Origin of the sequence: Actinomadura sp. GTD37, from assembly GCF_041951365.1 — a bacterium.
Lineage (GTDB): Bacteria > Actinomycetota > Actinomycetes > Streptosporangiales > Streptosporangiaceae > Spirillospora.
The window spans coordinates 512,602-626,135 of record NZ_JBGNUS010000005.1 but is presented as its reverse complement, the minus strand read 5'-3'; the positions used below and the strand labels follow the sequence as shown (position 1 = coordinate 626,135).

Below are 113,534 nucleotides of genomic sequence, written 5' to 3'. Positions count from 1 at the left end.
CGGCGCGCACCACGCCCGGCTCGCCGCCGCCGACCTCGCCGGGACGCCGCTCGCCGTGTCCGACCTCGCCTGCGACATCGCCCTCGGACCCGAGAGGACGCTGACCGCCGTCGCCGGGAGCCTCCGCGCGCTGGCCCGCGAGCAGGGGCTCGGGGACGTCCCCGTCCGCGGCATCGGCATCGGGCTGCCCGGCCCGGTCGACCCCGCGACCGGCCAGGTCGTCTCGCCGTCCCGGATGCCCGGCTGGAACGACTTCCCCGTCCGCGACTTCGTGACCGCGCACACCGGCGCCCCCGCGCTGGTCGAGAACGACGCCAACCTCATGGCGGTCGGGGAGCACCGCGGGTCATGGCCGTCCCTCGACAACCTCATGGTGATCAAACTCGGCAGCGGCATCGGCTGCGGCGTCATCGTGGACGGCCGGCTGCACCGCGGCCGGGGCGCCGCCGGCGACATCAGCCACGTGCGGATCCTGTCCGAGGCGACGGTCGACTGCTCGTGCGGCCATCCCGACTGCCTGGAGGCCCACGCCAGCGGCGCCGCGCTCGCCGCGGCCCTCACCGCGCAGGGCATCGCGGTGGAGCACCCGTCCCAGATCGTGGAGCTCGTGACCGACGGCGTCCCGCAGGCCACCAGCGCCGTGCGCACCGCCGGGCGCCTCATCGGGGACGTGCTGACCGCCCTCGTGAACTTCTTCAACCCCGACGCGCTCGTCATCGGCGGCAGCCTGTCCAACGCCGAGCCGCTCGTCGCCACCGTCCGGGGCGTCATCTACGAGCGCTGCCTGCCGCTCGCCACCCGCAACCTGGAGATCGCCACGTCCCGCGCGGGCCGGGACGCCAGCGTCCTCGGCGCGGGCCACCTGCTGCTCGGCATGGCCGACGACTGGATCGACCGCGTCCTGGAGCGCTGAGCCGACGGAGGGCTGAGCCCGGGGAGCCCCGGGTACGGGGGGTGCTAGCGGTGTGCGGCCAGGGCCTCGCGCGCGGTGGTCACGTCCGGCGCGATCGCGACCCGGCGCTGCAGCCCCGCCACGTCGGACACCCGGCGGACGATGCCGCGCTGCGGGAGCACGACCCACATCGGCACGCCCAGCTCGCTCGCGCGCATCTGCGAGCGCGTGACCACGTTCAGCCCGTTGGAGTCGCAGAACGTGCAGTCGGTCAGGTCGAGGATCAGGGCGGGCGCCCCGGAGTCGAGGAGCCGCATGGCCTGTTCGAGGATCGCCTCGCCGTTGCTGAGGTCGACCTCTTCGGGGAACGTCAGCGTCCCGCAGGTGTCCGTGCTCTCCACGCGCGCTACTCCGAGATCCATGGTTCGCCCCAAAGTCGGTTTCCTCACCTGGATGACAACGGGGGGTACTTCACTGCGACTGTAAGCCCCGATCCTGGACGGAACCTGAAAGAAAGAGTCAAGTCTAGGGTGTCCCTCCCCCATTTCGCGCACGATCCCGTTCGCTCGCGTTTCATTCCCTTTTGTCGCATCTTCGTGCAGGGGGGTGGCCGGGGCCGCGGGGCCCGGGCCCGGGGCGGAGGGATCGCCCGCACCGGCCCTTCACCGACCGTTCTGTCACGACAAGCCCATACATTTCACCTGGCGACCTGCTAGAACCGGGGGTGTGGCAATGAGCACGGACCCAGTGGTCATCGACGGCGGCGACCGCTCCTGCGTGCGCCTGCTGCTGGAACTGCGCGAGCACCTCGCGGGGCTCGCCCCCGGCACCGTCGTCCACCTGATCGCCGGCGACCCGGCGGCGCCCATCGACCTGCCCGCCTGGTGCCACCTGACCGGCCACGCCTACCTGGGCCCCGTCGACCGGGCTCCGGCCCCCACCTACGCCCTCCGGGTTACCGCCGACGCCCGTCCCACGGCACCGGAGTCGCCCTGGCGCCCTCGCTGACGCCACCTGCGCGAACCTCTATTGGCGGTCCGCCAACGGGGGGTTAGGGTGGCGTGGGCGATGAAGGGACGTTGGCATGGGCGGGCCGTCGGTCGCGATCGTGGGGAGCGGATTCAGCGGGCTGGGGCTGGCCATCGCGCTGCGGCGCGCGGGCTTCACCGACCTGACGGTGTTCGAACGGGGCGACGGCGTGGGCGGCGTCTGGCGGGAGAACACCTACCCGGGCGCCGCGTGCGACGCCCCCTCGCACCTGTACTCCTACTCCTTCGAGCCGAAGCACGACTGGTCCCGCAGGTTCGCGCCGCAGCCCGAGATCCTCGACTACCTGCGGCGGTGCGCGCACAAGTACGGCGTGACCGGGCACATGAGGTTCGGGACGGAGGTCACCGGCGCCGACTTCGACGCCGCGACCGGGCGGTGGACCGTCCGGACGGCGGGCGGCGGCACCGCCGAGGCCGACGTGCTCGTCTCCGCGTGCGGGCAGCTCAGCCGCCCGTCCGTGCCGGACCTGCCGGGCCTCGAGTCGTTCGCCGGCGCCGTCTTCCACTCGGCGCGCTGGGACCACGCCCACGACCTCGCCGGACGGAGCGTCGCCGTCGTCGGCAACGGGGCGAGCGCCGTCCAGTTCGTCCCGCGGATCGCGCGGGAGGCCGCGAAGCTCACCGTGTTCCAGCGCGAGCCGCAGTGGGTCGGCTGGAAATGGGACCGCCGCTACCCCCGCGCCCGCTCCTGGCTGAACCGCCGGTTCCCCGTGTTCCAGCGGCTGTCCAGGCTAGGCGTGTTCCTCTGGTTCGAGGTCCTGCTCAACCCGATGCTGATCTCCCCGCGCGGCCGCCGGGTGCTGTCGGCCCACGTCCGGGCCATGTGCCGCACCACGCGGTGGCAGGTCCGCGACAAGGAGACGCGCCGGAGGCTCACCCCCCGCTACGAGCTGGGCTGCAAGCGCGTCCTGGTCTCCAGCGACTACTACCGGTCCCTGAACCTGCCGCACGTGGACGTCGTCGCCAGCCCGATCGTCGAGGTCGCCCCGGACGCGGTCGTCACCGCCGACGGCGCGGCCCATCCGGCCGACACCATCATCATGGGCACGGGCTTCCGGTCGCACGACTTCGTCGCCCCGATGCGCGTCACCGGGCTGGACGGCCGTACTCTGGACGACGCATGGCGGGACGGCCCGCGCGCCCACCTCGGCCTGGCCGTCGCCGGTTTCCCGAATTTCTTCCTGATGTACGGACCCAACACCAACGTCGGTTCGGGGTCGGTGGTACACATGCTGGAGAGCCAGATCGCCTACATCGTGCAGGCCGTCCGTGTGCTGCGCGACCCGGAGGTGCTGTACATGGACGTCCGCGAAGGTGTGCTCTCCGAGTTCGACGAACGCCTCCAGCGCCGCCTCGCCGGAACGGTCTGGAACGCGGGCGGCTGCGACAGCTGGTACCTGCGCGACGGCGGCCGCAACGCCAGCAACTGGCCCGGATCGATGCTCGCCTACCGCCGCCGGACGCGGCGCCTCGACCCCTCCGACTACCGGTTCGTGAAGGGCTGACATGGCAGGTCCCGCCGCTCATCCGCTGCTGCGCACGCTCGACGGGCTCCTCGTCATCCCGCCGGAGCACCACCGGCCGGACACCCCCCGGGCCGACGCCGCCGCGATGCTCGCCTGCGACCAGGCCGCGCTGTCCGACCTCGTCCGGCACGGGCTGCCGGCCACGGGGGAGGACGGCCGGGAACGGTTCGACTCCCGGGACATCTTCAACCTCGCCCTGTACTCCGGCTCCGGGCGCACCGGGATCGAGCGGACCGTCGCGTCCGCCCTGCGCTGGACCCGCTCGTCCTGCGAGGACCTCATCGCGCCGCGCATGTCCCGGTTCGAGCTGCGCGTCTCCTGCGGCGCCCCGGACGGCTGCCGCCCCGGCGCCCGCAACGCCCTCGCCCGGCCGCGGACCGGCGCCTACGGCGGGAGGGTCCGGCACGTCCGCGCCCACCCGGCCGGCGCGGCGCGGAACGTCCCGGCGGGCTCGGCGGCGACCGCCCGCTCGTCCGGCCCGGCGCTCACCCTGTCGGCCGTCCTCCGGACGGTCGGCGACTGCCCCGTGCTGCGCTCGCCCGCCCTCCACGCGATCCTGCGCGAGTTCATGGGCGCGGAGCTGCGCTGGCTCCGCCTCCCCGAGGCCATGCGCGACGACGAGTCCCTCGTCCCGCGCGGGTTCGCGAGCTGCGGCTCGGCCAGCCGCTACATCGCCCGCCTGTGCCGCGAGGAGGGCATCCCCGCGCGGACGCGGATCGGCTGGGTCGTCGGCCTGCCCGATCTCGTGCACGCCTGGGTGGAGGTCGAGGACGACGACGGCGTCACCAAGGTCATCGACCCGACGTTCGTGCTGCTCGCGGAGGTGATCCCGGGCGCGAACCCGATGCTCCGCGACCCCGGCCTCGGCTTCCGCACGAACCGCCTCGTCCCCACCGCGCTGGAGGTGGGCTCCGCCATCGCGTCCCACACCTGCGCCGCCGGCCACGTGCCGCGCGTCAGCACGACCCTGGTCCCCCTCCGCTGACGGCGGGGCCTACGCGTCGCGGACCGCCTCGGCCATGGCGGTGTCGCCCTCGGCCAGGTAGCCCTCGACGACGCCGGCGCGGTCGGCCGCCGGACGGTTCTGGCTCAGCTTCGCCTTGGCCTCGACCCGGCCGATGACCAGTTCCAGGCCCACGATCGCGCGCAGCTGCCCGGCGATGAACGCGGCCGGCGCGTCGTCCACCGACCACGAGGGCTCACGTCCGCTCTCGTGGCGCTCGGTGAGGCGGCGGACCATCGACTCGACCCACGCGGGGTCGTCGTGCACGACCAGCCGGCCGTAGACGTGCGCGGTCAGGTAGTTCCAGGTCGGCACGACGCGTCCGTGCTCGCGCTTGGACGCGTACCAGGACGGCGACACGTAGGCGTCCGGCCCGTGCACGATGAGCAGCGACTCCCCGGCTGCGGGCTCGCGCCACTGGTCGTTGTTGCGCGCGACGTGCGCGAGCATCGCGCCGTGCTCGCCGACCGACGGGTCGTACAGGACGGGCAGGAACGTCGCGATGAGGCCCGCCGGGGTGCTGGTCACCAGGTCGGCCGCGGCGCAGCCGGCCAGCAGCTCCCTGACCTCGGCGTCGCCTGCGGAGAAATGCGCCGGAACGTACATGGATGCGACGCTACCCCCGATCGGGATGTCGGACGCGCGTGCGAGGGTGGTGGGGTGAGCGCCGATGAAGAGCGTGCCGGGGTCCGCCTGACGAACCTTGACCAGCCCCTGTTCGACGGAGCCGACGCGACGAAGCGCGACCTGGTCGACTACCTGGACGCCGTCGCCGGGCGCATCGTGCCGCAGCTCGCCGGGCGTCCGCTGTCGGTCGTCCGCGTGCTGCGCGGCCAGAAGCCGTTCATGCAGAAGAACGTGCCCAAGTACACGCCGGAGTGGGTGCGGACGGTGCGGGTGTGGGCGGAGACGTCCCGCCGCGAGGTGGCGTACGCGCTGTGCGACGACCGGCGCACCCTGCTGTGGTTCGCCAACCAGCGCGCCGTCGAGTACCACCCGCCGCTCTTCCGCGCCGCCGCGCCGGCCCGGCCCACCCACCTGGTGATCGACATCGACCCGCCGGGGGCGGACGCGTTCGGCGCCGCCGTCCGCGCCGCGCACCTCGTCCGGCAGGCGCTGGACGACTCCGGGCTGCGGGGCGCGGTGAAGACCAGCGGCGCGAAGGGCGTGCACGTGTTCGTGCCGCTCGACGGCTCGGCGCCCGTCGAGGACGTGGCCGCCGCCACCCGCGCCCTGGGCGCGCGCGCCGAGCGGCTCGACCCCGGCCTCGCGACGACGGCGTTCATCCGCGAGGACCGGGGCGGCAAGGTGTTCCTCGACTCGACCCGCGCCGGCGGCGCGACCGTCGCCGCCGCCTACAGCCCCCGCATCCGCCCCGGCACGCCGGTCTCGTTCCCCGTCCCGTGGGACGAGCTCGACCACGTCGCCCCGGCCGACTTCACCGTCCGCACGGCGGTGGGCCTGCTCGCCGGCGGCGACCCGTGGTCCGACCTCATGCCGCCGCCGCAGGCCCTTCCCGCCGGTCTGATCGAGGAGGGGCACACGATCCCGATCGCGCGGGTCCAGGCGATGCACGAGGGGAAACGCCGGGCCAGGGCGCGCCGCGACGCCGCCGGCTGACGGTCCGCGCGCCGGTCGCGCGCGTTTCCCCGGTTTTCGAAGGCGGGCCGGGGAAACGCGCGGCAAAGGGTCAGGAATTCAGCTCGACGGGCACCGACCGGTGACCGTTGGAGATGAACGACTCGACCGGGCGCAGCTGACCCGGATCGACGGCGAGCTCCATATCGGGGAAGCGCTCGAAAAGCGCGGGCAGCGAGATCTCGGCCTCCATCCGCGCGAGGTGCGAACCCACGCAGAAGTGCACGCCGTGGCCGAAGGAGATGTGCTCCTTGTTCGCCCTCTGGAGGTCGAACAGGTCGGCGTCGTCGCCGTGCAGGGAAAGGTCGCGGCCGGCCGCGGCGTAGGCGGCGAGAATCGCCTCGCCCTTACCGATCGTGACGCCGTCGACGTCGATGTCCTCCACCGCGTAGCGGAGCGGCAGGTTCGCGACGGGCGCCTGCCAGCGCAGCGCCTCCTCGATCACCTCGGCCCAGGGCGCCTCGCCGGACCGGACGAGCGCGCGCTGCTCCGGGTGCGTCAGCAGCGCGGTGATCGCCTGGTCGAGCAGGTTCACCGTGGTCTCGTGCCCGGCGGAGATCATCAGGATCAGCGTGTCGACCAGTTCCGCCTCGCTCAGCCGGGAGCCGTCCTCATCGCGGGAGGAGATGAGGACGCCGGCCAGGTCGTCGGCGGGCTCGCGGCGCCGGAACGCCACGAACTCCTGCAGGATGCCGTACATCTCGACCTGGTTGGCGATGGCCTCCTCCGCCGTCAGCGCCGTGTTGAAGATGCCGTCCACGCAGCGCCGCAGGCTCGGCCGGGTGCCGTCGGGGATGCCGAACAGCCGGCAGATCACCTCGATGGGCAGCGGGTAGGCGAACGCCTCGCGCAGGTCGGCGCGCCCGCCTGGGGACGCGGCGAGCCCGTCGAGGAGGCCGGCGGTGATCTGCTCGACGTCCGGCCGCAGCGCCTCGGTGCGGCGCGGCGTGAACGCCCGCGAGATGATGTTGCGGAGCCGCCGGTGGTCGTCGCCGTAGGCGGTGAACATGTTCTGCACCGAGACCCACAGGCGCAGCGGCCAGTCCTCCGAGATCTCGCCGTCGATCCATTTGGTCCAGTGCAGATTCGGGTTCTTCGACACCCGGGGATCGGCCAGCAGCCGCTTGAGCTGTTCCTGGCCGGTCACCGCCCACGCGACGACGCCGCCGGGCAGTTCCACGGGCGTCACCGGGCCGCGCGACCGCAGTTTCGCGGCCTCTCCCTGGACGTCGCCGCCGGACGGGTCGATGACGAGCGGATTCTCCATTGCGGACCTCTCCACGGACGCGTCGGAGCGCACCCGTAAACGGGCGGCTCCCGGACGAACAATGCAGCCAACGTACGGTGCGCCGCGCCGGGCCGCCAGATCATCTCATCGACTCGCCCAGGCTGTCCGCTTTTCGGCTTTCCTTAAATGGCGGCTCGGAAATCCTCGGTGCGGGAATCGGTGTGCGGCGCCTCGGCGCCGGTTCAGCGGCGCTGGTCAGCGGCGCCGGTTCAGGGGTGCCGGTTCAGCGGCGCCGGGTAAGGGGTGCCGGTTCAGCGGCGCCGGGTAAGGGGTGCCGGTTCAGCGGCGCCGGGTAAGGGGTGCCGGTTCAGCGGCGCCCGGCGTCGTCGGCGAGCAGCCCGCGGAGCTGGTCGGCCGCGTCCGGTTCCAGGGCGGCGAACCGCTCCCGGTACAGGGCGGTGGACGCGGACGCGGGCCAGCCGTCCGGGAGGTGCTCGGCGGGCAGGCCGGGATCGGTGCGCAGCAGCTGCAGCCAGTCGGCGCCGAGCAGGGTGAGCCGGGTCAGCGGGCGCCCGCGCCGCTCGCGGTCCGGTGTCCAGGTCGCGAGGAACGCGTCGTGCTCGGCGCGGATCTCCGCGACGTCCCACGCCCGCTGGAGCAGCCGGGGCACGTCGGTGCCCTCCACCGGGACGGAGTAGAACGCGTCGGCCAGCTCCGCCAGCCCGGCGAACTCGGGCCCGGCGAAGATCGCGGCGATGTCGACCCGGCCGGGCGCGATCCACAGCCCGTCCCGCAGCCCGCCGAACCCGGCCCACATCAGCCGGGCCCGGATCTGGTGGCGCAGGTCGCGGCGGCTCTCCGGCATCGAGTAGCTGAGCAGCGTCCACTCGCCGCCCGGGTGGGTGAACGGCTGCGCGGAGCGGACCCGCGGGGTCGCCTCGCGCAGCAGGTCCTCCGCCCACGGGGTGAGCGAGAACCGCGCGGTGCGCCCCTCCCGGACGCGGGCGAGCAGGCCCTTGCGGGTCATCCGCGCGAGCGTGGCGCGGCCGGCGGCCTCCGCGACCCCGAGGTCGTCCAGCAGGTGCAGGAAGACCCGCGAGCTGATCGGCGGGAGGCCGCGGTCGAGGACGAGCGATCCGAGGAAGCTGAACAGCAGCTGCTGCGGAGCGCGCCGGCGCGGCCGTGCGCTTGCGGGCGCGTCCTGCTCGGCGGTCATGCCCGTCCTCCCGTGGTCGCCTGCGGGCCGGCCGGTCGTCCCGGCCGCCGTGGTCGGTGGCCATCACACCATGCCGCCGCACCGTGCCGTGCCGCCTTCCGCGGTGACCCACACTATTCGATGAAATCTTGACGCACGACAACAACGAATCTAACTTCTAGGCACAGGACGGACCAGGAAGGGTGGCAATGGAGCTGAACGGGAAGGTGGCGGTGGTCACCGGCGCCGGGCGCGGCCTCGGCCTCGCCTATGCCGGGGCCCTCGCCCGCGCGGGCGCGGCCGTCGTGGTCAACGACGCGGACGCGGCCACCGCGGAGGCCGCGGCCGGGCAGATCGGCGACGCGGGCGGGCGGGCCGTCGCGCATCCCGCCGCGGTCGGCCCGGCCGAGACGGCGGACGCCCTGGTCGCACGGGCCGTGGCGGAGTTCGGCCGGCTCGACGTGATGGTGACCAACGCGGGCGTCCTGCGCGACCGGGTGCTGTGGAAGATGACCGACGACGACTTCGACACGGTCGTCGGCGTCCACCTCAAGGGCACGTTCACCTGCGCCCGCGCGGCGGCGGTGCGGTTCCGCGAGCAGGGCGAGGGCGGCCGGCTCATCCTGGTCGGCTCCCCGGCCGGGCAGCGCGGCAACTTCGGCCAGACGAACTACTCGGCGGCCAAGGCCGGGATCGTCGGGTTCGTCCGCACCTGGGCGATGGAGCTGGCCCGCGCGGACATCACCGTGAACGCGATCGTCCCGGTCGCGGCGACCGCGATGACCGAGACGATCCCCGCGCTCGCCCCGTACGTCGAGGCGATGCGGCGCGGCGAGCCGATGCCGCCGTTCGCCCGCCGCGCCCTCGCGTTCGGCACCCCCGAGGACGCCGCCGGGCTGGTGGCGTTCCTCGCCTCGGACGCCGCGTCCGGCATCACCGGGCAGGCGATCGGCGTCGGCGGCGACCGGCTCTCGCTGTGGACGCACCCGACCCAGGCCGTCGCCGCCTACCGGGACGGCGGCTGGGCCGCGGCCGACATCGCCGGCGCGTGGCCGGCGGTCTTCGCCGAGCACGAGCAGAGCGTGGGGGAGAACCTCCCCGAGGAGCCGCCGCGATGAGCCTCGACCTGGACGCCCTGGAGGCGATCGACGTCCACGTCCACGTGGAGTCGGACCTGCACGGCCACCTCTCGCTGCCGGACGAGTTCATGGAGGCGTCCGCCAAGTACTTCGGCGCGGACGACGACCGCACGCCCACGATCGACGAGATCGCGGCCTACTACCGTGAGCGGCACTTGGCGGCGGTCGTGTTCACCGTCGACATCGAGAACGCGACCGGCCATCCGGCGATCTCGAACGAGGAGATCGCCGACCGGGCCGCCGAGCATCCCGACGTGCTCATCCCGTTCGCGAGCATCGACCCCGCCAAGGGCCGCGCGGGCGCCCGCGCGTTCCGCCGGCTGATCGAGGAGCGCGGTGTGCGCGGCATCAAGTTCCACCCGTCCCTGCAGGGGTTCGCGCCCGACGACCGCAGCGCGTACCCGCTGCTGGAGGTCGCCGCCGAGCACGGCGTCCCGGCGCTGTTCCACACCGGGCAGACGGGGATCGGCGCGGGCATGCCGGGCGGCGGCGGCGTCCGGCTCGGCCTGTCGAACCCGATGCTGCTGGACGGCGTCGCCGTCGACCTCCCCGAACTGACGATCATCATGGCGCACCCGTCCTTCCCGTGGCAGGACGAGGCGCTCGCCGTCGCCACGCACAAGCCGAACGTCTACATCGACCTGTCCGGCTGGTCGCCGAAGTACTTCCCGCCGCAGCTCGTCCGGTACGCCAACGGCCTCCTCCAGGACAAGGTGCTGTTCGGGTCGGACTACCCGGTCATCACCCCGGACCGGTGGCGGCGGGACTTCGCCGAGCTGGAGATCAAGCCGCACGTCCGCCCCAAGATCCTCAAGGACAACGCCGTCCGGGTCCTGGGCCTGCACGGCAAGGAGAGGGCATGAGCACGACCGTCGCGTTCGAGGACCTGAAGAGCCTGGCCGGCGGCTCGCTCGGCACGAGCCGCTGGCTGGAGGTGGACCAGGCCCGCATCGACACGTTCGCCGACGCCACGGGCGACCACCAGTGGATCCACGTCGACCCCGAGCGCGCGAAGGACGGCCCGTTCGGCGGCCCGGTCGCGCACGGGTACCTGACGCTGTCGCTGGTCATCCCGCTGTGGACGGAGCTGCTCGACGTCACCGGCGTCACCGCCAAGGTCAACTACGGGCTGAACAGGGTGCGCTTCCCGGCCCCCGTCCCGGCGGGCTCCCGCATCCGGCTGTCCGGTGCCCTCGCCGACGTGACCGAGGTGGCCGGCGGGCTCCAGGTCACGGCGGACCTCACCGTCGAGATCGAGAACCGCGAGAAGCCCGCCTGCGTCCTCCAGGCGATCTTCCGCTTCCACCCGTAGGACGCCGCCGCGCACCGGGTGCCCGCCGTCCGCTCTGCGATCGGCCCCCGCCGGGCGGTCCCGTCGCCGCCACGAGAGTTCGCGGCCCGCCCTCGGGCGGGGCGGGTCGCGGGTCGCCGGTCATGTGTCCGTATGATGGACAGCCGAGTGACGCGGACGGCGCGGCGAGGGGATGATCGATGCCACGGGAAGGCACCGGACCGGATTTCATCGAGGCGCTGGCCCGGGGCCTCGACGTCATCACCGCCTTCGAGGCGCGGCGGCCCGTGATGTCGCTCGCCCAGGTCGCGGAGGCCGCCGGGCTGGCCCGGCCGACCGCCCGCCGCGTCCTGCTCACGCTCCAGGAACTCGGCTACGTGCGGGCGGGCGACGGCGGCTACGCCCTCACGCCGCGCGTGCTCGACCTCGGCGTTGCCTACGTCCGGTCCATGGGGCTGTGGGACGTGGCCCGCCCGCACATGGAGCGCCTCGTCGCCCGGACGAACGAGTCGTGCTCGATCGCGCAGCTCGACGGGTCCGACATCGTCTACGTCGCGCGCGTCGCCGTCCCGAAGATCGTCGCGCTGGCGGTGCAGATCGGCACCCGGTTCCCGGCCCTGCAGACCTCGCTCGGCAAGGTGCAGCTCGCCGCGCTCGACCCGGCCGAGGTCGACCGGGTCCTCGCCGAGCCGACCCGCTCCGGCCTGGAGCCGCGCGTCCGGCCCGGCAGGGCGGAGCGGGACGCCGAGCTGCGCGAGGTCCGGGCGCGCGGCTGGGCGCTGACGGACGAGCAGCTCGCGCGGGGCATCCGGTCGGTCGCGGCGCCGCTGCGGGACGGCTCCGGCAAGGTCATCGCGGGCATCAACGTCAACACCCACGCCGCCGAGACCCCGGTCGAGCAGCTGCTGGACGAGCACCTCCCGATGCTGCTGCACACGGCGGGGGAGATCAGCGCCGACTTCGCGCGGCTGGAGACCGTCCCGCAGGTCACCGCGGGGTGAGGACGATCCGCCCCGCCGCCCGTCCCTCGCCCTGGCGCCGCCATGCCGCCGCCGCGTCCGCCAACGGCACGGCCTCGCGCGCGACGGTCAGTCTTCCGGACGCCGCCTGCTCCGCGACGAATCCGATCGAGGACGCCCGCTGCGCGGACGTCAGCTCGTTGTTCGTGTAGCCGAGCAGCCGCAGCGACTTCCCGCGCAGGGTCGAGGAGTCGATCGGGCACGTCTCGTCCGCCGAGCTCCCGAGGTTGACCAGCCGCCCGCCGGGCCGCAGCGTCCGGGCCGCGGCCGCCGCCGGGGTGCCGAACAGCGGGTCGAGCACCAGGTCCACGGGCCCGTCGGCCGCGTCGGCGAACCGCCGGGCCAGCTCGGCGACGTCGCCGGTGCCGAGCGCGACGACCGCGTCCGCCCCGGCCCGCCGGGCGCGTGCCCGCGCGTCCGGCGACCGGGCACCGGCGATGACCCGCCGCGCGCCCGCCGCCCGCGCGAGCTGCACGGCGGCCTGCCCGACGACGCCGCCCGCGCCCAGCACGACGACCTGCTCGCCGGCGGCCAGTCCGCCGCGCCACGTCAGCGCCATGTGCGCGGCGACGGCCGACAGCCCGAGCGCGGCGAGCAGCACGGGATCGGCGCCGTCCGGCAGGACGACGAGCGACGCCTCCGGGACGGCCGCGACCTCGGCCATGCTTCCGTCGCCCGGCGCCATCCCCGCCGGGGACGGGAACCAGACCGTCCGGCCCCGGTACGTCCCGACGCCCTGGACGCCCGGCACATACGGCGTCGCGGGCGTCCCGAAGTAGGACGTCCCGGTCGCGCACAGCAGGTCGAGCGGCGTGATCGGCGCGGCCAGGACGTCCACCAGGACCTCGCCGCTCCCCGGCACGGGCGGCTCGCGGTCCGCCACCACGGGCGGGCGCCCGCATTCCCTGATCTCGGCGGCGCGCATCGGCTCAGGTCGCGATGTCGGGGTAGGGGAGGGTGACGTGCGAGACCCGCCGCGCGTACTCCAGCTGGAACCCGAGCGGCTCGTCGTGGTCGCGCTCGAACATCGCGATGAACAGCGTCAGCGTGAGGAACGGGTGCGCGCCCAGCTCGAACAGCTTCGGGTAGTCGTGCCCGGCGAGCGCGGCGCGCTCCTCGTCGCCGAACTTCAGCCAGGTGGACGACTCGCCGCCGTGGCAGTTGATGATGCGGTTGGCCTGTTCCCCCTCCCACCACGCCACGGTCGCCTCCGGCTCGTCCCGGTAGCGTTCGACGAGGTCGGGGTCGCGGTCGACGGTGTAGAGGAACTTGTTCAGCAGGTACTTGCTCACTGGCCGCCTCCGTCCGGGTACCAGGTGAAGTAGGCCTCCATGGTGTGGAACAGGTCGTAGGTGTCGACGTAGTCGGCCTTCCGGCCCTCGCCCGCGACGCCCATCATGAGCATGAAGTCCATGAAGCCGTGGGTGGCGTTGCCCGGCGCGTGCAGGCTGTCGAGCGTGACCTCCGCCAGGCAGCCCTCGATGTCGCCGGACGAGATCCACCCGACCGCCTTCGCATCGAACTCGGGGTCGGGGCCGTGCGGGCCGAACTGGCGCGGGCCGCCCAGTTCGAGGGACAGGTGCCCGGTGCCGATGACCGCGACCCGCTGGTCGCCCGGCCACGACTCCACCAGCTCCCGGATCGTCCGCCCGAGCTGCACGAACCGCTTCGGCCGCGGCAGCGGCGGCGCGAAGATGTTGGTGTAGACGGGGACGATCGGCAGGTCGTTCTGCGGGCGCAGCGTGATGATCGGGCACGTGATCGAGTGGTCGATGCGCAGCTCGTTGGAGAACGCGAGGTCGAAGCCCGCGTCCAGGCCCTCGCGCAGCAGGTGGGCCGACAGGTCCTCCTGCCCCTTCATGAGCATGCGCGGCAGCCCGAACTCGCGTTCCTCGTTGTACCAGTTCGCGTCGTAGAACGGCGCCTTGCCGACGAGGAACTGCGGCATGTTGTCCAGCCACAGCTGGTGGAAGTGGTCGGAGCCGACCATCACCAGGACGTCCGGCCGGGCCTTCGTCAGCGTCGCGCGGAACGCCTCGACCTTGCGGACCCACTCGTCCGCGAAGTCGGGGCGGTCCTCGCCGGTCGCGGTGCTCGCGCGGTGGTAGAAGGGGTGGTGGGTCGAAGCGATCACAGCGACCAGTTCAGCCATGACGGTCCTCGGGGGTGTAGGGGTCGGGGGCGACGGACCGGTTGTTGAGGTCCACCGACAGGAAGATCTCGTTGCCGACGGGGTTGCGCAGCTCCTCGGCGAGCTGCCCGATGAGCCCGGCGGTGCGGGCGAGGAGCGCGAACCCGCGCAGCAGCTCCAGCGGCAGGCCGAGGTCGGCGAGCGCGGCGCCGCACACCCCGGCGCCGTTCAGCGGCAGCGTCTTGCCGAGCACCTCGGGATGGACGCGGCCGACCGCGGCGAACAGCGACAGGTGCGGGCCGAACAGGCCCTCCTCGGCGGCGATCTGCATCAGCCTCGGCGTGCGCGGGTCGCCGTCCTTGTGGACGTGGTGGCCGAGGCCGGGGAGGAACCGCCCGGCCTCCCGCTCGGCTCGGACGGTCCGCAGCGCGAGCGCGTCCCAGCCCGCGTCGTCGGACGGCGGGTCGCCGTCCACCGAGTCCAGGACGCCGTGCAGGAAGCGGCCGGTGTCCTCGGTGACGCCGAGGAACCGGGACCCGCCGCCCAGCAGCCCGGCGGCGAGCGCGCCCTGCACCGAGTCGGGCGCCGACAGGTACGTCAGCCTCGTGACGATCGCGGTCGGGGTGAAGCCGTGGTCGGCGAGCGCGGCGAGGACCGCCTCGAAGACCCGCGTCTCGCCGGGCGCCGGCCGCCGCTGCGCCGCCAGCCAGAACGCCAGCTCGCCGAACCCGACCTCGCCCATCACGTCCGCGGCGAGGTCGCGGCCCAGCAGCGTGATCGTCTCCCGGCTGGACGCGCCCAGCGCGGTCGGGTACTCGGGACGCTCAGCCACGGTCGTCCTCCTGCGGCTCGGACAGCCATCGGCGCAGCTCGGCGCCGTGCTCGTCCAGATCGGGCGGCGGCAGCCGGTACGCCGCGGGCGTCTCGGAGAAGCGGATGGGATGGCGGGTCGTCGGCACGGCGCGGCCGCCCTCGCCGACGACCACGACCGGGTCGAGCTCGAAGCGCTCCGCCATCGCGAACCCGCCGTCGATCGTGTTGATCGGCCCGCTCGGCACGCCCGCGTCCACCAGCAGCTCGAACCACTCGACCGCGCCGCGCCGCTTCAGCCGCTCCACGAGCAGAGGGCGCAGCTCCGCCCGGTTGGCGGTGCGGCCGGCGTTGGTCGCGAAGCGCGGGTCGTCCGGGACGCCGGGGACGCCGAGCACCTCGCACAGCCTGCGGAACTGGCCGTCGTTCGCCGCCGTGACGATCAGGTCGTTGTCGGCGGTCGGCAGCGGCTCGTAGGGGAACACGCTCGGGTGCGCGTTGCCCATCCGGTAGGGGACGGTGCCGCCGGCGACGTAGGCGGAGCTGTGGTTGACGAGCCCGGTCAGCGCCGACGACAGCAGGTTCACCTCGACGAGCTGGCCCCGGCCGGTCGCGTCCCGGTGCCGCAGCGCCGCGAGGATGCCGATCGCGGCGTGGTTGCCCGCCATCACGTCGAACACCGAGATGCCCGCCCGGTACGGCGGCCCGTCCGGGTCGCCGGTCAGGCTCATCAGCCCGGAGATGGCCTGCACCATCAGGTCGTAGCCGGGGACGTGCCGTCCGGCGCCCGACCCGAACCCGGTGATCGAGCCGTACACGACGCCGGGGTTGGCGGCGCTCACCGAGGCGTAGTCGAGCCCGAAGCGGGCGAGGCCGCCCGGCTTGAAGTTCTCGATGAGGACGTCGGCGCGGCGGGCCAGTTCGCGGCCGGCGGCGGCGTCCGCGTCGTCCCGCAGGTCGAGCGCGATGGAGCGCTTGCCCCGGTTGACGCCGAGGTAGTAGGTCGCGGCGTCGCCGCGCGCGGGCGGCGTCCACGTGCGGGTGTCGTCGCCCCGCGGCCCCTCCACCTTGATCACGTCGGCGCCGAGGTCGGCCAGCAGCATCGTGGCGTAGGGGCCGGCCAGGATCCGGGAGAAGTCCGCCACCAGCACCCCCGAGAGCGGCCCGCCGCGCGCGGTGTCGTCAGTCATCCGGCTCCCTTGCCTCATCGTCGCCCGCACCTGCTCGTCCGTTCAACGGACACCCGTCCGTCGTTCTGATTCTGGCATGCCCGTATCCGCGGCGGTCAAGTGGTTGACACTTTGACTACCGGTGACGAGAGTGGCTCCACGCAGGTTTGACCGTTCAGCGGACACAAGTCCGTATCTGCTCCCGGCGGTCGGGTCCCGAGGACGAGGAGTACGAAGATGAGCGAGTTCGAGCCGGGCCGCCCCCTGGTGCTGCGCGGTGGCACGGTGCTGCCGATGACCGGCGGGCGCGAGGTCCTGGACGACGCCGACGTCCTCATCGAGGGCGACCGGATCACCGCGGTCGGCCCCCGCCTCCCGGTACCGGACGGCGCCGCCGAGATCGACGCGTCCGGCGGGATCGTCATGCCCGGGATGATCGACACGCACCGGCACATGTGGCAGACCGCGATGCGCGGCTACGGCGCCGACTGGACGCTGACCCAGTACTTCGTCTGGTACTACCTGGAGCACGGCAAGCGGTTCCGGCCCGAGGACGTGCACGCCGGGAACCTCCTCGCGGCGATCGAGGCGATCGACGCCGGCGTCACCACGGTCGTCGACTGGTCGCACGGCCTGCAGACCCCCGGCCACGCCGACGCCGCCGTGGACGCGCTGCGCTCGGTGCCCGGACGGTTCGTCCTCGCCTACGGCAACATCCAGGCGCCGCCCGCCGAATGGACCGGGACGCCCGAGTTCCGCGCCCTCGCGGGCCGGCTCGCCGGCGGCGACATGCTCGGCTTCCAGATCGCGTTCGACGTGCTCGGCGACCCGTCCTTCCCGGAGAAGCCCGCCTTCGAGGCCGCCCGCGAACTCGGCGTGCCCGTCACCACCCACGCCGGCGTCTGGGGCGCGACCAGCGACGAGGGCGTCAAGCAGATGCACGACCACGGGTTCATGACGCCCGAGACGGTCTACGTGCACGCCGCGTCCCTGTCCGCGGACTCCTACCACCGCATCGCCGCCACCGGCGGTTCCATCTCGGTGTCGACCGAGAGCGAGCAGAGCGCCGGGCAGGGCTACCCGCCCACCTGGGTGCTGCGCGACCACGACATTCCGGTGTCGCTGTCGATGGACACGAGCGTCTGGTGGAGCGGCGACCTGTTCTCCGCCATGCGCACCACGCTCGGCGCCGACCGGTCCCGCATGCACCTGGAGGCGCACGGCAGGGGCGACACCGTCACCCACTGCAACCTGCGCGCCGACCAGGTCGTCGACTGGGCCACCCGCGGCGGCGCCCGGACGCTCGGCCGCGACGACCTCGGCAGTCTCGAACCCGGGAAGAAGGCCGACGTCGTCCTGATCAAGAACGACCACTCGCCGGTGTCGTTCCCCGTCCTCAACCCCTACGGGCACGTCGCCTTCCAGGCCCAGCGCGGGGACGTCCACACCGTCGTCGTGGACGGGCGCGTGGTCAAGCACGACCACCGCCTGGTGGGCGTCGACCTGGCCGCCGCGCGCCGCGAGGTCGAGGCGACGGTCGAGCACCTGCGCTCGTCGATGGGCGAGGAGGCGTGGGCGGCGGGCATGAACCCCGACGTCCCCGAGACGAAGATCCTCGACAACCCCTACACCTACACCGACTACCGCAGCGGCGCCACGCGCACCCGGTGAGCAAACGCGTAGCGGGCAGACCTCCACCGATGAGTTTCCGGGGCGCGGCCGGTCTCCACCACTGGCGAAGCGACCCGCGCAAGGGGAGGTACCGATGGCATCCGGACCGTTCATCACATGCCTGTGGTTCGACGGCCAGGCCGAGGAGGCGGCGAACTACTACGTCTCCGTCTTCAAGGACGCCGCCCTCGGCGACGTCTTCCGCGCGACCGAGGCGGGCCCCGGGGAGCCCGGCTCGGTGGTCACCGTGGAGTTCGAGCTCAACGGCCAGAAGTTCGTGGGCCTCAACGGCGGCCCGCAGTTCACCTTCAACGAGTCGATCTCGTTCCAGATCCCCTGCGCGGACCAGGACGAGGTCGACTACTACTGGAACCGGCTCACCGAGGACGGCGGCGAGGAGGGGCCGTGCGGCTGGGTGAAGGACAGGTTCGGCGTGTCCTGGCAGGTCGTCCCGGCCGTGCTCACCGAGCTGATGAGCGACCCGGACCCGGCGAAGGCGGCACGCGCCACCGCGGCCATGCTGTCCATGGGCAAGCTCGACATCGCCGCGCTCCGCAGGGCCCACGCGGGGGAGTGACCGGCGCGGGCGCCGGGCCGGGTCGGACCGGCCGTGCGGCGCCGCGTCGCCCGCGAGGGCGTTCACGCCGCGGGCGAGGCCATCACGCCGCCCGCGAGGGGGTTCACGCCGCGGGCGAGGCGGTCACGCCGCGGGCGGTCTCCGGCCGGACGCGAGGCCCGGCGGGGCGGCGGCGAGCGCCGCCTGGATCGCCTCGACCAGCGCCAGCGCCGACTCCTCGGTCAGCTCCACCGCGACGCGCGCCGAAGGCCCGTCACCGGCGTTCGTGAAGTCGATGTTCACCGTGTGCTCGTGGCACGCGTGGTACGGGTGGTCGACATAGACGGCGCCGCCGGTCAGCGTGAACCAGCCGGTAGCGCCCTTCGCCGCGCCGTCCAGCTCCACTTTCACGGTCTGGTAGATGCACACGGGGTGTCTCCTCTCCGAGGGCCGGGCGGTCAGGCGGCCAGGTGGCGGCCGAAGAACGCGAAGATCCGCTCCCAGCCGTCCTTGGCGGCGGCGGGCCGGAACGCGGGCCGCTCCACGGCGAAGAACGCGTGCCCCGCACCCGCATAGGTGTGGAACTCGTGCTCCTTGCCGAGCCTGGTCAGCTCCTCGTCCAGCGCGGCGACCTCGTCCGGCGCCGGGAAGCGGTCCTCCTCGCCGAACAGGCCGAGCAGCGGGCACGACAGGTTCGGCGCCTTGGCGAGGACCGACCGGGCCGTGGTCGGCTGGTCGGCGGGCGGATCGTTGACGACGAACGCGCCGTAGCAGTCGACGGCGGCGTCGAGGTCGAGGTCGCAGGCGGCGAGGAACGCGTGCCGCCCGCCCGAGCAGTGGCCGATCACGCCGATCCTGCCGTTGGCGTGCTCCAGCGCGTTCAGGTGCGCGGCCGCTCCGGCGACGTCGCCGACGAGCTGCTCGTCCGGCACGCCGCCCTTCGCGCGGGCGGCCGCGGCCTGGTCGTCCGGGCTCACGCCCGCGCCCTCCCGCGAGTACAGGTTCGGGGCGATCGCCGCGTACCCGTGCGCGGCGAACGTGCGGACGAACTCCTTCGTGCCGGGGTCGTATCCGGGCATGTGATGGATCACCACCACGCCGCCGCGCGGGGCGTCCCCGAGCGGCCGGGCGAGGTAGCCCTCAAGCTCGGCGCCCCCGTACCCGCCGACGGTGACGGTTCCGGCCCACATCGCATCGTTCATGGCTGTCAGCGCTCCACTCTTCGTCGGACCTGTGGACCGTGACAGTCTTCCCCATCCGCGCAACCCCGGCCGGGCCTGCGCACCGGTCTCAGGCGTTCAGGGCCCCGGCGCCGAGCAGCCCGAACAGGAGCAGGCCGATGACGATCCGGTAGACGACGAAGGACGTGAAGGTGTGCCGCGCCACGAACCGGAGCAGCCAGGCGATGGACGCGTACGCGACGCCGAACGAGACGGCGGTGCCGACGGCCAGCGGCAGCACGTCCACCCCGGCGCCGAGCGCGGTCGGCAGCTCGTAGAGGCCGGCGCCGGTCAGCGCCGGGATGCCGAGGAAGAACGACAGCCGGGTCGCGGCGACCCGGTCGAGGCCCAGCATCAGCCCGACCGACATCGTCGCCCCGGACCGGGAGAAGCCGGGGAACAGCATCGCGAGGATCTGCGACGACCCGATCAGCATCGCGTCGGTGAAGGACGTGTCGTCCTCGCCGCGCTTGTGCCGGCCCAGCCGGTCGGCGAGCCACATCACGACGCTCCCGCCGATCAGCGACCCCGCGACCACCCACAGCGAGGCCAGCGGGCCCTCGATGAGGTCCTTGGCGGCGATCCCGACGACCACCACCGGGATCGTGGCGAAGACGACCCACCAGCCGAACTTGTAGTCGTGGTGGTACCGCTCGGACGGATCGGCGATCCCGCGCCCCCACGCCGCGGCGATCCGGACGATGTCGGAGAAGAAGTACACCAGCACGGCCGCGATCGCGCCGACCTGGATCACCGCGGTGAACCCGACGACCGCCCGGTCGTCCACCGGGATGCCCATCAGCCCCTCGGTGATCTTCAAGTGCCCGGTCGAGGACACCGGGAGGAACTCGGTCAGGCCCTCCACGATGCCGAGGACGACGGCCTGCCCGACATTGATCACGCTCAACGGCCCGGTTCCTCTCCAGCCCCGTACCCGCGCCCGCCCTGCCGCGGGGTCCGCCGCGAGCCTACTGCCGGCCGCCGGGCGCGCCCCCTGATGAGGGCGATTACTTCACCCGCCGTTAACCGAAACGTCAGGTTCCGGACCGGGCCCGCACCGGCCGTTCACGCGACCTTCGGAGTGGCGCGGACGCCGAAGTGCAGGTAGCGCTCGCCGGTCGGGAGGGAGTAGAACGTCACGGCCATCCAGTGGCCCGTGTCGGGGTCGCGGGCGACGAACCGGTCCTCGCCGACGGGCGCCATCGGGTACTCCTTGACCGTGTCGGGCACCATCGCGGCCAGCGGGCCCGTCACCGTCGTCCGCAGGACGGGCCCGTCCGCGCCGCGGAGCACCTCCAGCAGCGAACCGGCCCGCTCGTAGGCGCCCAGGTGCCGCTCGGCGTCCACGGCGACGGGCTCGGCGGGCGGCCCGAGCGGCGCCGGCGTCGCGACCCCGGCGAGCTCGGCGAAGACCTCCCGGTACAGGTCCTCGTACAGCCCGTCCGCGTCGCCGCCGTTGGTGAGCAGCACGACCGCGAGGCCCTCGTCCGGCAGCATCCGCAGGTAGGCGTTCTGCCCGATCGTCGAGCCGTCGTGCCCGATGAGCCGGCGCCCGTCCCAGGTCAGCCGGAACCAGCCGAGGCCCCACGAGTCGCCGAGCGTGAGCGTGTCCGGCGGCCGCGCCTGCTCGGCGGCCATGGCGGCGGCGCCCGCCTCGCTCAGCAGCCGCGTCCCGCCGGGGGCGAGGCCGCCGGTCAGGTGCATGCGGGCGAAGGCGAGCACGTCGGCGGCGGACGCCCCGATCAGCCCGGCGGGCCCGGCCGAGCGCGGCAGCTGCCACACCCGCGCGGGGGACGGCTCGGACCCCGCGGCGCGCACGTGCCCGACGGCGGCGCGGTGCAGCAGCGCCTCCTCCGGCAGCGTGATCGTGCGCCGCAGGCCGAGCGGCGCGAAGAGCCGCGCGCGCATCGCCTCGTCCCACGTCCGCCCGGTGAGCCTCTCGATCACCCGCCCGGCCAGCGAGAACCCGGAGTTGCAGTACGACCAGGTGGCGCCCAGCGGATGGTTCTGCGCCACGTCCGCCAGCACGGCCGTGTACTTCTCCAGGCAGTCGTCGCCGCGCCCGGTGTCGGTGAACACGTCGCCGTCGATGCCGCTGGTGTGCGTCAGCAGATGCCGCATCGTCACCCCCTTGGCGGCGTCGGGGTCGGCGAGCCGCAGCTCGGGCAGGACCTCCGCGACGGGGGCGTCGAGGGCGAGCAGCCCCTCGTCCACGAGCTGCATCACGACGGTCGTCGTCCACACCTTCGTGATCGACCCGATCTGGAACACCGAGTCCGTCGTCGTCGCGACGCCGGTGCCCGTGTTCAGGACGCCGTACGCGGCCTCGGCCAGCTCGTCCTCGCCGCCGGGCCGCAGCCGCAGGATGCCGAGCGACGCCCCCGGCACCCGGCGCCGCGCGGCCAGCGCGGCGAGCCGCCGCCGCCAGTGCCCGGCGTCGGCGGGCGGACGCCGGGTCACCCCCAGATCTCCTCGGCGGTCTCGGCGATGAGGCGGAGCTTCGCCGCCTGCTGCCCGGCGGTCAGCACGTTGCCCTCGACCGTGGAGGAGAAGCCGCACTGCGGCGACAGGCAGATCTGCTCCAGCGGCACGAACCGCGACGCCTCGTCGACGCGGCGCTTCAGGTCGTCCTTGGACTCCAGCTCGCCGCGCTTCGTCGTGACCAGTCCGAGCACGACCGTCTTGCCCGGCGGGACGAACCGGAGCGGCTCGAAGCCCCCGGACCTCTCGTCGTCGAACTCCAGGAAGAACCCGTCGACGTCCAGCTCGCCGAACAGCGCCTCGGCGACGAAGTCGTAGCCGCCCTCCGCCGTCCAGGACGAGCGGAAGTTGCCCCGGCACATGTGCGTGGTGACGTTCATGCCCGCGGGACGTCCGGCCAGCGCGGCGTTGATCTGCCTGATGTAGCGCAGGTGCAGGTGCTCGGCGTCGTCGCCCCGCTCGTTGATCATGGCGCGCTGCGCGGGGTCGTTGAGGTAGGCGAGGCTGGTGTCGTCCAGTTGCAGGTACCGGCAGCCCAGCTCGCCGAGCCGCCGCACCTGCTCGGCGTACGCGGCGGCGAGGTCGGACCAGAACTCCTCGATGTCCGGGTACACCTTCGGGTCGATCGACGCCGGGCCGCCCCGGTAGTGCACCATGTTCGGCGACGGGATCGTCAGCTTCGGCGTCACCCCGTCCCCGGTCGCGTCCCGCAGGAACGCGAAGTGGTCGGCGAAGATCGTCTCTTCGAGCCGCACCTTGCCGTGCACCCGCAGCGCCGCCGTGCTGAACTCGATGTCCCCGGCCTCGTTGTGGAACCGCACCTTGATCTTGTCGTCCGCGGGGCTGATCCCGCCGAGCCGGTAGATGAAGTCCATGTGCCAGGACGTGCGGCGGAACTCCCCGTCGGTCGCCGACCGCAGCCCCGCCTCGCGCTGCATGGCGACCACCTCGCGGATGGCGGCGTCCTCCGCGGCGGCGAGCCCCGCGTCGTCGACCCGCCCCTGAGCGTGATCGTCCCGCGCCGCCAGCAACCCCGGCGGACGCAGCAGGCTGCCGACATGGTCGGCCCGGAACGGCGGCTCGGTGCGCAGAGACAAGACGTGCTCCTTCCGCGGGAAGAGACCCGGTCCTGCCAATCTATGCACGTCCGTGACGACGATCAACGATTTGTCTGGAATCCCGTGCCACCTGGCGCGCAGCGCGGCCGGCGGCAGGTCGTCAGGTGCAGGGGCGTGGCGGGGGGAGCCGTGGGAGCCGCCGCCCCACGATGCCTCCGCCGCCTGACGCCCGCCGGCGGTCAGGCCAGGTTCTTCTGCTGGACGGTCCATTCGGTGCCGCAGAGGCCGCAGTCCGGGCCGACGAAGAACTGCTTCGCGGCGGCGTCGCCCTTGAGCTGCCATTTGAGCCAGGCGGAGCCGACGCGGCCGAATTCGCCACCGTTCGGCTGGTCGTAGGTGCCGAGGTGGCCGACGTCGAGGTTGCCCATGAAGGCGGGCAGGCCGGACGGGAGGCGGGTCCAGTCGTCCATCGCGTTCTCGTACGCGATGTCGCTGGGCCCGCCGATGAAGTAGCCGATCGGTGCGTGGAGCCGGGCGAGCTGGTCGTTGTCGGCGTCGCTGAGCATGCCGCTGTTCCAGATGCCGGTCGTGGTGACGCGGGGGTCGGCGGACACCTCGTAGGCTTCCAGGCCGCCGCAGGACTGGCCCATTACCGCGACCTTCGCGGTGTCGATCCTGCCCCTGTACTTGCTGCCGACGCGGCTGTTCTCAGCGATGGCCCAGTCGATGGATTCGGTCAGCATCGAGGCGTCCGTGGTGCCGAAGCCGCCGGGGCGGCCGTTGGCGATGACGAGGAAGCCGTGCGAGGCGAACTCCGTGAGGATGTTCTCGAACAGCGTCCCGTCGGCGAGGCAGGCGCCGTTGCCCCACGCGACGATCGGGAGCTTCACCCCGGACGGGATGCTCTCCGGCCGGTAGACGGTGTGGTCCCGCAGGCGGAGGCTGGTCTCGTAGCCGGCCGGGTAGGGGCCCGAGCCGCCGGGCGCGGCGTGCGCGGGAACGGCGAGCACCCCGGCGAGCAGGAGCGGGACGCACAAGACGAGAAAGGCTCTTCGGACGAGGTTCTTCACCTGGATCCTCCTCGGCGCGGGAACGGGGACGATTCGGAATGTCGCAGACGTCCGAGAGCCCATCAATGGATCCGGGGAAGGACTGGCGGTTTTACCGATAACGCCGCCGATGCCTTTCGCGGAGCCCGTTCAGCGCCGCGCCGGAGGTTCGCGACGCGAGAGGTAGGTGTCGATAATCCATCCCTCGCGGGCGCGGGCCTCCGCGCGGACGGCGCGGATCTCGTCCGGTGCCTCCAGGAGGACTAACTCAAGACGGAAGGCGACCTGGAGGACGACACCAGCCGCTGAGCCGCTCCACCGCACGCACGGCCTCCGCGCCGCGCTCCGCCGCCGGGATCAGCCCGAGATGCCGGGACGCCCCGCCGCGAGCGCGTGGTAGCCCGGGTCGATGTAGTCGAGGCCGGCCTTGTGCGGCGACACCGCCGGGCCCCGCGCCCGCAGCGCGGCCATCAGCCCCGTCGCGACCGCCGTCTTCCCGCTCCCGGGCGCGGGCGCCGCGATGACGAGCCGCGGGATCACCATTCGATGCCCCGCTGCCCCTTCTGCCCGGCGTCCATCGGATGCCGGACCTTGCCCATCTCCGTCACCAGGTCGGCCGCCGCGACGAGGCGGTCCGGCGCGTCCCGCCCGGTGACGACGACGTGCTGGACGCCCGGACGGGCGGTCAGCGTCTCCACCACGTCGTCCAGGTCCAGCCAGCCCCACTTGATCGGGTACGTGAACTCGTCCAGCACGTAGAAACGGTACGTCTCGGCGGCCAGGTCGCGCTTGATCTGCGCCCAGCCCTCCCGCGCGTCGGCCGCGTGGTCGTCCTCGCTGCCGGGCCGCTGGATCCACGACCAGCCCTCGCCCATCTTGTGCCAGGCGACCGGACCGCCCTCGCCGCTCCCGCCCAGCACCCGCAGGGCGCGCTCCTCGCCGATCCGCCACTTCGCCGACTTCACGAACTGGAACACCCCGACCGGCCAGCCCTGGTTCCAGGCCCGCAGCGCCATCCCGAACGCGGCCGTCGACTTCCCCTTCCCCGGCCCGGTGTGGACGATCAGCAGCGGCCGGTTGCGGCGCTGCCGGGTGGTCAGGCCGTCGTCGGGGACGGACTCGGGCTTCCCCCGGGGCATGTCAGGCCGCCTTCCTGTGCTCGCGCACGATTCCGTCGAGGTCCCGCAGCGGGACGAGCCGCGCGTTCATCCGGGCGTTCATCCGGGCGTTCAAGGAACCGCCTTCTAGTTGATGTGCGGGCGGTCGGTGTGCGGGCGGCGGAGGTACGGCCGGTTGACGTGGGCGACCCGCCAGCCGTCCCGGGCGGCGGCGAGCCGCGTGGTGGACAGCGGCGCGAGATCGATCCGGTCGGCCGCGCGGACGCTGAGCCCGAGGGCGTGGCAGAGCGCGGCCCTGATGACGCCCACGTCGCACACCGCGACCCCGGACGGCCGTCCGGCGAGCCACGCCCCGACCCGCGCCGCGAGTTCGCGGCGGGACTCGCCGCCGTGGGGCGCGGCGCCCGGATCGGACAGCCAGGCGTCCAGCTCGCCCGGATCGACGTCCGCGTACCGGACCCCCGCCCAGGAACCGTGGTCGGCCTCGGCGAGCGCCGCGACCGGCCGGGCGTCGAGACCGAGCGCGGCGCAGGTCTGCCGCGCGGCGCGGGCCGGCGACGTCCACGCCGGGCCGTCCGGCAGCGACCCGGCGAGGGCCCTCGCCCTGGCCAGGCCGCCCGCGTCGGCGTCGTCGGCGGCGGGGAACCGAGCCTCCCGCATCGCCGCCGTCGTCGCGTGCCGGATGAGCAGCACCCCGTTCAGGCCGCCGCCATGGAACGGGCCGCCCGACGTGCGTACCACGCGGCGGCCTAGTGGCAGGGCGCGCCGAGCAGAGGCCGCCCGTCGTGCATCAGCGCGTGGAGGTAGCCGATCAGCGGCAGCGCGGGCACCGCGAGCAGCCAGGGCACGAGGCGGGGAAGGGGGATGGAGCGAGCGGAGCTGCATCGCGCAGATATGGTGCTCACGGAGCCTCCAGAGGGAATCTAGCGCGTCCCGGACAGTGAGGTCGCGGCCACCCGAGCGACCTGGCTCCCGGGATCGTCGTCCCGGATACAGTGGCGCGTCCGCACCGGCATCTCACCGGATTTCCCTCGGGCAACCGTGAATCACCGCGAACCGTACGGTCTGCCTGCGAGGGTGTCAACATCGCCGACCGCCCCCGCGACCGCCTATAGAACACGTTCTACTATCGGACGCATGCGCCATGGCATCGTGCTCTTCACCAGTGACCGGGGCATCACGCCCGCCGCCGCGGCGAGGGCCGCCGAGGAGAACGGGTTCCACTCCTTCTACGTGCCCGAGCACACGCACATCCCCATCAAGCGGGAGGCCGCCCACCCCGGCACGGGCGACGAGACCCTCCCCGACGACCGCTACACGCGCACCCTGGACCCCTGGGTCTCGCTCGCGTCCGCGGTCGCCGTCACCTCCACGATCCGGCTCGCGACGGCCGTGGCGCTGCCGGTGGAGTCGGACCCGATCACGCTGGCCAAGACCATCGCGACGCTCGACCACCTGTCCGGCGGCCGCGTCACGATCGGCGCCGGGTTCGGCTGGAACACCGATGAGCTCGCCGACCACCACGTCCCCGCCGGCAAGCGCCGGACGGTGCTGCGCGAGTACGTGGAGGCGATGCGGGCGCTGTGGACCGAGGAGGAGGCGTCCTACTCCGGGGAGTTCGTCTCGTTCGGCCCGTCCTGGGCGTGGCCGAAGCCCGTCCAGGCCCGCATCCCCCTGCTGATCGGCGCCGGCGGAGGCCCGAAGACGCTCGCCTGGATCGCCGCGCACGCCGACGGCTGGATGACGACCCCAACCGAGCGGGACATCCTCGCCAAGGTCGCCGCCCTGCACACCGCCTGGACGGACGCGGGCCGCACCGGCCGCCCGGAGATCTCCGTCCTGGCCTCCATGCGGCCCTCGCCCGAGGACATCGCCGCCTGGGACGAGGCCGGCGTCACCGAGATCATGTGGGGCCTTCCCGACAAGCCCGAGGCCGAGGTGATCGCCTTCCTCGCCCGGCACGCCGGACGCCTCGGCCTGTGACCGCGTGACCCGTCCGGGCCCCGGACGGGTCACACGGCCGTGCAGGCGGTGCGGGCGGGGCCGTTGAGGGTGAAGCCGACCGTTTCACCGTGTTCCCGTCATGGGTCGCCCCGTCGGCCGTGGCGGAGCACTCGTCCCGCACCGGCCGCCGGGTGCGGCGGATCAGGTGACAACGGGCGGATCGGCTGCAAGGCTTTGCTCGCACCGCCCGCCGCTGGGCGCGCGGTGCGTTCGGGCCGGCGCGCTCTCGGGGTCAGCGCGGCACAGGGGAGAGCGAGGAGGCGGCGGCTGTGACGGTCTCGATGGTGAAGGGCCAGCGGATCTCGCTGGAGAAGCCCGGCGGTGCGCTGAGCATGGTCCGGATGGGCCTGGGCTGGGACGCGGTCAAGAAGAAGGGCTTCTTCGGCTCGCGCGAGCGGGACATCGACCTCGACGCGTCCTGCGTCCTGTTCGCGGACCAGAGCCTCGCCGACGTGGTCTACTTCGGCAAGCTCGTCAGCGACGACGGATCCGTCCGGCACACCGGCGACAACCTGACCGGCGCGGGCGACGGCGACGACGAGTCGGTCATCGTCGACCTGAACCGCCTCCCGGTGCACGTCACCTCGCTCGTGTTCACCGTCAGCTCGTTCAACGGCCAGACCTTCAACGAGGTGGAGAACGCCTTCTGCCGGGTGGTCAACGAGATGGACGGCGGCGAACTCGCCCGGTACACGCTGACCGGCGGCGGCGCCCACACCGCCATGGTGATGGCCCGGATCTACCGGCACAGCGGCGGCTGGAAGATGAACGCGATCGGCGAGCCGTCCCACGGCCGCACGTTCCAGGACATGCTGCCGGCGATCGCCGCCCACGCCTGACCCGCCGATGACCGACCTCACCCGCGGCGCCAACGCGGCGCTGCCCGCCCGGCGGGTGACCGCGACCGCGTCCTGCGCGGCGCCCGTGGACGTCAGCGCCCTCCTCGTCGGACCGGATCTGCGCGTCCGGTCCGACGCGGACCTGGTGTTCTTCAACGCCCCGCGGGCGCCCGGCGTCCGCTGGACGGACGGCGGCGGCCAGCGCCTCGAACTCGACCTGGACGCCGTCCCCGCCGACGTCGCCGCGGTGCTGATCGCGGTCAGCCTCACCGGTACGGCGCCGTTCGGGACGATGCCGCCGCCGCAGGTCCGGCTGTCCGGCGGCGGCGGCGCCGCGCTGGCCGCGTTCACCGTCCCGGGCCTCGGCCCCGAGAAGGCGATCATCGGGCTGGAGGTCTACCGCCGGGCCGGCGGCTGGAAGGTGCGCGCCGTGGGCCAGGGCTACGCCGGCGGCCTGGCCGAACTGCTCGCGGCGCACGGCATCGAGGTCGACGACCCGGGAGAACCGACCGCCCCGACCCCACCACCGCAGCCCACCCCGCCCCCCACACCGCAGGCACCGCTGTCGCAGCCGCCGTCCACCACGGAGGTCGACTACCTCGAACGGTGCTGGCTCGTCTGGGAGGACGCGAGCCGCTCGCTGGCCGCCTTCCGCTCCGCCACCGAGCACGCGCTGACCGTCCGGAACGAGGAGATCGCCGGACGGCGGCCCCGCGGACGCTTCGACGAGTTGATGGCCGCCGCCGACGAGCGCCTGCGGGCCGACGCCGGGCAGCTCCGCGACGAGCTGGTCCGGGTGGAGCCGCACGTCGCCGCGGAGGTCGCGCCGTTCGACGCGCCGTCCTGGCTGACCTGGCGGCCCCGCACCGACCTGGCCGACGGCGTCCTGCTCGGCCGGCTGTCCACCGCGGAGCTGCCCGGCCTGCGGATACCGCTCGTCCTGCGGCTGCCCTGGCGGCGCGGCGTGTGGATCTCGCGGGGCACGATGCCCGGCGACTCCCTCGCCTTCGCCTGGTCCCTCGCCACCCGGTTCCTGGCCGCGGCCCCGCCCGGGCTCGTCGGCCTGGAGGTGATCGACGCGGCGGGGCTGTCCGGCGCGGGCTGGCTGCACGGCTTCGACCCGGCCACGACCGCGCGGCTGCTGGGCGGCGGCGTGGCCGTCGGCACCGGGGCTGCCGAACGGATGCGGCGCCTGCTCGATCTCGTCGACCTCCGCCGGATCGGCGGCGACGACCAGGACCTGCCCGGCGGCGGCCCGCCCGTCCGCCTGGTGATGATCCTCGACGCCGGGGCCGCGCTGGACGGCGAGCACGCGCACGAGCTCCTGCGCCTGGTGGAGGACGGCCCGGCGGCCGGCGTCCCGGTCCTGCTGGTGGAGACCGACACCCCGGCGGCCGAGTCAGTGCGCGCCGTCCGGCTCCGCCAGACGTGCAACAACCTTCCGTCGAGCGAGGACGCCATCGCCGACTCGTGGGTGGGCGCGGACTGGAACCTCACCCCGGACGTCCTCTCCGACGCGGCCGGTTCGCAGGCTCCCTCTCTGTTCACTCACGTCCTGTCGGCTCACGCCCGCACCATCGCTTCCTACGGCTGACATTCGATTTGCGGTGACTTGACCGTCTCGTTACGGGTCGGGCCCTTTAGCTTGCGTACGGTGACGGGATGGCGAACGCCGTCTCCCGACAGCAGGTCATCAACGTGGTGACCCGGCTGTTCAGCGAACTCGGTTATGACGGCACGTCCCTGCGGCTCATCGCGGACGCCATGGGGGTGGAACCTTCGGCGATCGTCGCGGTCGCAGGGGACAAGCGCGATCTCTACCTGGAGGTGATGAACCGGGCGTTCGAGGCGGAGCGGACGATGCTCGAAGCGGTGGTGTCCGGCGCCGAACCCGGCCGGGCCGCCGTCCACCAGATCGTGGACGCCTACCTGGACTTCCATGTGGCGCACCCGCACAACCGTTCCCTGTGGGCCCACCGCTGGGTGGACGACGCCGCCGACATCGCGGAGCTCGAGGACCGCTACGCCCGTCCGCTGCTGACCCTGACCGCCCGCAAGATCCGCGACGTGGTCCCGCCGGACGTGGACCCGTACTACCTGCTGGGGACCATGGTCTGGTGCGTGCACGGCTTCCTGGGCTCAGGCGTCCTGGAGCGCTCCCAGGGCATGAAGAGAGCCGACAACCCCGAGGCAGTGGCCGCCTTCCGCCACCACATGCACGTCCTGATGGACAGACTCCTGACGCCCCACCCCGCCCGCAGAGCCCCGAGAACCTGAGCCGGACGCCCCACCGACCCGCACCTGATCAAGGACCCGAGCCGAAGGCCCCCCGCACCTGATCAAGGACCTGAGCCGGGAGGGGGCGTGGGGGCGAAGCCCCCACACCGGGGGTCCGGGGGTCGCCCCCCGGGCAAAACGACGAAGGAGTGGCGGGGAAGGAGCCCCAAGCTCCGACCACACCACTCCCAACTCCGAAGTGGGCGATACTGGGATTGAACCAGTGGCCTCTACCGTGTCAAGGTAGCGCTCTCCCACTGAGCTAATCGCCCTTGTGCGTGCTGCGAGGTGGAGACGGGATTTGAACCCGTGTACACGGCTTTGCAGGCCGTTGCCTCGCCTCTCGGCCACTCCACCAGAGCGAGGCCTGATGGGGCCTCTCAGAGCGGACGACGGGATTCGAACCCGCGACCCTCACCTTGGCAAGGTGATGCTCTACCAACTGAGCCACGTCCGCGTACCGGTCCGGGGGTCGCCCCCCGGGCTCGCACGGACAACTCTAGCGGAATCCGGGAGTGCTTGCGTACTGGGCGTCCTCGGACTCGGTGAGCTCGGCGTGGAGGGTGTTCCAGAAGTCGAGTTCCTTGTCCTCTTCGAGGTGGGCGATGCGGCCCCAGAACTCGCGGTCCTCGGCCTCGTGGGCGGCGGCGAGGGAGAGTGCGGGCATGAGGGTGGTGCCGGCGTCGGCCGCGTCGAGGTCCGCGGGGGTGACGCCGGCGGGGAGGGCGACCGGGGTGGACGGGCGGTGGTGCTTGCCGCGCTTGCGGACGCGGATGGGCGGCGACGTGGGGGCCTTCGCGGCGGCGGCGCGGCCGGCGGCGAGGGCGACGGTCCCGCAGAGGATGAACGCGAGGATGCCGCCGAGGACGACGTCCTGGGCGGGGAGCTGCTCGGCGGCGCCGTTGTGCTCGGCGGCCTCGTGGGTGTTCGTGGACGTGACCGGGGCGCCGACCTTGTCGACGGTGGGCGCGGGGGCGGCGTGCCGCGGGGCGTACTTGGCCTCGACCTTGATCTTGGACGGGTAGCCGAAGCCGACAACGGCGTCCATGTCGCGGGTCTTGCGCATGAGCTTGTAGCCGTCGGCGTTGCCCTCGATGGTGTGGAGGGTGCGGCCGTCGACCTTCTCGACGATGCCGACGTGGTCGACCTGGTCGATGTCGCCGGAACCGCTCCAGTCGTAGAAGACGATGGCGCCGGGTTCGGGGTCGTGGCCCCAGGCGTCGTTCTTCTTGAACCACTGGGCGTGCTCGACGGTGGAGGCGAACTGCCCGGCCTGGTCGGTGACGTCCGCCTTGTCGGCGGCCCAGGCGAGGAACATGTCGCACCAGGGCGCGGTCGAGAAGTACTCGTCGTGGTCGCCGTCGACGTTCTTGCGGTACCACTCGCCGAACTTGGTGTACCCGTCGCCCTTCTCGGTGTAGCCGAGCTCCTTCGTGGCGATGTCGAGCAGCTTCTTGCCGATCGAGTCCATCTCGCTCCCCCTGCGCCTCGCTCGTTCGGGCAGGGTGCGCCCGACCGGGGACGGAACGCCCCTCGTGCCAATGGTCACGTTCCGATCTCGACGGAATGTAGTAGAGGTAAAGCGTGGGCGGCAAGCTGTTCCGTTGAAACGGTCAAAAGGGACTACTCAGTAGTAGCCACGCGGAAGGACGGTGACCGGACACGGCGCGGCGCGCAGCACCTTGAGCGCGACCTCGCCCACGAAGACGCGGTGGGCGGCGGCGTCCTCGCTGGACGCGCAGACGAGCAGCTCGCCCTCGGGCCAGTCCACGTCGCCGAGGGCGTCGGCGACGTCGTCGCCCTCGGCGAGTTCGGCGGAGACCTCCTCGGGGAGCAGGTCGGCGGAGTCCAGGGCGAGCCGGATGGCGAGCGCCAGGTCGTCCCGGAGCGGGTCGGCGGGCACGTCCCCGATGGCGAGGGTGACCAGCCGGAGCGGCACCTCCAGGCGCTCGGCCGCCTGTGACGCGCGGATCACGGCCTCGTCGCACTGCGGCCGCCGGACGTACATCACGGTGATCCGGCCCAGCTCGTCCGGCGGGGAGTAACCGGACGGGGTGAGCATCACGGCCTCGGTCGCCGAGTGCAGCAGGTGGTCGGCGGCCGCGCCGACGCCGATGCGGCCGCGGGCGCCGCCGTCGGGGGAGCCGACGACGATCAGGTCGGCGCCGATCCGGCTGGCGAGCACGGTGAGCCCGCGCCCGACGCTGCGCCCCTCCTGGAGGAGCAGGTCGGCCGGCCGGTCGTCCAGCAGGTCGGCGAGCTGGTCCAGTACGGCGCGGGCCTCACCGGCGGCGGCCGGGAGGTCCGGCGGGTGGACGGTCGCCACGCTCAGCCGGCCGCCGGTCAGCGCGACGATGCCGCGCGCGAGGTCGAGCGCCTCCCTGCCGCCCGCGTCGTGGACGTACCCGGCGAGGACGTGTTCACCGATCATGTACCCGAGCATTCCCCCAGGGCGGCCCGTCAGACCAGGTGGGATTTGAGGTAGTTTTTCCTGGTTGTCACTATTTGGGGGGATTTTCATGGGTGCCGAGGTTTCCGACCTCGAAGCCGGCCGCTGGACCATCGACCCGGTCCACTCCGAGATCACCTTCACGATCCGGCACCTGATGACCACGGTGCGCGGCTCGTTCCCGGACTTCGGCGGCGAGGTCGTGATCGGGGCCGACCCCCTCGACTCCAGCGCCCGCGCGGAGATCCGGATGGGCTCGATCGACACCCGCAGCGCCGAGCGGGACGAGCACGTCCGCTCCGCCGACTTCCTGGACGTCCAGCGGCACCCGATCATGACGTTCACCGGCGCCGGGGTCGAGCGCGCCACCGTCGGCCGCCGCGCCCGCTCGCCCCGCTACCACCTCGACGGCGAGCTGACGATCAAGAACGTGGCCCGTCCGGTCCGGCTGCTCACCGAGTTCCACGGCGTCGGATCCGACCCGTGGGGCGGGCTGCGCGCGGGCTTCACCGCGACCGCCGCCATCAGCCGCCGCGACTTCGGCATCGAGTTCAACGTCCCACTGCAGGGCGACCGGGTGATGCTCGGCGACGAGATCACGATCGGGCTGGAGATCCAGGCCGTCCTCGCCCCCGCCGACGCCCCCGCCTGACCGCGCCCGACCGCCCCCGCCTGGCCGGGCGCGGCTGCGTGGCAGGGCGTGGCTGGGTGGCAGGGCGTGGCTGTGTGGCCGGGCGCGCCGGTCAGACGGCCGTGCGGGCGAGCCAGTGGTCCAGCAGGGACGCGTCCCCGGTCACCTTCACCTCGGCCGCGTCGTCGGGGGCGAGCCGCCGGGCGAACACCAGCAGCAGGTCCTGGACGGGGCCGGTGATCGTCATGTCCGCGTCCCGCGCCCCGCCCTCCCAGACCGGCCCGTCCGGCGTGCGGGTGATCAGCCACCCCGGCAGGGACGGCTCCGCCGGGCGCAGGCACAGCGTCTCGCCCGTCCCGCGCAGCTCGGCCAGCTCCGGCTTGTGCGCGGCCGCCGTCACCGACGTGATCAGCCCGAGGAACTCGTCGATCGCGTCGGCGGCGAGGTCGGGCGCCATCGCGAACGGCGTTCCCGCCGTGCGCGCCCCGTCGGCGTGGTGGACGGCGGTCTCGTGCGCCATCCGGCGCAGCCACATGACGGTCGGCCACGTCCCGAGGAGCGGGTGGTCGACCGACCCGTCCGGCTTCGCCTCGAACGCGCCGATCAGCTCCGCCGCGCCGTCGCGCAGCCAGCCGGGCCAGTCCGCGGGGGAGTCGGGCGTCGTGCGGGGCAGCTCGTTCAGGACGTCGGTCCCGCCGGTCCGGATCAGGTGGCTCGTCCACCGGTGCGCCTGGCCGACGTGCCCGACCAGGTCGCGCAGCGTCCACTCCGGGCAGGTCGGCACCCGTGCGGACGGACCGGCGGCCCCGGCGGCGGCGAGACCGCGGGCATGCTCGCGCAGCCCCTCCTTGAAGCGTTCGGCGTCCAGCACGTCGTCTCCTCTCTCCGCGGCCTCCGCGTTCCTGCGCGGCACTCCGCGGAACTTTCCGGGCTTTCCTCTCGCGCTCGTAAGCTAGGACCTCCAGTCTGCTGGAGGTTCAACTGAGTGTGACGGACGACACATCACTCGGCATCGGGGACCTGGCTGCGGTGACCGGCGTTTCCGTGCGGACGATCCGGTTCTACTGCGACGAAGGCGTCATCGACGCCCGGCGCAGCGCCGGCGGGCACCGGCGGTTCGACCGCTCGGCGGTGGACCGGCTCCGGCTCGTCCGGCGGCTGCGCGCCCTGGGGCTCGGCCTCCCCGCGATCGCGGCCGTCCTCGCCGGCGACCGCTCGCTGGCGGAGGCCGTCGCCGCCGAGCGCCGCTCCGTCGACGCCGAGCTGGCCGCGCTCGCCTGGCGCCGCGCCTCGCTCCGCGCCGTCGAGGACGTGAGCCCGGCGCAGCGGGCGGCGCGCCTCGACCTGCTCGCCGCCGTGCAGGACGGCCCGGCCGCGCGGGACGTCCTGCTGGAGTTCTGGCGCCGCCGCATCCTCGTCCCGCTGCCGGACGAGGCGGTGCGGACGTTCCTGGAGGCGAGCGTTCCGCAGGCGCCCGCCGACCCGGCGCCCGCGCAGGTCGTCGCCTTCGCCGGGATGGTCGAGGTGGCGGGCGACCGGCCGCTGCTGCGCGAGCTGCGCGCCCTGGGCCGGGTGAACGCCGACCGGGTGCGCGACGAGCCGACGCTGATCGCCGGCCTCGGCGAGGCGGCCGCGCTGGCCGCCCCGCTGGTGGCCGCGGGCGGCGAGCCGGGCCCGGGCCCCGCCCTCGACCGCTTCGTCGCGGCCCACGCCGCCGGGCGGGACGAGCGCGACACGCCCCGCTTCCGGCGCGCCCTGCTGCCCGCCGTCGCCATGGAGCAGGATCCGCGGCTCCGCCGGTACTGGACGCTGTTCGGCGAGGTCACCGGGGAGCCCGCCACCGCCGGGACGATCAACACCTGGCTGGTCGACGCGCTCGAACGCGACGTCGCGGGCGACGCGCTCGAACGCGACGCCGCGGGCGACCGCTAGGAGGGCCGCCCGGCGGGCCGGAATACGGGCCGGGTCCGCTCGGTTCCGGTAAGATGATTGAACGTTCTACTACTTCGGAGGCCGGCATGCAGTTCGGGATCTTCACGGTCGGCGACGTCACGCCCGACCCGGCGAACGGACGCGTCCCGACCGAGGCCGAGCGGATCAAGGCCATGGTGGCGATCGCCCTCAAGGCCGAGGAGGCCGGGCTGGACGTCTTCGCGACCGGCGAGCACCACAACCCGCCGTTCGTCCCGTCGTCCCCGACGACGATGCTCGGCTACGTCGCGGCCCGCACCGAGCGGCTCATCTTGTCCACCGCGACGACGCTGATCACCACCAACGACCCGGTGAAGATCGCCGAGGACTTCGCGATGCTCCAGCACCTCGCGGACGGCCGGGTCGACCTGATGATGGGACGCGGCAACACCGGCCCCGTCTACCCGTGGTTCGGCAAGGACATCCGCGACGGCATCCCCCTCGCCATCGAGAACTACCACCTGCTCCACCGCCTCTGGCGCGAGGACGTCGTCGACTGGGAGGGCAAGTTCCGCACGCCTCTCCAGTCGTTCACCTCGACGCCGCGCCCGCTGGACGGGGTGCCGCCGTTCGTCTGGCACGGCTCGATCCGCAGCCCCGAGATCGCCGAGCAGGCCGCCTACTACGGCGACGGATTCTTCGCCAACCACATCTTCTGGCCGAAGGAGCACTTCCAGCGCCTCATCAGCCTGTACCGGCAGCGTTTCGAGCACTACGGGCACGGCTCCGCCGACCAGGCGATCGTCGGGCTCGGCGGGCAGGCGTTCATGCGCAAGAACTCCCAGGACGCCGTCCGAGAGTTCCGCCCGTACTTCGACAACGCCCCCGTCTACGGGCACGGGCCGTCCCTGGAGGAGTTCACCGCCGAGACGCCGCTCACGGTCGGCAGCCCGCAGCAGGTGATCGAGAAGACCCTGTCGTTCCGCGACCACTTCGGCGACTACCAGCGCCAGCTGTTCCTGATGGACCACGCGGGGCTGCCGCTGAAGACCGTCCTGGAGCAGATCGACATGCTGGGCGAGGAGGTCGTCCCGGTGCTGCGCAAGGAGTTCGAGGCGCTGCGCCCGGCGCACGTCCCCGCGGGCCCGCCGACCCACGCCGACCGCCTCGCCCTCCCGACGAACGCGGAGGAGGCCCGATGAGCACCCTCGCCGTCATCTCCGCCGGTCTCGGGCAGCCGTCCTCGACGCGGCTGCTCGCCGACCGGCTGGCCGCGGCGACGGCCGAGGCCCTGTCCGGTGGCCCCGGCCCCGGGGTCGCCGTCGAGACCGTCGAGCTGCGCGACCACGCGCACGCCATGGTCGACGCGACGCTGACCGGCTTCCCGTCCGGGCCGTTCCGCGCCGCCGTCGAGACGGTGGCCAACGCCGACGGCCTCATCGCCGTGACGCCCGTCTTCAACGCGTCCTACAGCGGCCTGTTCAAGACGTTCTTCGACGTCCTGGACCGCGACTCCCTGGAGGGCAGGCCGGTACTCCTCGGCGCCACCGGCGGCACGGCCCGCCACTCCCTGGCCATCGACTTCGCGATGCGCCCGCTGCTGGCGTATCTGCGCGCCGCCGTCGTCCCGACCGCCGTGTACGCGGCCTCCGAGGACTGGGGCGCCGCCGAAAGCGCCCTGCCCGACCGCATCACCCGCGCCGGCGCCGAACTGGCCGCCCTCATGCAGGCACGCCCGGCCCCGGCCAAGGCGGACCCGTACGAGAATCCGGTGCCGTTCGAGGACCTGTTGTCCACAAGCAGCCGATGACCCTCGGGGCACGCGTTCTTTTGGGAAGGATGAACATGTGCCTCCGGACTCGATCGGCTCCTCATCTCGCCGGGAACACCCGCCACCCCGGCCGGGACGAGGCACGTCACCCCGGCCGGGACGAGGCGCGTCACCCCGGCCGGGACGAGGCACGTCACCCCGGCCGGGACGGGCGCGTCACGCGGTCACGCTGAACGGCGCGAGCACGCCAGAAGGCCCGTTCGCGGGGCGGGCCGGCCGGCAGCCCTGCGGGTCTGGCTCGCGCAGGAGCCGCTCACGATGGCCACGTCGCTCTACCTGGCGTTCACGGCCCTAGCCCGCCACGCCTTCGGCGCGACTCGGCGAGGCAAGGCCCCCCGCCGCCCTTACGGTCGCTGCCCGGCTCTCTTGGGCGGACGTGCAGCGCGTGATGGACGATCCTAATTAAGGCTTGGCTTATATAAGTCGAGGCTGTAGCTTGGGGTCGTGCACGCGTTCGATGTTCTTGGCGACCCGGTGCGGCGCCGGATCCTGGAGCTGCTCGCCGACGGCGAGCGGTCGTCCGGCGAGCTGACGGCCGTCGTCCGGGAGGAGTTCGGGATCTCGCAGCCCGCGGTGTCGCAGCATCTGAAGGTGCTCCGCGACAGCGGGTTCGCGGTGGTGCGGGCGGAGGGGACGCGTCGGCTCTACGCCGTCGACTCCGCGCCGCTGCGGCAGGTCGACGCCTGGCTCGACCGCTTCCGCCGGTTCTGGACCCCGCATCTGGACGCCCTGGCGACCGAGATCGCCCGGGGCAAGCGCGCACGCCGCCACGACTCAGGGAGCGAACAATGATCGAAGTAACCGGGCAGGTCACCGCGGTCCGGCGGACGGTCGGCGAGCGGGTGCTGGAGGCGGGCACCGCGCGCACCGCGACGGTCGGCCAAGTCTACGACACCGGCGTCGAGGACCTGTGGGACGCCGTCACCAACCCCGAGCGCATCCCGCGCTGGTTCCTGCCGATCTCCGGCGACCTCCGGCTCGGCGGCCGCTACCAGTTCGAAGGCAACGCGGGCGGGACGATCGAACGCTGCGATCCGCCCAAGAGCTTCTTCGCGACCTGGGAGTACGGCGGCCAGGTCTCCTGGATCGAGGTCCGGCTGGCTCCGGAGCCGGACGGCCGGACCCGGTTCGAACTGGAGCACATCGCCCACGTCGGGGACGACATCTGGAACCAGTTCGGCCCCGGCGCCGTCGGCATCGGCTGGGACCAGGGCCTCCTCGGCCTCGCCCTGCACCTGGCGACGGGCAAGAGCGCCCCGGACGAGGTCGGCCCCGACTGGTCCCTGACGGACGAGGGCAAGGAGTTCACCCGGCAGAGCGGCGAGGCCTGGTACGCGGCCCACGTCGCGTCCGGCGCCGACGGGCCCACGGCCCGCGCCTGCGCGGACCGCACCATCGCCGCCTACACCGGCGAGACGGAATGATCTTTCGCCCGTAACGCTGCTCAGGGCTGAAACGAGACCGACCGGACGATCCCCGAGCACACTGACGGCCACGCGGACGGTGTGCCTGCCCTGCTGTGCGGCATCGCCGAAGGCCCGACCCCGAACGCGCTCTTCGACCTCGGCGCGAAGATCTACCACCGGGGCGAGGTGCACATCGCGGACGGTCACCCCTGAATGCGGCAGGCCGCGCGCCAGATGCACGCCTCCGTCCGGCGACACCGCTACGGCAGCGCTGCGCCACTGGCAGCGGCGGTGCGCCTTCACCGAGGCCCGCGAGCTGCGTTCCCCGACATCCAGCCCCTCGTGCGCGTAGCGCACTCGACTCATCACACTCCGTGTCAGAATGGCGGAGTGGATGTCAGGGTCGGCGTCCGTGTCGAGGGGCTCGTGCAGGGCGTCGGGTTCCGGCCGTTCGTGCACGGGCTCGCGACCGGCCTCGGGCTGTCCGGGCTGGTCGGCAACGACGCGGGCGGCGTGTTCATCGAGGTCGAGGGCGCGCCCGCCGTGGTCGGACGGTTCCTGGACGGGTTGCGCACACGCCCGCCACGGCTCGCCGTCGTCCAGCGGGTCACCACGCGCGAACTCCGCGCGGACGGACGCGGCGGCTTCACGATCGTCGGCAGCGACGCGTCGGGGGAGCGCCGCGCGCTCGTGTCCTGGGACTCCGCGACTTGCGACGACTGCCTGCGCGAAATGCGCGACCCGGACGACAGGCGCTACGGATACGCCTTCATCAACTGCACGAACTGCGGGCCGCGCTTCACGATCGTGAAGGACGTCCCCTACGACCGCCCCCGCACGACCATGGCGGGCTTCACCATGTGCGGGCCGTGCGCCGCCGAGTACGGGGATCCGGCCGACCGCCGGTTCCACGCCCAGCCGGTGTGCTGCCCGACGTGCGGCCCGTCCCTCACGTTGCGCCCGCACGCCGGAGAGCCGTTGCCGGGCGCCCGTGCCCTGCTCGCCGCCGGGGCCGTCCTCGCGGTGAAGGGCCTGGGCGGCTACCACCTGGCCGTCCGGGCGGCGTCCGAGGACGCGGTCGCCGCGCTCCGCGCCCGCAAGCACCGCGAGGACAAGCCGTTCGCCGTCATGGTCCCCGACCTGGCCGCCGCGCGGACGCTGTGCGTGCTCTCCGACGCGGAGGAGGCGCTGCTCACCGGCCCCCGCCGCCCGATCGTCCTGGCCCGCCGCCACCCGGACGCCGCACTCGCCGGTGCCGTCGCACCCGGCAGCGGACACGTCGGGCTCATGCTGCCCTACACTCCGCTGCACCACCTTCTCGTCACCGAACCGGTAGTCCTGACCAGCGGAAACGTCTCGGACGAGGCGATCGCGTACCGGGACGACGACGCCTTGGAACGTCTTCGTGACATCGCCGACGCCTTCTTGCTCCACGACCGTCCCATCCACGTCCGGACCGACGACTCGGTGGTGCGGATCTTCCAGGGGCGGACGCTGCCGGTGCGGCGATCCCGCGGCTACACGCCGGAACCCGTGCCGGTCGCGAAAGGACGCCCCGTCCTGGCGTGCGGTGCCGAGTTGAAGAACACGTTCTGCCTGGCGCGCGACGGACAGGCGTTCATCTCCCACCACATAGGCGATCTGGAGAACTACGAAACCCTCCGCGCCTTCGAGGAGGGCATCGAGCACTTCCGGCGGCTCTTCGACATCACCCCGGAACTCGTCGCCTACGACCCGCATCCCGAGTACCTGTCGACGAAGTACGCCCTTGAGCAGGCCATGCCGTCCGTCGCCGTCCAGCACCACCACGCGCACATAGCGTCCTGCCTGGCAGACAACGGCGTGGACGGCCCGGTGATCGGCGTAGCGTTCGACGGCACCGGATACGGCACGGACGGCACCCTCTGGGGCGGCGAATTCCTCGTCGCAGACCTGCGCGGCTTCGAAAGGGCCGGCCACTTGGAACCGGTTCCGATGCCGGGTGGCGCCGCCGCGATCCGCGAGCCGTGGCGCATGGCGGCCGCCTACGGCGTCCCCGAAGACCTCCCGATAGCCCGCCGTCCCGACTGGCCCACCGTCACGGAAATGGCGGAACGCCGCATCAACGCACCCCTCACGTCCAGCATGGGCCGCCTTTTCGACGCGGTCGCCGCCGTGCTCGGCGTCCGTGACCGGATCAACTACGAGGGCCAGGCGGCGATAGAACTGGAGCAGCGCGCCGACCCAGCCGAACGCACCGCATACTCCGCGACCATCACCGGCGAATTCACCATCATGGGCCGTGACCTCCTGGACGCGGTGGTGGCCGATCTCAAAACAGGCGTCCCCGTCCCCGTGATCGCGGCTCGATTCCACAACGGCGTCGCGACTCTGATCGTGGACGCGGCATCGCGCATCCGGGAGGAGAGAGGACTCGGCGTGGTCGCCCTCTCCGGCGGAGTGTTCCAGAACATGCTTCTCCTGGAGCGCGCAGTATCGGGCCTGTCAGACGCAGGGTTCGAAGTACTGACCCACCATCGCGTCCCACCCAATGACGGCGGCATCAGCCTCGGCCAGGCGGCGGTTGCCACAGCCCAGCAGGGCGCGGAGCGACTCGCGCGCAGAGGAGTACGGTAATCGCCCCGACCGTGGGACGTGAAATGAGCTCAACGCCAAGCGAGGCTTACCTCAAACTCATACCCCGGTGTGCTCGATACCCGTTTCGACCTGCCCGGACTCAAGGGCAACCTGACCGTTCCGGCAGCCCTACGATCGTTCGCACACAGATCACCCGCCTTGACCCCTTGCCCACCCGGCGAGGAACCTGGCAGATAATTGCACGTTGAGGCCGTTCTGCCGGAACGGCCACGCGCCGGCCCCCGCGGACGGCATGATCATCAGATGGCAGACGAACGGGACGATTCGCAGGAGCGCGAGCCGCTGTCGTGGCGGGTACGACGCTGGGCGGCACCGATCGCGATGGCCGCATCGGTCGCGGCGTCCATCGCCGCGGTGCAAGTGCTGGCGGACGACAGCGTCCCGTCCGAAGACTCTCACGGCAATGACCGGCGTCCCCGCTTCATGCTCACAGTCGGACGGATGGCGGAAAGCCCACCGGACGACGGCCCCGCAACATGGCTCCAGGTGCGCGCAATCCAGCCGGACGGCCGGACACGATCGGTGAACTCGGTCGAGCCGCCATCGCCGTCCGCCGGTGAAGCACGGGAAATCCTTGCGGGCCCCAAAGGAACACTCGTAGTGGTCGGCACTAGAAAAAGGCCGTGTGAATCACGGTTCTACCGCTTCAAGCTGACCGACGACGGCCACGCAGAAAGCATCGAGTCGTTTCGCGACGAACCCGTTCCCGCTCGCGTCGCCGGTTTGGCCATCAGCCCGGACGGCAAGCGGCTCGCCTACGCGCAGGCTCCCTGCACGAGCCACACTCAGCAGCGTGCGGAACCACGCGCCAAGGTGACCGTCCTCGACATCGGCTCAGGCCACAACCGAACCTGGAGCACGGTCGCCCCGTCCGTCATCGGCGAGATCGTCTGGGCCGGAGACAGCCGCACGCTCGGCTACACCGTCAGCGACGTCCACTCGTACACCTCTCCCGGCTCTGATATCCAGCCAGGGCAAATGCACCCACCTATCGGACGCGCAGTCGACAACGTCACCGTGCATGTGCTCGACACCAACGCACCAGGCACCGACCTGCGCGGTGGCCGCGTCCTGTTCCGACAGGAGGCCGGCTCCGGGCCGGTCACCACCGCAGCGATGAACCCGGATGGCCGGACGGGCTACGGTGCGATGAAGAGGACCCAACCGCCGAGCACCCTCATCTTCTCCTTTTCGGAGGGTGAACCGATCCACATCACCAAAACCATTCCACATAAGCCGAACACGCTGACGGCCATCGCTTTCAGCAGGGGCGACGAGCCGCGCTATGCATGCCTGAACGGGCTCGACTCCTTCGGAAGGGTGACCGAGGGCAGCTTCATCGAGGATCCGAACGGCACCACCGGCTGCGAAGTCGCCTACGCCTACTGAACCGGAGAATCCAGCTCTGTCGACGGACCATTAAAGAATCACTCCGGGACCATTATCGGCCTCACGAGATCGCCCATGCCGGCGGTCGAGACCACCCCGACGCTCCTCGGCACTGCGGATACGACAAACCTAACCCACTGACGCTCGAACCCCATGAGTTGGCGTCCGCATGAATTATCTTGTCCTCGCTTCGAAGGCTTCTGAACGGTGCACCGCTCAAGGAGCAAGACAAAGTGTCCAATATATGGGAAAGGGCTGTGCCGGGCGGCGAGGTCTTCGGCAGGGCAGATAGTCTTCCAGGTGTCCTTCCAGTCCTTTCAGTGGTGACTGGTCGACGATCCATCGAACTTAAGCCTGAGCAACGACTCCGTGATTCCTAATGGCCAGGCTTGATCGCTTTTACTGGCGATTATTGTGGGGCCCGTCTGTGTTGAGGGGAGCGGCGACCGCAATCGCGTCCAGTGACCCGAGTTGAGCGAGCCGACGGGATAGTTGTGCTTATGAGGTGCATAGACGGGTGCTTGCGGGCGTGCCCTCACAGGCCAGGATGGCCCCCGATGATCACCTTTGCGCCAGTTCGGTTTGCTTGAAAGCCAATCGCGCATCAAGCCATAAAGTACTCTCAATCTCAAAAGTCGAAATGAAGAGCCATCGCAGATAGGTAAGCAAAAGGCGCGTAGATCGGCCGGCGTCGCTAGCGGGTCTTCTGTCGCTGGCCATGGTTGCGGCGGTCTTTTGCCGGAATAGTGTGGTTTCGGTAGTCGCCCGGTTGCGGTGGCCCCTGGCGGGTCGGTGCACACAGTGCCGGTAGTTGTGGGCTGGAGTCACTTCGGCTGGGGTCGATGGTTGGTGGAGGGTGCTCTAACTGCGGGTAGGTGCGGGGTTGCTGTCCTTGCGGGGCTGGCGGCGGATGAGTCGTCGGCCTGGTGCTCCGGCAGCAGCGGCGACGAAGTGGTCAATTCGGGATGGTTCATGCAAATGATTGATCTTCTGTGATTGTCTGGCGCTCTGGGGTGCGCCGATAGCGGTAATGGCAGGTGGTCTGCTGGCTATCTTTGAGGTCTTAGTATTCTCACCTGGGTTGAGGGATTTGAGGTGTGATCATTCGATAGCATGGAGTTATGTGTTCGAGTGAGATCGAAGTTGCGTCGATGTCCACCAGTGCGTTGGTGGACACGGCTGCTTCGATCGCCGCCGAACTCGCCCGGCGTGAGGCGTCTGCCTCTCCGAGCGTCTGCATGGCTCAGGCCGAGACGCTCGCGCGCGCCACCGACCAGCATGAGAGCGCGCTGGCCGCCTTGATCGGACGGGTCGACGCCTCTGCGGAGACACGCCGGTGGGGCCTGCCGTCGACGTTGGCGTGGCTGCGCACCCGGCTCGGCATGCGCGAGGCTCGCGCCAAAGAACGCCTCCACCTGGCCCGCCAGAGTCGCCGCCTCCCTCACGTTGCGCGTCGACTCGCCGCGAGTGACCTCTCCTACGGATATGCCTCCACCATCGCCGCTGCGGTCGTACGGCTGAACGACGCCGACTGCGCAGCCGCCGAAGAGATCCTCCTCGACCTGGCCGGGCAGGGCTTCTCCGCCGGGAAGGTCGCGGCCTTCGGCAACAAGATCACCGACCTCATCGCCGAACGCGACGGGGCGGAGCGGACGCCCGACGACGACACTCTCCGCGGCTACGAGCGCTCCTGGCTCGACACGACGCGGTCCTTGGACGGCGGACGCTACGTCAAAGGCTGGCTCAACGCCGAAGACGCCGCGATCTGGGACGGCACCCTCGCGCCCCTGGCCAAACCCGCCGGTGCCGACGACCGGCGTGACCTGTCCGAACGCACTGCGGCCGCATTGACGAGCGTCCTGTCAGGCGGGCACAAGGCCACCAGGGTCACCGTCATCTGCGACCTCGAAACCCTCACCGGCGGACGAGTTCCAGCCCGACTGACTGACGGAACCCCGATCCCCGCCGCCCAGGCACGCCGCATCGCCCTCGCAGCCGGCGTGTCGGCTCTCATCCTCGGACGCGGGAACACTCCTCTGTACTTGGGCCACCGGCAAAGGATCGCCAGCCCAGCCCAGCGACAGGTTCTCCACACGCTGTACTCCACCTGCGCCGTCCAGGGCTGCGAAGTCCCCGGAACCCTGTGCGAAGTCGACCACGTCAACGGCTGGGCCCTTGGTCACAGCCCCACCGACATCGACAAGCTCACTCTCTGCTGCGGCTGGCACAACCGCTTCAAACACGCCAATCCGACACAGATCAACATCACCAGGGACCGAGTCGGCCGATACGTCTACCGCCTCCTCCCGCCCGACGACCCCCACCCCGCACCTGCGTCGCGAACCCCCTCGAACCTGTGGACCGCCAAATCCCACCGAGTCCGGCCACGCCAGCGTTCGTTCGATCACCCAGTGGTGGCCGCTGAGCCGCCCGCACGATTCGATGCCTGGGCGAGCAACGCGCAGTGCGACCTGCACTCACGTAACCAGGCACGCGCTCGACGGAGTAGCACGCCTGCTTCGCGCAACCCGTGACCGGTCGCCAAGGGCCCCGAATCGCGTTCCGGCTCTGGCGCGCGCCCTCCAGATCGACGGCGCAGGCACAGTACGCCCAGCAACGCCCACCCCGCGGACCCCGGCAAAGACCGCTCAGTTCACCTCGCCCAGTTCACCTCGCCCAGTTCACCCCGCTCAGTTCACCCCGCTCAGTTCACCCCGCCCAGTTCATCCCGCCTCGTTCACCTCGCCCCGCCGTTCACCCCCGCTGCTTCACCACGGCCGACAGCCAGCCGGCGGAACTGGACCGACTGCAGCGCCATCAGTGGCGGCTGGATACCCGGCGATCATGGTCCTGATGGCCGACATGCCGTCGTCGACATCCCTGGTCGGCACAACAGGGGCATCCTGACCAGGGCGCCAGCCGATCCAGGAGGACAGGCACGACAGGCACGACCAGGCACGACAGGCAGGCCAGGTAGGCCAGGCAGCGAACTTCACGTGCTTTCCGGTGACGCCGGGTTGCCGATACGGTCGGCCGACGCCCAATGCGGCTGTAGCCGGGCAGCTGGAATGACCATGGCGATCAGGGATCAGTACTGCCGGTTGACCTTGGTCAAATCGGCGACACCAATGCCCTCGATACCGTGCGCTCCTCCAACCACCATTCCGCTGACCGGCCTGGACACGGACGCCTCCAGCGTGAGCTCCATGTCCCGGGGACGGTGTCACGGGACCCGAGGAGTGCCGTTGGAGACGCTAATGAGTGCTCCGGTTCCCGCCCTGCCGGGCACAATTCTCGGCATCGCAAGGGCGGTTCGGCGACAACTCGCAATCGCGGTTCGAACGGCGCCGAATGGTGGTCGCGCCGCTTCAGCGGGGCGTTACGGTGGGCCATGACGGCCTCCTGAGGGCCTCCTGAAGGCCGGACGTAGATCTCGCAATCCACACCGAACCCGGAGGCCCTCCCACACGCCCAGATCATCAGCGAGTTGCCACGTCCACAACCTCTGTGGTCAGTACATCTAGGCCGTGTTTGGGGGTGCCCGCTTGGATCGGGGGTTGGGATCTGGGCTCGGGCTGAGGGAACGGCAGGCTTTTCGGCGAGGCTCGTTCGCCCGCCTTCGGTTGCGTCAGGATTGCGACTTGGCCCGCAGTTAGAGGTTGCCCATGGCGCGGGTCGCGGTGATTTCTATGACGACTCGGTTCGGGTTGGGGCGTGGGGGCTTGTAGCGGGTCGTGTAGCGGCGTTCGGCGTCGGCTACGGAGGCTGGGTCCGTTTTCAGGAACGCTCGGCCTTCTATGGTGGCCCAGCGCCGGCCGTCGACCTGGGTGACGGCGACCGGGAGGCCCGCGTCGCCGGTGTCGCGGACGTGGCGGGCCTTCGCCGAGCCGGACGACGTGATCACGCGGACGATGTCGCCGTCCAGGGTGGTCCCGACGGGGACCGAGTGCGGGGTCCCGTTGGCGCGGAGGGTGACGAGTGTGCAGATGTGGCGTTCGCGGAAGAACGCGATGAGGCGTTCGTCGTCCAGGTCCAGCCGGTGTTTGCCGTTCACCGGCCGGATCCTAGAGGGCGGCGAGTTCCGTGCAGAGGGCGGGGACGGCCTCGGCGATCGGGGCGCGGACGACCTCGTCCGCCAGGGCGTCGTAGGGGGTCGGGTCCCGGTTGACGATGATCAACCGGGCCCCGTGCTCGGCGGCGATGGCGCAGAGGCGGGCGGCGGGGGCGACGGTCAGGGAGCTGCCGATCGCGATGAAGACCTCGGACGCGCGGGCGATGTCGCCCGCCAGGGACAGGACGCCGGAGTCGAGGCACTGGCCGAACAGGACGATGGACGGCTGCAGGACGCCGCCGCAGGAAGGGCACCCCGGGTCGTCCTCGCCGCGGGCCAGGACCTCGGCGGTCGCCGACTCGGCGCGGCATCGGGTGCAGGACGTGGTGGCCAGCGTGCCGTGGAGTTCCAAAACCTTGCGGGGCGTTGAGCCCGCCTTCTGGTGGAGGCCGTCGACGTTCTGGGTGAGCACCCGGACGGCCTTCGTCCGCTCCAGGCCGGCGATGGCGCGGTGGGCGGCGTTGGGACGGGCGCCCTGGTGCAGGTCCAGGGTGCGCCAGAAGCGGCGCCGGACCTCGGCGTCGTTCGTGAAGTGCTCGCGGGTGAACAGCGCGGCGAGTTCGGGATCGCGGGTCCAGACGCCGGACGGGCCGCGGTAGTCCGGGATGCCCGAGTCGGTGGAGATCCCCGCGCCGGTCAGTACGCCGATTCGTCCCGTCATGGGGGAGAAGGTACGGGCGCGGAGGTGACCGATGCGACCCCTTTTCCGGTCTGGCGAAGGATGCCCGGCCTATGATTAGTTAGCGGAGGAAACTACCTGACGGGGGTGGAGTCGGCGTGCCGTCCAAGCACTATCCGTGGGTCGCGCTGAGCAACACGACGCTCGGCATGCTGCTGGCCACGGTCAACTCGTCCATCGTGATCATTTCGCTGCCGGCGATCTTTCGCGGCATCCGGCTGAATCCGCTGGAACCGGGCAATGTCAGCTATCTGCTGTGGATCCTGATGGGCTACATGCTCGTCTCCGCGGTGCTGGTGGTCACGCTCGGCCGCCTCGGGGACATGTTCGGGCGCGTCCGGATGTACAACGCCGGGTTCGCGGTGTTCACGGTCGGGACGCTCGTCCTGGCGCTCGATCCGCTGCACGGGACCGCCGGGGCGATCTGGCTCATCGGCTGGCGGGTGTTCCAGGGGATCGGCGGCGCCATGCTGATGGCGAACTCGGCGGCGATCCTCACCGACGCCTTCCCGGCGCACCGGCGCGGGATGGCGATGGGCGTCAACCAGGTCGCCGGGATCGCCGGGACGTTCATCGGCCTGGTCGCGGGCGGGCTGCTCAGCGAGATCAACTGGCGGCTGGTGTTCTTCGCGTCCGCGCCCATCGGGATCGCCGGGACGATCTGGGCCTACCGGAGCCTGGTCGAGACCGCGCAGAAGGCGGTCGCCGCGAAGATCGACTGGCTCGGCAACGTCACGTTCGCGGTCGGGCTGACCTCGCTGCTCGCCGCGATCACCTACGGCATCCAGCCCTACGGCGGGCACGACATGGGCTGGACGAACCCGTGGGTGCTCGGCGGGATCATCGGCGGCATCGCCGTGCTCGTGCTGTTCTGCTGGATCGAGACCAAGGTCGAGCAGCCGATGTTCCAGCTCGGGCTGTTCCGCGTCCGGGCGTTCACGGCGGGGAACGCGGCCGGGCTGCTCGCGGCGATCTCGCGCGGCGGGATGCAGTTCATGCTGATCATCTGGCTGCAGGGCATCTGGCTGCCGCTGCACGGCTACGACTACGCGGACACGCCGCTCTGGGCGGGCATCTACCTGCTGCCGCTCACCGCCGGTTTCCTGGTGGCGGGGCCGATCTCGGGGCACCTGTCCGACCGGCACGGCGCCCGCGCGTTCGCGTCCGGGGGGCTGGTGCTGTCGGCGCTGGCGTTCGCCGGGCTGCTGGTGATCCCGACCGACTTCGGCTACCCCACGTTCGCGCTGCTGATCTTCCTCAACGGGATCGGCTCCGGGCTGTTCGCCGCGCCCAACACCACGGCGATCATGAACTCCGTCCCGGCGGACCAGCGCGGCGTCGCGTCCGGCATGCGCGCCACGTTCATGAACGCCGGGATGGTGCTGTCGATCGGCGTGTTCTTCTCGCTGATGATCGCGGGCCTGTCCGACACGCTGCCGAAGACGCTGACGCAGGGGCTGACGCGGCACGGCGTCCCCGCCGGGCCGGCGGCGCAGGTCGGCGAGCTGCCGCCGGTCGGCACGCTGTTCGCCGCGTTCCTCGGCTACAACCCGATCCAGAACCTGCTCGCGCCGTTCCACGTGCTCGGCGGCCTGGCGCCGGACGACGTCGCCACCCTGACCGGACGGTCGTACTTCCCGCACCTGATCTCCGAGCCGTTCCACCACGGCCTCGTCATCGTGTTCAGCATGGCGATCGCGATGTCGCTGGTCGCGGCCCTGGTGTCGCTGCTGCGCGGACGCCGGTACGTCCACGGCGACGACGTCGAGGACGAGCCCGCGCTGCAGCGGGCCGGACGGGACGCGGCCTAACCCCGGCCGGAAGCCCTCAGCCGGAAGCCCTCAGCCGGAAGCCCCTGACCGGTAGCCCCCGGGCACGGTGCCTCGAGATCACGAGGCCGTTGCGGTCGGGGGCTTTTTCGTGCCCGCCATTGACACTGTTCCGCAAACGTTTTCATAATCGTCGCCATGAGCGCAGACGGAACCCGGGCCTCGATCCGGGCGGTGGCGAGCCTGGCGGGGGTGTCCCCTTCGACGGTCTCGCGCGCGCTGAACTCCCCGGAGCTCGTGAACGCCGAAACCCGGCAGCGCGTGCTCGAATGCGCCGAGCGGCTCGGCTACCAGCCGAACCGGGCGGCGCAGTCGCTGGTCCTCGGGCGGACCCGCAACGTCGGGCTGATCGTCCCCGACATCGCCAACCCGTTCTTCGCCCCGTTCATCAAGGGCGTCGAGGCCTACTTCCGGGACACCGAGTTCGCCGTGTTCCTGGCAGACACCGACGAGGACACGGCGACGGAGGTCAGGCTGGCGGAGGCCATGGTCGAGCGGGTGGACGGGCTGATCCTGTGCGCCCCCCGCATGTCCGGGACGCGGCTGCGCGCCGTCGCGGCCAAGACCGACGTGGTCCTCGCCTACCGGACCAGCCGGACGGCGCCCTCGGTCCTGCCGGACTTCCAGCCCGGCCTGGACCAGGCCGTCGCGCACGTCCACGCGCTCGGCCACCGCAGGTGCGCGTACCTGTCCGGCCCGGCGAACTCGTGGTCGAACCGGCAGCGCCGCAAGTTCCTCGGGACGGCCTGCGCCGAACGCGGCATCGACCTGGTCGACCTCGGGCCCTACGAGCCGCGGTTCACCGGCGGGTACCGGGCCGCCGACGAGGTCGTCGCGGCGGGCGTCACCGCGGCGTTCGCCTACAACGACCTGGTCGCGCTCGGCGTGCTGTCACGGCTGACCGAGCGCGGCGTGCAGGTGCCCGGCGACCTCGGCATCGTCGGTTTCGACGACATCCCGATGGCGTCGATGACCAATCCGCCCCTGACCACGGTGGCCATGCCCGTGAGCGCGCTGGCCAGGGCGGCGGCCGCCACCGTGCACACGAGGCTCGACTCCGGGGCGCCCAAGGCGCCCCCCCTGCCGCCGGCCGCCGAGCTGGCGACCCGACTCCTCATCCGAGGCACCACCGGGCCGGTGTGAGCCCGGCCTTACCGGAGGACCATCCGTCCTGCCAGGAGGACCCACCCCATGAGAACTCCTCGATCAGCCCTCCTCTCCCTCGCCACCGCCGCCGGACTGCTGCTGACCGCCTGCGGCGCACCCGGCTCGGACGGCACGTCCGCGTCCGAACCGGCCGCCGCGGACGTGCGGCCGCCGGCCAAGCCCGTCACCCTCAACATCATCGACGTCGCCGGGAACCTCCAGCTCACCCAGCAGATCTTCGAGAACTACAAGAAGGCGCACCCCGACCTCGTCAGCAAGATCACCTACACCAAGGCGACCGCGCCGGAGCTGGCCGGCAAGGTCAAGGCCCAGCAGGACGCGGGGCGGCTCGACATCGACCTCGTCCTGACCGGCACCGACGGACTCTCGGCCGGCCTGGAGCAGAACCTGTGGGTCGACCTCGTCGGCAAGTACTCCGACAAGCTGCCCGACCTCGCGTCGCAGTACCTGGAGCCCGCGGCCAAGATGCAGGAGCTCGCGCAGGGCAAGGGGGTGACCGTGACGTACTACCCGTCCGGGCCGCTGCTGGAGTACGACCCGAAGAAGGTCCCGAACCCGCCCAGGACGGCCGAGGAACTGCTCGCCTGGGCGAAGGCCCATCCGAACAAGCTGGAGTACGCGCGTCCGTCCAACTCCGGGCCGGGACGCACGTGGCTCATGGGCCTGCCCTACATCCTCAAGGACTCCGACCCCAAGGACCCGTCGAACGGCTGGGCCAAGACCTGGAAGTACCTCAAAGACCTGGACAAGCACATCGAGTACTACCCGACGGGGACGACGCAGACGATGAAGGAGCTGGGCGAGGGGACCCGCGACATCGTCATCAGCACCACCGGCTGGGACATCAACCCGCGCGTCCTCGGCCAGGTGCCGAAGGACGTCAAGGTCCAGGCCCTGGACGGCTTCACCTGGGTCACCGACGCGCAGTACATGGCCGTCCCCAAGGGGATCTCGGGCGAGAAGCTCTCGGTCCTGCTCGACATGATGAAGTTCGCGCTCCAGCCGCAGCAGCAGGCGATCACCTACGACAAGGGCTACTTCTACCCCGGCCCCGCGGTGAAGGGCGTGACCCTCGCCATGGCGCCGGCCGAGAGCCAGCAGGCGATCAAGGAGTACGGCCGTCCCGAGTACGACGAGCTCATCGCCGACAACCCCAAGGCCCCGCCGCTGGACGCCAAGGCCCTCGTCGCCGCGTTCGACCGCTGGGACCGCGAGATCGGCGGCCAGAAGGTCAAGCAGTCATGAGAGCGCACAAGGTGAATCCGACACGAGGCCGCTCCGCGGGCGGCGGGGACTCTGCGGGCGGTGCGCGCTCTGCGGGCGGCGGGGACTCTGCGGGCGGCGGGGGCTTCGCGGCCTCGGTGGGGGCGTCGTGACGGTGGAGAGTGTGCTGGAGAAGGAAGCGCGGGCCGCGTTCGGGGAGCTGCGGCTGGACGGTGTGACCCGGCGGTTCGGGAAGGCGACGGCGCTCAGCGGGTTCGACCTGCGGATCCGGGGCGGGGAGTTCATCGCGCTGCTCGGGCCGTCCGGGTGCGGCAAGTCGACCGCGCTGAACTGCCTGGCCGGGCTGCTGCCCCTGTCGGACGGCGCGATCTGGCTGGACGGGGAGCGCATCGACACGCTGCCGCCGGAGAAGCGCGAGTTCGGGATGGTCTTCCAGAACTACGCGCTGTTCCCGCACCTGTCGGTCCGCAAGAACGTCGCGTTCGGGCTGTCGGTCCGGCGGGTCGGGAAGGCGGAGACGGCGCGCCGGGTGGACGAGGCGCTGCGCACGGTCGAGCTGACCGAGCACGCCGGCAAGCTGCCCGGCCAGCTGTCCGGCGGCCAGCAGCAGCGGGTGGCGATCGCCCGCGCGATCGTGCTGGAGCCGAAGCTGGTCCTGATGGACGAGCCGCTGTCCAACCTGGACGCCAAACTGCGCGTGCAGATGCGCACGGAGATCCGCCGCATCCACCAGACGCTCGGCCTGACCACCGTGTACGTCACGCACGACCAGGAGGAGGCGCTCGCGCTCGCCGACCGGGTCGTGGTGCTGCGGTCCGGGAAGGTCGAGCAGATCGGGACGCCGGAGGAGGTCTACACGTACCCGGCCAGCACCTACATCGCCGGGTTCATGGGCTACCGGAACCTGCTGGAGCTGCCCGTCCTGTCCTCGGGCGAGGGACGGGTGACGCTCGGGGAGGAGGACGGCCCCACCCTCACCGGAGTCGGGCAGGAGCCCATCACCGGGGGACGGGCGGTAGCGGCCGTCCGGCCCGAAGACTTCCGGGTCGCCGGGGCCGCCGGCGATGCGGGGGTCGCCGGGGCTGCGGGGGTCGCCGGGGACGCCGGGGCGGAGAACCGCGTGACCGTCCGGGTCGAGGTGTCGGAGTTCCACGGGCGCGAGGTCGCCGCCGAGGGCGTCACGGACGACGGGCGCGTCGTCCATTTCAAGTCTCCGGAGCGGATCGCGCCGGGGGAGCGGGTGACGCTGACCGTCCGGCCGGAGCGCGTGCTCGTGTTCGGCGAGAGCGTGCGGGAGGCCGCCGAGGCGCTCGACGAGCCCGCGGCGATCACGCAGCCGGGCACACGGACCGAGCCGGGCACGAAGGCGGACAGGGAGGCAGGCAGGGAGGCAGGCAGGGAGACGGGCAGGGAGGCAGGCAGGGAGACGGGCAGGGAGGCAGGCAGGGAGACGGGCAGGGAGGCAGGCAGGGAGACGGGCAGGGAGACGGGCAGGGAAAAGGGCCCCGAGAAGGGGCCGGTGGAGGCCCCGGAGACGGGGGCCTCGGATGGTGGTTGAGGCTCCCGTGCGGCCGGAGGCGCCGGCGTCCGGGCCCGGCCGCCTCCGGCACCGGCTCGCCGAGCGCGGGATCGACCGGGTGCTGCTCCTGCTGGTGCCCGCCGTGCTCATCATCGGGCTGCTGTTCCTCTACCCGATGATGTACGGGGTGGGGCTGTCGCTGCAGCCGAAGGCCGGCGGCGGGCCGTTCGGCAACTACGCGGACTTCTTCCGCGACCCCTACCAGCGCGGCACCGTCTGGAAGACGCTCAAGCTCGCGCTTCCGGCCGCGCTGATCAACGTCGGCGCGTCGGTGCCGATCGCGTACCGGTTGCGCGGCAGGTTCCGGGGGCGGCGGGTGCTGACGGCGCTGCTCGTCCTGCCGGTGACGCTCGGCACGGTCCTGGTCGCGGACGGCCTGCTGCGCTATCTCGGCCCGAAGGGCTGGTTCAACCGGGTCCTGCTCGACCTCGGCCTCGTGGACGAGCCCGTCCGGCTGATCTACAACTACTGGGGCGTGCTGTTCTCGCTGCTCATCACGGGGTTCCCGTTCGCGTTCCTGCTGGTGCTGTCCTACATGTCGGGCATCGACCCGACGCTGGAGCGGGCCGCGGCCACGCTCGGCGCCGGGCCCTGGCAGCGGATGCGGCGGATCGTCCTGCCGCTGCTGGCGCCGGGGCTCGCGACCACGTTCGTGCTGGCGTTCGTGCTGGCGTTCTCGGTGTTCCCGTCCGCGAACCTCGTCGGCGAACCGGCCGGCGAGACGCGGGTGATGGCGATCGCGGCGTACCAGGCGGCGTTCGAGAAGTACGACTACTCGATGGCCTCGACCATCGCCGTGCTGATGGGAGTGTTCGAACTGCTCGTCATCTCGGTCACGCTGCTGCTGCGCGGCCGCCTCTACACCGGGCCCGCGTCGGGAGGTAAGGGATCATGACCGCCGTCTCGCGTCCGGCCGGGCTGCCGAGGGCCCGCCTGCCGAAGGGCAGGCCCGCCACCTGGTTCGTCTGGGCCTGCGTCGCGTTCTTCCTGGTCAACCTGTTCGCGCTGATCCTGTCCGTGGTCGTGAACTCGTTCGGGACCAAGTGGTTCGCCGGCTGGCTGCCGCAGGGCTTCACCGGCGCGTGGTACACCGACGCCTGGTCGGAGTTCGCGCTCGGCGACGTCCTCACGGTCACGCTGGAGATCACGCTCGTCGTGGTGGCGCTGGCGCTGCTGATCGGCGTCCCCGCCGGGTACGCGCTCGCGCGGCGCGACTTCCCCGGCAAGCGCGCCGTGCTGTTCCTGCTGCTGCTCCCGGTGCTGCTGCCGCCGATCACCTACGGGATCCCGCTCGCGACCGTCCTCTACAAGGTGCACCTCGCGGGGACGATGACGGGCGTCGTCGCGGCGAACCTCGTCCCGGCGCTGCCGTTCGTCGTCCTCGTGATGACGCCGTTCGTGGAGCAGATCGACGCGAACGTCGAGTCGGCGGCGCGGATGTGCGGCGCCCGGACCCGGCAGGTGTTCACCCGGGTCCTGGTGCCGCTGCTGCTGCCCGGCATCCTCGCCGCCGGAATCCTGGTGCTGGTCCGCACCGTCGCCATGTTCGAGCTGACGTTCCTGGTCGCGGACGCCGACAGCCAGACCCTGATCGTCGCGCTGTACAGCGCGGCGTTCACGCCGGGCATCCGCGCGGCCCAGGCCATCGACGCGATGGCCGTGATCTACATGGCGCTGTCCGCGGTCCTGCTGATCGTCGCGCTGATGTTCGTCAATCCGACACAGATCGTCGCCCAGGTGAGGGAGGCTCCGGCCGAATGAGCCCAGTGATTGTGTGTACGCCCCTATGAGCGCCGTCACGTTCGACTGCACGGGAGAGCGGGTGCTGGTGACCGGCGCCGCGGGGCTGATCGGCCGCGCGCTGGTGCGCCGCTTCGCGGACGCGGGCGCCGACGTGCTCGCCGTGGACGTGGACGCCGACGGCCTCAAGGTCTTCGACGGCGTGCCGCGCGTGGCGGCGATGCCCGGCGACCTCGCCCGTGAGGACGTCGCCGACGCCGTGTTCGCCAGGCTCGTCCAGGACGGCGGCCTCGACGTGCTCGTCAACAACGCCGCGATGACCGAGGTGCGCACCCCGTTCATCGACATCGACGCCGGCGTGTGGGACGCGGTGGTCGCCGCGAACCTGCGGTCGGCGTACCTGCTGTCGGTGCGGGCCGTCCGGCACTGGCGGGACGCGGGACGCGGCGGCGTGATCGTCAGCATGTCGTCGCCCGGCGGGTCCCGCGCGCACGACGACCAGAGCGCCTACGACGTGACCAAGGCGGGCATCGAGGCGCTCAGCCGGGCGATCGCCGTGGAACTGGGCGGGCTCGGCATCCGCGCGAACTGCATCGCCCCCGCCAGCGTCGTCGGGGACGTGCGGCCCGCCACCGACATCCCGTCGGGCCGCACCACCTCGCCGGAGGAGGTCGCGGACGCGGCGCTCTACCTGGCGTCCCCGGCGGCGGCGCAGCTCAACGGGCACGTCCTGCGCCTGGACGGCGGCCTGCACGCCCGCCTGCGGACCGACCCGTCCCAGGAGCAGCAGCGCGAACCCTAAGCCGGGCATCCCGGAAACGTCCCTTATGACGGGGCGAAGGCTACGACGGGCAGGGTTTCGTGGGCGTCGGCGGTTCCTTGGAGACCGTCGGCGTCGGCGTGCTCCGCGCGGGGTTCCGCTCGGCCGTGCCGGGGCCTGTGCGGCGCGTGTTGTGCGCCTTCATCACGGATTGGAGGTCGGGGAGGCCGCGTCCGCCGTCGGCGTCGGACAGCGCGGGGCACGCCCACGCGTCCTGCCGTCCCCACGTGTAGGCGATGTCGAACGCGGGCCGCGGGACGAGCCGTTCCCAGCGGCCGAGGATGGACCGGAGCTGCCGTTCGTCCGGCAGCCGCCAGTTGTGTTCACCGTCGTTGCAGGACTGCCCGAACGTCTGGAACACCGGGACGATCATGCGGCGGGGGAAGCCGGCGCGGGCGGCCTGCCCGACCATGGTGTCGATCGCGTCGAGGGCGCACGCCTTCCGCTCCCGCCCGGTGTCGGTGTCCGTCCGGCAGGGGTAGGGGTCGAGGCCGATGAGGTCGAGGTGGGTCTCGGACGGCCTGAGCGGCCGCATCGGCCAGTCGGTCAGCGACGCGAACGCCTTCTGGCCGGGCGCGTACCGGTGGACGATGTCGGCCCGTTGCCGGATCTTGCCGGCGATGCCGGGGCATTCGTCCGGGTTCGGTTCGTCGGACAGGTACCACCCGTAGACGCGGTCGTTCCTCGCGAACCGCTGCACCGTGGCGGTGAACGCGGACGCGCTCTCCTGCTGGAAGCCGCCGCAGGTGGTGTTGCCGACCCACAGCAGGGCCCTGCCGCCCGCGGGCAGCGAGGCGATCTCGTCCTCGTCGGGGTCGACGTCGAACAGGTCGTAGCCGAGCGCGGCCGCCTTGGCGCGGTCGCCGGCCGGCATGTTCAGCGCGAGGTGGAGCGTGCCGCTCGCGAGCGCGGCGGCCGGACGGGCGGAGGCGTCGCCCGGCGACGGGGCGATCAGGTACCCGGTGACGGCGCCGCCGAGCGCGGCCACGGCGGCCACGGCGGCGAGATGGGTCCGCAAGGGCACTGTCAGACCCGCTGTCGTGAGACCTGCTCTCGTCGGCCATGCCCTCATCGGCTCTCCCGGCGTCGCTGGTGTGCCCAGCGTCGCACGAACGGAGCGTGATCGCGTCGATACGGCGAAGACCGGCCGCCCGCAATGACGCGGGCGGCCGGTCCGGAAGTGCGGGCCCGGGAAGTGCGGGGCTGGAGGTGCGGGGCTGGAGGTGCAGGGCTGGAGTGCGGGGCTCAGACCCGCCAGGACTGGACGAGTGCGTCCAGCGTGACCTGGTCGTAGACGATGCCCTGCGAGGTCAGCTCCTGGGCGACGAGGTCGCCGTCGCCGTGGTGCTTGGCCAGCAGCCGGTACACCGCGTACGGGAACCAGTGGTTGTCGCTGATCCGCTGGATCTCGGCCTCGTCGCAGGCATAGCCCCCGGCCCGGACCTCGGCGAACGTCGCGGCGACGTCGCCGTGCCGCCGTTCGAGGATGTCGATGACGAGGCTGCGCAGGTTCTCCGGGGAGGGCGTGTTCGGCGCGGGCCTCTCGGCGGCGGCGCCGTAGGAACTGCGGCCGTTGAGGCTTCCGGCGGAGGCGGCGGCGCTGACGACGGCCAGTTCCGGCTCGGGCTCAGGTGCGGGAGCGGGCGCCGGTGCGGGCGCCGGTGCGGCCGTGGCCGCGGCGGGCCGGACGGGCGCGCTCGGCGCCGCCTTCGGGGACGCGTCCGCGCCGGTCTTGCCCTCGGCCCGCGCGGCGGACCCCGCCGACGTGCCGGACTCCAGTGCCTTGCCGGAGTGGCCGGGAACCTGGATCTGCGGGAACGGACCGGTGTTCCGCAGCGGCATCAGCGTGATCTGGTTCAGCGTGACGGGCCCGGCGATCGCGCGCGTCTGCGGCTCGGGCTGCCCGGTCTCCTCTTCCTCCGCCTTCTGCGACACGTACCGGTGCAGGGTGCGCAGCAGGACGAACAGGCCCAGCATCGACACGATCGGCGGGACGGCGGCGGTCGCCTGGTAGGAGAAGGTCTTGTGGCCGACGTGGCCGACGTTGAAGATGAGGCTGGCCGTCCACCCGGCGAGCGCGATGGTCAGCGGCAGGCAGAAGTCGAGCCAGCTCATCAGGGCGCGGCGCTTTATCACGAAGGCGTCGATGGCCAGCAGGAAGAGCCCGAGCTCCCCGACGATGATGAACAGGTCGACCAGCAGGGGGAACGATTCGGCCTTCCAGCCCCGCAGCCCGTGCTCCAGGGCCCAGTGGTAGAGGCCGGCGTAGGATTGTGCGAAGCCGCCGGCGGTGGCGGTCAGCACCGCGGCCGCCATGAAGGCGATGGCTCCCCACCGTGTGATGTTCTGTGCCCGGTTGGCAGCGCTCATGCGGCGTGTGCTCCCAGATGTCTTTACTCGACCAAGAGTGATCGGTGGGAGACTATCCATTCTTTTGGTGTTTCGCGGCCGATTCGCATTACGTCTCGGTCGCGTTTCGGGAGGATATCGGGCGAATCCGGCACCGGGATGTCCCCGCCGGGGCGCGCCGGCGCCCCGGCGGGGACGGGATTCCGCGGGAGCGGTGACGGAATCCGGTGCGCAGGCCCTGGCTAGGGAACCTGCAGGACGAAGTCGAACGTCGCGGCATGCCCGTTCGGCCCGGACTGGACGGTCATCAGCAGCTCGGGGTCGAACAGCATGTCGGAGGAGTTCCGGGGCTCGTTCGGGAAGTACAGCTGGGTCGTCAGGATCTGCTGGTACGGCGCCTGGACCTTGACGTGGATGTGCCGCGTCCGGCCCGGGTAGAGGCCGGGCGCGATCGTCGCGAGACTGAATCGTCCCATTGTGTCCGTGTATTGATGGCCGCGCAGCGTATATCCGGCATTGTCGTAATTGCCGTAATAGTCGGCTTGCCAGAAGTCGAGCAGCGCCCGGCTCACCGGACGGCACGACAGGGAGTAGACGATCCCCGTCACGGTGAGCGGCGTGCCGGGCATTCCAGGCGTCACGATCGACGCGCGCTCCGGCGAGCCGGGCTTGAAGTAGGGGCCCTCCATCTGCGGCGGGGTCGGGTCGTCGTCACCGTCGTCGCACTTCGGCGTGGGGGTGAGCCGCGACGGCGCGGTGCGGGCCCGCGCGGGCGCCGCCGCCGCGGACATGGCGGCCGGCAGCGCGATCGCGCCGACGCCCGCGGCGACGATGAAGTTCTTGCGGCTGATGCCGCCCTCCTGAACGGCGGCGGGCCCCTGGTGGGAGGGCGCGTGGTGGGGGGACCCGTGGTGAGAGGGCCCGTGGTGAGAGGGCCCGCGGTCGGTGGGCCCGCGGTCGATCGGCTCGTGGTCGGCGGGCTCGTGGTGGGGCTCGTGGCCGTGCTCGTCCTCTGGCATGGGGGGTTCCTCTCGGGGGGGCGTCCGGGATCGTCCGGCTGGCGGGGCTCCCTGGGAGTGCGGACGCGGCGGGTGAGCGTGCGTCCGCGTCATGTATAGGCCGGTCCGGGCAGGGCGGTCTTGCCGCTGCGTGCCCGCTCTTTGGCGGCGAGTGCCAAAGGACGCCCGGAGCGTCGTGCCGACTCGCTCATTGACCTTCCCGGCGGGGCGTAGAAGCCTGGCGGGTGGCGTCCGAGACCCCGCCCGCCGACCGGAGGAGCGTCATGCCCACGCTCGTTGACACCTCGGACCACCCTGCCCGCGACCAGGCCGACTACTGGCGGCACCTGATCACCTCGGCGTTCGGGCCGTTCCACGTCCAGCCGCGGCGGCCGGGCGGATTCGCGGCCCGGCTCTCGGGCCGCACGCTCGGCCGGGTCGAGCCGGCGAGGTGCGCGCGCCCGCGCACACGGTGCGGCGCGGCGCCCGGCAGATCGCCCGCGACACTCGCGAGTGCTACAAGCTCGGCCTCGTCCTGCGCGGCTCGTGCGTGCTGCGGCAGAACGGCCGCCGCGCCGAGGCGGGGGTCGGCGACGTGGTGTTCTACGACCTCACCCGCCCGGTCGACATCTCGTTCGACGCCCACCGCATCTTCACGGTCGTGATCCCGCACGGCGCCGTGCCGCTCCCGCAGGAGCGGCTGGCCGCGTTCGGCGGCACGCTGCTGGGCGGAGCGGGCCGCACCGGGCGGCTGGTCTCGTCGTTCCTCGCCGCCCTGGCCGAGAGCGGCGCCGAGGACGCCCCGGAGGACGGCGCCGGGAACGGCGGGGCCGCGGACGACGAGCCGTACGCCCACCACCTCGGCGGCGCGATCGTCGAACTGGTGACGGGCGCGGCCGGCGAGTGGCTGGGCGCGCCGCCCGCCCCGTCCCCGGAGGGCGCGGAGACGCTGCGCGCGATCCAGGAGTGGATCGAGGGGCGGCTGCACGATCCGGCGCTGTGCCCGGCCTCGATCGCCGCGGCGCACCACATCTCCGTCCGGCAGCTGTACCGGGTGTTCCAGCCGGCCGGGACGACGGTCGCCCGGTACGTCCGCGCGCGGCGGCTGGAGAACTGCCGCCGCGAGCTGGGCGACCCGTTCCTCGGCGCGCAGCGGATCGGCGCGATCGCCGGCCGCTGGGGCCTTCCGGACGCCGCCGCGTTCAGCCGGGCCTTCCGCGCCGCCTACGGCCAGACCCCGACCGCGTACCGGGCCCGCGCCGCCGGCGTCCAGCACGGCACGCGGCCATAACCGGGCATGGGCGGGCCGGGCGTAGGCGGGCGCGTGCTGGGGAAATGTCGGCTTCGTCCGCATCGATTCCCGGATCGGGGGAACGCGGGGAGGACGACGGAAAGGGGGACGTCGTCATGCCACCACCGGGGAGGGGAGCGCCGTGAGCCCTGCAGCGAGCCATGAGGGACCCGACGCCGACGACGTGCACGGGGCGGCGCTGCCGCTGGAGTACGAGGAGGACCTCGATCCGCTCCTGGACCGGATCGGCGGCGCCCGCTGCGTGCTGATCGGCGAGGCCAGCCACGGCACGCACGAGTACTACGCCTGGCGGGCCGCGCTGACCCGGCGGCTGATCGCCGAGCGGGGGTTCTCGTTCGTCGGCGTCGAGGGCGACTGGCCGGACTGCCGGCGCGTCGGCCGCTCCGTGACGCTCGCGCCCGGGGCGCCGGAGGATCCGCGGGACGCCCTGAACGCCTACGAGCGCTGGCCGACGTGGATGTGGGCCAACGAGGAGACCGTCAGGTTCGCCCGTTGGCTGCGCGACCACAACGCGGGCCGGCAGTCCCATGACCGCGCCGGCTTCTACGGCCTGGACGTCTACAGCCTGTGGGAGTCGCTCCGCGCGGTCGTCGACTACCTGGCGGAGCATCGCCCCGAGTACCTGGACACGGCGCTGGACGCCTACCGCTGCTTCGAGCCGCACGGCGAGGACCCGCGGTCCTACGGGTGGAACACCGCCCTGGTCCCGGACGGGTGCGCCGAGGAGATCCTGGCGCTGCTGACCAGGCTGCGCACGCCGGTACGGCAGGCCGCCCACGATCCGGACGAGGAGTTCGACGCCCGGCAGAACGCCGAGGTGGCGGCGGGAGCCGAACGGTACTACCGCGCCATGATCGGCGGCGGGCCGGACTCGTGGAACATCCGCGACGTCCACATGGCCGACACCCTCGACCGGCTCATGGAGTTCCACCGGCCGGAGCCGGGGGACGGCGGCGCGCGCGGCCGCGGGTACGGCAAGGCCGTCGTCTGGGCGCACAACACGCATGTCGGCGACGCGCGCGCGACCGACATGGCGGACGCCGGCATGGTCAACCTCGGCCAGCTGGCGCGGGAGCGGTACGGCCGGGAGGAGACCGTCCTGATCGGGTTCGCGGGCGGGCCCGGCGAGGTCGTCGCGGCGCCGCGCTGGGGCGACCCGATGGAGGTCATGCGCGTCCCGCCGCCGGTCCACGGGTCGCTGGAGGAGGTTCTGGCCGAGTCGGAGCTGCACCGCGGGATGTTCATCGTGCCGCCGGAACCGGACAAGCCGTCCTTCCTCACCCGGACGCTCGGGCACCGCGCGATCGGCGTCGTGTACGACCCGGACCGCGACCGGCGCCAGTACGTCCCGACCAGGCTCGCCGACCGGTACGACGCGCTGTGCTGGTTCCGGATCACGTCCGCGCTCGCGCCGCTGCACCTGGAGGCGGCGCGCCGTGGTGAACTGGAGACGATGCCGACCGGAGCGTGAGGAGTCAGCCCATGTCCTTGACCATGAGGCCGGGACCGCTCGCGGGCTCGCCCGGCGACGAGGTCAACTTCACCATCGACGGGCCGAAGCACCGGCTCTTCATGCACGAGTTCCCGCGCCGCGTCCACGCGTGGTTCGCGGGGGAGATCGTCCTCGACACCGAGCGCGGCCGGTTCCTGCACGAGACCGGTCTGCTGCCCGTCCTGTACGTCCCCGAGGAGGACGTCCGCACCGACCTGATGGTGCGGACCGACCACACGACGCACTGCCCGTTCAAGGGCGACGCCGCGTACTGGACGATCCGGGTCGGCGGCCGCGAGGCGGAGAACGCGGTGTGGGGATACCCGGAGCCGATGCCCGAGGCGGCGTGGCTGCGCGGGCACAGGGCGTTCTACTGGGAGCCGATGGACGCCTGGTACGACGAGGACGAGGAGGTCCACGGGCACCTGCGCGACCCGTTCCACCGCGTCGACGCACGGCACGCGCGCCGGCACGTCCGGATCCTGCGGGACGGGGAGGTCGTCGCCGAGACCGAGCGTCCGATCGTGCTGTCGGAGACCGGGCTGCCCAACCGGTTCTACATCCCGGCCGAGGACGTCCGCCGCGAGCTGCTGACCCGGAGCCGGAAGCACACCGTCTGCCCCTACAAGGGGGAGGCGACGTACTGGTCGCTGGACGGCGCCCCCGACGTCGGCTGGTCCTACGAGGAGCCGCTGGAGGACGCGGCCAAGATCGCCGGTCATCTCAGCTTCGACCACGAGGCCCTGACCATCGAGTCGCAGCCGCCGCCTGGCGCCTGAGGACGCCGCGCCGGGCGCTTGACGACGCCGTCCCGTGCGTTTGACGATGCTGCGTCGGGCGTCGGGCGTCGGGCGTCGGGCGTCGGGGCGTCGTGCGTCGTGCGTCGTGCGGCACCGGCATCCGGGTTCTCGCGGTGCACAAGGAGCCGCCTTCCGGTTTACAGTTCACATGACCGTGGGCAGTGACCGTGGGTGAACGCGGCGACGGTGGGCAAAGGAGACGGGCTGTTGGCAGCGTACGCGGCGTCCTTCCAGCGGCCCGGTTTCTGGGCCTTGCTCGAACCCGCGCAGCAGTCCGCGCTGCGCGAGACCGCGCGGCCCCGGCAGTTCCCGGTGAAGTCGCCCCTCGTGTACCAGGGCGACGAGTCCGACCACGTGATCATCATCGAGCGCGGCTGGGCGAAGGTCACCTCGGCCACGGCGGACGGCCATGACGTGGTGCTGGCCGTCCGCGGCCCCGGCGACCTGATCGCCGAGAGCGCGGTGCTCGGCGGCCGGCCGCGCGCCGCGACCGTCACCGCGCTGTCCCCGATCCGCGCGCTGGTCGTGCCCGCCGCCCGGTTCACCGGTTTCCTGGACGCGCACCCGGACGTGTGGATGCTCGTCACCGGAACGTTCGTCCAGCGCATGGACGACTCCGACCGGCGGCTCACCGCGCATGTCACGAGCCGCGGCCCGCAGCGCCTCGCCGCGCTGCTGAGCGAGCTCGCCGAGCTGTCGGCCCACCACGCCCCGCCCGCGGCGGACGGGTCGATCGAGATCGGGCCGCCGCTGTCGCAGGAGGAGCTCGGCAGCTGGATGGACGCGTCCCGGGAGACCGTCGCCCGCGCCCTCAACGGCCTGCGCCGCGAGGGGCTGATCCGCACCGGATGGCGGAAGATCACCGTGGTGGACCTGCCCCGGCTCCGCGAGTTCGCCAAAGAGAACGAGTGACGGCGACCGGCAGGGCGGACGGGTGACGTCGCGCACGGCCGGTGCGGCGAAATAGGATTCCCGCGATGAGCGGCGACGGCTACCACCACGGCGATCTGCGGCGGACGATCATGGAGGCCGCGGTCGCGGCGATCGCCGAGTCGGGCCCGGCCGGGTGGAGCCTGCGCGAGCTGGCCCGCCGCGCGGGCGTGTCGCACGCCGCGCCCGCGCACCACTTCGGCGACAAGACGGGCCTGCTGACCGCCGTGGCCGCCGAGGGGTACGCGCTGTTCGCGGACGCCCTCGAAGCGGCCGGCGACGACCTGCACGCGGTCGGCCTCGCCTACGTCCGCTTCGCCGTCGATCACCGGGCGCACTTCGAGGTGATGTTCAGCCCCGGCCTCTACCGGGCCGGGGACCCCGGCCTGGCGGCGGCCCGCGACCGTGCGGGCCGGGTGCTCGCGGAGGGCGTCCGGGGGGCCTCGCCGGGCCGTCCGGACGGCGACCGGACGCGCGGCCTCGCCGCCTGGTCGATCGTGCACGGCTTCGCGCACCTGTGGCTGAGCGGCGCGCTGCCCCCGGACCTGGGGGACGACCCGGTGGCCGCCGCCCGTCCCGTGATCGAGCACCTCTTCACGGCCTGACCGCCCCCGTCGCGGGTCAGGACGGCGACGTCTCGTCGATCGAGGTCGCGATCGCCCGCCGGTCGTCCCGGGAGTCCAGGTCGTTGCCGGAGTCCGGGTCGTTGCCGGAGTCGAGGTCGTCGCCGGAGTCCAGCGGGGGACGCTCCGGGACGACGGCCAGGTCGGCCCGGAACCGGCGGTTGAGCGCGGCGCGGAGCCGGCCGGTCGCGGTGCGGCCGCGCGGGCTGGGGATGCCGTCGACGGGCGGCGGGACGTCCAGGTCGACGGCCGCGGGCGGGCGCGGATCGGTGATCGCGGCGATCGCCTCGTCCGGCAGGCGCCGCTCGACCTCGCTGTACCCGCCGTCCGGGGACTGCCGGACGACGCCGGTCTCCAGCCCGTGCAGGGCCAGTTCGAGGTCGCGGCGCTGCAACCCGACGCAGATCCGGTAGGCGACGATGTAGCCGAGCACCGGCCCGAACACGATCAGGAACCGGAAGAACCAGGTCGTCCAGAACAGCGGGACGTCGAACCGGTCGGCGAGGACGTCGTTGCCGCCCGCGAGCCACAGCGTGCCGTAGAAGACGATGCCGCCGACGCCGATGCCCGTCCGCGCGGGGACGTCGCGGGGCCGGTCGAGCAGGTGGTGGATCCGGTCGTCGCCGGTCACCCAGCGTTCCAGGAACGGGTAGGCGGCGAGGCCGGTGAACAGCACGCCGGGGACGGCGAGCGCCGGGACGAGCACGCTCAGCGGGACGGTGTGGCCCCACGCGGTGATCTCCCAGGCGGGCATGATCCGCAGCGCGCCCTCGAGCCAGCCCATGTACCAGTCGGGCTGCGAGCCGGAGCTGATCGCGCCCGGGTCGTACGGGCCGAACAGCCACACCGGGTTGATCTGGAAGAACGCCGCCAGCAGCGTCGTCACGCCCAGCACCCACAGGAACAGCGATGTCGTCTTGGCGATGAACACGGGGAAGAACGGGTAGCCGCGGACGGTCGTGTTCGTGCTGCCCTTGCCGGGGAACTGCGTGTGCGTCTGCCGCCAGGTCAGCACGATGGCGTGCAGCGGGATGAGCGCCGCCAGGAGGCCCGGGATCAGCAGCACGTGGACGACGTACAGGCGCGGGATGATGTCCGTCCCCGGATACTCCCCGCCGAACAGGAACATCACCAGGTACGAGCCGACCAGCGGGATTCCGGCGGTGACGCCCTCCAGGATGCGCAGGCCCGTGCCCGACAGCAGGTCGTCCGGCAGCGAGTAACCGAACAGCCCGTTGAACATGACGAGCAGGAACATGGCGATGCCGATCAGCCAGTTCAGTTCGCGCGGCTTGCGGAACGCGCCGGTGAAGAAGTTGCGCAGCAGGTGGACGAGGATCGCGCCCATGAAGATGAGCGTCGACCAGTGGTGGATCTGCCGGACGAGCAGCCCGCCCCGAACGTCGAAGCTGATCCTGAGCGTGGAGGCGTACGCCTCGCTCATCTCGACGCCCTTCAGCTTCGTGTAGGAGCCGTCGTAGACGACCTCGTGCATGCTCGGCTTGAAGAACAGCGTCAGGAACACCCCGGTCAGCAGGATGATCACGAACGAGTACATCGCGATCTCGCCGACCAGGAAGCTCCAGTGGTCCGGGAACGCCTTGCGCAGCGCCCTGCGGGCGAAACCGGTGGTGCCGAGCCGCTCGTCCAGCGCCCGCGCCGAGGCGTCCGTCAGTCCGGCCATCGTCTGCATCCCTCCGTCGCACAACAGAGACATCTCGTCTGCGCATAAGACTCAGCGAGGACGGAGAAATGTGACTCGCCCGCGGTGTGCACCGCGTCACAGCGGAAGGACTCGCGAGAACGCGCGCGAGAAGTCGGGCACCAGAACCCAGGCACCAGAACCCAGGCACCAGAACTCAGGCACGGGAACTCAGGCACGGGAACTCGCGAGGGCTCCGGTGGGGGAGTGCCTCAGCAGGCGGGGACGGCGAGGTGGCTGCGGCGCCGGTAGCGCGGGCGCCAGGTGACCCGGTAGCAGAGCCGGATCGGCGGCGGCAGCAGCCGCAGCACGGCGCGGAGGGTGGGCTCCGGGGCGTCGTCCAGCAGCCAGGGCAGGAACACCCCGAGCCCCCGGACGCCCAGCTCCCGGCGGAACTCCACGTCGAACGTGCCCCATTCGTAGGGCGTCAGCGTCTCCTGGATCAGCGGCAGGACGTTCGACTCCTTGAAGTCGAGGACGGTGTCCAGCGAGGCGCGGAGTCTTGCGGCGTAGTGGGCGAACATGCGGCGGTCACCGTGCTCCAGGGCCGTGTCCACGCCGTCGATCAGCGGGACGACCCGCAGCGTCTGCACCGCCAGGGAGTCGAGGACGACGCCGGCCCGGCCCGGCGCGTCGGCGTCCTTGGCGTACATCACCGTCCACAGGGCGCGCTTCTCGGCGTTGTCCTGGAGCCGCCAGTGGAGGGTGAACAGGGACCAGGTGTTGGCGAGCGCCGCCCCGGCCGCCGCGGGCGCCGTTCTGGAAGGCCGGGCCGCGGCCTCCAGCCGGGCCGCGTCGCGGCGGAACGCGTCGTACGCGGCGTACAGCATCGTCAGGTCGTACTTTCTGGCCACGCTTTCCATGCCGCCTCCTCGACCTCCGCGCATGTGCCGCCACAGAGGTAGACGCGCCGGACACCTCTGAACGTGACGCGATCTGGAGCCTGACTCCTGTGACCTGCCCCACGATGGCCGATCTATGCGACGGGCGGACGGGCCGGGACGGGGAGGGCCGGCCTCCGCACACGAGCGGGCGGCGGCAGGTGTCAGGCGGTGGCCCGCGTGCCCCGCGCGGTGACGCGTTCCCGCTGGGGAACGACGGTGTACTTCGGGTCCTCGGCCGACTGGACGCCGGCGTGGAAGATGCCGAAACGCGTGCAGGCCGAGCCCGCAAGGAGCGCCATTCCGCTGAGCGCCGCCGCCGTGCGGCCGCGCCCGGCGAGCAGGACGCTCCCGGCGGTGCCCGCGGCCGACAGGATCTCGCCCGCGCGCATGAACCGGCCGGCCCTGCCCTTCTTGTACGGCTCGGCGGCCAGCCCGGCCCGGTGCTCCAGCAGCTTGGCCGCCGCCAGCTCCAGGACGGCGCCGGACACGGCGGCGGTGCGCATCGGGCCCGTCTCGCGGAGCGGCGCGGCGACCAGCGCCATGCCGGCCGCGGCCGTCGTGGCCGAGCCGGCGAAGACGAACGGCAGCTCGTGCCGTCCCTCGTGCCAGGCGGGCACCGCGGTGTCGGCGATCAGCACGGCGGTGTAGACCGTGACGGCGGGGCCGAGCACGGCGGCGACGGCGGTGGCGGTCCCGCCGAGGCGCGGGAAGAGGCCGGTCGCGTCCAGGACGGCGGCGCCGCCCGCGGCGGGCCCGTACCCGGCGAGCACCCAGGAGCCCATGCTCATCGGCGAGGTCGGCTTCACCACCCGCAGCATGTTGTAGAACCGGCCGGGCCGCCCGAGGTCGTGGATCAGCGCGGCCGTGGACCCGGCGATGGCGGCCAGCGAGGAGATCTTCAGCGCCCGCGCGGCGGCGGGCCGCCCGGTGAGCTGCGCGCCCGCGGCCATCACCGAGCCGGCGCCGGCGAGGCCGCCGAGGAAGAGGTAGGCGGCGACGTCGGCCGCCTTCCAGACCGGCGGGTTCAGGACGGGCAGGCCGTAGTAGGAGGTGAACTCGGCCTCCGGCACCATCGCCTTCTCGCCGCGTCCGCCGCGCCGCCCGCGGCGTCCGCGGCCGGGGCCGTCCCGGCGCCCGAGGCCCCCGCCGATCCGCGCCTCCCGGCCGGGCCGCGCGCCGTGCACGCCGTCCCTGCCGACGCCCGAGCCGGTCACCGCGCCGCTCCCGTGCGGCCGTGGACGGCGAAGACGGTCGCGAGACCGCCGGCCAGGGCGGCGGCGGCCAGGCCCGCGCTCCGCCACATCGCGGGCAGGTCGCGGGTGGTGACGACCGGATCCGGCGGCAGCCCGTAGACCTCCGGCTCGTCCAGCAGCAGGAAGAACGCGCCGTCGCCGCCGACGCCGTCCTCCGGGTCGTGGCCGTAGAGGCGGGCGTCCTCGACGCCGAGGTCGTGGAGCTGGTCGACGCGCATCGCGGCCCGCTCCCGCAGCTCGTCCAGCGGCCCGTACTGGATCGAGTCGGTCGGGCACGCCTTCGCGCAGGCCGGCTCCTGGCCCGCGCCGAGCCGGTCGTAGCACAGCGTGCACTTCCAGACCCGCCCGTCGTCCTTGCGCTGGTCGATCACCCCGTACGGGCAGGCGGGGACGCAGTAGCCGCAGCCGTTGCAGATGTCCTGCTGGACGACGACCGTGCCGAACTCGGTGCGGAACAGCGAACCGGTGGGGCAGACGTCCAGGCAGGCGGCGTGCGTGCAGTGCTTGCACACGTCGGACGCCATCAGCCAGCGGAGATCGGTGGCGCCCCCGCCGGACGCCGCGTCGGAGCCTGCCGCGTCGTCGTGGTGGACGCCGGGCTCGGCGCGGCCCAGGGGCTTGTTCTGCTCGATGAACGCGACGTGCCGCCAGGTGTCGGCACCCAGTCCCTGCGTGTTGTCGTAGGACATGCCGGTGAACTCCAGGCCGTCCTCGGGAATGGCGTTCCACTCCTTGCAGGCCACCTCGCACGCCTTGCAGCCGATGCAGACGGACGTGTCGGTGAAGAAGCCCATCCTCGGCGGGGCGTCGGGGTAACCCGCGTTGGCGACGACGTCCGGTTCGGGTCCCGCGAGCAGGTTCCGCCCGACCAAGCTGCTCATCCAGGGACCTCCCATCCGCGGCACCGAACCTTCTCCGCCTTCCCGGGGACGCGGCCCCTACACGTGCGCCGTCCCGTCGACGCGGATTGACGCGGATTTCGGCCGCTGGATAGCTTCGGGCGATGACGGTTGAACGCACCGGGTACGCGGGCCCGCTGGACCAGACGCTCGGACTCGTCGTGACGGAGGCGTCCGACCGGGAGGTGGTGGCCGAGCTGGAGGTCACCGACAAGCTGATGCAGGCGTACGGGATCGTCCACGGCGGCGTGTACTGCGCGATCACCGAGACGGTGTGCAGCATGGGCGCGGCGATCACCGTCGGCGTCGACCACCAGGTCGTCGGGATCAGCAACCACACCCGGTTCATCCGCGCCGTGCGCGGCGGGCGGCTGGTGGCCCGCGCCCGCCCGGTCGACCGGGTGGACGACCACGTGACCTGGCAGTCGACGATCACCGACGACAAGGGCCGCGTCGTCGCCGAGGGCACCGTCAACCTGCTGAAGCTGTCCCCCCAGAGCTAGCCCAGAGCCAGCCCGGCGCTAGCCCGCGGACAGCGTCTTCCACTGGCGGTCGGCGACGGGGCGCCAGGTGTCGTGGCGCTCGTGGAAGAGCGTGAAGGCCTGCGAGCCGCTCCAGTCGTCCGGGAGCAGCTCCGCCGGGAGGGCCGGGTCGAGGAACGGGAACCGGCGCCACTCCTGGACGAGCCTCGTGTGCGCGGCGAACGTGCCCGGGTCGTCGGCGGGGCGCAGCGCGCCGACGGCTTCGAGGAAGTCCTCGTAGGAGAGTTCGATCTCGTCCAGGTCCCAGGCCTGCCGGGCCACGCGGCGCGCCTCGGCCAGGTCGCCGAGCCGCCCGGTGAACAGGGTGGAGGTGTCCGCGACGCCGATCTCGGCGAGGACGCCGCGCACCTCCGGCTCGCGGTCGGGGTGCGGGGTCACCCACACGCCGGGGGAGAGGTTGCCGAGCCCGCTCCAGGCGAGCCGCGTCCGCAGCAGGTGGCGGAGCCGGCGGTTGGTCTCCGGGACGGTCGCGAGGACCAGCAGCCACTGCCCGTCCCATTCGCCGACCGGGCCGCCGAAGCCGTAGATGCGGTCGGTGCCGTCGGTGAGCAGCCGCTCGCCGGCCGGGGTGAGCCGCCAGGCGGTGCGGCGGCCGCGCCGCTCCCCGGCGAGCCAGCCCTCGGCGGCGCTGCGCGCGAGCGCCTGCCGGACGGCCTTCTCCTCCACGCCGAGGAGCCCGAGCGCCCGCAGGAACGCCGCCGTCCAGACCGGTTCGCCGCCGGGCAGGACGAACTCGCCGAGCACGGTCAGCAGCAGCGACCGGGCGCTCGCGGCGCCCAGCTCGCGCCGCCGCCGGAACTCGGGCCGGGGGTGCGCCGCGTCCTCGCCGGATCGGGCCATCTGCTTCTCCTTCTGAGCCCTTCTGGGGCGCGGCCGTCCATGGAACGCTGTCCAGTATCCCGCGCGCTCCGCGACCGGCCATCATTCCACAGATCTATTGACTAGCGTTTTGTCTATGTAGAGCATGAGTGCCACGGTTCCCGGCGACTGGAGACCCCGATGACCGCTGAAACGGCGACCGCACCGGCCCTGCCCGCCACGTTCAACGCCGCCGATTACCTGCTCCAGGCCGCCTTCCAGGCGGAGACCGGCGGCCGGACGGCCCTCACCGGCCCGGGCGGCGACCTGAGCTACGCCGAGCTCGCCGAGCTGTCCGCGCACGTCGCCGCCGGGCTGGAGGGCCGGGGGCTGCGGGGCGAGGAGCGCGTGGTCCTGTTCATGGCGGACGGCCCGTCCATGGCCGCCGCGATCCTGGGCGCGATGCGGCTGGGGGCCGTCCCGGTGCCGGTGTCGACGATGCTGACGGGCGCCGAGCTGGCCGCCCTGCTCAACGACGCGCGGGCCAGGGTGCTGCTGGTCAGCGACCGGTTCGCGGTGGCGGCGGAGGCGGCGCTCGCGCATGCGCCGGGTGTCCGGCACGTCGTGGTGGACGGGGGCGGGGCGGAGGGCGGCGGTGTTCTCCAGGCGCCGCCCGGCGTGCGGGTGGGCCCCTTCGGCGGCCTGGTCCAGGAGGGACGCGCCCGCGGCGGGCGCCTGGACGAGCCGTACCCGACATCGGACGACTCCAGCGCGCTGTGGCTCTACACGTCCGGGACGACCGGCACGCCGAAGGGCGCGATGCACCGGCACGCCAACGTCCGGCACGTCGTGGAGACCTACGGCCGCCAGGTCCTCGGCATCACGCCGGAGGACCGCTGCTACTCGGTCGCCAAGCTCTTCTTCGCCTACGGGATCGGCAACTCGCTGTTCTTCCCGCTCGCGGCGGGCGCGACCGCGATCCTGGACCCGGACCGGCCGACGCCCGCGTCCGTCGCGGAGCGGCTGGCGGAGTACCGCCCGACGCTGTTCTTCGCCGTGCCCACCTTCTACGCCGCGATCCTGAACGCGGACGTGCCGGTGGAGGCGTTCGCGTCCGTCCGGCTGGCGGTGTCGGCGGGCGAGCCGCTGCCCGCCGAGCTGTGCCGCCGCTTCACCGCGAAGTACGGCGTGGAGATCATCGACGGGATCGGGTCGACGGAGTGCCTGCACATCTTCCTGTCGAACCGTCCGGGCGAGGTCCGCCCGGGGACGACGGGCACCGCCGTCCCCGGCTACGAGCTGCGGGTCGTGGACGCGTCCGGCGCCGACGTCGAACCGGGCACGCCGGGCTCGCTGCTGGTGAGGGGCGAGTCGATCGCGACGGGCTACTGGTGCCGCACCGGCACGACCCGGAAGGTGTTCCAGGGGGAGTGGCTGCGCACCGGCGACACCTACGTGGTCGACGAGGCCGGCTACTACACCTGCCTCGGCCGGACGGGCGACATGCTCAAGGCCGGCGGGATCTGGGTGTCGCCGTCCGAGGTGGAGGGGCGGCTGCTGGAGCATCCGGCGGTGGCGATGGCCGCGGTCGTCGGGCTGCCGGACGCCGACGGCCTGGACAAGCCGGTCGCCGCCGTCGTCCTCAAGGAGGGCGCGTCCGCCGGACCGGCCGAGCTGATCGACTTCTGCCGGGCGGGGCTCGCGTCGTTCAAGCGCCCCCGCGAGGTCCTGATCGTGGACAGGCTGCCGACGACCCCCACCGGCAAGCTGCGCCGCTTCGCCGTCCGCGACATGGCCGCCGCGCTGCTGGCCGGGTGATCGGCGGCCGCAGGGCGGGCCGGCCGCAATGTGCTACTAACTCTTGACGTGCTGACCATGTCCTGTGGAGCATGGGGGTACGGACACAGCGGAGGAGCACCCATGCACGTCGAGTTCCGGACGGACCCGGCCCGCTACCGGCACTGGCGCCTGGACGTCGACGGGCCCGTCGCCACCCTCACCATGGACGTCGACGAGCAGGGCGGGCTGGTCCCCGGCTACGAGCTGAAGCTCAACTCCTACGACCTCGGCGTGGACATCGAGCTGTACGACGCCGTCCAGCGGCTGCGGTTCGAGCACCCCGGCGTCCGCACGGTGGTGGTCACCAGCGGCAAGGAGAGGATCTTCTGCGCGGGCGCCAACATCCGGATGCTGGCCGCGTCCGAGCACGCGTGGAAGGTGAACTTCTGCAAGTTCACCAACGAGACCCGCAACGGCATCGAGGACGCGACCGCGAACTCCGGCCAGACCTACCTCGCGGCGTGCAACGGGACCGCGTCCGGCGGCGGGTACGAGCTCGCGCTCGCCTGCGAGCACATCATGCTCGTGGACGACCGGTCGTCGGCGGTGTCACTGCCGGAGCTGCCGCTGCTCGGCGTCCTGCCCGGCACCGGCGGCCTCACCCGCGTGACGGACAAGCGGCGCGTCCGCCGCGACCGCGCCGACTACTTCTCCACCAGGGCCGAGGGGCTCGGCGGCAAGAAGGCCGTCGCGTGGCGGCTGGTGGACGAGGCGGTGCCCCGCACGGCCTGGGACGCGGCGGTCGCCGAGCGCGCCGGGCGGCTGGCGGCGCGCTCGTCCCGTCCGGCCGGCGCCGAGGGCGTCGCGCTGACGCCGCTCGCCAAGGAGCGCACCGCCGCCTCGATCGCCTACCGGCACGTCTCGGCGAAGCTGGACCGCGGCGCGGGCGCCGTCGAGATCACGGTCGCCGGTCCCGGCGCGCCCCCGGAGGACTTCCGCCGCGAGGACTTCTGGACGCTCGCCATGACCCGCGAGCTGGACGACCTGATCCTCGACCTGCGCGCCAACGAGCTCGACCTGGGCACCTGGGTCCTGCGCACGGAGGGGAGCGCCGAGCACGTCCTCGCCCATGACCGGATGCTGCTCGACCACGCCGGCGACTGGCTCGCCAACGAGATCGTCCACTACCTCAAGCGGACCCTGAAGCGCCTGGACGTCACCAGCCGCAGCCTCATCGCCCTGATCGAGCCGGGGTCGTGCTTCGCGGGCTCGCTGCTGGAGGTCGCGCTCGCCGCCGACCGCGCCTACCAGCTCGACGGCGTCTTCGAGGACGCCGACCCGGACGCCGACCCCGCCGCGGTCACCGTGGACGCGATGAACCTCGGCCCGCTCCCGATGAGCAACGGCCTCACCCGCCTGGCGACCCGCTTCCTCGGCGACGAGGAGGCCTTCGCCGCCGTCCGCGACGCGGCCGGCAAGCCCCTGGAGGCCGCCGACGCCGAGCGCCTCGGCCTGGTCACCTTCGCGCCCGACGACATCGACTGGGACGAGGAGGTCCGCATCGCGGTCGAGGAGCGGGCCGGTTTCAGCCCCGACGCGCTGACCGGGCTGGAGGCCAACTACCGCTTCCCCGGCCCGGAGACCCTGGAGACCAAGATCTTCGGGCGGCTCACCGCCTGGCAGAACTGGATCTTCACCCGCCCGAACGCGTCCGGCCCCGACGGCGCGCTGCGACGCTACGGCACCGGGCGGCGCGCCGACTTCGACCGAAAGCGAGTCTGACCCATGCCGACCGCCGCCGACTACGGCGAGAAGATCCCGAACAACGTCGACCTCCACGAGGACAGGCGGCTCCAGCGCGCCCTGGAGTCGTGGCAGCCGAACTTCCTGAACTGGTGGGAGTCGATGGGCCCGGCGCTGCCGACGCGGGACGTCTACCTGCGCACGGCCGTGAACGTCGGCCGCGAGGGCTGGGCGCACTTCGGGCACGTCGCCATGCGGGACTACCGGTGGGGCATCTTCCTCGCCGACCGCGACGGCGACCGGCGGATCGGGTTCGGCCAGCACAAGGGCGAGCCCGCCTGGCAGAAGGTGCCGGGGGAGTACCGGGCCGACCTGAAGCGCCTCATCGTCGTCCAGGGCGACACCGAGCCCGCGTCCGTCGAGCAGCAGCGCAACCTCGGTGCGACCGCGCCGAGCCTGTACGACCTGCGCAACCTGTTCCAGGTGAACGTCGAGGAGGGCCGCCACCTGTGGGCGATGGTCTACCTCCTGCACGCCTACTTCGGGCGGGAGGGGCGCGAGGAGGCGGAGGAGCTGCTGCACCGCAACTCCGGCAGCGAGGAGTCGCCGCGCATCCTGGGCGCGTTCAACGAGGAGACCCCCGACTGGCTCTCCTTCTTCATGTTCACCTACTTCACCGACCGGGACGGCAAGTACCAGCTCGGCACGCTCAAGGAGTCCGGCTTCGACCCCCTCTCCCGGACCTGCGAGTTCATGCTCAAGGAAGAGGCCCACCACATGATGGTCGGCACCACGGGCATCGACCGCGTCGTGGAGCGGACCGTCCGGCTGATGAAGGAGCACGACACCGACGACGTCACCGCGCACGGCGCCATCTCGCTCGACGTCGTCCAGAAGTACGTGAACTTCCACTACTCGGTGTCGCTCGACCTGTTCGGGTCCGAGACGTCCAGCAACGTCGCCAACTACTACACGGCCGGCCTCAAGGGGCGCTGGATGGAGGGCCGCCGCAAGGACGACCACCGCCTCACGGACGACGCCGCCATGGTGGACGCCCTCGTCGACGGCGCCATCGCCGAGACCGAGGTCGCCGCACTCACCGGCCTGAACACCGACCTGCGCCGCGAGTACATCTCCGACTGCCAGGGCGGCGTCAACCGGTGGAACCGCATCCTGGAGGGCGCGGGCCTGCCGCAGCGCCTCTACCTGCCGAGCATCGCCTTCAACCGCAAGGTCGGCGCGTTCGCCGGGATCGAGGCCGCGCCGGACGGCGAGCTCCTCGACGCCGCCGAGTGGGAGCGGCGCAAGGGCGCCTGGCTCCCGACGGAGGTCGACAAGACCCACGTCCGGTCGCTGATGCGGCCCGTCCACGAACCCGGCAAGATCGCCGCCTGGATCGCCCCGCCGCGCAACGGCGTCAACGGCCGCCCGTTCGACTACGAGTACGTGCGCCTCTAGGAACGCGCGCGGAACCACCCGTCCAGCTGCACCATGCCGGAAAGGTCCGGGACGCGGGCGGGAGGGCGCTCAGCGGGCCAGGTGGCGGGAGATGACCAGGCGCTGGATCTGGTTGGTGCCCTCGAAGATCTGCATGACCTTGGCCTCGCGCATGAAGCGCTCCACCGGGAAGTCGCGGGTGTAGCCGGCGCCGCCGAGGACCTGGACGGCGTCCGTGGTGACCCTCATGGCGTTGTCGGTGGCGATCAGCTTGGCGATGGACGCCTCGCGGCCGTACGGGCGGCCGGCGTCCTTCAGGCGCGCGGCGGACAGGTAGGTGGCGCGGGCCGACTCCACGGCGGCGGCCATGTCGGCGAGGACGAAGGCGAGGCCCTGGTGGTCGATGATCGCCTTGCCGAACGCCTCGCGCTCCTTGGCGTAGGCGACGGCCGTGTCGAGGGCGCCCTGGGCGAGGCCGGTGGCGACGGCGGCGATGCCGAGGCGGCCCGCGTCGAGGCCGGCGAGCGCGATGGAGAGGCCCTGCCCCTCGTCGCCGATCAGGTTGCCGGCGGGGACGCGGGCGTCCACCAGGCGGACGGTCGCGGTGGTGGAGCCCATCAGGCCCATCTTGTCCTCGGGCTCGTCGAACTCCAGGCCCGGAGTGCCGGCGGGCACGTGGAAGCAGGAGATGCCGCGCGGCCCGTCGTCGGAGGTGCGGGCCATGACGGTGTAGAAGTCGGCCTTGCCGCCGTGGGTCGTCCACGCCTTGGCGCCGTTGAGGACGTAGGAGTCGCCGTCGCGCCGGGCCCGCGCGCGCATCGCCGCGGGGTCGGAGCCGGCGTGCGCCTCGGAGAGGCAGTACGCGCCGAGCCGCTCGCCGGAGAGCATGTCCGGGAGCCACCGGGCGCGCTGCTCGCCGCTGCCGTAGGCGAACAGGGGGAAGCAGGAGAGGGCGTGGACGCTGACGCCGACCCCGACGCTCGCCCACGCCGCGCCGATCTCCTCGAGCGCCTGGAGGTAGATCTCGTACGGCTGGGCGCCGCCGCCGAACTCCTCCGGGTAGGGCAGCGTCAGCAGCCCGGCCCGGCCCAGCGTCGCGAACACCTCGCGGGGGAAGGCCCCGGTGCGCTCGGCGCCGGCGGCGCGCGGCGCGAGCTCCTTGGCCGCGATGTCGCGGGTGAGCGCGATCAGGTCCTCGGACTCGGGGGTCGGCAGGTGCCGGGTGGCGGGCATGGGCGGGCTCCTTTCGGCACTCGAACAGTACCAAAAGGAGTACTGGCGAACGTGGTTTGGTACTGTCGCCGCCATGGCCTCGGTGGACGAGCGTGTCACGCGGGCGGCGCGGCGGCGGGCGGCGCTGATCGGGCGGCTCATGGACGTCTTCCTCGACCGCGGGTTCGCCGAGCTGGGCGTCGCCGACCTCGCCGCCCTGCTGCGCTGCTCGAAGAGCACGCTGTACTCGGTGGCGCCGAGCCGCGAGCAGATCATCGTGGCGGTGGTCCGGGCGTTCTTCCGGCGCGCGACCGACCGGGTGGAGGCCGCGCTCGACGCCGACGCGGGCGCCGACCCCCGGGAGCGGGTCGCCGCCTACCTGCGCGCCATATCCCGGGAGCTGGCCCCCGCGTCGCCCGCGTTCTTCGCCGACCTGGACGCGTTCGCCCCGGCCCGCGAGATCTACAAGCAGAACACGGGTCTCGCGGTCCGGCGGGTGCAGGGGCTCGTCCGCGAGGCGGGCGGCCGCGTGCCCGGCGCGGACGCGGCGTTCGTCGGCGCCGTCGCGGGCCAGGTGATGGAGGCCGTCCACCGGGGCGAGATCAAGGCGCAGACCGGCATGGACGACTCCGCCGCCTACGCCGCGCTGGCCTCCCTCATCGTCGCCCGCATGGCGGCCGGCTAGGCGCCGTCTCCCGGAGAACCTAGGACTGGGCCGTGTGGAGCGAGTGCTCGACCAGCGCGACCAGCACGCCCCGCGCCACCTCGCGGCTCCGCACGTCGCACATCAGGACGGGCACGTCCGGGTCGACGTCGAGGGCGTCGCGGATCTCGTCGACGCTGTAGCGGCGGGCGCCGTCGAACTGGTTCGCGGCGACGACGAACGGGATCCCGCGCTGCTCGAAGAAGTCGATGGACGCGAAGCTCGTGCTGAGCCGCCGGGTGTCGACCAGCACGATCGCGCCGACCGCGCCGTAGGCGATCTGGTCCCACATGAACCAGAACCGCTCCTGGCCGGGCGTCCCGAACAGGTACAGCCGGACGCCGCCGGAGAACGTCAGCCGGCCGAAGTCCATCGCCACGGTCGTGGTCGTCTTGCCCTCCACGCCGCCGAGGTCGTCCACCCCGACGGAGGCGTCGGTGAGGGTCTCCTCGGTGCGCAGCGGGCGGATCTCGCTGACCGCCCCGACCAGCGTCGTCTTGCCCACGCCGAAACCGCCGGCCACCAGCACCTTCAGCGTGTGCGTGGGCACGTCGTCGTGCGGCGCGTACGGCGTCATGGACGGGTTAGAGGCGGCGAAGTTCATCGAGCACTCTCATCAGGATGCGGGGGTCGGGACGGTCGGACGGTTCCGCCGCCTGCGGGACCTCTTCGATGAGGCCGTACTGGTGCAGGTCCTCCAGCAGGATCTGCACGACCCGGAACGGGAGGTCGGTCTCCGAGGCCAGATCGGCGGGCGTCGACGGCTGCCGGCACAGTTCCAGCAGCCGTCGCTGCTCGCTCGACAGCCACACCCGGTCGCCCGGCGTGCGCCCGGTCGAGATCAGGATCATGACCAGGTCGATGGCGAGCCCGCTGGGGCGGGTGCGCCCGCGGGTCACCGCGTACGGCCGCACGACCGGGCCGGCGTCCCGCCCGATCCAGCGCTCTCTCGGAGTCTCCACGGCCGCTCAGCCCGCGGCACCCGGCCGCAGCGACGCGTCCTCGGCCGCGGCCCGCGGTGACGCCGACAGCGCCCGCCGCACCCGCTTGATCAGCATGGTGGTCTCGTAGGCGACGAGCCCGGCGTTGCCGCCGGCGTCGCTGAGGACCGCCAGGCAGCTTCCGTTGCCGGCCGGCATGACGAAGAACAGCCGGTCGTCCAGCTCGACGACGGTCTGCCGCACCTGCTTGGCCTGGAAGTGCTCGCGGGCGCCGTTGGCGAGGCTGTGGAAGCCCGACGACAGCGCCGCGAGGAACTCGGCGTCCTTGCGGGTGACGTTCCCCGATGCGCCCATGACCAGCCCGTCACGGGACAGCAGGATGGCCTGGCGGACCTCGCCGACCCGTTGCACCAGGTCTTCGAGCAGCCAGTCGAGCTCGCCGGTCGCGTGGCCCTGCCGCGTCATGATTCCCCCCATTCATCGCGTGGATCGAGATCGCCCGGTTCGTCGTCGGCGATCCTGCCGCGCAGCCATCCCGACTGTAGCGAGGCCATCAGATCGCGGCTGAACTCCGGACTCGGCTCCTCGAAGTCCTCGTCCGGCTCTCCGGCCGGTTCCGAGTGCCTGGTCACCGCATGTTTGCGCAGCTGAGGCGCGAGGCTGCGCTGCCGCACCCGGCGCGGCAGCCTGCCGGTGGCCTCGCTGTCGTCCGCCCGCTCCGGTTCCGGTTCCGCTTCCGGCGGCCGGGACCGGCCATCGCCGTGCCCGGGCGGATCGAAGGAGACCGGCGGATCGAAGGAGACGGGGGCGTCGTGGGAGTCCCCACTTTCGTAGGGGCCGTCGTAGGGGCCGGCCGCGTCGTAGGAGTCCCCGGCGTCGTAGGAGATCGGCGTATTGAAGGAGACCGGCGGGGGAGAGGCGGCCCGCGGTCCGGCCTGCCGCGGCGGGACCGCCGGTCCGGGCAGCGCGGGGCGGACCGGCCGGCCGAGGCGCGGCGCGTCCGGACCGGGCACGCCGGGCTGCGTCACCGTGGGCTCGCCGATCGCCTGCCAGTGCTCCTCCAGGACCACCAGGGCGTGCGGGACGAGGACGATCGCGGTCGTGCCCCCGTACGCCGACGGCTGCAGCGAGACCCTGATGCCGTGCCGGGCCGCCAGCCGCGCGACGACGAACAGGCCGAGCCGCTCGGTGTCGACGAGGTCGAACTCGCCGGCGCTGGCGAGCCGCTGGTTGAGCGCGTCCATCTCGTCGGGGTGCAGGCCGATGCCGCGGTCGACCACCTCCACGGCGAGCCCGTTGGCGACCGTCTCGACCTTGACGGTGACCTCGGTGGTCGGCGGGGAGTAGGCGGTGGCGTTCTCGATCAGCTCGGCGAGCAGGTGGATGACGTCGGCGACCACGTCCCCGGTGACCGCGGCCGACGACGCGCCGGTCACCTCGATCCGGGTGTAGTCCTCGACCTCGGCGATCGCGGCGCGCACCACGTCCTCGGCGGGGACGGGGTGGTCCCACGCGCGCACGGTCGGCGAGCCGGACAGGATGACCAGGCCCTCGGCGTGCCGCCGCATGCGGGTCGTCAGGTGGTCGAGGCGGAACAGGTCGTCCAGCTCCTCGGAGCTGGAGGCGCGCCGCTCCATCTGGTCGAGCAGCCGCAGCTGCCGGTGCAGCAGCGACTGGCTGCGCCACGACAGGTTGACGAAGACCCGGTTGATGCTCGCGCGCAGCTCCGCCTCGCCGATCGCGGTGCTGATCGCCTGCCGCTGGACGCTCTCGAACGCCTCGCCGACCAGGGCGACCTCGCGGGTCCGCCCGGCCGGCGGGCGGGGCGTCTCGGCCTCCAGGTCGACGCGCTCGCCGCGCCGCAGCCGCGCCACGACGCGGGGCAGCCGCTCGTTCGCCAGCTCCTGCGCGGACCGCTGCAGCCGCCTCAGCTCGTCGGCGTGCCGCCGGGCGAACAGCAGCGACAGCACGATGGAGGCGATGACGGCGAGCAGCCCGACGCCGCCCGCCAGGTAGACCCGCAGCATGATCCGCTCGCCGGCCGGGTCGACCTCGTCGTCCTGGAGCTGCTCGCCGGCCTTCGCGGCGGCGCCGAGCCACGCCTGCCCGGCCGTCCGGGTCACCGTCCGCCAGCGCTGCGGATCGGGGGCCTTGCCCTGCTGGACGACGGCGGTCTCCAGCGCGACGTAGTCGGTGTAGGCGGTGGAGTTCACCAGCCCGCTGGTGGTCTTCGCGATGTCCCCGGTGAGCCCGGTCCGGCCGAGGCTGACCAGCTCGGCGCGGGTGCCGGCCCACTGGGCGAACGCGGCGCGGGCGCCGGGCGTCAGCCGGCCGCCGCGCAGCGCGCTCAGCAGCGCGTCCTCGCGCAGCATGAAGTCGCGCGCCCAGTACACGTACAGCAGGCCGTTGGTCTGCTGGTAGACGCGGACGCTGTCGAGGGTCACCAGCGTGGTGAGCAGCCGGACCGTGTTGTCGAAGGCCGTGTTGTAGGCGTTGACGGCCTCCAGCGGCGAGACGTTCCGCGCGGTGATCTGCGACCGGACGCTGGCCAGCTGGTCGAGCTGGTTGCCGACGTCGCGGGTGCGCTGGACCTCGCCGGAGTTCAGGTTCCTGACGGCATCGGGCGCGAGCGCCGTCCGGCGGATGGCGGCCACCGCGCGCTCGGTCTTGCCGGTCGCGGCCTGGAACTTCTGCGTGTTCGCGGACGACGGCGCCGCCAGGGCGGTGACCGCCGCGGCGCGCTCCTCCTGCACCGCCTGCATGGCGAGGGTGGCGGGCTGGCCCGCCCGGTCGCGGTTCTGGGCGTACTCGTTCCGCTTGAGCGCGTCGTCCAGCGCCGGAATGGCCGAGTACGTCCACAGGGCCACGAGGGACACCAGCGGGATCGCCAAGAGGAGGACGATCCGGCGCCCGATCGGACGCGTGTTCGGACGTCCGTGGGATCGGCGCACCAGCTCAGGGCGCACCGGTTCCGGGCGCACCTGTTCGGGACTCGACAACGGCCCACTCCTGCATCGTCGGCGGCCACCTTCAAGGGTGACGAAGCATACTCACGCCGATTTGTCCGGTGCCAGGGGCCTCACCTGCTGGAACGCATATCCGGGGAAGTACGGGGCGGGGTGGCGGGCGCGTCCGGCGGGCGGTGCGGGACGGTTTCCGTCCGGCCGGCGTCTTCGCAGGTCAACGCGTGTGCCCCAGCGGCCGATCCGGGTTGACCTCGGAGAATACGTTCGGCCGCCGGCGCCGGTGATCGACACGAGCCGTGCAGCCGCTCGGGACGGACGGTAATCGCCGAAGGAATGTCGATCTTGGTAATCAGGGGTAGAAAGAGGCCAATATTGGCCGTTTTGATGCTGAGTCGTGTCTTGTTGCGGAAATTGACGCGTGTCAGGCTTCGGGTTGCTTCGTCCCCCCACAAACGGAGACCTAGTCATGCGCAGAGCCGCGCTCGCAACCCTGACCGGGCTGTCGCTCGCAGCCACCGCCCTGGCGGCGGTGCCCGCCCAGGCCGTCCCCGCCGGCCCGGCCGCCGGCGACGCCGGGCTGGCCAGGCTGGTGACGTTGAAGAACGTCCGGCACCACCAGCTGAACCTGCAGAAGATAGCGGACGCCAACGGCGGCAACCGGGCCGCCGGGCTCCCCGGCAACAAGATCACCATCAAGTACATCGCGGACCAGCTCAAGCGGGCCGGGTACAGCCCCACGGTCCAGAACTTCTCCTTCGACTTCTGGCAGGAGACCGCCGAACCCGTCTTCGCCGAGACCGCGCCCGAGCCGAAGACGTTCGCGCCGGACACCGACTTCGCGACCCTGCAGTACTCCGGGTCGGGCGACGTCACCGCCGCCGCGACCCCCGTCGACCCGGGCGCCGCCGGGACCGGCAGCGGATGCGAGGCCGGCGACTTCGCCGGGTTCCCGGCCGGGCACATCGCGCTGATCCAGCGCGGCGGCTGCTTCTTCTCCGTCAAGGCCGACAACGCCGTCGCCGCCGGCGCGTCCGCCGTGGTGATCTACCAGCTCCCCGACCAGCCGGGCCCCGTCGGGGGCACGCTGACCACCCCGTACGACATCCCGGTGGTCGGCCCGACCAACGCGGTCGGCCGGGCGCTCGTCGAGCAGGCGGGCGACGGCGGCGTGACGCTGCGCGTGAAGACCGAGGTGCTCAACGAGAAGCGCGAGGCCGCCAACGTCGTCGCCGACACCGGGCGCGGCCGCGCCGACAACGTCGTGGTCGTCGGCGCGCACAACGACAGCGTCACCGAGGGCCCCGGCATCAACGACGACGGCTCGGGCACCGCGACGCTGCTGGAGATGGCGAAGCAGATCCACAAGCTCGGCCCCAAGGTCCGCAACAAGGTGCGGTTCGCGTTCTGGGGCGCCGAGGAGGAGGGCCTGCTCGGCTCCCAGTACTACGTCGACAACCTCCCGCAGGCCGAGCGCGACAAGGTCGCGCTGATGCTCGACTTCGACATGCTCGCCTCGCCCAACTACGTGAACTTCGTCTACGACGGCGACGACAGCGCGGGCGAGAACAACGTCGAGCCGCCCGCCGGGTCCGGCGCCATCGAGAAGGCGTTCAACGACTACTTCGCGAGCCGGAACCTCCCGACCGACCCGACCCCCTTCAACGGACGGTCCGACTACAACGCCTTCATCACCGCGGGCATCCCCGCGGGCGGCGTCTTCACCGGCGCCGAGGGCATCAAGACCCCCGCGCAGGCGGCGGCCTACGGCGGCACGGCAGGGGTGGCCTACGACCCCTGCTACCACTCGGTCTGCGACCGCTACGACAACGTGAACCTCAAGGGCTTCGACCAGATGATCGACGCCACCGCGGCGGTGACCCAGCTGTTCGCGCACAGCACGCTGACGGTCAACGGCAACGAGCTGGCCCGGCGCGCCCCGGCGCGGCCCGGCGAGCGCGTCGTCCCGGACGAGGTCGGCGTCTACAAGACCCGGTGATCCCGTCCGTGTAGACCCATGAGCAGGGACCCATGAGCAGGGACCCATGAGCAGGGTCCATGAGCAGGGGCCACGAGCAGGGCCCATGAGCAGGGCCATGAGAGGGGCGCGCCCGGCCGCGGGCGCGCCCCTCAGCCGTTCACCCGAGCGCCTCGGCGTTCACCCGAGCGCCTCGGCGATCCCGCGCAGGGCGGGGCGCGGGTCGCCGTCGCCCAGCACCTGGACGGCCACCTGGTCGGCGCCCGCGTCCAGGTGCGCGCGCACCCGCGCGGCCAGCGCCGCGGCGTCGCCCTGCGCGACCAGTGCGTCGATCAGCGCGTCGCTGCCGCCGTCCGCCACGTCCGCGTCGGTGAAGCCGAGCCGCTTGAAGTTCCCGACGTAGTTGCGCAGCCCCAGGTACATCCGGGCCGACTCCCGGGCCGTCGCGCGGGCGCGCCCGGCGTCGGTGTCGAGCACCGCCTTCTGGTCCGGGACGAGGAGCGGACCGGTACCGAGCGCCTCCCGCGCCTCGCGGGTGTGCTCGGGCGTGGTGAAGTACGGGTGCGCCCCCGCGGCGCGCTCCGCCGCCAGCCGCAGGACCTTCGGCCCGAGCGCGGCGAGCACCCGCCGCCCGGCCGGGACGTCCGCGGCGTCCAGCTCGTCCAGGTAGCGGACGATCGTCTCGTACGGGCTGCGGTACTCCCGCGTCGCCTCCGGGTGGCCGATGCCGACGCCCAGCAGGAACCGGTCGCCGTGCGCGTCGTGCAGCCGGTGGTAGGACGCGGCGGCCTCCCCGGCGGGCGTCGCCCACATGTTCACGATGCCGGTCGCGATCACGATCCGCTCGGTGCCGGCCAGCAGCCGTTCGGCGGTCTTCAGGTCGCCGCGCGGGGAGCCGCCGATCCAGATCGCGCCGTAGCCGAGGTCCTCGACGTCCTTGGCCAGCTCCGGATCCAGCGCGTTCCACGGCCGCCAGATGCCCAGCCGGCCCAGTTCGATCTTGTCCATGTCGCCCCCAACACCTCGCCCGGACGTTTCATGCCTCCTTCCCCCGATGCCAGGATGTGAGACATGACCGACCGGCCCCGCCTGCTGCTCCTGGACGGCCACTCGCTGGCCTACCGGGCGTACTACGCGCTGCCGGTGGAGAACTTCGGCACCACGTCCGGGCAGCCGACGAACGTCGTGTACGGGTTCGCGAACATGCTGGCCAACGTGCTGCGGGACGAGCGCCCGACGCACGCGGCCGTCGCGTTCGACGTCTCGCGGCGGACGTTCCGCACCGAGGCGTTCCCCGAGTACAAGGCGACCCGGGCGCGGTCGCCGGACGAGTTCGGGAGCCAGCTCCCCGTCCTGGACCGGCTGCTCGCCGCGATGGGCGTGCCCGCGCTGCGCGCGCCCGGCTACGAGGCCGACGACGTCATCGCGACGCTCGCGACGGCGGCCGCGGCGGACGGCATGGCCGTCCTGATCGTCACCGGCGACCGGGACGTCCTCCAGCTCGTCAGCGACGACGTCACCGTCCTGTACTTCTACCGGACGGCGTCGGAGATGATCCGCTACACGCCGGAGGCGGTGCGGGAGAAGTACGGGCTGACCCCCGCGCAGTACCCCGACTTCGCGGCGCTGCGCGGCGACCCGTCCGACAACCTGCCGGGCATCCCCGGCGTCGGGGAGAAGACGGCCGCGAAGTGGATCCGCGAGTTCGGGTCGCTCGACGCGCTGCTGGAGCGCGCCGGCGAGGTGCGGGGCAAGGCGGGGGAGAGGCTGCGCGCCGCGCTGGACCCGGTGCGGCTGAACCGGCGGCTGACCGAACTCGTCCGCGACGTGGACCTGCCGGTGGCGCCCGCCGACCTGCGGCGCGGCCCCTACGACCTGTCCGCGTTCACGGCGCTGCTGGACGAGCTGGAGTTCCGCAACGCCAGCCTCCGGCAGCGCCTCTTCGCCGCCGACCCCGGCGGGGGCCGCGCGCCGGAGCCGGCGGGGCCCGAGCCGGTGCGGGGCCGCGAGCTGGGCCCGGACGAGCTGGCCGGCTGGCTCGCGGCCCATGCCGCCGGCCTGACCGGGCTGGCCGCCGACTGGACGTGGGCGCGCGGCGCGGGCGGCGTCGCGCGGATCGCGCTGGCGGCCGGGGACGGGCACGCGGCCTCGTTCGAGCCGTCCGCCCTCACCGGGGACGACGAGCGCGCCTTCGCCGACTGGCTGGCCGATCCCGGCCGCCCGAAGGCCCTGCACGACGTGAAGGCGCTGCTGCGCGCGTTCGGCGAGCGCGGCCTGCGGCTCGGCGGCGTCGCGACCGACATCGCGCTGGCCGCCTACCTGCTGCTTCCCGGCCTCGCCGCCTACGGGATCGCCGACCTCGCGGGCCGCCACCTGGGCCGCCGGCCGCCCGCCGACGGGCCGGCGGGGCTGATGCTGAGCGCCCGCGCCGTCCTCGACCTCGCCGGCGTGTTCGCCGCCGACCTCGCGTCCACCGGCATGGACGAGGTGCTCCGCGACGTCGAGCTGCCGCTGTCCGGCCTGCTCGCCCGCGCCGAACGCGCCGGGATCCACGTGGACGCACGCCTCCTGGACGAGCTGGAGCGGCACTTCGCCGGCGCGATGGAGGACGCCGCCGACGAGGCCGCCGAGATCGCCGGCCGCCGGTTCAACCCCGGGTCGACGAAGCAGCTCCAGGAGGTGCTGTTCGGCGAGCTGAACCTGCCGAAGACCAAGAAGATCAAGTCGGGGTACTCCACCGACCTGGACGCGCTGACCTGGCTCGCCACCCAGACCGACAACGGCCTCCCGGAGGTGCTGCTCCGCCATCGCGACCAGGCGCGGCTGCGCGCCACCGTCGCCGGGCTGATCCGCGAGACCGGCGCGGACGGCCGGATCCACACCACCTTCCAGCAGACCGTCGCCGCGACGGGCCGGCTCACCTCGACCGAGCCGAACTTGCAGGTCATCCCCGTCCGGACGGAGGAGGGCCGGCGCATCCGCCGCGCGTTCCTGCCCGGCGCCGGGTTCGAGTCGCTGCTGACGGCCGACTACGGCCAGCTCGAACTGCGCGTCATGGCGCACCTGTCGCGGGATCCGACGCTCCTGGCCGCGTTCGAGTCCGGGGAGGACCTGCACGCGACGATGGCCGCGCGGGTCTTCCAGGTCGCGCCGGACGCCGTCACCGCCGGCATGCGGCGCAGGATCAAGGCGATGTCGTACGGGCTCGCGTACGGGCTGTCGGCGTTCGGGCTGGCCAGGCAGCTCGGCATCCCGATGGCGGAGGCGCGCCCGCTGATGGACGCCTACTTCGCACGGCTCGGCGGCGTCCGCGACTACCTCGACCACGTCGTCGCCGAGGCCCGCGCCACCGGCTACACCCGCACGATCCTCGGCCGCCGCCGCTACCTGCCCCAGCTGACCAGCGACAACCGGCAGCGCCGCGAGACCGCCGAGCGGATGGCGCTGAACGCGCCGATCCAGGGGTCCGCCGCCGACATCGTCAAGATCGCGATGCTCCGGGTGGACGAGGCGCTCACCGCCGCCGGGCTGCGCAGCCGGCTGCTGCTCCAGGTGCACGACGAGATCGTCCTGGAGGTGGCGCCGGGGGAGCGGGACGCGGTGGAGGAGATCGTCCGCGACCGGATGACGACCGCGTACCCGCTCACGGTCGGCCTGGAGGTCGCCCTCGGCGCCGGCGCCGACTGGAACGCCGCCGCCCACTGAGCGCCGTCGGCTAGGCGTCCGGCGGGCGGCCCTGCCACGCGCGGCCGAGCAGGGCCCGCAGGCCCGCCTCCTCGACCGGCCGCGGATTGGCGAACCCGCCGGCCAGGGCCCGTGCGACGACGCCGTCCAGGTGCGCGGGGTCGGCGCCCAGGCCGGCGAGGGACCGCGGCAGCCCCAGCGAACCGGACAGGTCCCACAGGGCGCGGGCCGGATCGTCCCGTCCGAGCGCCCGGCGCAGCGCCCGCGCGGCGTCCGGCGCGGCGGGGGCGTTGTAGGCGAGGGCGTGCGGCAGCAGGACGGCGTGCGTCTCGGCGTGCGGCAGGTTCAGCGACCCGCCGAGGATGTGGCACAGCCTGTGGTGCAGGCCCATCGCCGTGGCGCCCAGGCACGTCCCGCAGAGCCACGCCCCGTACAGGGCCCGGGTGCGCGCGGGCAGGCCGCCGGGGTCGCGGACGACCTCCGGCAGCGCCCCGGCCAGCGCGCGGACGGCCTCCTCCGCCATCAGCGAGATGACCGGCGAGGCGTCGGGGGCGTACAGCGCCTCCACGGCGTGCGCCATCGCGTTCATCGCCGACGCGGCCGACACCGCCGGCGGCAGCCCCAGCGTCAGGGACGGGTCGTAGAGCACCGTCCGGGCCAGCACCCGCCGGTCGCGCCCGGTCCGCTTGACGCCGCCCTCGGTGATGCCCCACACCGGCGTCATCTCCGACCCGGCGTACGTCGTCGGGACGGCCGCGATCGGCAGCCCCGTCTCCTTGGCGACCGCCTTGGCCAGGCCGACCGCCGACCCGCCGCCGAAGGGGACCAGCGCGTCCGCCGCGGCGGCCCCGGCGGCCCGGCACGCCGCGGCGGCCGCCTCCGCCGGCACGTGCATCACGGCCCCGGCGTGGACGCCCGCCGCCCGGTCGCCCAGCAGCGCGGCGACCCGCTCGGCGCCCGCCCGCCGCCCCGGCGTCGACAGCACGAGCGCCCGCGCCGCGCCGAGCGCGGCCACCTCGGCGGGCAGCTCCCCGAGGACGCCCGCGCCGAAGACGACCCGCACGGGAAGCGGCTGGTAGGCGAATCGCGGCGCGTCCATGCGCCGACTCTACGATCACGGGTCCTCCGCGCGGGTAGGGTCCGCGGAGGGGGAGGTATCCATGGAGATCGAAATGGTCGTCGAGATCCCCGGGGGATCGCGCAACAAGTACGAGATGGACCACGCGCTCGGCCGCATCCGGCTCGACCGGATGCTGTTCACGGCGACCCGGTACCCGCACGACTACGGCTACATCCCGGGCACCTGCGCCGAGGACGGCGACCCGCTGGACGCGATGGTGCTGCTGGAGGAGCCCACGTTCCCCGGCTGCCAGGTCACCGTCCGCAGCGTCGGCGTGTTCTGGATGCTCGACGAGAAGGGGCCGGACGCCAAGGTCCTCACCGTCCCGTCGCGGGACGTCCGCTACGCCGGGATCAACGACCTGCCCGACGTGCACGAGTACATCCTCGACGAGATCGCGCACTTCTTCGACATCTACAAGAGCCTCGAACCGGGCAAGTCCGCCGACGTGCGCGGCTGGCAGGACCGGCGGGTCGCCGACCGGACGATCACCGAGGCCGTCGAACGCGCCCGCGCGGCGGAGACCTCCACCGCCTGACCCCCGATGACCGGCGCGGGCGGCTGCACAGGGGCGGGCGGGCGGCGCACCATGACGAGGGTGGGCTCCCCGGCGGAACCGGTCCTGGTCGTCGGCGCCGGGCCGGTCGGGCTGGTCACGGCGCTGCTGCTGGCGCGGCACGGGGTGCCGAGCGTGGTGCTGGAGGCCGCCGCGCGGCGCGACCCGGCCGGGTCGCGGGCCATCTGCTTCCAGCGGGACGTGCTGGACGTCCTCGACCGGGCCGGCTGCGCCGAGCGGATGATCGCCCGCGGCGTGACCTGGACGACCGCCCGCACCTACGACCGCGGCGACGAGCTGTTCTCGGTCGCCTTCCCCGACGCGGGGCGCAGCGAGGTGCCGCCCTGGATCAACATCTCCCAGGCGGAGGTGGAGGGGTACCTGCGCGACCTCGCCGCCACCGAGCCGCTGGTGGACGTCCGGTACGGGCACGCGGTCACCGCCCTGCGCCAGGACGGCCGCGGGGTCGAGGCCGACGCGGGCGGCACCGTGCGCGGGACGCACGCCGTCGGCGCCGACGGCGGGCGGAGCGCCGTCCGCGGCCTGCTCGGCATCGGCTTCCCGGGCCGCTCGTTCGCCGACGAGTTCCTCATCTGCGACATCCGCGCCGACCTGCCGTTCCCGAGCGAGCGCCGGTTCTACTTCGACCCCGAGTGGAACCCCGGCCGGCAGGTCCTCGTCCACCCGTGCCCGGACGGGACGTGGCGCATCGACTGGCAGGTCCCCGCCGGCCTCGACCTCGCCGCCGAGCGGCGGTCCGGCGCGCTCGACGCCCGCGTCCGGAAGATCACCGGTGACGCCCCGTACGAGATCGTGTGGGCCACCGTGTACCGGTTCCACGAGCGGGTCGCCGAGACGTTCGCGTCCGGCCGGGCGTTCCTGGCCGGAGATGCCGCCCACCTGTACGCGCCGTTCGGCGCCCGGGGGCTGAACTCCGGCGTCCAGGACGCGGAGAACCTCGCGTGGAAGCTCGCCTTCGTCCGGCACGGCTGGGCCCCGCCCGGCCTGCTGCGCAGCTACGACGCCGAGCGCCGCGCCGCCGCCGCCGAGAACCTCCGGGTGACCACGCGGACGATGGAGTTCCTCGTCCCGCGGACGGCGGCGCAGCGGGCGCGCCGCCGGGCGGCGCTGGCGGCGGCCCGCACGCACCCCGACCCGCGCGCGATCGTCGACTCCGGCCGGCTCGCCGAACCGTTCTGGTACCTGGACTCGCCGCTGACCACGCCGGCCGGGCCGCCGGACGGCTTCCCGCGCGAGGCCGGGGCCGTCCGGCCGCCGGTTCCGGGCGTGCTCTGCCCGGACGGCCCGTGCACGGTCGACGGCGAGGCGACCCGCCTGCGCCGCCTGGTCGGCACCCGCTTCCTGGTCCTCACCGGCGGGCGGCCCGCCGCGCCGCCGGCCGTCGACGTCCCGTGCGAGTTCCGCGCGCTGGACGACATCGACACCGAAGGGGTGCTCCGGACGGCCCTGCGCGCGGGCCCGGACTCCGTCCACATCGTCCGCCCGGACGGGCATCTGGCGGCGGTCCTGCCGGTCTGCGACCCCGGTGCGGTGGCCGGGGCCCTGTACCGGGCCTGCGGCCGCACGTGACGGACCTCACCCGCCGTGTCCGCGACCGGCCATGTAGCGTCGGGATCCCCCAGGGCGGAGGTGAGGCCGGATGAGCACCCCCGGCGGCAGGGCCGCTGACGACGGCATCCGCGCGGACCGGCCGGTCTCGGCGCGGGTCTGGGACTACTGGCTCGGCGGCAAGGACCACTACGAGGTGGACCGGCAGGCCGGGGAGAGGGTCGCCCGGCAGGTCCCGGGGATCGTCGCCGCCGCTCGCACCGACCGGCTGTTCCTCGGACGCTGCGTCCGCCACCTCGCGGGCGAGGCGGGCGTGCGGCAGTTCCTCGACATCGGCACGGGGCTGCCGAGCGCCGACAACACGCACGAGATCGCGCAGCGGGTGGCGCCGGAGTCGCGCATCGTCTACGTCGACAACGACCCGCTGGTGCTCGTCCACGCGCGTGCGCTCCTCACGAGTTCCCCGGAGGGCGCGACCGACTACATCGACGCCGACGTCCACGACCCCGAGCGCATTCTCGACGAGGCCGCCGCGACGCTCGACTTCGGCCGGCCCGTCGCGCTGATGATGCTCGCGCTGCTGCACCTCGTCACCGACGACCGCGAAGTGCGCGCCATCCTGGACCGGCTCGTCGGCGCGCTCGCCCCGGGCAGTTTCGTGGCGCTGTCGCACGCCTGCCTGGACGTGGACGTGACGCACACCGCCGTGAAGGCGTGGAACGAGAGCGGCACCCCGCACCCGCTCAAGGCCCGGACGAGCGCGGAGATCGAGGCGCTCTTCGACGGCCTGGAATTGGTCGAGCCGGGAATCGTTTCGTGTTCCCAGTGGCGTCCGGAACCTAATCCGTGGGGCGAGCCGCAGGAGACCATGACCTTTTGTGGAGTGGCGAGAAAACTACCCGGCTGAGTGCGTTCGTTAGAGGATCGGGTGGCATTGTCCGACACCGTTCTTCCGGAGGCAGTCCTTGGCGCATATCGAATTGGACGAGAATGTTCCCGGGCTGCCGTCCCTGCTCCGGTTCCGGCCGGAGACGGCCGGCCCGCTGAGCGCGCTCGCGGAGGCCCTGCTGCGCGGACCGAGCCCCCTCGGGCGCGGTGAGCGGGAGCTGATCGCCGCCTACGTGTCGGAGCTGAACGGCTGCCGGTTCTGCGCGTCCTCGCACGGCGCGTGCGCCGCCGCCCAGCTGCCCGGCGGGACGGCGCTCGTCCAGCAGGTCCACGCCGATCCGGCCGCCGCGCCGGTGCCGGCCAAGCTCAAGGCCCTCCTCGCCATCGCCGCCGCCGTTCAGCGCGGCGGGCACGAGGTCGGCGGCGCGCACATCGCCGCCGCGCGCGACGCCGGCGCCACGGACGTCGAGATCCATGACACCGTGCTCATCGCCGCCGCGTTCTGCATGTACAACCGGTACGTGGACGGCCTGGCCACCACCGCTCCGGACGACCCCGCCGCCTACGCTCAGATGGCGGAGCGGCTCATCGTACACGGCTACGGGGGCGCCGCGGCCCCGCGCTGAAACCCCGTTGGCCCGCGCGGGCGGCGGCGGGGAAGATGGCCCGGTGAGAATTCGGCTTGCCGGCGGTGTGGTGGCTTCGGGGCGCCATGCCTGGATCGTCGGCCCGTCGGGCCCGGTCCGGCTCCTGGACCAGGCGGACGCCCCGCCGGGCGCGCCCGTCGCCCTCGGCCCGGACGGGGCGCCGGACGCGGACGTGGAACACGCCGCCCGCGAGCTGACGCGCCTGGTCGTGGACGGCGGGGCCGTCGCGGCCGGCGCGGGCGTCGACCTCGGCGCCGGCTTCCGCTCCGCGCGGCTGGACGGCGCGCCCGGCGACCAGCGCGACGCGGTCCTCGCGGCCCTGCGGGCCGTCGGCATCGGCAACGCGGAAAGGCTGGGGCAGCGGGCGGGGTTCCTGGTGGCGCTGTTCGGCCCGGCGGTGACGAAGCGGGTCGGCGCGGCCGCCGCGCGGGCCGCCGAGGACGGCCGGTGGGCGGCGCTGCGGCTGGCGTCGGCGGCCAGCGACGTCCTCGGCCCCGAGCAGCTCGAACGGGTCCTCGCCCTGGAGGCGCCGGACGGCGCGGACGTCGTCCCCGGCGGCCTGCCCTCGGTGCTCGCCCGGCACCTCCGGCGGCTCTTCGAGGGGGTCCCCGGGCCGCGCAGGCTCGACCTGGTCCTCGACCTGTGGGCGCGGGTGCTGGACCGCGGGCGCGCGGCCGCGGTGCGGGACGGGCGGCTCGCGACGCAGAGCCGCCGCGACCGCGTGGACGACCTCCGCAGGCGCCGCCGCCACCACGACGACCAGCGCACCCTGTTCTGGCTGCGGGAAGGGCTCGACGGCCATGGCGCCGAGCCGTCGATGGCGGACGCCGCGCGGTGGGTGCCGAGCGAGCCGTACTGGCGCGACCGGCTCGACAGCCTCCTCCAGGACGCGCTCGGCGCCACCGCCCTGCTGCGGACCGCGGCGGCGGTCGCCGACCACGGGCTGCCCGGCGGGCTGGACCGCTCGGCGCCGCTCCTGCGCGCGGCCGCCGCCCGGATCGACGACTCCGTCGCCGCGCACGCGGGGCGGCGCGTCCCCGGGCTCACCGGCCTGCCGGCGCGCCCCGCCGCGTACGTGCGCGACATCGTGCGGAAGCTCGCCGCCGGCGACCCGGGGGACGCGAAGTTCGCCGCGTACGTCCGGCCGCGGCTGGCCTGCGCCCGCGACTTCGCGCTCCTGGTCGTCGAGGAGGCGGAGGCGCTGCTCGACGACGTGTGCGGACTCCGCGTCGCGGCGCCCGGAGTGCAGGAGGAGGTGCTGCGGGACTGGGCGGACGCCGGCCTGGCCGACTGGCGCGCGGCGGCCGGGTACGGCGCGGCCCGCCCGCCCGCCGAATGGGCCGGCATCCCCGCCTGGACGACCCTGCTGCTGAACGGCGCCGGGCCGCTGCGCGAGCGGCTCGGTTCCGCGCCGGACTCCGGTTCCGCGCCGGATTCCGGTTCCGCGCCGGATTCCGGTTCCGCGCCGGAGCCCGCCGCCGTGGAGACCGTCGGCGACCTGCTCTGGTACGTCGACCTGATCGACGCGCTCGCCCACCTGTACGGGCACGAACAGGCCGCGCCCACCCCGGGCACCGGCGCGCCCTGGTTCGACCACGATCCGCCGCAGGGCGCCGAGCCGCTGCGGCCGCGCCTCGACTCGGTCACCCTCGCCGTGTCCGGCGCCGCGCAGCTCGTCGCGCTCGGCGGCGTCCCGCCGCGCGCGCCGCGCACCTGGACGGAGTTCACCGAGGGCCTCCTGGCGGCCACCGGGATCACCGCGGCGCTCACCGGCGCCTTCGCCGTCCCGCCGGCGCTCGCCGCGCTGGACGGGACGGCCGTCCCCGGCGCGGGCGTCCGGGTCAGGGTCGCGCGCAGCGCCCGCGACCTCGCCGAATGGGCCGGCTACATGGGCAACTGCATCGCGAGCCCGGTCTACGCCGAGGGTGCGCGGGCGGGCCGCACCGCCCTGGTCGGCCTGTACGGCGAGGACGGCCTCCTGGCCGCCAACGCCGAGCTGATGCCGATGCGGCCCGCGGCGCGGGGCTGGCGCGTCACCGAGATCGCCGCGAGGTTCAACGACACGCCGGACGACGCCCTGGACCGCCGCTTCGGCGACTGGGTCGCCGCGATCCCCGGCGCCGTCGGGGAGGGGCCCGTCGCCGCGCCGGACGAGCCGCCGCCCGCCCGGCCCGCGCGCCGCCGCGCCGCGCCCCGCCTCGTCGAGGAGGCCGGACCGCCGCTCGCCGCGCTCGCCCGGCGGGCCTGCGACGACCTCGCCCCGGAGGTCCTCGCGGCGTTCGCCGCCGTGGCCGGGCAGCCGGACCGCACCGATCCGGACGCCGCGCTCGCCCGGCTGCGCCGCCTCGGCGCGGCCCAGCTCGCCGGCGCGGTCCGCCGCACGCTGGACGAGGGCGCCGCCGACCTCGTCGGGCTGTGGACGGCCACCGGGCACCGTCCGCTGCGGACGGCGCTCGACGCCCTCGACCCCGCCGTCCGCGAGCGGTTCGACCAGCTCCCGCTCCTCCTCGGCGAGCCGCCGCTGCCGAAGACGCTGCGCCGCCTCGTCAAGGCCCCGGCCATCGCCGGCGCCTACTCCCTCGACCTGGCGGCGCGCCGCGTCCGCCGGGCGATCGGCCGGCTCGCCCTGCACGACGACCCCGTCATCGCGCGCGCCCTCGCGAAGCCCTCCACCGAGCCGCTGCTGTGCGCGCTCACGGTCACGACCGCGTGCGGCGCGCCCGGGGACGGCCTCACCCCGGTGACGCCGCCGCGCGCCGCCACCGTGCCCGGCTACCCGGCCACGTCCCTTGGGGACGAGGACGGCCCCTGGCAGCGCGCTCTGGCCGCCGCCGCCGAACTCGGCGCCGACACCGCGGTGTTCTGGGACGGGATCGCCGAGCACGGCCTGCGCGTCCCCGCGTCCTGGCTCGGCCACGGCGGCTGGACGGCGCTCTGGTCCCGCGCCCACGCCCGCCGCTGACGGCGCCCGCCGCCGCGTCCGAGGCAACCTTTCCCGGCGGCTCGGCGGTAGTAGTCGGCAGAACCGATCAGCGGGAGGTCGCATGCGGGAGAGGCCGGACTACGCGGCGTACGTGACGGAGCGTTCGCCGCGACTCCTCAGGACGGCGTACCTGCTGTGCCGGGACTGGGGGCAGGCCGAGGATCTGCTGCAGACCGCGCTGGTCAAGGCGTGGCGGGCGTGGCGGCGGGTCGGCGCCGACCCCGACCCGTACGTGTACCGGATCCTGGTCAACACGCACGCGTCCTGGGCGAAGCGGCGCTGGCGCGGGGAGCGCCCGACGGACGCCCCGCCGGAGGAGGCCGACCGCGCGGACGCCATGGGCGCGGCCGAGGACAAGGCGGTGCTGTGGGCGGCGCTCGGCAGGCTGCCGCCCGGCCAGCGCGCCGCCGTCGTCCTCCGCTACTTCGAGGACCTGACCGAGCCGCAGGTCGCGGCGATCCTCGGCTGCTCGGTCGGGACGGTGAAGAGCCAGACCAGCAAGGCCCTCGCCAAGCTCCGCGTCGACCCCGGCGTCCTCGCCGGCTCACCGAAGGGAAGGGAGTGACCGATGGCGCACGATGTGCGGGACCTGACCGAGGTCATGACGCGGCGGAGCGAGGCCGGGAGCCCGCCCCCGGACCTGCTGCCCCGGCTGCGGCGCAGGGTCAGGCGGGACCGCCGCCGCCGCGCCGTCCTCGGCGCCGCCGGGACGGCGCTCGCGGTCACGGCGGCCTTCGCCGCCGTCCAGCAGTTCGGGTGGTCGCCCGCCGACACGGCCCCGCCGGTGATGGCGGGCTCGGTCGACGACGCGTTCCCGAAGTCGCCGCCGCAGGAGGGCATGCGGCCGCTGCGGGAGGTGCGCTTCTCGATGGTCGGCCGGAAGGCCCGCGTCCAGTTCACGCCCACCGGGCCGTACAGCATGATCACCTACCGGTGCTCGGTGCCGTTCACGGCCTACAGCGTGCGGACGGGCGTGCTGAACGCGGTCGGCTGCGACGCGAACGGCGGCGGAACCGGCTACCTGCGGACCGAGCCCGGCGTGCCCTACAGCTTCGACGTGGCGGCGCTGCCCCCGGCGGCGTCGCCGGGACCGGCCCCGGGCCGGCCGCCTTCGGTGGCCGAACTCGACCGGTACCTGGCCTCCCACGAGCCGTTCCCCGGGACGTGGAGCGTCCGGATCTACGCCGGCGCCTGCGACTCGGAGACCTGCGCCGGCCCGCCGGCGCCGCCCCGGCAGCCGCCGGTCGACGGTCTCGAGCGCCTCGCGCGGACGACGCACACCGCGGACGGCCGTCCCCGCACGGTCGCGTTCTCCCCGTCCGGCGCGGGCGTGCGGCTGCGCCTGACCTGCCGGGACGGCGCGGCGGTCGCGGTGCTGACGGACGGGGCGGGCACGAAGGTCGTCAACTGCGAGATCGCCGAGTCGCGCGGCGTCGTCTGGGACCGGACGGCCCGGCCGGACGCGCGCCAGGAGCTGCGGATCACCGTCCTCCCGGCGGAGGCGTCCCCGGTGGGGAAGACCGACGCCGCCGCCCTCGCCGCGAATATGAAGGGCGTCGAGCCCGCCGGGAAGTGGACGCTGGAGGTCTACGACCGCTGAGCCGGGCGGCGGAAGATCGTGATGGAGTGGCCGACCCCGTCGATCGCCTCGCTGGAGGCGATCAGCGGGGTCAGCCGCGGGTCGCCCTTGGCGATCCAGCTGTCGGACACCACCAGCAGCCCGCGCACCCGCTCCGGGGGCGCGGCGAGCGGGTCGGACGCGCGGATGCCGTAGTAGGACGGGACGCCGCTCCCCTTGTAGGCGAGCCACACCTCCTCTCCCGGGTAGCGGTCGCGGAGGCGGTCGGCGAGGCGTCCCAGATCCTGGCCCCAGTCGACGTTGGAGTCGTGCAGGTACAGGTGCGTCCGGGACGGACCGCCGAACGCCTCGTTCGAGTACGGCAGGTAGTACGGGTAGGCCCGCAGCGAGCTGACCGCGACGAACAGCACCAGCACGCCGGTCGCGGCCTTCGCCCACCGCCACCGGACGGCCCCCGCCCCGGCCGCCGCCACCGCCAGGAACATCGGGAGGAAGATCGCGTACCGGACGCCGAGGTCGCGGGCGCCGGTCATCGCCGCCGCCAGCAGCACGGCGGCGGGCGCGAGGACGTACGGTGCGGCGGGCCGCAGCCGGCGCGCCGCCGCCGGCGCCGCGACGCCCGCGACCCACAGGACGAGCATCCCGAGCGGCGTCTTCACCAGCAGCGCGGCCGGGAGGTAGTACCAGTGCGAGCCCCGGTAGGTGTCACCGAACAGGAAGCCCGTCCACCTCATGTCCTCGAAGCCGAACTGGACGCGCATGCCGTCCCGGAACGGTTCCGGGAACGGCAGCAGGCCGGCGGCGAGCCCGCGGAGCCCGCCGACCGCCGGGACGCCGGCGGGCGCCGTCCACCGCAGCCGCGGATCGACGGCCAGGTAGCTCGCCCACACCACCCCGGCGGCCAGGACGGCGACGCCGGCCGCCGCGAGGAGACCGGCCGCGACGGGCCGCCCGCCGCCCCGCGCACGTCGCGCCGTCCAGACCGACGCCGCGGCCAGGGCCAGCAGGACGGGCACGGCGGGCAGCGCGCTCATCTTCGTGGCGACCGCCGCGCCGAGCGCCGCGCCCGCGAGCGGAACGCCGAGACCGGGCCGCCGCCGTGCCCGCCACAGCAGCCACACCGAGGTCAGCAGGAAACCGGCGGCGGGGACGTCGAGCGTCGCCAGCGACCCGTGCGCGACGACGTCGGGGGAGAACGCGTAGAGGGCGAGCGCCGCCACGCCGCCGGCCGGCCCGGCGAGGTCGCGGGCGAACGCGAAGGCGACCAGGCCGAACAGCAGCGTCAGCGCGATGACCGGCAGCCGCGCGGCGAGCAGGATCCGCTGCGCGTCGTTGCCCGACTCGTACAGCAGATGCCGTCCGGCGTCCTCCTGGGAGACGGGGCGGGAGGCGTCCAGGCGGGCCCCGGCGAGCACCGCCCCGGCGCCGATGAACAGCTTGCCGAGCGGCGGATGCTCGGGGTTGTAGCGGAGATCGTGCGAGCGCAGATAGACGACGCCCGCAGCGACGTACACGGGCTCGTCGATGGTCGGGGACTGCCGCACGGCGGTGGAGCCCATCGTGAACGCCATCTGCGCCAGCAGCGCCGCCACGACGGCCGCGAGCAGCCACCGGCGGCGCCGCGGCCGGAACCGTCCCGCCGGCCCCTCCCCGGGAGGCGCCGCGGGCTCGTGCACTCCGACGTCATCCGTGCTGCATCACCCGAACGCGGTGAGGAACCGGTCCCGGAACGCGCTCATCGGCCACACCGGGGTGTCCTTGCCGGGGCGCAGGCCGTCCTGCCAGTTCCAGCCCGAGATCCTGTCGAGGACGGCCTTGTCCTTCGCGACGATCGTGATCGGGACGTCGCGGCTCGCGCCCGGACCGGTGATGAGCGGCGCGGGCTGGTGGTCGCCGAGGAAGACGAGCACGGTCCTGTCGCCGCCGTACGTCTCCATGTACGACACGAGCGTGTTCAGCGTGTACTCGATCGACTTGCGGTACTCGGTCCTGATCCGGCCGCCCGCCGGCCAGGGCGCGTCGTAGCCCTTGCCCATCCCGGTGAAGACCGAGCCGTCCCCGACCTCGTCCCACGGGACGAGCCGAGGGATGGACGCCCACGGCGCGTGGCTCGACACCAGCGCCGTCTCCGCCATCACCGGGGCCCGGTCCTTCCTCGCCAGCTCGGTGCGCTGGAGCGTCGACAGCGTGTACTGGTCGGGCATGGTCGCGAAGCTGAACCGGGGCCCGCGGTACCCGAGGTTCCGGTCGTCGTACACCTTGTCGTAGCCGTAGAACGCCCCCTCCGGCCAGGCCCGCGTGATCGCCGGCATCAGCGCCACCGTCCGCGCGTCCGCCCGGCGGAACGCGGTGTTCAGCGTCAGCCGGTCGCTGTTCACGAGCGTCCGGTACCGCTGCTGGTTGTCGACCCACAGGCCGGACAGCAGCGTCGCGTGCGCGAGCCAGCTGCCGCCGCCCGCCGTGGACGAGGTGAGCCATCCGCTGCGCGACGCGAGCCCCGCCCTGCGGAGCCGCTCCGATCCCTGGTCCAGGACGGCGTCGACGCTCGGCGCGTACTGCGGGCTCTCCACCGCCGAGCGTCCGTAGCTCTCCACGAACGCCAGGACGACGTCCTTGCCGCGCAGCCCGGCCAGCAGCTTCCCGTCCGGGGTGTCGCGGAACCGGTCGACGGCGGCGGCCTTCGCGAACTCCTCCCGGTCGTCCAGGCTCGTCCGCACCGCCCGCGCGTGGTCGTAGGCGAGCGCCGCCGCGCTCCGCGACGCGACCGGGACGCCGTCGACGAACTGCGCGCCGAGCGCGGCGCACACGACCCAGACCGTCCCGAGCACGGCCGCCGCGCGGGCCGCCGCCCGGTCGTGCCGGACGACCACGCGGCTGAGACGCAGCACCGACAGCGACATCAGCGCGATCACGCCGACCGTCAGCACGGCGGTGAGGAGCACGGCGGCGATCGCCCCGGCCCGGCCGGCCGACTCGCTCACGAACTCCACGGCCGGACGCAGCAGCGGCCAGTCCAGCACCAGGTCGAACGGCCGGACGAGCACGGCGTCGAACCCGATGTCCATCGCCTTCAGCACGAACAGCAGGCCGAGGACGGCCCCGGCCGTCACCGCCGCGTAGCGCCTCGCCCTGCCCCGGACCACGAGGATCAGCGCGACGCCGAGCACGCCCTCGATCGGGACGCGCGCGAACGCGCCCGGCGTCAGCAGCGCGTACTCGTCCGGCGTGATCAGCGCGACCAGCACGAGCAGGAACGCCGCGCCGGTCAGCGCCCGCGCCGCGGCCCGCCGGCGCCGCGTCGTCCCCGTGCCGCCCGCGTCCGGCCCGGCGGCCTGCGCATCCTCGTCTTTCACCCGCTCCGCGCGGCTGTCGGTGGTCAGCTCGTCCTCCCAGGCTCGGTCCCCCGCCGCGAACGCGACACCCACAGCACGTCCGCCCGGCGCCCGCCGGTTCAACCCTTCCCGATGAGGAAGGCATCATCGGCGGCCGCCACGCGGAAGAATCCCCGCGGAGGACGTCGAGCGGACGGCGGCGGCTCCGACCTTTTCGTGAGCGGCGCCGGAGGGGCGCACCGACCAGGAGGTAACGGCATGGGCAAGGTCACCTGCGACATCGGGATCTCCGTGGACGGCTTCGTCGCCGGCCCGAACCAGCGGCGGGAGGAGCCGCTCGGCGACGGCGGCGAGCGGCTGCACCGGTGGATGTTCGAGCAGCCCGAGGCCAACGCCGCGGCGATCGAGAAGATCACGTCGGCGGGCGCCTTCATCATGGGCCGCAACATGTTCGCCTCCGGACGCGGCGACTGGGACCCGGACTGGACGGGCTGGTGGGGCGAGGAGCCGCCCTACCACGCGCCCGTGTTCGTGCTGACCCACTACGAGCGCGAGCCGGTGCCGATGAAGGGCGGGACGACGTTCTCGTTCGTCACCGACGGCGCCGAGTCGGCCCTGGCGCGGGCGCGGCGGGCCGCGGGCGAGGCGGACGTGGCGATCGCGGGCGGCGCGCAGACGGTGAACCAGTACCTCGCGGCGGGCGTGATCGACGAGCTGCGGCTGCACGTCGCGCCGATCGTCCTCGGTGCGGGCGAGCGGCTGTTCGAGGACGTCGGCGACCTCGCCCTCGAACCGGTCGAGGTCTCCCACACCGACCTCGTCACGCACGTGACCTACCGGATCGGCCGATAGGGGCGGCCCGTCAGCCCGTCAACCCGTCTGCCCGTCCCGTGCGTCCGCCCGGATGACCGCGAGGAGCCGGGCGACCTCGGCGGCGACGGCGTCCCGTCCGGCGCCGAGGTAGCGGCGCGGGTCCACCAGGGCGGGCTCGGCGGCGAGCCGGTCCCGGACCGCGCCCGTGTACGCCTCGTTCAGCCGCGTCGCGATGTTGATCTTCGTCATGCCGTGCTCGACGGCCGCGGCGAGCGCGGCGTCGGGCACGCCGGACGAGCCGTGCAGCACCAGCGGGACGGGGACCGCGGCGGCCAGCCGGGCGATGAGGGGCAGGTCCAGGACGGTGTCGCGGGTGAGCATGCCGTGGGACGTGCCGACCGCGACGGCCAGCGCGTCCACACCGGTGGCGGCCGCGTACCCGGCGGCGTCGCCGGGATCGGTGCGGGCGTGCGGGGCGTGCACGCCGTCCTTCCCGCCGATCTCGCCGAGCTCCGCCTCCACCCAGACGCCCTCGGCGCGGCAGCGGGCCGCGACCTCGGCGGTGGCCGCCACGTTCGCCTCGTGGGGGAGGCGGGACGCGTCGAACATCACCGACCCGAACCCGAGCCCGACGGCCTCCCGGACCAGCCCGGCGGACGTGGCGTGGTCGAGGTGCGCGACGACCGGCACCGCGGCGGCGCGCCCGGTCGCCAGGACCGCCTGCCCGATCGGCGCGAGCGCCCCGTGGTAGGCGACGCAGTTCTCGCTGACCTGGAGCACGACCGGCACCCCCGCCCGCTCGGCGCCGGCGACGATCGCCTCGGCGTGCTCCAGCTGGATCACGTTGAACGCCCCCAGCCCGCGCCCGCGCGCGGGGACGACGTCAGCCATGGGGACGAGCGGCATGGGTCTCCTCGGTCCGGAGGGTGACGCGCGCGAGGAGCGCGGGGAACTCGCCGGCGTCGACCTCGCCGGCGACGGGGGAGCGGACCGCGCAGGCGGCGAGCGCGACCGCGCGGCGGAGCCGGTCCGGCCACGGCAGGCCGTCCGCCAGGCCCGCGGCGAGCCCGGCCACGAGCGCGTCGCCCGCGCCCGTCGGGTTGCCGGGCACCGGGCGGTCGAGCGCGGCGCGCAGGACGCCGTCCGGGGTCCCGGCGACGGCGCCGTCCGGGCCGAGCGAGGCGACGACCGACCCGGCGCCCGCCGCGCGGAGCGCGCGGATCCCGGCGGCCGTGTCCGGGGTGCCGCTCGCGCGGGCCAGCTCCGCGGCGTTCGGCTTCACCACGTCGGGGCGTCCGGCGACGCCGAGCCGCAGCGCCTCGCCGTCGGCGTCCAGGATGACCGGGCCGCGGGCGAGCCCGGCCAGCTCGGCGTAGGCGTCCGGCGGGACGCCCGGCGGCAGGCTCCCCGACAGGACGACCACGGCGGCGTCCCCGGCCAGCGTCCTGTACGAAGCGCGGAACGCCGCCCATTCCGGGCCGGTCACGGTGGGGCCCGGCTCGCAGAACATCGTGATCTCCGGGCCGACGACGGTGACCGTCCGGCGCGATTCGGCGGCGACCGGGCTGAACGAGGCGGGCACGCCGAGGGAGGCGAGGCCCTCCGTTATCCGCCGTCCCGCCGCGCCGCCCGCCAGCCCGGTGGCGACCACCTCGTGGCCGAGCCCGTGCAGCACCCGGGCGACGTTGACGCCCTTGCCGCCCGGACGCCGGTGCACCGCGGCCACCCGGTTGACCTCGCCGGACCGCGCGTCCGGCACCTCGTAGGTGTCGTCGAGCGCCGCGTTCAGCGTGACGGTGACGATCACGCGCCGGCGTCCAGGATCACCGAGCGGGTCAGATGGCGGGGCCGCTCGGGGTCCAGGCCCGCCGCCTCCGCGCGCGCGACCGCGAGGCGCTGCGCCCGGACCAGGTCGGCGAGCGGGTCGGCGGCGGACGCGCGCAGCGTCCCGCCGGTGGCCGCCACCTGCCCGGCGAGGCCGTCGGGGAGGCCGCCGAACATCCACACCGCCCGGCCCGGACCGGTGATGCTGATCGGGCCGTGCCGGTACTCCATCGCCGGGTACGCCTCCGTCCAGGATCCCGCCGCCTCGCGCAGCTTCAGCGCGGCCTCCCGCGCGATCCCGACCGTCCAGCCGCGGCCGAGGAAGGTGACCTGCCCGGCGTGGAGCAGCTCCGGGGGGAGCGGGTCGGCCACGGCGGCCGCCGCGTCGGCGATCGCGGCGGCGAGGTCCTCGCCGAGGTGGGCGCGCAGCAGAGCGAGCAGGGTGGTGGCGAACCGGGTCTGCACGACCGACTCCTCGTCGGCGAACTCCAGCGCGACCACCCGCCCGGCGCTCGCGGACACCGGCGTCCCGGGGTCGGCGGTGATCGCCGTCGTCGGGACGGCGCCGCGGAGCCGGTCCAGCACGTCCAGGACCTCGGTCGTCGTCCCGGACCGGGTCAGCGCCAGCACCCGGTCGTAGCGGCGGGCGAACGGCATCTCCGAGGCGGCGAACGCGTCGGTCTCGCCGTGCCCGGAGCCCTCGCGCAGCGCCGCGTACGCCTGCGCCATGAACAGGGAGGTGCCGCATCCGACGACCGCCACCCGCTCGCCGCGGTCCGGAAGCGCGTCGCCGACCCGGGCCGCCAACGCGGCGGCCCGTTCCCAGCACGCCGGCTGCGCGGCGATCTCGGACGCGATGCGGGTGCCGTCCATGAAGTCTCCTGACGTCTATCGACCTGTTTCGAGCATGAGCGATCAGCGCGGTGTCGTCACGGGCGGCCGCCGGCCCTTCCGGCCGCTGAACGACACCGTGGCGTCGAGGTGACGTAGCACCGGCGGCGGCGCGGTGCCGGGAATGCTGCCCGCCATCGGCGACGACCCCAGATCTTGGCACCTCCACTTGCGCACCGACGCTCAAAACTCTCGCTAATCATCCACAAACAAGCATGACCGCACAAGGCGAGGCCGAGGGCCGGACGCCCCGTGCCGGGCCCGGGACGGATTGAACGCCGCGCCGCCCGGGCGCGTACCCCCACGCGAAGATCGACGCCCCGGGAGGGTTCATGAGCGTGAGGAACAGCCGGCTGCGCACCGCGGTCACGACGACCGCGGCGGCCGCCGGATCCGCCGGGCTCCTGGCCGGCGCGCTGTACGTGGTGCACGCGGAGTCCGGTTCCGGCGGCCGGGAGGCCAGCCTCGCCGGCGACGCCCGAGCCGGCCGCCGGCCCGCCGGATCGGCGACCGCGCAGCTCGACGGGCGGGCCGCCGCCACGGCGGCCCGGCTCGCCGAGCGGCTCGGCGACCGCACGACCGGCGCCTACATCGACTCGGCGGGACGGCCCGTCGTCACGGTGACGAACGCCACCGACGCCGCCGCGGTCCGCGCCGCGGGCGCCGTCCCCAAGACGACGCGGCGGAGCCCCGCCGAACTGCGCAGGGTCACCGCCGGCCTGCGCAGCTCCTTCGCCGACATCCCCGGCACCGGCTGGGCCGTCGACCCCGCCACCTCGAAGGTGACCGTCTGGACGGACGCCTCCGTGACCGGCGCCCGGATGGCCGCCGTCCGGCGCACGGCCGCCCGGATGGGCACGGCGGTCCGGATGGTGCGCTTCCCGGGCCGCCTGCACACCCTCGCCCTCGGCGGCGACGCCATCTTCGGCCAGGGCGCGCGCTGCTCGCTGGGCTTCAACGTCCAGCGCGGTCAGCAGGACTTCTTCCTCACCGCCGGGCACTGCGGCAACGCCGTCCAGAACTGGACCGCCGACCAGCAGGGCGGCCAGCCGCTCGGCACCACCGTGCAGAGCAGCTTCCCGGGCAACGACTTCGCGCTCGTCCAGGTCGAGGACGGCGCCGCCGGCGAAGGCGAGATCAACCTCTACAACGGCCAGTCGCAGGACATCGCGCAGGCGGCCGAGGCCGTCGTCGGCCAGCGCGTCGCCCGCAGCGGCAGCACCACCGGCGTCCACACCGGCCGCGTCCTCGCCACCGACGCCACCGTCAACTTCGCGGAGGGCACCGTCAGCGGGATGATCCAGACGGACGTCTGCGCGGAGCCCGGCGACAGCGGCGGCCCGCTCTTCGCCGGGGACACCGCCCTCGGCCTCACCTCGGGCGGGTCGGGCGACTGCCAGAGCGGCGGCGTCACCTTCTTCCAGCCGGTCACCGAGGCCCTCCAGGCCTTCGACGCCGGCGTCACCTGACGCGGGACGCGTGAGGCCCGGGCCGCGCGGGCCCGGGCCTCACGCCCGCGGCACCTGACGGCGGGCGGTCAGGTGTTGCGGCCGCCGTTGACGCCGAGGATCTGGCCGGTGACGTAGCCCGCCTCCTCGGAGGTGAAGAAGGAGCAGGCGGCGGCGATGTCCTCGGGGAGGCCGACGCGGCGGACGGGGGTGCGCTCGATGTGGTCCTCGACCGTTCCGCCGAGGAGACCGCGTTCGGCGGCGCTGCGCAGCATCGGGGTGTCGATGAAGCTGGGCGGGATCGCGTTGACCGTGATGCCCTTCGGGCCGAACTCCAGGGCCAGCGCCTTCGTCAGGCCGTTGACGCCCGACTTCGCCGCCACGTAGTGCGCCATGAACGGCTGCCCGGAGTGCGTGCTGGACGACGAGATGTTGACGATCCGTCCCCAGCCGGCCTCCAGCATGTCGGGGAGCGCCGCCTGGATGCAGTGGAAGGTGCCGTGCAGGTTGACGTCGACGACCCGCTGCCATTCCTCGAACGAGAGCTTGGTGAAGCGCTTGAAGCCGTCGCGCCCGGCGGCGTTCACCAGGATGGTGACGGGGCCGAGGTCCTGCCTGACCTCGGCGAGCGCCGCGTCGATCTGGGCGCGGTCGGTCACGTCGGCCTTGTATCCCGCCGCGCCGGACGGGTTGAGGTCGAGGACGGCGACCCGGTGGCCGTCGGCGGCCAGCCGCTCGGCGATGGCCCGGCCGATGCCGGAGGCGCCGCCGGTGACGACGGCGGTCCGGCCGGCGGTCTTCGCGATCATACGGGGGGCTCCCTTGCGCTCGCTTCGCTCGTTCTCGGCATTGTATAGTTGATTTGCCGAATATGAGAATGTAGTTTCCGAGCACGTGACCTGCACGGCGCCGCGCCGCGCCCGCTCGCGGGAGGACGAGAGCGATGACCGACATCGATGCCGTCGACTTCTTCACGAACAACGAGGTCCTGCACGACCCGTACGCCTACCTCGACGCCCTGCGCGGCGAGTGCCCGGTCCGCCGGGAGAGGCACCACGGCGTGGTCATGGTCACCGGGTACGAGGAGGCCGTCGCGATCTACAACGACGCCGAGCGCTTCTCGTCCTGCACCTCCGTCACCGGCCCGTTCCCCGGGTTCCCCGTCCCGCTGGAGGGCGACGACGTCTCCGCGCTGATCGCCGAGCACCGCGACGACCTGCCGTTCAGCGACCAGCTGCCGACGATGGACCCGCCCGTCCACACCGCGCACCGGGGGCTGCTGTCCCGGATGATCACGCCGCGGCGGCTGAAGGAGAACGAGGAGTTCATGTGGCGGCTCGCCGACCGCCAGTTCGACGAGGCCCTGGCCGGCGGGCGCTGCGAGTTCAACGCCGGGTACGCCGCCCCGTTCGCGATGCTCGTCATCGCGGCCCTGCTCGGCGTCCCGGAGTCCGAGCACGCCGAGTTCCGGGAGGCGCTGCTCAGCGGAAGCGTGATCGGCAGCAGCAAGGAGGGCGACGCGCTGGAGCACTCGCCGCTGGAGTACCTGTACGGCAAGTTCGGCGAGTACATCGAGGACCGCCGGCGCAGCCCGCGCGGCGACGTCCTGACGGGCCTCGCGTCGGCCACCTTCCCGGACGGGAGCACCCCGGAGGTGATCGACGTGGTGCGCGTCGCGGCCAACCTGTTCGCCGCCGGCCAGGAGACCACGGTCCGGCTGCTCGGCACGGCGGTGCTGCTGATCGCCGAGGACCCCGCGCTCCAGGCGCGGCTGCGCGCGAACCGCGACCTGATCCCGAACTTCGTCGAGGAGACCCTCCGCTACGAGAGCCCGGTGCGCGGCGACTTCCGGCTGTCCAAGGTCCCGGTCACCGTCGGCGGGGTCGATCTCCCGGCGGGCACCACGGTGATGCTGCTCAACGCGGCGGCCAACCGCGACGCCCGCAGGTTCCCCGAGCCCGGCGTCTTCGACATCGATCGCGCGAACGCCCGCAGCCACGTGGCGTTCGGCCGCGGCCCGCACAGCTGCCCGGGCGCTCCGCTGGCACGGGCCGAGGCGGTGGTCAGCCTCAGCAGGCTGCTCGACCGCACCGCCGGGATCCGCGTCGACGAGGCGCGGCACGGCCCCGCCGGAGACCGGCGCTACAAGTACCTGCCGACGTTCATCCTCCGCGGGCTCACCCAGCTGCACGTCGAGTTCACCCCCGCCGGGAGCGGCTCGTGAGGGCGTCGGTCGATCCGGACCTCTGCGCCGGGCACGGGGTGTGCGTCGTCACGTGCCCCGGCGTCTTCGCCCTCACCGACGACGGCTATTCCGAGGTGACGGTCGCGGAGATCCCCGCCGACCTCGCCGGGCCGGTGCGGCGGGCGGCGGGCCAGTGCCCGGAGCGCGCGATCACCGTCGACGGCGGGCCCGCCGCCGCCCGCTGACGGTCACGGCCGGAAGCGCAGGAGCGCCTCCTGGGCGTAGGAGGCGACCAGCGAGCCGTCCTCGGTGAGGACGTCGCCCCGGCCGAAGCAGCGGCCGTGCGCGACGACGGGGCCGTGCTGGCGGAGCAGCAGCCAGCGGTCCGTGGTGAACGGCCGGTGGAACCAGAGGGTGTGCGAGGTGACGCCGGAGGTGAAGGCCCGGCCGGCGTCGCGCTGGCCGACGCCGTCGAGCGGGCGCAGCGCGGTGCCGATGAGGGTCAGGTCCGTCGCGTACGCGGCCAGGGCGGGCGCCAGCCCGGGATCGACCGCCGGCGTGCGCCACCAGAGCTCGAACTCGGCCGGCTCGGGCTCCGGGGAGTCGAGGTCGGACGCCGACCGCGTCTCGAAGGGGAGCAGATCGAACCGCACGCCCCGCTCCGGGCCAGGGACGGCGGGGACGCCGGCGGCCGTCTGGTGGTCGCGCCCGTCCTCCGGCGCGTGCATGGACGCCGACGCCGCGGCGAGGACGCCCGCCGCCTGCCGGGCCGTGATCGTCAGCGTCGCGAAGGAGCGGCCCTCGTGATGGCGCTCCACCTCGTAACGGACGGGCTCGTCGGAGGTTCCCGGCCGGGGGAACAGGACGTGCAGCGACTTGACGGCCTTCCGCGGGCAGGAGAGGGACGCCGCGCGGACGCACTGCGCGAGCAACTGCCCGCCGAACAGCCGGTGGTAGGCGAGCTGCTGGTTGCCGCCCTCGAACACCGCCGGCGCGGCGTCGCGGCCGGCGTCCTGCCGCGGTGCGCGGAGGTCGAGGCAGCCGAGAAGGTCCTTCCACAGATCGGTCACGGGGGCTCCAAACCGGTCGCGGCGGGCATCAGACTAGCCGCTAGTGTAATCATAACTCTCAAGAATGAGAATCTGATTTTCGCACCAGTCCGGGCAGCTCGGTACGCCGCACCTTGCCCATCGCGTTCACCGGCAGGGCGTCGACCTGCGTCCAGAGCTCCGGGACCTTGTAGCCCGCCAGCTCGCGCCGGCACAGCCCGGCGAGCGCCGCGAAGTCGAGCGGCGGACCGGCGCTCTCCACCACCGCGGCCACCCGCTGCCCGAGCCGCTCGTCGGGCACCCCGCACACGGCGGCCCCGGCGACGTCCGGGTGCGCGGTGATGACCCGCTCCACCTCCAGCGGGTAGACGTTCGCGCCGCCCCTGATGATGACGAGCTTCTTGCGGTCCAGGACCGTCAGCAGTCCGTCGCCGTCCACGGTGCCGACGTCGCCGGTGGCGATCGGGCCGGGCGCCGGGGGCCGCACGCCGCCGTCCTCCCAGAAGCCGAGCATCGGCGTCCACGCGCCCGCCCACGGGCCGCCGGCGGAGCCGCTCAGCCGCAGCTCGCCGAGCTCCCCGGCCGGGAGGCGGCGGCCCTCGTCGTCGTAGGCGGCGACGTCGAGGTGGGGGAGCACCCGCCCGCTCGCTCCCGGACGCCACGCGTCCCCCGGCGGGTCGATCGACACGACGGTCGGCGCCTCGGTCAGGCCGTAGGTGGCCCTCGGGACGAGGCCGTGCGCGCCGGCGAACGCCCCGCGCAGCGCGTCCGGCGTGTCGCCGCCCCCGCTCCACACCTCCTCCAGCGTGCCGAGGCCGGGGTGCGGGCGCCGGGCGAGGTCGTGGACCTGCGCGGGCGCCCCGTTCCAGACCGTGACGCCGTGCCCGGAGATCCAGTCCGCGACCCCGGCGGCGTCGCGCCGGTCCATGATGACCGCGCACCCGCCGGCCTGCGCGGTGAGGAGCGTCGACAGGACCATGAGGTTGAGGATCGTCAGCGGGAAGCTGTCGCCCTTGCGGAGACCCGGCCCGTACCGCCGGGTGGCGACGAGGACCGCGCCCGGCAGGAGCAGGTTGCGCTGGCTGTGCACGACAGCCTTGGGACGTCCGGACGTCCCGCTCGTGAAGGCGATGCCGGCCGGAGCGTCCATGTCGAGGTCGAGCCGGGGCGGCGCCTCGGCGCGGGCCAGCAGCTCCGCCCAGCGGCCGGGGTCGACGACGTCCGGCGAGCCGAGGCGGCAGCGCGGCCCGGCGAGGACGGCCGCCGGGTCGATGAGGTCGTGCAGTTCCCGCTGCTCGCCGGCCGACAGCGCCTCGCCGATCCCCGCCCACACGGCCCCGATGCGCTGCGCGCCGTGGAAGGCCGCGACGATGCCGAGGTCGTTGGGCAGGCAGGCCGCGACCCGGTCGCCGGGGCGCACCCCGAGCGACCACAGCGCGCCGGCCGCGCGCCGCGCCCGGTCGTCCAGCTCGGCGTACGACCACGCGCCGGAGGCCGCCACGACCGCCGTGGCGTCCGGGCGCGCCGCCAGCGCGGCGTCCAGCACCCGCGCGATCGTGCCGGAGGCGGTCATCGGGGCCGTCCCGTGCCGGTCTCGTCCAGGATCTCCGCGGTGTGGGCGCCGAGCCTCGGGGCGGGCCCGGCGACCCGTCCCGGGGTCTTCGAGAACCAGGCGGGCGGGCCGGGAAAGCGCACCGGGCCGTTCGGGGTCTCGACCGTTTCGAAGAATTCCGCGTCGTGCAGATGCGGATCGTCGAAGAGTTCGTCGAGCGTCCGGACGGGCGCGGCGGGAATGTCCAGCGACCGGAGCAGATCGAGCCATTCCTTCGTCGTGCGCTCCAGAAACGTCTTGGTGAGCGACGCGTAGACGGCGTCGATCCGGCGTGCCCGCTGTTCGAGGGTGGCGAAACGGTCGTCCGCCCATGCGGGACGCACGGCGCCGACGAATGCGTTCCACTGCTTGTCGTTGTAGACCAGCGCGGAGATGTGGCCGTCCTTGGTGCGGTACGGCTTGCGGTCGGGCGTCACCGCGCGGGGATAGGCCGCCGGCCCGAGGGGCGGGCTGAACAGCGCGCCGTTCGCGTGCTCGACCAGCATGAACGCGGCCATGGTCTCGAACATGGCGACCTCCACCTCCTGGCCCTCGCCGGTCCGCTCGCGGTGGAACAGCGCCATCATCGTGGCGTACAGGGCGGTGAGCCCGGCGACCTTGTCGGCCATGACGGTTCCGGCGTAGCCGGCCGTGCCGGTCAGCATCCGCTGCACGGAGGGCAGGCCGCATTCCGCCTGGATGGTGTCGTCATAGGCGGTGAGATCCGCGTTCCGGCCGCGGCGGCCGTAGCCGTAGCAGTTGGTGTAGACGATGGACGGGTTGACGGCGGCGACCTCCCCGTAACCGAATCCGAGTTCGGCGATCGCCTTCGCGCGCATCGAATGGATGAAGACGTCGCCCCGCCCGATGAGCGCCCGCAGCGCGTCCTTCCCGCCATCGGAGCGCAGGTCCAGGACGACGCTGCGCTTGCCGCGGTTCACGTTGACGAAGACGCCGCTCATGCCCGGTTCCGGCCCGACCGAGACGCGGCGGGTGTTGTCGCCGGCCGGCGGCTCGATCTTGACCACGTCCGCGCCCATGTCGGCCATGATCTGGGTGCAGTACGGACCCATGACCATGGCCGTCAGGTCGACGACGCGGACCCCCGCCAAAGGGCCCGCGCCCACGTCAGGAGGCGGCGTCATCGGGCGCGTAGCCGAGGATTCCCTTGACCTCCAGGTAGTCGTGGAAACCGAACTCGCCCCATTCGCGTCCGTTGCCGCTCTTCTTGTAGCCGCCGAACGGGGAGCCGAAGTCGAACCCGTCGTTGACCGCGACCCACCCGGCCCGGATGCGGCGGGCGACGGCGCGGGCCTGGTCGAGGTCGGCGCCCGCCACGTACCCGGCCAGGCCGTACTCGGTGTCGTTGGCGATCTCGACCGCGTGGTCGAGGTCGTCGTAGCCGATGATCGTGGCGACCGGGCCGAAGATCTCCTCGCGCGCGATCGTCATGTCGTTGGTGACGTTCGCGAAGACGGTGGGCTTCACGTAGTAGCCCTTCTCCAGCCCGTCCGGGCGGCCGGTGCCGCCCGCGACCAGCGTGGCGCCCTCGTCGATGCCCTTCTGGATCAGCGCCTGCACCTTCTCGAACTGGGACGCCGACACCACCGGGCCGATCACCACATCGCCGTTCGGGTCGCCCACGGTGACCTGCTCCGCGGCCCGCCGGGCGGCGGCGACGGCCTCGTCCATCCGCGCGGCGGGCACCAGCATCCGCGACGGGGCGCTGCACGTCTGCCCGGAGTTGCCCATCATGGTGCCGACGCCGGCGGCGACGTTCTCGGCGAAGTCCGCGTCGTCCAGGACGATGTTCGGGCTCTTGCCGCCCAGCTCCTGCGTCACCCGCTTGACGCCGGGCGCGGCGTTCCGCGCGATCTCGACGCCCGCGCGCGTCGAACCGGTGAAGGAGACCATGTCCACGCCGGGGTGGGACGACAGCGGCACGCCCACGCTGGGCCCGTCGCCCTGGACGAGGTTGAACACCCCGGCGGGGACGCCCGCGGCGTCCATGACCTCGGCCATGATCTGCCCCGTGAACGGCGACCGCTCCGACGGCTTGAGCACCATCGTGCAGCCCGTCGCCAGCGCCGGGAACACCTTCACGGCGATCTGGTTCATCGGCCAGTTCCACGGCGTGATCAGGCCGCAGACGCCGATCGGCTCCTTGACGACCAGCGTGGCGCCGCGCCGCTCCTCGAAGGCGAACCGCTCCAGCACCTCGATCGCCTTGGCGAGATGCCCGGCACCGAGCCCGACCTGGAAGCCGCCCGCGAGCGAGGCGGGCGCGCCCATCTCCTCGGTCAGCGCCGCGGCGAGGTCGCCGCCGCGCTTCTGGTACTCCTCCAGGATGTTCCGCAGGACCTCCAGGCGCTCCTTCCTGCCGGTGGCGGACCAGCCCGTGAAGGCCGCGCGGGCGGCGGCGACCGCGCGGTCCACGTCGGCGGCCGAGCCGACCGCCACCGTTCCGCAGACCTCCTCGGTCGCGGGGTTCACGACCTCCATGGTCCGCGGCTCCGCCGCCCCGACCCACGCGCCGCCGATGTAGAACCTCAGGTATTCGCGCATCACTGCATCCCCTCCGCGTACCAGGTGCGGAACTCGTCGTAACTCGGCATCTCCTCCGAGTTGGCCTTGGGGTCCACCACCACGTGGACGACGGCGGGCTTGCCGCTGGCGTAGGCGCGTTTGATGGCCGGGGCGACGTCCTCGTCGCGTTCGACGTACTCGCCGTGACAGCCGAAGCCTTCGGCGACCTTATCCAGGCGTGTCGCCGTACTCCAGTGCGTGCCGGTCTCCCGCGACCCCGGCCCGAAGGTCCGCTTGTACACGCCCACCTCCAGCCCCCACGCGTAGTCGACGGCGACGACGCAGACGAGAGGCAGGTTCAGCCGCGCGGCCGTCTCCAGCTCCGCGATGTGGAACTGGAACGAGGAGTCCCCGGTGATCAGCATGACCGGCCGCCGCCGGCCGTCCGCGACCGAGGCGCCGACGGCGTAGGGGAGGCCCGTCCCCAGGTGGCCGAAGTTCTGGTTCCACAGCACATCGTGCGGTTTGGCCTGCGAATACGTCCAGCCGAAGATGGTCGTGGCGCCGCCGTCGCGCACCATGATGCCGTCGGCGGGGAACACCTCGGTCGCCTCGACGATCAGGCGCGCGGGGTGGACGGGCGACCCGCCGGACGGGGCCGCCGCCGCCAGGCCGGTGAGCCGTGCCGCGTCCTGCGCGATCCAGCCCTCGAGGTCGGGGGACGCGGCGCGCGGCGCGTCCTTGAGCGCGTCGGCGAGTTGGGGGACGACCGCGCGCAGGTCGCCCACCAGCGGGACGTCGATCGGCCGGTTGACGCCGATCGCCTCGGGGTCCTGCTCGACGAGGATCCACGTGCGGTTCGCCTCGTTCTCCACCCAGTGGCGTCCCCGCCCGTAGTGGACGGGTTCGCCGAGTTCGGTGCCGAGGGCCAGGCACAGGTCGGACGTCACCACCGCCTCGATCGCCGCCGGGGAGAAGCCGTACGGGAAGGTGCGGTCCTCCAGGCCCTCGATGTAGGACGTGCCGCCGGACGTCTGGACGACCGGGCAGGCCATGAGGTCCGCGAGCGCCTTCACCTGCTCGCCCGCGCGGGCGGTGTGGACGCCGTGCCCGACGAGCAGCACGGGCCGCTCGGCCGCGCGGATCCGCTCCGCGGCCTCGGCGACCCGGTCCGGGCCGGCCTGCTGGCCGGTCAGCCGGTAGGCGGCGGGCGGCAGCGCCGGCGGGACGTCCAGTTCCTCCTGGATCACCTGGGAGGGGTACTCGATGTAGACCGGCCCCGGCCGTCCCGTCAGGGCCCTGCGCAGGCCCTCGCGGATGATCTCGTCGGTCTGGTCGGCGTACTCGATGCTCGCCGAGTACTTCACCGACGGCTCGAACAACCCGGCCTGCTGGACGAACTGGATGCGGCCGCGCCGGACCCGCTGCTCGGTGATCCGCGCGCGCTGCCCGGCCAGGAAGACGACCGGCGAGTTCTCCACCTTGGCGCACATGATGGCGGGGGCCATGTTGGCGATGCCGGGGCCGAGGGTCCCGGCGCACACCGCGGCCCGCCCCGTCATCCGCGACACGGCCTCCGCCATGAAGCCGGCGGACGCCTCGTGGTGCGGGGCGACGACGGTCCAGCCGCGCTCCTCGGCGAGATGGAACAGGTGCACGAAGTTCGGATCGGGGATGCCGAAGAGGGTGTCGACGCCCTCGGCCTCGAAGAGGTCCAGGATGCGTTCGTAGACCTTTACCGCCAT

103 protein-coding genes, 3 tRNA genes, 1 pseudogene and 1 riboswitch (1 of these 108 running past the window's edge) are annotated in these 113,534 nt (G+C 73.1%); of the genes and pseudogenes, 54 read left to right on the top strand and 53 right to left on the bottom strand.

What is annotated here, in order from left to right; all coding sequences use genetic code 11:
* Positions 1–913, top strand: partial view of an ROK family protein gene (locus ACA511_RS27400; RefSeq protein ID WP_375027480.1) — the 3' portion only. The gene continues 245 nt to the left of window position 1, outside the view; 913 of the gene's 1,158 nt are visible here — the last part of the coding sequence; the start codon falls outside the window, past its left edge; it ends in the stop codon at positions 911–913.
* 44 nt (positions 914–957) lie between these two features.
* On the opposite strand, the gene ACA511_RS27395 is transcribed toward ACA511_RS27400, so the two are convergent.
* A complete protein-coding gene (locus ACA511_RS27395) occupies positions 958–1,293 on the bottom strand; it encodes an STAS domain-containing protein (RefSeq protein ID WP_375027479.1) in 336 nt (111 codons plus the stop codon).
* A 331-nt stretch (positions 1,294–1,624) separates the two neighbouring features.
* Here ACA511_RS27395 and ACA511_RS27390 point away from each other — a divergent pair, with 331 nt between their 5' ends.
* From ACA511_RS27390 to ACA511_RS27380, 3 genes are all read left to right on the top strand, one after another.
* Positions 1,625–1,900 (top strand): sulfurtransferase TusA family protein, encoded by a 276-nt coding sequence (locus ACA511_RS27390; RefSeq protein ID WP_375027478.1) that lies wholly within the window; start codon positions 1,625–1,627, stop codon positions 1,898–1,900.
* Positions 1,901–1,976: 76 nt separating this feature from the next.
* Positions 1,977–3,446, top strand: coding sequence for a flavin-containing monooxygenase (locus tag ACA511_RS27385; protein ID WP_375027477.1), 1,470 nt, complete (start codon positions 1,977–1,979; stop codon positions 3,444–3,446).
* Position 3,447: 1 nt separating this feature from the next.
* On the top strand, positions 3,448–4,452 hold the full coding sequence (locus ACA511_RS27380; RefSeq protein ID WP_375027476.1) for a transglutaminase domain-containing protein: 1,005 nt from the start codon (positions 3,448–3,450) through the stop codon (positions 4,450–4,452).
* A gap of 9 nt (positions 4,453–4,461) precedes the next feature.
* On the opposite strand, the gene ACA511_RS27375 is transcribed toward ACA511_RS27380, so the two are convergent.
* Complete coding sequence (locus tag ACA511_RS27375; RefSeq protein ID WP_375027475.1) at positions 4,462–5,076, bottom strand: FMN-binding negative transcriptional regulator; 615 nt, start codon at positions 5,074–5,076, stop codon at positions 4,462–4,464.
* Between the two features lie 54 nt (positions 5,077–5,130).
* Here ACA511_RS27375 and ACA511_RS27370 point away from each other — a divergent pair, with 54 nt between their 5' ends.
* Complete coding sequence (locus tag ACA511_RS27370; RefSeq protein ID WP_375027474.1) at positions 5,131–6,090, top strand: DNA polymerase domain-containing protein; 960 nt, start codon at positions 5,131–5,133, stop codon at positions 6,088–6,090.
* A 70-nt stretch (positions 6,091–6,160) separates the two neighbouring features.
* Here ACA511_RS27370 and ACA511_RS27365 read toward each other — a convergent pair whose 3' ends face one another.
* Together ACA511_RS27365 and ACA511_RS27360 are read right to left on the bottom strand one after the other, a co-directional pair.
* Positions 6,161–7,375 carry a cytochrome P450 gene (locus tag ACA511_RS27365; protein ID WP_375027473.1) on the bottom strand — a complete coding sequence of 405 codons (1,215 nt, stop codon included), beginning with the start codon at positions 7,373–7,375 and terminating at the stop codon, positions 6,161–6,163.
* 328 nt (positions 7,376–7,703) lie between these two features.
* On the bottom strand, positions 7,704–8,552 hold the full coding sequence (locus ACA511_RS27360) for a PaaX family transcriptional regulator C-terminal domain-containing protein (RefSeq protein WP_375027472.1): 849 nt from the start codon (positions 8,550–8,552) through the stop codon (positions 7,704–7,706).
* A gap of 188 nt (positions 8,553–8,740) precedes the next feature.
* On the opposite strand from ACA511_RS27360, the gene ACA511_RS27355 reads away from it, so the two are divergent.
* From ACA511_RS27355 to ACA511_RS27340, 4 genes are all read left to right on the top strand, one after another.
* On the top strand, positions 8,741–9,649 hold the full coding sequence (locus ACA511_RS27355; RefSeq protein WP_375027471.1) for an SDR family NAD(P)-dependent oxidoreductase: 909 nt from the start codon (positions 8,741–8,743) through the stop codon (positions 9,647–9,649).
* Positions 9,646–10,533, top strand: a complete 888-nt coding sequence (locus ACA511_RS27350) for an amidohydrolase family protein (RefSeq protein WP_375027470.1) — start codon at positions 9,646–9,648, stop codon at positions 10,531–10,533. The genes ACA511_RS27355 and ACA511_RS27350 overlap by 4 nt, the downstream gene beginning before the upstream one ends.
* Entirely contained in the window at positions 10,530–10,982 is a 453-nt protein-coding gene (locus ACA511_RS27345; RefSeq protein ID WP_375027469.1) for a MaoC family dehydratase, read from the top strand. The genes ACA511_RS27350 and ACA511_RS27345 overlap by 4 nt, the downstream gene beginning before the upstream one ends.
* 179 nt (positions 10,983–11,161) lie before the next feature.
* Complete coding sequence (locus tag ACA511_RS27340) at positions 11,162–11,962, top strand: IclR family transcriptional regulator C-terminal domain-containing protein (RefSeq protein ID WP_375027468.1); 801 nt, start codon at positions 11,162–11,164, stop codon at positions 11,960–11,962.
* Here ACA511_RS27340 and ACA511_RS27335 read toward each other — a convergent pair.
* The 5 genes from ACA511_RS27335 to ACA511_RS27315 are packed head-to-tail and all read right to left on the bottom strand — an operon-like array spanning position 11,949 to position 16,111.
* Positions 11,949–12,905, bottom strand: coding sequence for a zinc-binding alcohol dehydrogenase family protein (locus ACA511_RS27335; RefSeq protein ID WP_375027467.1), 957 nt, complete (start codon positions 12,903–12,905; stop codon positions 11,949–11,951). The genes ACA511_RS27340 and ACA511_RS27335 overlap by 14 nt on opposite strands.
* Before the next feature lie 4 nt (positions 12,906–12,909).
* Positions 12,910–13,272, bottom strand: a complete 363-nt coding sequence (locus tag ACA511_RS27330; protein WP_375027466.1) for a hypothetical protein — start codon at positions 13,270–13,272, stop codon at positions 12,910–12,912.
* Positions 13,269–14,114 (bottom strand): extradiol ring-cleavage dioxygenase, encoded by an 846-nt coding sequence (locus tag ACA511_RS27325; RefSeq protein ID WP_375027465.1) that lies wholly within the window; start codon positions 14,112–14,114, stop codon positions 13,269–13,271. The genes ACA511_RS27330 and ACA511_RS27325 overlap by 4 nt, the downstream gene beginning before the upstream one ends.
* 10 nt (positions 14,115–14,124) lie before the next feature.
* Complete coding sequence (locus ACA511_RS27320; RefSeq protein ID WP_375027464.1) at positions 14,125–14,943, bottom strand: citryl-CoA lyase; 819 nt, start codon at positions 14,941–14,943, stop codon at positions 14,125–14,127.
* Entirely contained in the window at positions 14,936–16,111 is a 1,176-nt protein-coding gene (locus tag ACA511_RS27315; protein ID WP_375027463.1) for a CaiB/BaiF CoA transferase family protein, read from the bottom strand. Before ACA511_RS27315 ends, ACA511_RS27320 begins: the two co-directional genes overlap by 8 nt.
* A 216-nt stretch (positions 16,112–16,327) precedes the next feature.
* Here ACA511_RS27315 and ACA511_RS27310 point away from each other — a divergent pair, with 216 nt between their 5' ends.
* Positions 16,328–17,761 (top strand): amidohydrolase family protein, encoded by a 1,434-nt coding sequence (locus tag ACA511_RS27310; protein ID WP_375027462.1) that lies wholly within the window; start codon positions 16,328–16,330, stop codon positions 17,759–17,761.
* A 94-nt stretch (positions 17,762–17,855) separates the two neighbouring features.
* On the top strand, positions 17,856–18,338 hold the full coding sequence (locus ACA511_RS27305; protein WP_375027461.1) for a VOC family protein: 483 nt from the start codon (positions 17,856–17,858) through the stop codon (positions 18,336–18,338).
* A 123-nt stretch (positions 18,339–18,461) separates the two neighbouring features.
* Here the strand turns inward: ACA511_RS27305 and ACA511_RS27300 are convergent, their stop codons facing one another.
* The 10 genes and pseudogenes from ACA511_RS27300 to ACA511_RS27255 form a co-directional block, all read right to left on the bottom strand.
* A complete protein-coding gene (locus ACA511_RS27300) occupies positions 18,462–18,746 on the bottom strand; it encodes a DUF6295 family protein (RefSeq protein WP_375027460.1) in 285 nt (94 codons plus the stop codon).
* 29 nt (positions 18,747–18,775) lie between these two features.
* Positions 18,776–19,519, bottom strand: coding sequence for a dienelactone hydrolase family protein (locus ACA511_RS27295; protein ID WP_375027459.1), 744 nt, complete (start codon positions 19,517–19,519; stop codon positions 18,776–18,778).
* 88 nt (positions 19,520–19,607) lie between these two features.
* Positions 19,608–20,438, bottom strand: coding sequence for an undecaprenyl-diphosphate phosphatase (locus ACA511_RS27290; protein WP_375027502.1), 831 nt, complete (start codon positions 20,436–20,438; stop codon positions 19,608–19,610).
* Positions 20,439–20,602: 164 nt separating this feature from the next.
* Entirely contained in the window at positions 20,603–21,997 is a 1,395-nt protein-coding gene (locus ACA511_RS27285) for a serine hydrolase domain-containing protein (protein WP_375027458.1), read from the bottom strand.
* A complete protein-coding gene (locus ACA511_RS27280; RefSeq protein ID WP_375027457.1) occupies positions 21,994–23,115 on the bottom strand; it encodes a 5-methyltetrahydropteroyltriglutamate--homocysteine S-methyltransferase in 1,122 nt (373 codons plus the stop codon). Before ACA511_RS27280 ends, ACA511_RS27285 begins: the two co-directional genes overlap by 4 nt.
* 200 nt (positions 23,116–23,315) lie before the next feature.
* Positions 23,316–24,152 (bottom strand): alpha/beta hydrolase, encoded by an 837-nt coding sequence (locus ACA511_RS27275; RefSeq protein ID WP_375027501.1) that lies wholly within the window; start codon positions 24,150–24,152, stop codon positions 23,316–23,318.
* Between the two features lie 342 nt (positions 24,153–24,494).
* Positions 24,495–24,665: pseudogene (locus ACA511_RS27270) on the bottom strand (cobyrinic acid a,c-diamide synthase); the annotation flags it as partial.
* Complete coding sequence (gene cobO / locus ACA511_RS27265; RefSeq protein WP_375027456.1) at positions 24,662–25,264, bottom strand: cob(I)yrinic acid a,c-diamide adenosyltransferase; 603 nt, start codon at positions 25,262–25,264, stop codon at positions 24,662–24,664. The pseudogene ACA511_RS27270 and the gene cobO, both read right to left, overlap by 4 nt.
* 105 nt (positions 25,265–25,369) lie before the next feature.
* A complete protein-coding gene (locus ACA511_RS27260; RefSeq protein ID WP_375027455.1) occupies positions 25,370–25,984 on the bottom strand; it encodes a histidine phosphatase family protein in 615 nt (204 codons plus the stop codon).
* An 8-nt stretch (positions 25,985–25,992) separates the two neighbouring features.
* Complete coding sequence (locus ACA511_RS27255) at positions 25,993–26,148, bottom strand: CbtB-domain containing protein (protein WP_375027454.1); 156 nt, start codon at positions 26,146–26,148, stop codon at positions 25,993–25,995.
* 59 nt (positions 26,149–26,207) lie between these two features.
* Positions 26,208–26,268, bottom strand: a riboswitch (cobalamin riboswitch).
* A 112-nt stretch (positions 26,269–26,380) separates the two neighbouring features.
* Here ACA511_RS27255 and ACA511_RS27250 point away from each other — a divergent pair.
* From ACA511_RS27250 to ACA511_RS27235, 4 genes are all read left to right on the top strand, one after another.
* Positions 26,381–27,226: an LLM class F420-dependent oxidoreductase gene (locus tag ACA511_RS27250; protein WP_375027453.1), complete on the top strand. Its 846-nt coding sequence runs from the start codon at positions 26,381–26,383 to the stop codon at positions 27,224–27,226.
* A gap of 290 nt (positions 27,227–27,516) precedes the next feature.
* The gene (locus ACA511_RS27245) at positions 27,517–28,086 is read left to right on the top strand and encodes a TerD family protein (protein WP_375027452.1); all 570 of its coding nucleotides are present in this window, start codon (positions 27,517–27,519) and stop codon (positions 28,084–28,086) included.
* Between the two features lie 7 nt (positions 28,087–28,093).
* Positions 28,094–29,680, top strand: coding sequence for a TerD family protein (locus tag ACA511_RS27240; RefSeq protein ID WP_375027451.1), 1,587 nt, complete (start codon positions 28,094–28,096; stop codon positions 29,678–29,680).
* Positions 29,681–29,748: 68 nt separating this feature from the next.
* The gene (locus ACA511_RS27235) at positions 29,749–30,363 is read left to right on the top strand and encodes a TetR/AcrR family transcriptional regulator (RefSeq protein ID WP_375027450.1); all 615 of its coding nucleotides are present in this window, start codon (positions 29,749–29,751) and stop codon (positions 30,361–30,363) included.
* A gap of 200 nt (positions 30,364–30,563) precedes the next feature.
* On the opposite strand, the gene ACA511_RS27230 is transcribed toward ACA511_RS27235, so the two are convergent.
* The 5 genes from ACA511_RS27230 to ACA511_RS27210 all read right to left on the bottom strand — a co-directional run bounded on the left by ACA511_RS27230 (position 30,564) and on the right by ACA511_RS27210 (position 32,794).
* Positions 30,564–30,635 (bottom strand) — tRNA-Val (locus ACA511_RS27230).
* 14 nt (positions 30,636–30,649) lie between these two features.
* A tRNA-Cys gene (locus tag ACA511_RS27225) sits at positions 30,650–30,720 on the bottom strand.
* Between the two features lie 27 nt (positions 30,721–30,747).
* A tRNA-Gly gene (locus tag ACA511_RS27220) sits at positions 30,748–30,820 on the bottom strand.
* Positions 30,821–30,862: 42 nt separating this feature from the next.
* Positions 30,863–31,834 (bottom strand): CHAP domain-containing protein, encoded by a 972-nt coding sequence (locus tag ACA511_RS27215; protein ID WP_375027449.1) that lies wholly within the window; start codon positions 31,832–31,834, stop codon positions 30,863–30,865.
* Positions 31,835–31,990: 156 nt separating this feature from the next.
* Positions 31,991–32,794 carry a universal stress protein gene (locus ACA511_RS27210; protein WP_375027448.1) on the bottom strand — a complete coding sequence of 268 codons (804 nt, stop codon included), beginning with the start codon at positions 32,792–32,794 and terminating at the stop codon, positions 31,991–31,993.
* An 88-nt stretch (positions 32,795–32,882) separates the two neighbouring features.
* On the opposite strand from ACA511_RS27210, the gene ACA511_RS27205 reads away from it, so the two are divergent.
* Positions 32,883–33,464, top strand: a complete 582-nt coding sequence (locus ACA511_RS27205; RefSeq protein ID WP_375027447.1) for a YceI family protein — start codon at positions 32,883–32,885, stop codon at positions 33,462–33,464.
* Between the two features lie 91 nt (positions 33,465–33,555).
* On the opposite strand, the gene ACA511_RS27200 is transcribed toward ACA511_RS27205, so the two are convergent.
* Positions 33,556–34,356 (bottom strand): maleylpyruvate isomerase family mycothiol-dependent enzyme, encoded by an 801-nt coding sequence (locus ACA511_RS27200; protein WP_375027446.1) that lies wholly within the window; start codon positions 34,354–34,356, stop codon positions 33,556–33,558.
* A gap of 74 nt (positions 34,357–34,430) precedes the next feature.
* Between ACA511_RS27200 and ACA511_RS27195 the strand changes: the two genes are divergently transcribed.
* The 8 genes from ACA511_RS27195 (at position 34,431) to ACA511_RS27160 (ending at position 45,151) form a co-directional block, all read left to right on the top strand.
* Positions 34,431–35,375, top strand: coding sequence for a MerR family transcriptional regulator (locus tag ACA511_RS27195; RefSeq protein WP_375027445.1), 945 nt, complete (start codon positions 34,431–34,433; stop codon positions 35,373–35,375).
* Positions 35,376–35,461: 86 nt separating this feature from the next.
* The gene (locus ACA511_RS27190; protein ID WP_375027444.1) at positions 35,462–36,556 is read left to right on the top strand and encodes an LLM class flavin-dependent oxidoreductase; all 1,095 of its coding nucleotides are present in this window, start codon (positions 35,462–35,464) and stop codon (positions 36,554–36,556) included.
* On the top strand, positions 36,553–37,164 hold the full coding sequence (locus ACA511_RS27185; protein WP_375027443.1) for an FMN reductase: 612 nt from the start codon (positions 36,553–36,555) through the stop codon (positions 37,162–37,164). The genes ACA511_RS27190 and ACA511_RS27185 overlap by 4 nt, the downstream gene beginning before the upstream one ends.
* 465 nt (positions 37,165–37,629) lie before the next feature.
* Positions 37,630–37,977: an ArsR/SmtB family transcription factor gene (locus ACA511_RS27180; protein WP_375027442.1), complete on the top strand. Its 348-nt coding sequence runs from the start codon at positions 37,630–37,632 to the stop codon at positions 37,975–37,977.
* A complete protein-coding gene (locus ACA511_RS27175; protein WP_375027441.1) occupies positions 37,974–38,609 on the top strand; it encodes an SRPBCC family protein in 636 nt (211 codons plus the stop codon). Before ACA511_RS27180 ends, ACA511_RS27175 begins: the two co-directional genes overlap by 4 nt.
* 372 nt (positions 38,610–38,981) lie before the next feature.
* Positions 38,982–41,207 carry a carbamoyltransferase HypF gene (gene hypF, locus ACA511_RS27170; protein WP_375027440.1) on the top strand — a complete coding sequence of 742 codons (2,226 nt, stop codon included), beginning with the start codon at positions 38,982–38,984 and terminating at the stop codon, positions 41,205–41,207.
* Between the two features lie 264 nt (positions 41,208–41,471).
* Entirely contained in the window at positions 41,472–42,617 is a 1,146-nt protein-coding gene (locus ACA511_RS27165) for a hypothetical protein (protein ID WP_375027439.1), read from the top strand.
* Between the two features lie 1,151 nt (positions 42,618–43,768).
* Positions 43,769–45,151, top strand: a complete 1,383-nt coding sequence (locus ACA511_RS27160; protein ID WP_375027438.1) for a DUF222 domain-containing protein — start codon at positions 43,769–43,771, stop codon at positions 45,149–45,151.
* Positions 45,152–46,269: 1,118 nt separating this feature from the next.
* Here the strand turns inward: ACA511_RS27160 and ACA511_RS27155 are convergent.
* Positions 46,270–46,671, bottom strand: coding sequence for a PPOX class F420-dependent oxidoreductase (locus ACA511_RS27155; RefSeq protein ID WP_375027437.1), 402 nt, complete (start codon positions 46,669–46,671; stop codon positions 46,270–46,272).
* Positions 46,672–46,681: 10 nt separating this feature from the next.
* Entirely contained in the window at positions 46,682–47,389 is a 708-nt protein-coding gene (locus tag ACA511_RS27150) for an NAD-dependent deacetylase (protein WP_375027436.1), read from the bottom strand.
* Positions 47,390–47,505: 116 nt separating this feature from the next.
* Here ACA511_RS27150 and ACA511_RS27145 point away from each other — a divergent pair, with 116 nt between their 5' ends.
* The 7 genes from ACA511_RS27145 to ACA511_RS27115 all read left to right on the top strand — a co-directional run bounded on the left by ACA511_RS27145 (position 47,506) and on the right by ACA511_RS27115 (position 55,748).
* The gene (locus ACA511_RS27145; RefSeq protein ID WP_375027435.1) at positions 47,506–49,218 is read left to right on the top strand and encodes an MFS transporter; all 1,713 of its coding nucleotides are present in this window, start codon (positions 47,506–47,508) and stop codon (positions 49,216–49,218) included.
* A gap of 156 nt (positions 49,219–49,374) precedes the next feature.
* Positions 49,375–50,379: a LacI family DNA-binding transcriptional regulator gene (locus ACA511_RS27140; protein WP_375027434.1), complete on the top strand. Its 1,005-nt coding sequence runs from the start codon at positions 49,375–49,377 to the stop codon at positions 50,377–50,379.
* 48 nt (positions 50,380–50,427) lie between these two features.
* Positions 50,428–51,648, top strand: coding sequence for an extracellular solute-binding protein (locus tag ACA511_RS27135; protein ID WP_375027433.1), 1,221 nt, complete (start codon positions 50,428–50,430; stop codon positions 51,646–51,648).
* A gap of 127 nt (positions 51,649–51,775) precedes the next feature.
* Positions 51,776–53,185: an ATP-binding cassette domain-containing protein gene (locus tag ACA511_RS27130; RefSeq protein ID WP_375027432.1), complete on the top strand. Its 1,410-nt coding sequence runs from the start codon at positions 51,776–51,778 to the stop codon at positions 53,183–53,185.
* Positions 53,175–54,101, top strand: a complete 927-nt coding sequence (locus tag ACA511_RS27125) for an ABC transporter permease (RefSeq protein ID WP_375027431.1) — start codon at positions 53,175–53,177, stop codon at positions 54,099–54,101. The genes ACA511_RS27130 and ACA511_RS27125 overlap by 11 nt, the downstream gene beginning before the upstream one ends.
* Positions 54,098–54,967, top strand: a complete 870-nt coding sequence (locus tag ACA511_RS27120; RefSeq protein WP_375027430.1) for an ABC transporter permease — start codon at positions 54,098–54,100, stop codon at positions 54,965–54,967. The genes ACA511_RS27125 and ACA511_RS27120 overlap by 4 nt, the downstream gene beginning before the upstream one ends.
* A 25-nt stretch (positions 54,968–54,992) precedes the next feature.
* Entirely contained in the window at positions 54,993–55,748 is a 756-nt protein-coding gene (locus tag ACA511_RS27115) for an SDR family NAD(P)-dependent oxidoreductase (protein ID WP_375027429.1), read from the top strand.
* Between the two features lie 40 nt (positions 55,749–55,788).
* On the opposite strand, the gene ACA511_RS27110 is transcribed toward ACA511_RS27115, so the two are convergent.
* From ACA511_RS27110 to ACA511_RS27100, 3 genes are all read right to left on the bottom strand, one after another.
* Entirely contained in the window at positions 55,789–56,790 is a 1,002-nt protein-coding gene (locus tag ACA511_RS27110) for a hypothetical protein (protein ID WP_375027428.1), read from the bottom strand.
* A gap of 221 nt (positions 56,791–57,011) precedes the next feature.
* Positions 57,012–58,136, bottom strand: a complete 1,125-nt coding sequence (locus tag ACA511_RS27105; protein WP_375027427.1) for a DUF2637 domain-containing protein — start codon at positions 58,134–58,136, stop codon at positions 57,012–57,014.
* Positions 58,137–58,357: 221 nt separating this feature from the next.
* The gene (locus tag ACA511_RS27100) at positions 58,358–59,134 is read right to left on the bottom strand and encodes a dioxygenase (RefSeq protein ID WP_375027426.1); all 777 of its coding nucleotides are present in this window, start codon (positions 59,132–59,134) and stop codon (positions 58,358–58,360) included.
* Between the two features lie 316 nt (positions 59,135–59,450).
* Here ACA511_RS27100 and ACA511_RS27095 point away from each other — a divergent pair, with 316 nt between their 5' ends.
* The 5 genes from ACA511_RS27095 to ACA511_RS27075 all read left to right on the top strand — a co-directional run bounded on the left by ACA511_RS27095 (position 59,451) and on the right by ACA511_RS27075 (position 64,252).
* On the top strand, positions 59,451–60,404 hold the full coding sequence (locus ACA511_RS27095; protein ID WP_375027500.1) for a helix-turn-helix domain-containing protein: 954 nt from the start codon (positions 59,451–59,453) through the stop codon (positions 60,402–60,404).
* A gap of 142 nt (positions 60,405–60,546) precedes the next feature.
* Positions 60,547–61,896 carry an erythromycin esterase family protein gene (locus ACA511_RS27090; protein WP_375027425.1) on the top strand — a complete coding sequence of 450 codons (1,350 nt, stop codon included), beginning with the start codon at positions 60,547–60,549 and terminating at the stop codon, positions 61,894–61,896.
* Between the two features lie 11 nt (positions 61,897–61,907).
* The gene (locus ACA511_RS27085; RefSeq protein ID WP_375027424.1) at positions 61,908–62,696 is read left to right on the top strand and encodes a DUF427 domain-containing protein; all 789 of its coding nucleotides are present in this window, start codon (positions 61,908–61,910) and stop codon (positions 62,694–62,696) included.
* Between the two features lie 228 nt (positions 62,697–62,924).
* A complete protein-coding gene (locus tag ACA511_RS27080) occupies positions 62,925–63,629 on the top strand; it encodes a Crp/Fnr family transcriptional regulator (RefSeq protein WP_375027423.1) in 705 nt (234 codons plus the stop codon).
* Between the two features lie 65 nt (positions 63,630–63,694).
* Complete coding sequence (locus ACA511_RS27075) at positions 63,695–64,252, top strand: TetR/AcrR family transcriptional regulator (protein WP_375027422.1); 558 nt, start codon at positions 63,695–63,697, stop codon at positions 64,250–64,252.
* Between the two features lie 16 nt (positions 64,253–64,268).
* On the opposite strand, the gene ACA511_RS27070 is transcribed toward ACA511_RS27075, so the two are convergent.
* The 4 genes from ACA511_RS27070 to ACA511_RS27055 all read right to left on the bottom strand — a co-directional run bounded on the left by ACA511_RS27070 (position 64,269) and on the right by ACA511_RS27055 (position 68,903).
* A complete protein-coding gene (locus tag ACA511_RS27070; protein WP_375027421.1) occupies positions 64,269–65,954 on the bottom strand; it encodes a cytochrome bc complex cytochrome b subunit in 1,686 nt (561 codons plus the stop codon).
* Positions 65,955–66,184: 230 nt separating this feature from the next.
* Positions 66,185–66,835 (bottom strand): hypothetical protein, encoded by a 651-nt coding sequence (locus tag ACA511_RS27065; protein WP_375027420.1) that lies wholly within the window; start codon positions 66,833–66,835, stop codon positions 66,185–66,187.
* Between the two features lie 182 nt (positions 66,836–67,017).
* A complete protein-coding gene (gene nrfD, locus ACA511_RS27060) occupies positions 67,018–68,070 on the bottom strand; it encodes an NrfD/PsrC family molybdoenzyme membrane anchor subunit (RefSeq protein ID WP_375027419.1) in 1,053 nt (350 codons plus the stop codon).
* Positions 68,067–68,903, bottom strand: a complete 837-nt coding sequence (locus ACA511_RS27055) for a 4Fe-4S dicluster domain-containing protein (protein WP_375027499.1) — start codon at positions 68,901–68,903, stop codon at positions 68,067–68,069. Before ACA511_RS27055 ends, nrfD begins: the two co-directional genes overlap by 4 nt.
* Positions 68,904–69,112: 209 nt before the next feature.
* Between ACA511_RS27055 and ACA511_RS27050 the strand changes: the two genes are divergently transcribed.
* Positions 69,113–69,511 carry a PaaI family thioesterase gene (locus ACA511_RS27050; protein ID WP_375027418.1) on the top strand — a complete coding sequence of 133 codons (399 nt, stop codon included), beginning with the start codon at positions 69,113–69,115 and terminating at the stop codon, positions 69,509–69,511.
* An 18-nt stretch (positions 69,512–69,529) separates the two neighbouring features.
* Here the strand turns inward: ACA511_RS27050 and ACA511_RS27045 are convergent, their stop codons facing one another.
* Complete coding sequence (locus ACA511_RS27045) at positions 69,530–70,390, bottom strand: PaaX family transcriptional regulator C-terminal domain-containing protein (protein WP_375027417.1); 861 nt, start codon at positions 70,388–70,390, stop codon at positions 69,530–69,532.
* Between the two features lie 159 nt (positions 70,391–70,549).
* On the opposite strand from ACA511_RS27045, the gene ACA511_RS27040 reads away from it, so the two are divergent.
* From ACA511_RS27040 to boxB, 3 genes are all read left to right on the top strand, one after another.
* The gene (locus tag ACA511_RS27040; RefSeq protein WP_375027416.1) at positions 70,550–72,166 is read left to right on the top strand and encodes a benzoate-CoA ligase family protein; all 1,617 of its coding nucleotides are present in this window, start codon (positions 70,550–70,552) and stop codon (positions 72,164–72,166) included.
* A 102-nt stretch (positions 72,167–72,268) separates the two neighbouring features.
* Positions 72,269–73,909 carry a 2,3-epoxybenzoyl-CoA dihydrolase gene (boxC, locus tag ACA511_RS27035; RefSeq protein WP_375027415.1) on the top strand — a complete coding sequence of 547 codons (1,641 nt, stop codon included), beginning with the start codon at positions 72,269–72,271 and terminating at the stop codon, positions 73,907–73,909.
* A 3-nt stretch (positions 73,910–73,912) separates the two neighbouring features.
* On the top strand, positions 73,913–75,328 hold the full coding sequence (boxB, locus tag ACA511_RS27030) for a benzoyl-CoA 2,3-epoxidase subunit BoxB (RefSeq protein WP_375027414.1): 1,416 nt from the start codon (positions 73,913–73,915) through the stop codon (positions 75,326–75,328).
* Positions 75,329–75,397: 69 nt separating this feature from the next.
* Here boxB and ACA511_RS27025 read toward each other — a convergent pair whose 3' ends face one another.
* Entirely contained in the window at positions 75,398–76,540 is a 1,143-nt protein-coding gene (locus tag ACA511_RS27025) for an acyl-CoA dehydrogenase family protein (RefSeq protein WP_375027413.1), read from the bottom strand.
* Positions 76,541–76,613: 73 nt separating this feature from the next.
* Between ACA511_RS27025 and ACA511_RS27020 the strand changes: the two genes are divergently transcribed.
* Positions 76,614–77,204, top strand: coding sequence for a TetR/AcrR family transcriptional regulator (locus tag ACA511_RS27020; RefSeq protein WP_375027412.1), 591 nt, complete (start codon positions 76,614–76,616; stop codon positions 77,202–77,204).
* Positions 77,205–77,223: 19 nt separating this feature from the next.
* On the opposite strand, the gene ACA511_RS27015 is transcribed toward ACA511_RS27020, so the two are convergent.
* From ACA511_RS27015 to ACA511_RS27000, 4 genes are read right to left on the bottom strand one after another with little or no spacing between them, the layout of a single operon-like run.
* Positions 77,224–77,799, bottom strand: a complete 576-nt coding sequence (locus tag ACA511_RS27015; protein ID WP_375027498.1) for an ATP/GTP-binding protein — start codon at positions 77,797–77,799, stop codon at positions 77,224–77,226.
* Positions 77,800–77,806: 7 nt separating this feature from the next.
* Positions 77,807–78,184, bottom strand: coding sequence for a DUF742 domain-containing protein (locus ACA511_RS27010; RefSeq protein WP_375027411.1), 378 nt, complete (start codon positions 78,182–78,184; stop codon positions 77,807–77,809).
* Positions 78,185–78,190: 6 nt separating this feature from the next.
* Positions 78,191–78,628, bottom strand: coding sequence for a roadblock/LC7 domain-containing protein (locus ACA511_RS27005; protein WP_375027410.1), 438 nt, complete (start codon positions 78,626–78,628; stop codon positions 78,191–78,193).
* Positions 78,625–81,054, bottom strand: coding sequence for a nitrate- and nitrite sensing domain-containing protein (locus ACA511_RS27000; protein WP_375027409.1), 2,430 nt, complete (start codon positions 81,052–81,054; stop codon positions 78,625–78,627). The genes ACA511_RS27005 and ACA511_RS27000 overlap by 4 nt, the downstream gene beginning before the upstream one ends.
* Before the next feature lie 541 nt (positions 81,055–81,595).
* Here ACA511_RS27000 and ACA511_RS26995 point away from each other — a divergent pair.
* Positions 81,596–83,125, top strand: a complete 1,530-nt coding sequence (locus ACA511_RS26995) for a M20/M25/M40 family metallo-hydrolase (RefSeq protein ID WP_375027408.1) — start codon at positions 81,596–81,598, stop codon at positions 83,123–83,125.
* A gap of 159 nt (positions 83,126–83,284) precedes the next feature.
* Here ACA511_RS26995 and ACA511_RS26990 read toward each other — a convergent pair whose 3' ends face one another.
* A complete protein-coding gene (locus tag ACA511_RS26990) occupies positions 83,285–84,112 on the bottom strand; it encodes an LLM class F420-dependent oxidoreductase (RefSeq protein ID WP_375027407.1) in 828 nt (275 codons plus the stop codon).
* Positions 84,113–84,175: 63 nt separating this feature from the next.
* On the opposite strand from ACA511_RS26990, the gene polA reads away from it, so the two are divergent.
* Positions 84,176–86,809, top strand: a complete 2,634-nt coding sequence (polA, locus tag ACA511_RS26985) for a DNA polymerase I (protein ID WP_375027406.1) — start codon at positions 84,176–84,178, stop codon at positions 86,807–86,809.
* Between the two features lie 10 nt (positions 86,810–86,819).
* On the opposite strand, the gene ACA511_RS26980 is transcribed toward polA, so the two are convergent.
* Positions 86,820–87,887 carry a maleylacetate reductase gene (locus ACA511_RS26980; RefSeq protein ID WP_375027405.1) on the bottom strand — a complete coding sequence of 356 codons (1,068 nt, stop codon included), beginning with the start codon at positions 87,885–87,887 and terminating at the stop codon, positions 86,820–86,822.
* A 61-nt stretch (positions 87,888–87,948) separates the two neighbouring features.
* Between ACA511_RS26980 and ACA511_RS26975 the strand changes: the two genes are divergently transcribed.
* From ACA511_RS26975 to ACA511_RS26945, 7 genes are all read left to right on the top strand, one after another.
* Positions 87,949–88,446, top strand: coding sequence for an inorganic diphosphatase (locus ACA511_RS26975; protein ID WP_375027404.1), 498 nt, complete (start codon positions 87,949–87,951; stop codon positions 88,444–88,446).
* Between the two features lie 51 nt (positions 88,447–88,497).
* Positions 88,498–90,054: an FAD-dependent monooxygenase gene (locus ACA511_RS26970; RefSeq protein WP_375027403.1), complete on the top strand. Its 1,557-nt coding sequence runs from the start codon at positions 88,498–88,500 to the stop codon at positions 90,052–90,054.
* Positions 90,055–90,124: 70 nt separating this feature from the next.
* Positions 90,125–90,940 (top strand): SAM-dependent methyltransferase, encoded by an 816-nt coding sequence (locus tag ACA511_RS26965; RefSeq protein ID WP_375027402.1) that lies wholly within the window; start codon positions 90,125–90,127, stop codon positions 90,938–90,940.
* Between the two features lie 73 nt (positions 90,941–91,013).
* The gene (locus tag ACA511_RS26960; protein WP_375027401.1) at positions 91,014–91,547 is read left to right on the top strand and encodes a carboxymuconolactone decarboxylase family protein; all 534 of its coding nucleotides are present in this window, start codon (positions 91,014–91,016) and stop codon (positions 91,545–91,547) included.
* A 43-nt stretch (positions 91,548–91,590) separates the two neighbouring features.
* Positions 91,591–94,530 (top strand): hypothetical protein, encoded by a 2,940-nt coding sequence (locus tag ACA511_RS26955; protein WP_375027400.1) that lies wholly within the window; start codon positions 91,591–91,593, stop codon positions 94,528–94,530.
* Positions 94,531–94,612: 82 nt separating this feature from the next.
* On the top strand, positions 94,613–95,116 hold the full coding sequence (locus tag ACA511_RS26950; RefSeq protein WP_375027399.1) for a SigE family RNA polymerase sigma factor: 504 nt from the start codon (positions 94,613–94,615) through the stop codon (positions 95,114–95,116).
* Between the two features lie 3 nt (positions 95,117–95,119).
* Positions 95,120–96,151, top strand: a complete 1,032-nt coding sequence (locus ACA511_RS26945; RefSeq protein WP_375027398.1) for a hypothetical protein — start codon at positions 95,120–95,122, stop codon at positions 96,149–96,151.
* Here ACA511_RS26945 and ACA511_RS26940 read toward each other — a convergent pair.
* Positions 96,139–97,806 (bottom strand): phospholipid carrier-dependent glycosyltransferase, encoded by a 1,668-nt coding sequence (locus ACA511_RS26940; protein ID WP_375027397.1) that lies wholly within the window; start codon positions 97,804–97,806, stop codon positions 96,139–96,141. The genes ACA511_RS26945 and ACA511_RS26940 overlap by 13 nt on opposite strands.
* A gap of 21 nt (positions 97,807–97,827) precedes the next feature.
* The gene (locus tag ACA511_RS26935; protein WP_375027396.1) at positions 97,828–99,555 is read right to left on the bottom strand and encodes a sulfatase; all 1,728 of its coding nucleotides are present in this window, start codon (positions 99,553–99,555) and stop codon (positions 97,828–97,830) included.
* 165 nt (positions 99,556–99,720) lie between these two features.
* On the opposite strand from ACA511_RS26935, the gene ACA511_RS26930 reads away from it, so the two are divergent.
* Positions 99,721–100,314, top strand: a complete 594-nt coding sequence (locus tag ACA511_RS26930; protein ID WP_375027395.1) for a dihydrofolate reductase family protein — start codon at positions 99,721–99,723, stop codon at positions 100,312–100,314.
* 18 nt (positions 100,315–100,332) lie between these two features.
* Here the strand turns inward: ACA511_RS26930 and ACA511_RS26925 are convergent, their stop codons facing one another.
* Genes ACA511_RS26925 through ACA511_RS26915 form a run of 3 tightly spaced genes read right to left on the bottom strand, consistent with a single transcriptional unit; the run spans position 100,333 to position 102,972 of the window.
* Positions 100,333–101,181 (bottom strand): class II fructose-bisphosphate aldolase, encoded by an 849-nt coding sequence (locus tag ACA511_RS26925; RefSeq protein WP_375027394.1) that lies wholly within the window; start codon positions 101,179–101,181, stop codon positions 100,333–100,335.
* Positions 101,159–102,082, bottom strand: a complete 924-nt coding sequence (locus ACA511_RS26920) for a 1-phosphofructokinase family hexose kinase (RefSeq protein WP_375027393.1) — start codon at positions 102,080–102,082, stop codon at positions 101,159–101,161. The genes ACA511_RS26925 and ACA511_RS26920 overlap by 23 nt, the downstream gene beginning before the upstream one ends.
* A complete protein-coding gene (locus tag ACA511_RS26915) occupies positions 102,079–102,972 on the bottom strand; it encodes an SIS domain-containing protein (protein WP_375027392.1) in 894 nt (297 codons plus the stop codon). The genes ACA511_RS26920 and ACA511_RS26915 overlap by 4 nt, the downstream gene beginning before the upstream one ends.
* Positions 102,973–103,322: 350 nt before the next feature.
* Here ACA511_RS26915 and ACA511_RS26910 point away from each other — a divergent pair, with 350 nt between their 5' ends.
* Entirely contained in the window at positions 103,323–104,459 is a 1,137-nt protein-coding gene (locus tag ACA511_RS26910) for a S1 family peptidase (protein ID WP_375027391.1), read from the top strand.
* Positions 104,460–104,527: 68 nt separating this feature from the next.
* Here ACA511_RS26910 and ACA511_RS26905 read toward each other — a convergent pair whose 3' ends face one another.
* Positions 104,528–105,247: an SDR family NAD(P)-dependent oxidoreductase gene (locus ACA511_RS26905; RefSeq protein ID WP_375027390.1), complete on the bottom strand. Its 720-nt coding sequence runs from the start codon at positions 105,245–105,247 to the stop codon at positions 104,528–104,530.
* A 134-nt stretch (positions 105,248–105,381) separates the two neighbouring features.
* Between ACA511_RS26905 and ACA511_RS26900 the strand changes: the two genes are divergently transcribed.
* Together ACA511_RS26900 and ACA511_RS26895 are read left to right on the top strand one after the other, a co-directional pair.
* A complete protein-coding gene (locus tag ACA511_RS26900; protein ID WP_375027389.1) occupies positions 105,382–106,662 on the top strand; it encodes a cytochrome P450 in 1,281 nt (426 codons plus the stop codon).
* Positions 106,659–106,868, top strand: coding sequence for a ferredoxin (locus ACA511_RS26895; RefSeq protein WP_375027388.1), 210 nt, complete (start codon positions 106,659–106,661; stop codon positions 106,866–106,868). Before ACA511_RS26900 ends, ACA511_RS26895 begins: the two co-directional genes overlap by 4 nt.
* Before the next feature lie 3 nt (positions 106,869–106,871).
* Here ACA511_RS26895 and ACA511_RS26890 read toward each other — a convergent pair whose 3' ends face one another.
* The 5 genes from ACA511_RS26890 to ACA511_RS26870 are packed head-to-tail and all read right to left on the bottom strand — an operon-like array spanning position 106,872 to position 113,534.
* Positions 106,872–107,693: an acyl-CoA thioesterase gene (locus ACA511_RS26890; RefSeq protein ID WP_375027387.1), complete on the bottom strand. Its 822-nt coding sequence runs from the start codon at positions 107,691–107,693 to the stop codon at positions 106,872–106,874.
* A gap of 58 nt (positions 107,694–107,751) precedes the next feature.
* Positions 107,752–109,245 (bottom strand): AMP-binding protein, encoded by a 1,494-nt coding sequence (locus tag ACA511_RS26885; RefSeq protein ID WP_375027386.1) that lies wholly within the window; start codon positions 109,243–109,245, stop codon positions 107,752–107,754.
* Positions 109,242–110,408 carry a CaiB/BaiF CoA transferase family protein gene (locus ACA511_RS26880; RefSeq protein ID WP_375027385.1) on the bottom strand — a complete coding sequence of 389 codons (1,167 nt, stop codon included), beginning with the start codon at positions 110,406–110,408 and terminating at the stop codon, positions 109,242–109,244. The genes ACA511_RS26885 and ACA511_RS26880 overlap by 4 nt, the downstream gene beginning before the upstream one ends.
* The gene (locus tag ACA511_RS26875) at positions 110,392–111,828 is read right to left on the bottom strand and encodes an aldehyde dehydrogenase family protein (RefSeq protein ID WP_375027384.1); all 1,437 of its coding nucleotides are present in this window, start codon (positions 111,826–111,828) and stop codon (positions 110,392–110,394) included. Before ACA511_RS26875 ends, ACA511_RS26880 begins: the two co-directional genes overlap by 17 nt.
* Positions 111,828–113,534 carry a thiamine pyrophosphate-binding protein gene (locus tag ACA511_RS26870; RefSeq protein WP_375027383.1) on the bottom strand — a complete coding sequence of 569 codons (1,707 nt, stop codon included), beginning with the start codon at positions 113,532–113,534 and terminating at the stop codon, positions 111,828–111,830. The genes ACA511_RS26875 and ACA511_RS26870 overlap by 1 nt, the downstream gene beginning before the upstream one ends.

Excerpts from the sequence above, each read along its gene's own strand:
- ACA511_RS27355 (WP_375027471.1), top strand. The coding sequence starts at position 8,741 with ATGGAGCTGAACGGGAAGGTGGCGGTGGTCACCGGCGCCGGGCGCGGC.
- ACA511_RS26880 (WP_375027385.1), bottom strand. The coding sequence starts at position 110,408 with ATGACGCCGCCTCCTGACGTGGGCGCGGGCCCTTTGGCGGGGGTCCGC.
- ACA511_RS26910 (WP_375027391.1), top strand. The coding sequence starts at position 103,323 with ATGAGCGTGAGGAACAGCCGGCTGCGCACCGCGGTCACGACGACCGCG.
- ACA511_RS27055 (WP_375027499.1), bottom strand. The coding sequence starts at position 68,903 with ATGGGCTTCTTCACCGACACGTCCGTCTGCATCGGCTGCAAGGCGTGC.
- ACA511_RS27065 (WP_375027420.1), bottom strand. The coding sequence starts at position 66,835 with ATGGAAAGCGTGGCCAGAAAGTACGACCTGACGATGCTGTACGCCGCG.
- ACA511_RS27125 (WP_375027431.1), top strand. The coding sequence starts at position 53,175 with ATGGTGGTTGAGGCTCCCGTGCGGCCGGAGGCGCCGGCGTCCGGGCCC.
- ACA511_RS27050 (WP_375027418.1), top strand. The coding sequence starts at position 69,113 with ATGACGGTTGAACGCACCGGGTACGCGGGCCCGCTGGACCAGACGCTC.
- ACA511_RS26915 (WP_375027392.1), bottom strand. The coding sequence starts at position 102,972 with ATGGACGGCACCCGCATCGCGTCCGAGATCGCCGCGCAGCCGGCGTGC.
- ACA511_RS27385 (WP_375027477.1), top strand. The coding sequence starts at position 1,977 with ATGGGCGGGCCGTCGGTCGCGATCGTGGGGAGCGGATTCAGCGGGCTG.
- ACA511_RS27360 (WP_375027472.1), bottom strand. The coding sequence starts at position 8,552 with ATGACCGCCGAGCAGGACGCGCCCGCAAGCGCACGGCCGCGCCGGCGC.
- ACA511_RS26970 (WP_375027403.1), top strand. The coding sequence starts at position 88,498 with ATGACGAGGGTGGGCTCCCCGGCGGAACCGGTCCTGGTCGTCGGCGCC.
- ACA511_RS27135 (WP_375027433.1), top strand. The coding sequence starts at position 50,428 with ATGAGAACTCCTCGATCAGCCCTCCTCTCCCTCGCCACCGCCGCCGGA.
- ACA511_RS27040 (WP_375027416.1), top strand. The coding sequence starts at position 70,550 with ATGACCGCTGAAACGGCGACCGCACCGGCCCTGCCCGCCACGTTCAAC.
- ACA511_RS27390 (WP_375027478.1), top strand. The coding sequence starts at position 1,625 with ATGAGCACGGACCCAGTGGTCATCGACGGCGGCGACCGCTCCTGCGTG.
- ACA511_RS27140 (WP_375027434.1), top strand. The coding sequence starts at position 49,375 with ATGAGCGCAGACGGAACCCGGGCCTCGATCCGGGCGGTGGCGAGCCTG.
- ACA511_RS26975 (WP_375027404.1), top strand. The coding sequence starts at position 87,949 with ATGGAGATCGAAATGGTCGTCGAGATCCCCGGGGGATCGCGCAACAAG.
- ACA511_RS27205 (WP_375027447.1), top strand. The coding sequence starts at position 32,883 with ATGGGTGCCGAGGTTTCCGACCTCGAAGCCGGCCGCTGGACCATCGAC.
- ACA511_RS26925 (WP_375027394.1), bottom strand. The coding sequence starts at position 101,181 with ATGCCGCTCGTCCCCATGGCTGACGTCGTCCCCGCGCGCGGGCGCGGG.
- ACA511_RS27025 (WP_375027413.1), bottom strand. The coding sequence starts at position 76,540 with ATGCCCGCCACCCGGCACCTGCCGACCCCCGAGTCCGAGGACCTGATC.
- ACA511_RS26875 (WP_375027384.1), bottom strand. The coding sequence starts at position 111,828 with ATGCGCGAATACCTGAGGTTCTACATCGGCGGCGCGTGGGTCGGGGCG.
- boxC (WP_375027415.1), top strand. The coding sequence starts at position 72,269 with ATGCACGTCGAGTTCCGGACGGACCCGGCCCGCTACCGGCACTGGCGC.
- ACA511_RS27100 (WP_375027426.1), bottom strand. The coding sequence starts at position 59,134 with ATGCCAGAGGACGAGCACGGCCACGAGCCCCACCACGAGCCCGCCGAC.
- ACA511_RS27005 (WP_375027410.1), bottom strand. The coding sequence starts at position 78,628 with ATGACGCGGCAGGGCCACGCGACCGGCGAGCTCGACTGGCTGCTCGAA.
- ACA511_RS27190 (WP_375027444.1), top strand. The coding sequence starts at position 35,462 with ATGCAGTTCGGGATCTTCACGGTCGGCGACGTCACGCCCGACCCGGCG.
- ACA511_RS26930 (WP_375027395.1), top strand. The coding sequence starts at position 99,721 with ATGGGCAAGGTCACCTGCGACATCGGGATCTCCGTGGACGGCTTCGTC.
- cobO (WP_375027456.1), bottom strand. The coding sequence starts at position 25,264 with ATGCCCCGGGGGAAGCCCGAGTCCGTCCCCGACGACGGCCTGACCACC.
- ACA511_RS27075 (WP_375027422.1), top strand. The coding sequence starts at position 63,695 with ATGAGCGGCGACGGCTACCACCACGGCGATCTGCGGCGGACGATCATG.
- ACA511_RS27335 (WP_375027467.1), bottom strand. The coding sequence starts at position 12,905 with ATGCGCGCCGCCGAGATCAGGGAATGCGGGCGCCCGCCCGTGGTGGCG.
- ACA511_RS27020 (WP_375027412.1), top strand. The coding sequence starts at position 76,614 with ATGGCCTCGGTGGACGAGCGTGTCACGCGGGCGGCGCGGCGGCGGGCG.
- ACA511_RS26980 (WP_375027405.1), bottom strand. The coding sequence starts at position 87,887 with ATGGACGCGCCGCGATTCGCCTACCAGCCGCTTCCCGTGCGGGTCGTC.
- polA (WP_375027406.1), top strand. The coding sequence starts at position 84,176 with ATGACCGACCGGCCCCGCCTGCTGCTCCTGGACGGCCACTCGCTGGCC.
- ACA511_RS27235 (WP_375027450.1), top strand. The coding sequence starts at position 29,749 with ATGGCGAACGCCGTCTCCCGACAGCAGGTCATCAACGTGGTGACCCGG.
- ACA511_RS27340 (WP_375027468.1), top strand. The coding sequence starts at position 11,162 with ATGCCACGGGAAGGCACCGGACCGGATTTCATCGAGGCGCTGGCCCGG.
- ACA511_RS27115 (WP_375027429.1), top strand. The coding sequence starts at position 54,993 with ATGAGCGCCGTCACGTTCGACTGCACGGGAGAGCGGGTGCTGGTGACC.
- ACA511_RS27350 (WP_375027470.1), top strand. The coding sequence starts at position 9,646 with ATGAGCCTCGACCTGGACGCCCTGGAGGCGATCGACGTCCACGTCCAC.
- ACA511_RS27375 (WP_375027475.1), bottom strand. The coding sequence starts at position 5,076 with ATGTACGTTCCGGCGCATTTCTCCGCAGGCGACGCCGAGGTCAGGGAG.
- ACA511_RS27250 (WP_375027453.1), top strand. The coding sequence starts at position 26,381 with ATGCGCCATGGCATCGTGCTCTTCACCAGTGACCGGGGCATCACGCCC.
- ACA511_RS27175 (WP_375027441.1), top strand. The coding sequence starts at position 37,974 with ATGATCGAAGTAACCGGGCAGGTCACCGCGGTCCGGCGGACGGTCGGC.
- ACA511_RS27305 (WP_375027461.1), top strand. The coding sequence starts at position 17,856 with ATGGCATCCGGACCGTTCATCACATGCCTGTGGTTCGACGGCCAGGCC.
- ACA511_RS26950 (WP_375027399.1), top strand. The coding sequence starts at position 94,613 with ATGCGGGAGAGGCCGGACTACGCGGCGTACGTGACGGAGCGTTCGCCG.
- ACA511_RS26900 (WP_375027389.1), top strand. The coding sequence starts at position 105,382 with ATGACCGACATCGATGCCGTCGACTTCTTCACGAACAACGAGGTCCTG.
- ACA511_RS26870 (WP_375027383.1), bottom strand. The coding sequence starts at position 113,534 with ATGGCGGTAAAGGTCTACGAACGCATCCTGGACCTCTTCGAGGCCGAG.
- ACA511_RS26945 (WP_375027398.1), top strand. The coding sequence starts at position 95,120 with ATGGCGCACGATGTGCGGGACCTGACCGAGGTCATGACGCGGCGGAGC.
- ACA511_RS27070 (WP_375027421.1), bottom strand. The coding sequence starts at position 65,954 with ATGGCCGGACTGACGGACGCCTCGGCGCGGGCGCTGGACGAGCGGCTC.
- ACA511_RS27150 (WP_375027436.1), bottom strand. The coding sequence starts at position 47,389 with ATGACGGGACGAATCGGCGTACTGACCGGCGCGGGGATCTCCACCGAC.
- ACA511_RS26995 (WP_375027408.1), top strand. The coding sequence starts at position 81,596 with ATGCGCAGAGCCGCGCTCGCAACCCTGACCGGGCTGTCGCTCGCAGCC.
- ACA511_RS26990 (WP_375027407.1), bottom strand. The coding sequence starts at position 84,112 with ATGGACAAGATCGAACTGGGCCGGCTGGGCATCTGGCGGCCGTGGAAC.
- ACA511_RS26885 (WP_375027386.1), bottom strand. The coding sequence starts at position 109,245 with ATGACCGCCTCCGGCACGATCGCGCGGGTGCTGGACGCCGCGCTGGCG.
- ACA511_RS26965 (WP_375027402.1), top strand. The coding sequence starts at position 90,125 with ATGAGCACCCCCGGCGGCAGGGCCGCTGACGACGGCATCCGCGCGGAC.
- ACA511_RS27045 (WP_375027417.1), bottom strand. The coding sequence starts at position 70,390 with ATGGCCCGATCCGGCGAGGACGCGGCGCACCCCCGGCCCGAGTTCCGG.
- ACA511_RS27380 (WP_375027476.1), top strand. The coding sequence starts at position 3,448 with ATGGCAGGTCCCGCCGCTCATCCGCTGCTGCGCACGCTCGACGGGCTC.
- ACA511_RS26905 (WP_375027390.1), bottom strand. The coding sequence starts at position 105,247 with ATGATCGCGAAGACCGCCGGCCGGACCGCCGTCGTCACCGGCGGCGCC.
- ACA511_RS27295 (WP_375027459.1), bottom strand. The coding sequence starts at position 19,519 with ATGAACGATGCGATGTGGGCCGGAACCGTCACCGTCGGCGGGTACGGG.
- ACA511_RS27345 (WP_375027469.1), top strand. The coding sequence starts at position 10,530 with ATGAGCACGACCGTCGCGTTCGAGGACCTGAAGAGCCTGGCCGGCGGC.
- ACA511_RS27210 (WP_375027448.1), bottom strand. The coding sequence starts at position 32,794 with ATGATCGGTGAACACGTCCTCGCCGGGTACGTCCACGACGCGGGCGGC.
- ACA511_RS27365 (WP_375027473.1), bottom strand. The coding sequence starts at position 7,375 with ATGGAGAATCCGCTCGTCATCGACCCGTCCGGCGGCGACGTCCAGGGA.
- ACA511_RS27215 (WP_375027449.1), bottom strand. The coding sequence starts at position 31,834 with ATGGACTCGATCGGCAAGAAGCTGCTCGACATCGCCACGAAGGAGCTC.
- ACA511_RS27105 (WP_375027427.1), bottom strand. The coding sequence starts at position 58,136 with ATGAGCGCTGCCAACCGGGCACAGAACATCACACGGTGGGGAGCCATC.
- ACA511_RS27015 (WP_375027498.1), bottom strand. The coding sequence starts at position 77,799 with ATGACGCCGTACGCGCCGCACGACGACGTGCCCACGCACACGCTGAAG.
- ACA511_RS27160 (WP_375027438.1), top strand. The coding sequence starts at position 43,769 with ATGTCCACCAGTGCGTTGGTGGACACGGCTGCTTCGATCGCCGCCGAA.
- ACA511_RS27315 (WP_375027463.1), bottom strand. The coding sequence starts at position 16,111 with ATGACTGACGACACCGCGCGCGGCGGGCCGCTCTCGGGGGTGCTGGTG.
- ACA511_RS27165 (WP_375027439.1), top strand. The coding sequence starts at position 41,472 with ATGGCAGACGAACGGGACGATTCGCAGGAGCGCGAGCCGCTGTCGTGG.
- ACA511_RS27120 (WP_375027430.1), top strand. The coding sequence starts at position 54,098 with ATGACCGCCGTCTCGCGTCCGGCCGGGCTGCCGAGGGCCCGCCTGCCG.
- ACA511_RS27310 (WP_375027462.1), top strand. The coding sequence starts at position 16,328 with ATGAGCGAGTTCGAGCCGGGCCGCCCCCTGGTGCTGCGCGGTGGCACG.
- ACA511_RS27085 (WP_375027424.1), top strand. The coding sequence starts at position 61,908 with ATGTCCTTGACCATGAGGCCGGGACCGCTCGCGGGCTCGCCCGGCGAC.
- boxB (WP_375027414.1), top strand. The coding sequence starts at position 73,913 with ATGCCGACCGCCGCCGACTACGGCGAGAAGATCCCGAACAACGTCGAC.
- ACA511_RS27240 (WP_375027451.1), top strand. The coding sequence starts at position 28,094 with ATGACCGACCTCACCCGCGGCGCCAACGCGGCGCTGCCCGCCCGGCGG.
- ACA511_RS27185 (WP_375027443.1), top strand. The coding sequence starts at position 36,553 with ATGAGCACCCTCGCCGTCATCTCCGCCGGTCTCGGGCAGCCGTCCTCG.